Here is a 113,382-nt window from a genome sequence, read left to right on the forward strand (position 1 = left end):
TGTAGCAAAAGCAGTTGAGCACATGCTTGAAGCCCAGGCGCTGGGTGTAGTCAGCAAACCGCTTGCGGCTGTCGCGCTGGTCCAGATAAAAGCCCGTCTTGTGGCCCTCGGCGATGTTGAGGGTCAGGCGCCACTGGTGCTCGCGGATCGTCAGTTCGAGCGGCGGCCCCTCGCCATCGCCCGCAGCGCCCGTCGGCCCGCCGCGCAGCCAGCCGGTGGCGGGCTCCAGACCTTCCAGCGAACGCACGCTGGCGTCCGAGCGCTCGTACAGCTTGGTGAGCCCCGTCTCGCGCAGCAGCGCATCGGCAATCACGCCCTTCCAGCGCTCAGTGCCTGCGCTGGTGAACTGCGCCACCAGGGTATCGCCATAGCGGTCCACGATGAGCCCCGGCAGACCGTCGGACTCGCCGTGCACCAGGCGTACGCCATCGCTCTGCACATCAAAACGAGCTCTTGCGATGATGGAACGTGCACAAGCAGCTATGAAAAACGGAGCATCAATACGCTGCGCCTCGTCAAAGCTCCACACTCGTGCGCGGATGCGCGAGCTGGGGCTGTAAGCCGCCCAGGCGAGGAACTGGCCTTCGTGCGACTCGACGCGCACGGTCTCGCCGCTGTCGCCGCCGCCCTTGGCGATGGCCGATTCAAAGATCCAGGGATGGCGGCGCAGCAGCGAGCGCTCTTTGCCTGCGCGGAGTCGAAGGGTTTTCATGCCCCGAATTGTGCGGGCTGGCGGGCACGGGAGAGTGCCCCGCCGACGGAAAAACGCGCGCAGAAGCCATCACCGCGTCTGATCACGCCTTGGTCAGACACGCGCCGCCCGCCCCTCTTCGCCCGGCAGACACCCGGCCGAGTCGCTCTCTCGAAACCGCATATTTGACAAATATGATTCTCAATCGATAGAATTACGGAAATTATTATTTTTATCAAAACACTCCGATGACTACCTCCGCCACACGCCCCAGCACCACCCGCCTCGCCCCCGCGCCCGGCACGGCCCAGGCAGTGATGACCGACCTGCGCGAATTTCTGGCCTTCAAGATCGGCAACGAGGAATACGGGGTGGACATCCTGCGGGTGCAGGAGATCCGGACGTACGAGAAGCCCACCACCATTGCCAACGCCACGGGCGAATTGCTGGGCGTGATGAACCTGCGCGGCGTGATCGTGCCCATCATCGACTTGCGCCTGAAGCTGGGGCAGACCGCCGTGCAGTACGACCACCTGAAGGTGGTGATCGTGCTGCACATCGGCCAGCGCACGGTGGGCGTGGTGGTGGACGGGGTCTCCGACGTGCTCACGCTGGAGCGCGAACAGCTGCGCCCCGTGCCCGCCCTGCGCGGCAACGTCAAGCCCGAACACCTGCTGGCCATCGGCTCGGTGGGCCCGCGCATGCTGATCCTGCTCGATATCGAGAAATTCCTTGCCAAATCCGTAGCAGGTGACGCCCTTGCCGTCAGCCACTGAGCGGCCATCCCATACCCCAAGAATTGGACACACCATGAAATTCAATGACCTGAAGATTTCGACCCGGCTCACGCTGGGTTTTGGCTTGATGGCGCTGCTCATAGGCCTCATGGGCACACTGTCGGTGGTGCTGGCACGCAGCGCTGACAAGGCCTTCCACTCCATCATCGACGACCGCTTCCCCAAGGTGCTGCACCTGCATGTGGCCAAGGAAGACGTGACTGGGGTCGAGCTGGCCCTCACTCAGATGTTGCTGGATACCAGCACCGAAAACGTGCAACGGCACCAGGCCACAATCAACGCCAAGCGACAACAGATCACCCAGCTGTTCGAGACCCTCGCACAGCAGATCACCACGCCCCAAGGCAAAGCCGCACTGGCCGAAACCCTGCGCGCACGCGGTGAGTACGCGGCGCAGTTGTCACGCTACTCTGAACTGCTGACCGCCGGGCGCATGGAAGATGCACGGGCCGTACTGACAGGGTCCATGGCGGCGCCGCGCAAGGCGTACTTTGATGCTCTCGACGGCCTGATCGAATTCCAGGAGTCGCTGGCGAAGACGGCTCAAGCCGATGCCGTGGCGGCGGTGTCCACGCTGAACGTGTCGGTGCTGGCGCTCACAGGGCTGGCCCTGGTGGCCGGTGCGGCGATTGGATTTGGCATCGTGCGCTCCACCACGGCTCCCCTGCGCCGCGCAGTGGATGCCGCCCGCGCCGTGGCGGCCGGGGACTTGAGCCTGCCCATCACCTACCGTGGCACCAACGAAACCGCACAACTGCTGCAGGCGCTGCAGGAGATGCAACAGTCACTGGTGCATCTGGTCGGCCAGGTGCGGACCAACAGTGACAGCGTCTCCTACGCGTCAGCCGAAATCGCCCAGGGCAACAACGATCTGTCAGCGCGCACAGAGCAGCAGGCCAGCGCCTTACAGGAAACCGCTGCCTCCATGGAGCAGTTGAACGCCACCGTGCGCCAGAACGCCGAAAACTCCCGCCAGGCCAACCAGCTGGCCCAGGCCGCCACATCGATTGCCGTGCAAGGGGGCGAGGTGGTGGCCGACGTGGTGCGCACCATGAAGGACATCAACGACAGCAGCAACAAGATCTCCGAGATCATTGGCGTCATCGACTCCATCGCGTTCCAGACCAACATCCTGGCGCTGAACGCTGCCGTGGAGGCCGCCCGTGCAGGCGACCAGGGCCGGGGCTTTGCCGTGGTGGCCACCGAGGTGCGCGTGTTGGCAAGCCGCTCGGCCGAGGCGTCCCGCGAGATCAAGGGCCTGATCGGTACCAGCGTGGAGCGCGTGGAAGCCGGATCGGCCCTGGTGGACCGCGCCGGTCAAACGATGAGCGAGGTCGTTGCCTCCATCCGGCGTGTCACCGACATCATGGGCGAGATCAGTGCCGCCAGCACCGAGCAAAGCCAGGGCATGGACCAGATCAACGAAGCGGTGACGCAGATGGACCACGCCACACAACAAAACGCCGCCCTGGTGGAAGAAATGGCCGCTGCCGCTGCCAGTCTGAACCAGCAGGCGGGCGAACTGGTCCAGACGGTTGCCACCTTCAAGCTGCCCGATGGCCAGGAGCAAGCCCAGGCTTCCGTGCAGGAGCCACGCGCTGTCTTGCAACACCGGCCCGTACGCCGTCCCTTGCTGGGTCACGCCCATCTGCCGATGGCGGCCGCCTGAGCGGCTTAGGGCGGCCGATCACGCTGTGAATGAACCGGACTACAGCGCCTTGCCAAAACGCTCAAGGCGCGGCGCCCAGTGGCCCAGCACATCGGCCGACAGCAGCACGCGGTGCGCCTGCCCGATGAGCAGATGGCGCGGCACCAGGCCGATGTAGCGCGAGTCGGCACTGTTGTCCCGGTTGTCACCCAGCACCAGGTATTCGCCCTCGGGCACCTGCACCGGATCGAAGCTGCTGCGCGCTGTCACGCCTTGCAGCCACTGCACGCGGCGCTCATGCCCCAGCAGGCGCTCCGTCCAGCGCGTGGCGGTGAGCGTGCGGCCCGGCAGCACCGCCTCCTGCACGGAATCAGGCATTTCGTATTCGGCCGCCTGGCCGTTGATGTAGAGCACCTCGTTGCGCATCTCCACCGTGTCGCCGGGCAAGGCGGCAATGCGCTTGATCAGACGGGTGCCGTCCAGCGGGGACGAGAAGGTGACCACATCGCCGCGTTGCGGGTCGTCGATGTGCGCCAGGATGACGTCGGTGAGCGGCAGCTTCAGGTCGTAGGCCAGGCGGTTGACCAGCACCACATCCCCCTCCAGCAGCGTGGGCCGCATCGAGCCAGAAGGAATAGGGTTCCAGTCAGCCACGGCAGTGCGAAAGACGCCAAAGCACAACAGCAGCACGATGAACCACCGGTTCGATTTAAGGTTCGATTGGATCCAGTTCAGCAGCATGACGACAACTCCAGGGCGCCCACGGCGGGCGGCAGATGGATCGGAGGCGCCGGGGGGCCACTTGGTTCCGCGCGGCGGGCGGGCGGTTGCTTCGCTTTCGCGGAGACCCGCGCGGCGGCTCAGGGGGACTTCTTCCGCGCACGCGGGTGGGCGGCGTCATACACCTTGGCCAGGTGCTGAAAATCGAGCCGCGTATAGACCTGCGTGGTAGTGATGTTGGCGTGGCCCAGCAGCTCCTGCACCGCGCGCAGGTCGCCACTGCTTTGCAGCAGGTGGCTGGCAAACGAGTGGCGCAGCATGTGCGGGTGCACCGGCGTGGTCAGCCCCGCCTGCTGGCTGCGCTGGCGCAGACGCAGCCAGATGGACTGGGCGGTGAGACGCTTGCCGCGCTGGCCCACGAACAGGGCGGTGTCGAGCCGTGCAGAGCCCTCGCCACCAAACGGTGTGGCCCGCAGCTGCAACCATGCCTGCAGCGCGGCCGTGGCCGCCGCGCCCACCGGCACGCTGCGGCGCTTGCTGCCCTTGCCGAACACATGGGCCTCGCCCGCTTGCAGGTCCACCCAGCCACGGCCCTGGCGCTGGGTGTCGGCGTTGGGGATGGCATCGAGCCCCGCCAGTTCGCCCACGCGCAGGCCGCAGCCGTACAGCAGCTCCACCATGGCCGCATCGCGCGCCTCCAGCCAGGGGTCGGCGCCGGTGTTGTCAAATTCTGCAAGCCGAACGGAGTCGTCCACGCCGAGCGCCTTGGGCAAGGGCTTGGGCGCCTTGGGCGCGCGCACGCCCTGCACCGGGTTGTGCGGAATCAGCCCCTGCCGCCCGGCCCAGATGAAGAAGCCGCGCCAGCCCGAGAGGATGAGCGCAATGCCCCGCCCGCTGCGCCCGCCGCTGTGCATCTGCGCCACAAAGCGGCGAATGTGAGCGGTCTGCAACTGCAGCAGCGGCACGTTCACGCCAGCCGCAAACTGCGCCAGCTTTTCGAGGTCCAGGGTGTAGAGCGTGAGCGTGCGCGCGGCCAGCCGCTTTTCAACGCGCACATGCTCCAAATAGCGCACGACCTGAGGGTCGAGCGTGGTGGGGGCTGCGGGCGTTTCAGACATGGTGCCGTCGCCGAGACGCCGTTGGGTTGGCAATGGCGGCGGGGCTTGCGACTGCTTACTGAAGCCGCAGAAGTGCTGCGCTCGCCAGCTCTGCCATGCGCGACAAAAAGTCGGTGCCCATCGTGGCATCAAAACGCTGTGGATCGTGCGACCCCAGCACCAGCAGGCCAAACGCAGGCGTGGCGCTGTCGATGGCGCCAGCGCGCAGCGGCAGCAGGGCCAGCGACTGTGCAGGCTCACCGGCCTCTTGCGCCAGCCAGCCCGCAGGCTCAAAGCCCAGGTTGGGCCCGCAGAACGGCATGGTCAGCGACGACGCAAATGCCCGCGCGTCCTCGCTCGCGCCCTGGGTGAAGTCGGCGTCGATGTAAGGCGCTGCCACCTCCCACACACGCACCGCCGCCTGGGGCACGTCGAAGAGGGTGCGCACACCATCGACCACGGCCTGGGGCAGGTCGAACGGGTCGCGCACCTGCAGCAGGCTGCCGGTCCACTGGTGCACTTTGTGGGCAATGGCGGCGTTTTCGGTGCTGTTGCGCACCATTTCCATGATCCGATGCTCCAGGCCCTTGATCTTCTCGCGCAGCATCTCGGCCTGGCGTTCTTGCAAGCTCACGGCGCGCGCTCCGTGCGGGCTGGTGATCTGCACGCTGGCCAGCACCTCGGCATGGCGCTCGAAGAAGCCGGGAGTGTTGGTGAGGAACTGGGCGATGTCGTCTTCGGTGATCGGTGGGATGTGGTTAGTCATACGAGCGTGTCGGGAATGTCGATCTGGCCCTCGAACACCGTGGTGGCGGGGCCTGTCATGAAAACGGAATCGGTGTCGGCACCGCTCCACGCAATGGTGAGGCGGCCGCCGCGCGTGTCCACCTGCACCTCGGGGTCGAGCAGCCCCAGGCGGATGCCGCTGGCCACTGCCGCGCAGGCGCCGGTGCCACAGGCCAGGGTCTCGCCTGCGCCGCGCTCGAACACGCGCAGGCGCACATGGGAGCGGTCGACGATCTGCAGGTAGCCGGCGTTCACCCGCTGGGGGAAGCGCGCGTGGCGCTCGATCAGCGGCCCGGTCTGCGCGACCGGAGCGGTGTCCACGTTGTCCACCAGCTGCACCGCATGCGGGTTGCCCATGGAGGCAACAGCTATCAAAACAGAAGCACCGAAAGCATGTTCCTCTAGCGCCAGCGGCCATTTTTGCCCCAAACCCTGCTGCACGGGCGTGAGACCGGTGGTGTCAAACGGCACCTGGGCGGGGTCGAACTCGGGACGCCCCATGTCCACCGTGACGCGGCCGTCGCCCGTGAGGCGGGGCGCGATCACGCCGCTTTTGGTCTGCACGCGGATGGTGTCCTTGCCCGACAGGCCCCGGTCATGCACAAAGCGCGCAAAGCAGCGCGCGCCGTTGCCACACTGCTCCACCTCGCCGCCGTCGGCGTTGTGGATCACGTATTCGAAGTCAATGCCGTCACCAGGAGAAGGCCGCACGGTGAGGATCTGGTCGGCCCCGACACCGAAGTGTCGATCTGCCAGGAAGCGGTATTGGGCCGTGTTCAGCCCCAGGCGGCCCTGGGTTTCGTCGAGCACCACAAAATCGTTGCCCGCGCCCTGCATTTTGGTGAAGCGAATCTGCATGGGATGGGATTATGGCCCCGCCCCTGCGCCAAACCGCGCGCGGGCGTACGCTTGGCAGCTTCTCTCGATTCCACCGGCTTTTCAGGAACCTCGCATGACCGATCTTTCCGCTTTTGCCATCACCCGCAAATGGCCCGCTCGGCACCCGGACCGCATCCAGCTGTATTCCCTGCCCACGCCCAACGGCGTGAAGGTGTCCATAGCGCTGGAAGAACTGGGCCTGCCGTACGAGCCCCACCTGGTGAGCTTTGAGACCAACGACCAGACCACGCCCGAATTTCTCTCGCTCAACCCCAACAACAAGATCCCGGCCATCCTGGACCCGAACGGCCCGGACGGCCAGCCGCTGGCGCTGTTCGAGTCCGGTGCCATCCTGGTGTACCTGGCCAGCAAGACCGGCCAGCTGCTGCCGCAGGACACCGCCGGGCGCTACGAAACCCTGCAGTGGGTGATGTGGCAGATGGGCGGTGTGGGCCCCATGTTTGGCCAGCTCGGCTTCTTCCACAAGTTTGCGGGCAAGGACTACGAAGACAAGCGCCCGCGCGACCGGTATGTCGCTGAATCGAAACGCCTGCTCAAGGTGCTGGACGAGCGCCTTGCGGGCCGCCACTGGGTGATGGGCGACCAGTACACCGTCGCCGACATCGCCATCCTGCCGTGGGTGCGTAACCTGGTGGGCTTTTACGGCGCGGGCGACCTGGTGGAGTTTGACCAGTTCAAGGAGGTGCAGCGCGTGCTCGCCGCCTTCGTGGCGCGTCCGGCGGTGGCCCGGGGGCTGGCGATTCCGGCACGCGGCTGACGGCTAGGGCGCCGGGTTTCTCATCCGCCCTTGATCTTGATCATGCCGCGCAGCCCGGCACCCGGGCGCCACGCACCTACCATGGGCCTCCTCAAAAAAAAACAGGGAGCACCCCATGGGATTGACCGTTGATGTTCTTCAGGATCTGGACCTGCACGACCTGCAGGCTGCCGCCCGGGCGGCGCTGCAGGAAACAAATGCCATCGCGCTGATCGAGTTGCTGGAAATGCTGTGGAGCTGCGATGTGGAGGGCGCCAACGCCGTCATCGACGCCGTGCTGCAGCGCCTGCAGCAACTGCGCGCCTTGCGCTAGCGGCGGGCCGGCAAGGCGGGCCTGCTCAGCCCAGACGCTCCTGCAAGAAATCCAGAAAACACGCGATGCGCGCCGCCAGCTGCGTGTTGCGGTAATACACCGCACTGATGGGCTGGCGCACCTCCACTGTGTCTTTGGCCAGCACCTGTACCAGGTCGCCGCGCGCACGGTCAGCGGCCGTCATGAAGTCCGACAGGCACACGATGCCCACCCCTTGCAGCGCCAGATGGCGCAGTGTCTCGCCGCTCGATGCGGTGAGGCCGGGCACGATGGGCCAGGCGTCTCCATGGGCGCCGCGCAGCGGCCACTGGTTGAGCGACTCGGGCTGGTTGAAGCCCAACAGCGTGTGCCGGGCCAGGTCGGCCACACTTTTGGGCTTGCCCATCCGCGCCAGGTAGTCGGGGCTGGCCAGCACCCGCAGGCGGCTGGTGCACAGCGGGCGCGCATGCAGGGTGGAATCCGGTAGCTGCCCGATGCGAATGGCCACGTCCGTGCGCCGCTCCAGCAGGTCGATGTATGTCTCGTCCGTGTCCAGCTGCAGCGTGATCTGTGGATAGGCCTTGCGAAACGCAGGCACCAGGGGCACCACGGCGTGCAGCATGAAGGGCGTGGCCGCATTCACCCGCAGGCGGCCGGCGGGCTGCTGGCGGCGCGCGGCCATGTGCTCCTCGGCGTCGTCGATCGAGACCAGGATGGCGCGCGTGCGCTGCAAAAAGGCCCGGCCCTCCTCCGTCAGCTCGGTGCGGCGTGTGGTGCGGCGCAGCAGCGTGGTGTCCAGCTTTTTCTCCAGCCGCGCCAGCGCCCGGCTGATGCCCGAGACGGTTTGGCCCAGGGTGTCGGCTGCGGCCGTGATCGAACCGCCATCCACCACGGCGACAAAGGCCTGCAGTTCTTCCAGCGTGGTTTTCATGGGTGCTCCTGGCGCTTTGATTGTTGATTTTCAGTCAATTATCAATGGCATCTCACCCTCTTTTTCTGCAAGACCCGAACACCCACACTCCAGAGCCCGAAAGCCTGAAAACTGGAGTGTTCCCATGCCCATTGCCTTGCTCGCGCTGACGCTCAGCGCTTTTGCCATCGGCACGACCGAGTTCGTGATCGTTGGCCTGCTGCCCACCGTGGCGGCAGACCTTTCCATCGGCATCCCCTCGGCGGGCCTGCTGGTCAGCCTGTACGCCCTGGGGGTCGCCGTCGGCGCCCCGGTGCTCACCGCACTCACGGGCAAGCTGCCGCGCAAGGCGCTGCTGCTGGCGCTGATGGCCTTGTTCACCGCCGGCAACCTGCTGGCCTGGCAGGCCCCCAGCTACGAGACACTGGTGGCCGCGCGCATCCTCACCGGGCTGGCGCATGGCGTGTTCTTCTCGATCGGCTCGACCATCGCCACCGGCCTGGTGCCGCGCGAGAAGGCCGCGAGCGCGATTGCCATCATGTTCACCGGTCTCACGGTGGCCTTGGTCACCGGTGTGCCGCTGGGCACGTTCATCGGCCAGCATTTCGGCTGGCGCGAGACCTTCCTGGCCGTGTCGGTCCTGGGGGTGGTGGCCTTCGTCGGCAGTGCAGTCTTTGTACCCCGCCACATCGCCCACACGCCCCCCGCTTCGCTGGCGCAACAAGCCCAGGTGCTGGTCGAGCCCCGCCTGCTGCTGGTGTACGCCAAGACAGCCATTGGCTACGGCGGCACCTTCATCCCGTTCACCTTTCTCGCGTCCATCCTCACCGACATCTCGGGCTTCAGCGCCAGTGCCGTGGGCTGGGTGATGCTGGTCTACGGCGTGTCCGTGGCCGTGGGCAACCTCTGGGGCGGCAAGCTGGCCGACCGCCTGGGCCCCATCCCGGCGCTGCGCATCATCTTTGCGCTGCTGGCGGCCGTGCTGCTGGTACTGCAGTTCACGGCCCCCCATCCCTGGCTGGCGGTGTGCACTGTGCTGCTGTGGGGCGCTGTGGCGTTCGGCAATGTGCCGGGGTTGCAGGTGTACGTGGTCAAACAGGCCGAGCGCTTCACCCCGCAGGCGGTGGACGTGGCCTCGGGTCTGAACATCGCCGCCTTCAACCTGGGCATTGCAGGCGCCGCCTGGGCGGGGGGCCTGATCGTGACGCACCTGGGCCTGCAGCACACGCCGTGGATCGGCGCGCTGGTGGTGTTGGTATCGCTCGCGCTCACGCACTGGAGCGGTGTGCTGGACCGGCGCAGCGGCATCCCCGTGCGCGCCAGCGGCCCTGTGCCCGTGGGGCACTGACCGAACCGTACCCCTCACACAAAGGGGCACGCGCCATGGGCTACCCGCTGCAGCCTGTGCGCTGGCAGGAGTGCACGGAGTCCAGCGCGCCTCGATAATGGCCTGATGCCCCGCTCCAGCCAACAACTCCACCCCCACCGCGAACCCGTCGCCACCCGCCCCGCCGCCACCGTGCTGCTGCTGCGCGATGTGCCTGACGGCGGCGGGCTAGAAGTCCTTATGACCCGGCGCTCGGCAACGGCCAGTTTTGCGCCCGGCGCCTATGTCTTCCCCGGCGGAGGCATTGATGCGCTGGATGCCGCCCCCGCCACCCACGCCGCTGCGGACCGCCGCCCCACCCAGAGCGACCTGCACCTCACCCAGGCGATTGCGGCCATCCGCGAGAGTTTTGAAGAACTGGGCGTGCTGCTGGCGCGCCATGCCGAGGGCCCCCGCCAGGGACAGATGGCCGATGCGCAGGACATTGCCGCCATCGACCGCCACCAGCCCTTCGCTGCGCAGTGCACCGCACGCGGACTGCGCCTGGCAGCCGACGGCGTGTACCTGCTGGCCCACTGGACGGCCGACCGCGACCTGGCACGCCGCTTTGAGGTGCCTTTTCTGGTGGCCCGCATGCCCGAGGGCCAGGAACCCGTGGCCGACGAGGCCGAGCAGTTCGAGCCCGTGTGGGTGCGCCCGGCCGACGCGCTGGCGCGGCACGAGGCGGGGCAGTTCTTCATGATCTTCCCTACCATCCGCACGCTGCAGCGCCTGGCCCAATTTGCCAACACCCAGGCGGTGCTGGACGCCGTGGCGCACGAGCAGCCCCTGTGGGTGAGCTGCCCACGCGCAGGCCTGCTGGCGGGCAAGGAAGCGCGCTACATGGAAGACGACATGCCGTTTGGCGAGCTGGCGCTGGTGTGCCCCGACGGGCAGATCGTGCACCCGCTGGACTGGCAGACCGAGCGCCCCGTGCCGCTGCTGGGCAACGTGATGCGGCTGACCGCGCCCAACCCCGGCGTGATGACCGGCCCCGGCACCAACAGCTATCTGGTGGGCGACCCTGCCACGGGCTTTATCGCCATCGACCCCGGCCCGGCCGACGCCGAGCACCTGGACAAGCTCTGGCGTGCAGCGGGGGGTGACATCCGCATGATTGTGTGCACCCACTCGCACGCCGACCATTCCCCCGGCGCTGCGCCGCTGCAGTCCCTGTGCGCGCAGGCGGGCAAGGCACGCCCGCCCGTTCTGGGCCTGCCGTCCGCCCCCACGGCCCGCGCGGCCAGCCAGTTCACCCCCGACCGGGCGCTACAAAATAATGAGCTGCTTGTGCTTGAAGGACTAGCGCCTGAGGGCAAAATCACTCATACCCTGCAGGTGGTCCACACCCCCGGCCATGCCGCCAACCACCTGTGCCTGCTGCTGGTGGAAGACGCGCTGCTGTTCAGCGGCGACCACATCCTGAACGGCAGCACCACCGTGATCGACCCGCCGGACGGCAACATGGCCGACTACCTGGATTCGCTGGACCGGCTGGATGCGGTCTGCGCCGAGCACGGCGTGGAGTTCATCCTGCCCGCGCATGGCTACGTGCTGGGGGGCCCGGTCCTGGGTGCCCGCCATGCCATCGCCAAGCTCAAGGTCCACCGCCTGGCGCGCGAGGCCAAGGTGCTGGCCGCCATGCAGGCGCTGCCGCAAGGCAGCATGGAAGACTGGGTGCGCCACGCCTACGACGACGTACCGCAGCGCATGTGGCCCGTGGCCCAGCGCTCGCTGCTGGCGCATGTGGAGCGCATCCGCTCGCTACAACCCGGCAACAACTGAGCCACAAGAACAACAAGACCGCCTTCATATTCAATGACCGACAAGAACCCCGACCCCACCCACATCCGCCTGGCCAAACGCGTGGCCGAACAACTGAACTGCTCGCGCAGCACGGCCGAGCAATTCATCGAGGGCGGCTTTGTGAGCGTGGACGGCCAGATCGAGGAAGCCCCCGGCGCGCGTGTGCGCCCCGATCAGGCCGTGACGGTCGCACCCGATGCCAGTCTGCTGGCGCTGACGCCGGTGACCTTGCTGCTGCACAAGCCCGCAGGGTTTGAAGCCGGCCTGGGCCTGCCGGGCGCAGCCACAGGGCAAGCGGCCCACGCCAGCCGCAGCCAGGGGGCGCCACAGGCGCTCACGCTGCTCAATGCCGCGTCGCATCTGCCAGAAGACGCCTCGGGCATCCGCGTGCTGCAGCGCCACTTCAAGCAGCTCGAATGCTTCACCCCCCTGCCTACCGAGGCCAGTGGCCTCGTGGTCTACACGCAGGACAAGCGCATTGCGCGCAAGCTGGCCGAAGACATCGAGTCGCTGGAGCAAGAGTGCATCGTCGAGGTCAAGGGCGACATCGCGTCCAATGGCCTGCAGCGCCTGTGCCATGGCCTCACGTTCAACGGCCGCCCCCTGCCCCCCATCAAGGTGAGCTGGCAGAACGAAACCAAGCTGCGCTTTGCGCTCAAGGGCATCCGCCCCGGCCAGATCCCTGCCATGTGCGAAGCGGTGGGCCTGACGGTGGTGGGCATCAAGCGCATCCGCATCGGCCGCGTGCCGCTGGCCAAGGTGCCCGAGGGGCAGTGGCGCTACCTGCAACCGTGGGAGAAGTTCTAAGGCAACGCTGAATAAGTCCCCGCAGTGGCGCGCGCCCTGATTTGGGATGGGATGCAAGGCGCAAACCACAGCGATAGCCGTAGCTATCGCGAGGATTTGCAACGCGGCAGACCGCCCAAAGCAGGGGTGCGCGGTGCGCGAGGGACTTGTTCAGCGTTGCCCTAAGGGCTTGCGGGCCCAGCGGCGCCCTGCCGATGCGCACCGGACAAGTCAAGCACATATGCTCCTGAAAACATAGCTACCAGCGCTTTTACAACAAGCGCTTCAAGCCTTTTTCATTTGAATTCCTTCGATCCGCACCGCTGCTACACTGCGCAGCACTCTGGAGGGAGTTCATGAACACAAACCAATCGTCAGGCGGCGCTGCGGGGCCGATGTCCACCTTCATGCCGATGAACATCGATGCCCACCCGCTCGAGTTCACGGGCAGCGGGGGCGAGTATTTCCGGGTCTGGATCGTCAACGTGCTGCTGTCCATCGTCACGCTGGGCATCTACACCCCCTGGGCACGCCGCCGCACCGCCCAGTATTTCTACAGCCACACGCTGGTGGCCGGCAGCCCCCTCGAATTCACCGCGCAGCAGCGCAAGATGGTGATGGGCTTTGTGTTGCTGATGCTGCTGACCATTGCCTATAACCTGGCCGCCAACACCGGCCAGGATACGGCCGTGGGCCTGTTCCTGCTGGCCGGCGCCGCGCTGGCGCCCTTCATCTGGGCCAGCGCCATGCGGTTTCGCCTGGGGGCCACACGCTGGCGCGGGCTGCGACTGCAGTTCACTGCAAGCTGGAAAGAGGTCTACCTCGCCAGCTGGCCCGTGTTTGCACTGGCGCTGGTGTGGTTTGGTGTGTTCTATGGCCTGCAGCTGCTGTCGCCCGACCTGGCCCAGGCGCTGGAGGCCATCGAAGAAGAGGGCAAGAAACAACCCATGCCCCGCTTCACGCCCGCCATGGGCGGCTTGATACTGCTGGGCCTGGTGCTGTCGGTGCTGTGCGTGATCCGCACCGAATACAACTTCAAGAGCCTCTTGGTGCTCAAGGCCCAGGTGGGCGCCGAGCGAGGCCGCTGGAAGCCCGTGTACATGGACTTCGTCAAGGTGTGGATGGCCACCGTGGCTGTATTCATCCTGTGCGTGGTGGGCTTCTCGGCGCTGATCGGCATCCTGGCAGGCAGCTCCATCGCCCTGGTGGCCAGCCAGAGCAACCGGCTGGGCCTGTGGATGTTTGTGGTGATCATCGTGTCCATCATCGCCGGCATCTTCATGCTGATCCTGGCGTCGGCCCCCGCCCGCGCCTACCGCGAGGCGCGCATGTTCCAGCTGATGTGGAACAACATCGGCGTGAGCCATGTGGCGCGCTTCAAGTGCCACCTGAAAAGCGGCCAGTACGTGTGGCTGCGCATCAAGAACATGCTGCTCACCCTGCTGACGCTGGGGCTGTACCGCCCGTTTGCGCGGGTGAGTGAATACCGCATGAAGTGCGAGTCCGTCACCCTGCACGTCAAGGGTGGCGTGGAACAGGTGAGCGGGGCCATGGTGCGCCAGCAGCAGGGTGGCCTGGGCGATGCGCTGGCGGATGCCGCTGGCCTCGACCTCATCGGTTGACCATGTCGGCGCCCGAGCACCCCGCCCTGGTCCCCGGGCGCTGGTTTGACGGCCAGAGCAGCAAGGCCCGTCCGGTGGTGGTGAGCCTGCGGCCCACACCGCAAGGCCCATCGCTGGCGCTGCATCCGCTCTCGCAGCCGGGTGCCGAGCCGGTGGTCTTTACCTGGAAGCAGGTGGGCTGGCCGGAGGCCTGGAACGAGCGCAAGCCGCAGCCCCGCGTGGTCGTCGATCTGCGCGACCATGGCAGCGTGGAGATCGACGCCGTGACCGAGTGGCGCGCGGCCCTGGCCGCTGCGGGCGAGCGCCCCGGCATCGCACAACGCATGCAGACCCGCTGGCCCGTGCTGCTGGGCGTGACGGCTGCCGCCGTCATCGGCCTCACGCTGTTTTACCGCTACGGCACACCATGGGCCGCCACGCAACTCACGCGGTTTGTGCCCCTGGGCTGGGAAACCAGCGTGGCTGAGAACGTGCTCAAACAGATGGATGAAGGCACCCTCAAGCCCAGCAAGCTCCCCAAGGAGCGGCAAGACCAGCTCAAGGCCCGCTTTGACGCCCTGGTGCTACAAACGCCCCCCGGCCTGCAGCGTTACGCCGGCTATCGGCCGCCTTTGTCCCTGGAGTTCCGATCCGGCATGGGCGCCAACGCCTTTGCCCTGCCCGGCGGCAAGATCGTGATGACCGACGGTATCGTGAAGGCAGCGGCCGACAAGGGCCTGGACGACAACGCCCTGGTGGGCGTGTTGGCCCACGAGGTGGGCCATGTGGTGCAACGCCACACCACGCGCATGGTGGTGCAGCAGGGGGTGCTGAACATGGGCCTGGGGCTGGCGCTGGGTGATGTGTCCGGCATCGTCTCTACCGGCGCATCCTTGCTCACCGGCCTGGCCTACAGCCGCAGCCATGAGCGCGAGGCCGACTGCTATGCCATCGCCGTCATGCGCCACGCCGCACTGCCCACTGCGCCCATGGGCAAGCTGCTGCTGGCCATTGCGCGGGACGAAGAAAAGGAAGATGACAAAGACTCGGCTAGCGCCGCCAGCGCACCTGCTGCGCCCCAGTCCACCGCCAGTGCGCCCGGCGCCCCGCACAAGCGCAAACCAGGCCAGGAGGCTGAATCCCATCCGGTCTGGTCGCTGCTCAGCAGCCACCCCGAAACGGTCAAACGTGCGACTGAGCTGGAACAGGGCCATGCCCCGCACTGCGCCAAAAGCTGAACTGGCGCATTGAGCAACGGCGTCAGGGATGTGCATGAAACCCGCATGCCAGCGGGTGCAGAAAATAAAGTGTGAAGCGCGCCGATAAGCCGGATTCTGTGCACCACGGTTGCCCGCAGTGTGACCGCCATTAATCTGGGCCGGGTGTCGCCACCACGGCTCGGTGCTACCTACCCGCCAGCTCTGCGGAACCACATCAACGCTGGCCTACTTGGTATTGCTGCGCGTAGAGATTGCCCGTTTCACCCCCGGTGGTTTGCCTTGCGGCACTCCCCCGGGACTCGTCTCTGTTGCTCTGATCCTCACCTCACGGTGGGCAGCCGTTAGCTGCTACGCTGTCCTGTGCAGTCCGGACGTTCCTCCAGTGCCTGGTTTCCCAGATTGCACCAGCGGCGGTCTGGCGTGCTTCACGGGCGAGATTATCTCCCAGCACCCGATGCCCGCTCCCAATCCAGCCCAAACCGCGACAGGTACTTGCGTAGCCGGTCCGCATCGTTGACCACGGTGCGCTGCGTGCGCGAGGCATGGAACAGCACGCGCCCTGCATCCGACAAGGTGCGCGACTGGCGGCAGACCTGCAGCACAGCGGCCAATTGCAACTGGTCAAAGAGGTCCATGGACTCCACCACCTCGACACCCAGCAAAGCCGCGAGTTCGTCGCGCCCCACCGTTCCTGCGGCGGGAGCCAGGCCATGGCGTGCGTCGCTCGCGGGCTGCCACAGCCAGCGCAGGCGCGCGATCTCAGCCTCCACCAGCGGCAGGCCGATGCGGCCGCTGTCAGCCAATGTGGCCAGGCGTGTCACGCTGGCGGAGAGGTCGCGGAAGTTGCCCGTCCACAGCGCTTCGGGAGACTGGGCGTAGCGCAGGTAAGCGGCGCGCGCCTCGTTGGAAAAGCGCACGCTGCGGCCCAGCTCTTCGCCCGCGCGCTGCAGCAGGTGGTCCACATTGGGCTCGATGTCTTCGGGTCGCTGCGCCAGGCCGGGCAGCACATAGCTCCAGAGGTTGATGCGCGCAAACAGGTCTTCACGAAAGCGCCCCGCCGCCACCTCGGTGCGCAGGTCACGGTTGGTGCCCGCCACGAGCTGGAAGTCACTCTCCACCTCGCGGTCGCTGCCCAGGGGGTAGAAGCGCTTTTCTTCCACGGCCTTGAGCAGCATGGCCTGCTCGTCTGCGCCCAACTCGCCGATCTCGTCCAGAAACAGCACGCCCTTGTGCGCCGTGCGCAGCAGGCCTGCGCGGTCGGCCGCCGCGCCGGTGAACGCGCCTTTCTTGTGGCCGAACAGGGTGGACGCGGCGCCATCACCATGCAACGTGGCGCAGTTCACTTCCACAAACTCGCCCCCCACCTGGTGGCGGGCCTTCTTCAGCTCGAACATGCGCCGCGCCAGGTGCGACTTGCCCGCGCCCGTGGGCCCGGTGAACAGGATGGGCGCGCGCGAGCGCACTGCGACGCGCTCCACCTCGTCGATCAGCGCATTGAAGCGGGCATTGCGCGTGGCAATGCCGCTTTTGAGGAACTGCACCGCGTTCTGCTGCTCGGCGCCAAAGCGCTGTGCGATCACGTCGTAGCGCGAGAGGTCCAAGTCGATCAGCGTGTAGCTGCCGGGGTCGCCGATACGCTGGCGCTTGGGCGGAGAGGTCTGCACCAGCACACCCGGAATGCGGCGCGACTCCACCAGCAGGAACAGGCAGATCTGTGCGACATGCGTGCCGGTGGTGATGTGCGTCCAGTATTCCTCGCGCTCGGTGTCAAAGCGGTAGGCCTGCGTCCAGTCGTACAGCTGGGCATAGACCTCGCCAAAGTCCCACGGGTCGGCGATGGGCAGCGGCACCAGGTTCACCGAGGTCTCGGGCGAGGCGGTGGCCATGTCCGCGCGCACCTGGTGGGCCAGCTCGCGGTGCGGCGGGGTGTAGAGCAGCTCCAGCCGCTCGATCACCACATCCTCATGCTGCACCAGGGACACCGTGGGGCGCCATTTCTCCCACCGACCTGCGCCCTTGCCAGAGTCCAGCTGGGTGCCCAGGAAGCCGATGACCACCTTGTTTTTGCGCATATTTTTTTATCTATTTAACTAGCTTTCATTCTAATTATTTTGGCATCTAAACACCCAATCAATTTCACCGAAAGGAAAATACCCCATACAAATCAACAACCTGAACGCATTAACGCCCTGCATTGCAAGCTGGCATGCATCTGGCAATAGAAGATGCATCCAGTGCAAGCGGTGACCGCTCACAGGTCGGGGTTAGGACCAACGTTCGCCCCACCGGTGCCGGGCATCCGGGGCCTTCGGGTTCTGTTGACGTTCTGCATGCCGCACATCGCAAACGCTGGGTAACGACGGCACGGTCGTGGTGACCACTCCGAAAGGAACTGCCTGGTTCGACTCCAGGCGTGCCACCACTGGTAGCTCAGTCTGGTAGAGCCCCGCCGAAAGGCGGTTGTCGCAGGTTCGATTCCTGCCCACGGTCGCAAGACCTTGATTGGAAGTACCGGTCGAAAGACCACCCGCCGAACGCGGGGAGAAGCCCCCAGGTTGCGCTGCAACCGCAAGGGATTCACCCCGTCAGCCGGTGGCGGTTTGTGCCAGCACCCGGCACAGCCCGCGCCCGCAGCCAGCCGCGCTGCCGCCCTTCCCGCTGGGGATGGGGGCAGCCACCACGGCGCACTGCACGGCCCAGGCTGCGCCCCCTGGCACCCCGCCATCGCTGTAACGGCAACCCGATATGTGACGAGTGACGACAACGAAGAAGAAAGAAAGAGGAAAAAGAGATGCTGATGAAGATGTTCCAACGCGCCACCGTGAAGAAAAACGAACGCGCCCTGCTGCTGCGCAATGGCAGCTTTGACCGCGTGCTGCGCAGCGGCACCTACTGGCTGTTTGCGGGCACCGACGCGCTGCGCGTGGAGACCTTCGCCCTCGAACAACCCGCCTTCACCCACGGCCTGGCCGAGTACCTGATGGCACAGGAGCCCGCCGTGGTGGCGGCCGAGTTTGTGCAGGTGAGCCTGTCGGAAACCGAAGTGGGCCTGCGCAGCGAAAACGGCGTGCTGGTCGAGATCCTGCCCCCTGGCACCCGCCGTCTTTATTGGAAAGGCTTGGTGGAGGTGAGCGTGCAAGTGGTGGACCTGCAAGCAGGCGCAGAACTGCCTGCCGCACTGGTGGCGCGATTGACGCAAACCCAGCTGCGCCAGCGCAGCGTGACCGGATTGAACGGCGTGCAGCAGGTGCAAGTGCCCGAGGGCCAGTGCGGCCTACTGACGGTGGACGGCAAGGTGGAACGCCTGCTGACCGCAGGCACCTACGCCTTCTGGAAGTACGGCCGCACCGTGGCCGTGGAGATGGTGGATTTGCGCCTGCAAGCCGTGGAAGTATCGGGCCAGGACATCATGACCCGCGACAAGGTCAGCCTGCGCCTGAACCTGTGCGCCACCTACCGCTTTGTGCATGTGCTGCAGGCCTATGGCCAGCTGCAAAAGCCTGCCGACTACCTGTACCGCGAGCTGCAGTTTGCGCTGCGCGCCGCCGTGGGCACCCGCACGCTTGATGAGCTGCTGGAGAACAAGACGGTGATCGACGAAGTGGTGACCGCCCACATGGCCGCCAAGCTGTTGCCCTATGGCATGCAACTGGAAAGCGTGGGCGTGAAGGACATCGTGCTGCCCGGCGAGATGAAAACCATCTTGACCCAGGTAGTGCAAGCCCAGAAGCAGGCCGAGGCCAACGTGATCCGCCGCCGCGAAGAAACTGCCGCCACGCGCTCGCTGCTCAACACTGCCAAGGTGATGGAGGACAACCCCGTCGCCCTGCGCATGAAAGAGCTGGAGACGCTGGAACGCGTGGCCGAGCGCATCGACAAGATCTCGGTGTTTGGCGGCCTGGACCAGGTGCTGAATGGATTGGTGAAGATGCGCTAAGACGAACCCAGCGCAAGGGAGAAATGCCATGAAGAACAAGAAATTGACAGCGCGCGAAAAGCGCCAGCAGCGGGACCACTCGCCGGTGACCTGCGAAGCCATAGGCCTGGACCCAGCGCTTTACGGCGCGGCCTTGCGCTACCTTTTCGACCGCCCTGTTCCCCACAAGAACGAACAGGAGTGGTACTGGGATATGGACGAGCCGGAGTTCGAGGCCACGCCGTTGCAATGGACGCACATCCAGACCGTGCTGTTCGCCAACGCGGGCACCGACCTGGCACCCTACAGCGACGAGCAGGTGGGGATGGGCCTGAACCATGTGATGAGCAACAACGCGGGCGACATTCCGCACATGGTGAACGACCCTTCGGTGCCCCTGGCCGACGCCATGCGCATGATGCAAGCTTTGCCCACCTTATGGCGCGACTGCCTCGGCCCGCGGCTGAGCACAGCACACAACGCCATCGGCAGCAGAAGGGACCGCCTCTACTTCGTGAGCTACATGTGGTTTGACGTGTGGCCCACATTCTGGAATGCCAAACACATTCCCGAGTGGCGCGACGCGATGTGGCAGGTGTTCTGCGAGATGCTGGAAATGCCTTGGCGCGAGGCGCAGATATCGGCACTGCATGGCATTGGTCATGAGGGAGCGGAGCTGAAGCGATACAAAGAGCTGCAGGCGCATATGGATGCCTTCATCCGCAACGTGAAGAACGACGAAGAACTGAAGAACTACGCCCAGGCCGCAGCACGCGGAATGGTGCAATGAACGACCAAGACGAAAGAACGAGATGAACAACCACTACGAACAATACGAAGTGCCCAACGGCGTGCCCGTAAAGATGTGGACCAACGGCGTGCCCGTAGAAGAAGACGCCAAGAACCAGCTGCGCAACATTGCGCGCCTGCCCATCGTGTTCAAGCACGTGGCGGTGATGCCCGATGTGCACCTGGGAATCGGCGCGACCATCGGCTCGGTGGTGCCCACCCTCAAGGCCATCATCCCCGCTGCGGTGGGGGTGGACCTGGGGTGCGGAATGATGGCGTGCAAGACCACGCTGACTGCGAGCGACCTGCCCGATAACCTGTCTGGCATTCGCGCCGCCATTGAGCGCGCCGTGCCCGTGGGGATGACCCCCAAGCGTTTCGGCCGCGACAAGGGAAGCTGGGATATGCCGCCCGCCGAGACCGACCGCGCCTGGGCCGCGCTGGTGGATGAGTTCGACGAGATTTGCGAAGCGCACCCGCGCATCAAGAACACGAACAACTACAAGCACCTGGGAACGCTCGGAACGGGGAACCACTTCATCGAGATCTGCCTGGACGAGCACCAGAGCGTGTGGGTGATGCTGCACTCCGGCTCGCGCGGGGTGGGAAACGCCATCGGCACCCATTTCATCGAGCTGGCCAAGAAAGACGCCGAGATGAACCAGCGCAACCTGCCCGATAAAGACCTTGCGTACTTTGAGGAAGGCGCGCAGTACTTCGGCGACTACGTGAAGGCCGTGGGGTGGGCGCAAAAGTTTGCCGCCGCCAACCGCGAAGTGATGATGGGACGTGTGATTGCCGCGCTACGCAAGGTGATCACCAAGCCGTTCGAAACGCACATTGAGGCGGTGAACTGCCACCACAACTACGTGCAGCGCGAGACGCACTTCGGGCAAGACGTGTTCGTGACCCGCAAGGGCGCGGTGAGTGCCGAGCAAGGCAAGCTGGGGATCATCCCGGGAAGCATGGGGGCCAAGAGCTTCATCGTGCGCGGAAAAGGCAACCCCGAGAGCTTCAACAGCTGCAGCCACGGCGCGGGGCGAACCATGAGCCGCACCAAGGCCAAGAAGCTGTTCACTGTGGCGGACCAGATCAAGGCCACCGAAGGCGTGGAATGCCGAAAGGATGCAGACGTGATTGACGAAATTCCGATGGCGTACAAGGACATCGATGCGGTGATGGCGGCGCAGGAAGACCTGGTGGAGGTGGTGTACACGCTCAAGCAGGTGGTGTGTGTGAAGGGGTGACACCCTTTGTAACTATTGATTTGATAGCTGCTTGCGCTTGTCCATTGGGCGCAGTAGCTGCTTTTTATGCACAAGAATAATCCGGAGAAAATCACCTCTGCACCCCTCGTTCTCGACGGCTCCACCGGCGAAGGTGGCGGGCAAATCCTGCGCACCGGCCTGGCCCTGTCCATGGTCACCGGCCGCCCGCTGCACATCTCGCGCATCCGCGCCGGGCGGCCCAAGCCGGGCCTCATGCGCCAGCACCTGGCCTGCACGCAGGCAGCGGTCGCCGTGTGCGGCGGGCAGGCCGAGGGCGCGGAGCTGAATTCGCAAACGCTGGTGTTCACACCCGGCAACGTGCGTGCAGGCGACTACCGTTTTCAGATCGCCACCGCAGGCAGTTGCCTGCTGGTGCTGCAGACGGTGCTGCCCGCGCTGATGCTGGCCGATGGCCCGAGCAAGGTCGAGCTGGCGGGCGGCACGCACAACCCGATGGCGCCGCCGTTTGATTTTCTGGAACGCGCCTTTGCGCCGCTGGTGCGGCGGCTAGGGGTGGGGCTGGAACTGCAACTGCAGCGACGGGGCTTTTACCCCGCCGGGGGCGGCGAGCTGGTGGCGCACATCACGCCTGCCCCATCCACCCGACCTCTGGCGCCGGTGGATGTGCTGGAGCGCGGCGAGCTGCAAGACGCCTGGGGCGAGGCGCTGGTGCCCGGCCTGGCGCGCCACATTGCCACGCGGGAGCTGGCGGCGCTGGGTCAGCGCATGGGCTGGACGTTTGAAGCTGGCCAGCTGCGCCAGCCGCCCACGCGCCAGAACGAAGGGCCGGGCAATGCGCTGATCGCCACGCTGGAGTACGCGCAGGTGACCGAGGTGTTCTGCCAGCTGGGCGAACGCGGCCTGTCGGCCGAGCAGGTGGCCAAGCGGCTGGTGGACGAAGTGCGCGCCTACCAGCGCAGCACCGGCGCGCTGGGCCCGCACCTGGCGGACCAGTGGATGCTGCCGCTGGCCCTGGCGGTGTGGCGCAGCGGGCAGGCCGCCAGCTATACCTGCAGTGAAGTGACGCAGCACACGGCCACCAACGCGCAGACCATTGGGATGGGCCTGCCGGTGCGGGTGCAGATCACGCCCGCAGCGGGCGCTATGCGCGTGGAGGTATCACCCCTGCCGTGATGGGCGTTGCGGCGGCCCGCCCCATACCCTGGCTATATCCATATGGCCAGAGCCGTAGAACAAGTGGTTCAGAATGCGCGTCACAGACCTTCCACTTTGTGTCCAACCCAACGCTTAACAGGAGACGCCATGAAAGTTGACAACATTCTGCAAACCATCGGCAAAACGCCCCACGTGCGCATCAACCGCCTGTTTGGCCCTGGCGCCAATGTGTGGGTGAAGTCGGAGCGCAGCAACCCCGGCGGTTCCATCAAGGACCGCATTGCGCTGGCGATGGTGGAGGACGCGGAAAAGTCTGGCGCGCTCCAACCCGGCGGCACCATCATCGAGCCCACCAGCGGCAACACCGGCATCGGCCTGGCGCTGGTAGCGGCCGTCAAGGGCTATAGGCTGATCCTCGTGATGCCCGACAGCATGAGCATCGAGCGCCGCCGCCTGATGCTGGCCTATGGCGCGCAGTTTGACCTGACCCCGCGCGAGAAGGGCATGAAGGGCGCGATTGCCCGCGCGCAGGAGCTGCAGGCGCAAACGCCCGGCTCGTGGATTCCGCAGCAGTTCGAGAACCCCGCCAACATCGACATCCATGTACGCACCACGGCGCAAGAAATCCTGGCCGACTTCCCCGACGGGCTGGACGCCATCATCACCGGCGTGGGCACCGGCGGCCACCTGACAGGCACGGCCCGCGTGCTCAAGGCGAAATTTCCGCAGCTCAAGGTGTTTGCGGTGGAGCCCACGGCCTCGCCCGTCATCTCGGGCGGCGCGCCCTCGCCCCACCCCATCCAGGGCATTGGCGCTGGCTTCATCCCCAAGAATCTGGACACCAGTGTGCTCGACGGCGTGATCCAGGTCGATGCCGAGCCCGCCCGCGAATACGCCCGCCGCTCTGCGCGCGAAGAGGGCCTGCTGGTCGGCATCTCGTCCGGCGCTACCTTGGCCGCCATCGCCCAGAAGCTGCCCGAGTTGCCCGCAGGCGCCAAGGTGCTGGGCTTCAACTACGACACGGGCGAGCGCTACCTGTCGGTGGAAGGCTTCCTGCCGGCCTGATGGCCCCCCCACGCGCAGCGCGCTGTCACCAGGGCCCTTCGGGGCCTTTTTTTTGGGCTACGCAGCACAAAGCCACGGCCAGCCGTCCTACAGCGGTAACGCGCTCGGGCCAGAACAATCAAGGTTCGCACCGGCTCACCGTGGGGATGTCCTGCATAACCCCCGCGAGTCAGTGGTAGCGTGGATCGGGATAGACCGCAAGGCGTCTTTTGGCAGTCAATAGCCAAGCTATTGGCAACAAAAGCAACGCAGCGGGCTGCCCGAGGCCGCGCTACCGCCGACCGCAGGGAGTTATGCAGGACATCCCTAGTGGCTTCGCCGGAGCCCCTTCCAACGATTGCAACTGCCCATGGCCCCGAACTCCGCGACAGACTCCCAGCCTATTGCGTTCAAGGTGCTCACCGTGAACGTGCACAAGGGCTTCACCACCTTCAACCGGCGCTTCATGCTGCATGAGCTGCGCGAGGCCGTGCGCGACGTGGCGGCGGACCTGGTGTTCTTGCAAGAAGTGCTGGGCACGCACCACCGGCACGCCAGCCGTCTGGCCAACTTTCCGCAGGTGCCGCACTACGAGTTTCTGGCCGACACCCTCTGGTCGCAATACGCCTACGGGCGCAATGCGGTGTATGACAACGGCCACCATGGCAACGCGCTGTTGTCCAAGTTTCCGATCACGCACTACGAGAACCACGACATTTCGGTGAGCGGGCCCGAGCGGCGCGGCATGCTGCACTGCGTGCTGCAGCCCCCTGGGCACCACCTGCCCGTGCATGCGGTTTGTGTGCACCTGGGCCTGCAAGAGTCGCACCGGCAGCACCAGCTGCGCCGCGTATGCGATCTGGTCAACAGCTTTCCCGCCAATGAGGCCGTAGTGCTGGCCGGCGATTTCAATGACTGGCGCCACCGCGCACACGACATCCTGCACCGCGAAGCCGGCTTGCAGGAGGTGTTCGTGCAGGCCTTTGGCCGGGCGGTGCGCACGTTCCCGGCGGCGATGCCGCTGCTGGCGCTTGACCGCATCTATGTGCGCAACGCCACCGTGCACTCGCCGCTGGCGCTGCCCAAGAAGCCCTGGGACAAGCTCTCGGACCATGCGCCTCTGGCTGCGGAGATCCTGCTATGAAACGCCCTGCCTTCAGCACGCCCCGCGCCCTGCGCGCACCCCGGTCCTCGCGCTGGGTGCCCGGCAACCATTTCGAGTTGCTCGAAAACGGCGAGGAGTTCTTTCCCCGCGTGTTCCAGGCCATTGCCGACGCCCGGCGCGAGGTGATGCTGGAGACCTTCATCCTGTTCGAGGACAAGATCGGCCAGCAATTGCACGCCGCGCTGCTGGCGGCCGCCCGGCGTGGCGTGGAGGTGCATGTGCTGGTGGACGGCTTTGGATCGCCCGACCTGTCGGACCGGTTTGTCGGCAGCCTGGTGGAGGCGGGCGTGCACTTTCGCATCTTTGACCCGGGCCGCCGCTTCCTGGGCCAGCGGCTGAACATGCTTCGCCGCATGCACCGCAAGATCGTGGTGGTGGACGGGCACCTGGGGTTCATTGGCGGCATCAACTACTCGGCCGACCATGTGGCCGACTTTGGCCCCGAGGCCAAGCAGGACTACGCCGTGCAGGTGCGCGGCCCCATCGTGGCGCAGATGCACCACTTCACCCGCGAGGCGGTGCTCAGCCGCCAGGAACGCAAGCGCCACCAGGCTGCCGGTATCACCGGGCGCCCACACGCGGGTACAGCGCACGCGATGTTTGTGACACGGGACAACCAGCAGCACACCAACGACATCGAGCGCCACTACCGCGTGGCCCTGCGCGCAGCGCGCAGCCGGGTCGTGATTGCGAATGCCTACTTCTTCCCCGGCTACCGCTTCATCCGCGAGATGCGGCGCGCCGCGAAACGGGGGGTGGATGTGCGCATCATCCTGCAAGGCCAGCCCGACATGCCCATCGTGAAGACGGCGGCCAGCCTGCTGTACGACCACCTGCAGCGCGCAGGGGTGCGGGTGTACGAATACTGCGACCGCCCGCTGCACGGCAAGGTGGCGCTGGTGGACGAGGACTGGTCCACCGTGGGCTCCAGCAACCTCGACCCGCTGAGCCTGTCGCTGAACCTGGAGGCCAATGTGATCATCCAGGACCGTGCCTTCAACGCCCACCTGCACCGCCGCCTGTCGCACCTCATGGAGCACAGCTGCAAGCAGGTCGAAGCCACCGCGCCCAGCCGCTGGAACGGCCTGCGCCTGCTGCGCAGCTATGCGGTGTTCCACCTGCTGCGCTGGTTCCCCGCCTGGGCGGGCTGGCTGCCCCGGCACGAGCCCCACATCACGCTCGCCAACCCGGGTGCCGCAGAGCCCGCAGGCAGCCCCGCCACCTGAACTAGCGGGCACACACCATGGCCACCCCCACGCTGCACGCGGACACCCAGGTGGGCAGCAACCGGCAGACCACCAGCGGCTGGCGCCACTGGCCGCAGCAGGCTTGGTGGCCCTGGCTCACGCGGGGGGTTGCCATCGCCTTTTTTGCGGTGGTGGCCGCGCTGATCGTTCGGCAGGCGCGCACAGTGGACTGGCCCGCCGTGCTGCAGGCGCTGCGCGACCTGCCCACCGCCGCACTGGCGCTGGGCGGCGCAGTGGCGCTGTTGAGCCACTTCACCTACGGCAGCTTTGACTGGGTGGGCCGCCATTGCAGCGGCCACCGCCTGCCGCGCGGCACCACCCTGGCCATTGCCATGACGAGCTACCCGTTCACGCTCAACCTGGGCTCGCTGATCGGAGGCGTGGGCGTACGCTATCGGCTGTACGACCGGCGCGGTGTGGACCCCGGCACCATCGGCCAGGTGGTGGGCACCAGCATCGTGACCAACTGGGTGGGCTACCTGCTGCTGGCCGGGGTACTGGCCTGGTTGTGGCAGCCGCCTGCAGTGGCCGGGTGGACGGTAGCGCCCTGGCAGTGGAGCCTGGGCGGCACGGTGCTGGGCTGCTTGCCGCTGGTTTACCTGGCACTGTGCGCGATGCGCAGGGGCCGAGCACTGACGCTGCGGGGCCACGCTTTTCCGCTGCCGCGCTGGCCGGTGGCGCTGTGGCAGATCGCGGCATCGGCCACCAACTGGATGCTGATGGGCGCCGCCCTATGGACGGTGTTGCAACACCAGGTGCCCTATCCCGCCGCCCTGGCCACCGTGCTACTGGGGGCCGTTGCCGGGCTGGTGCTGCGCGTGCCCGCGGGCCTGGGTGTGCTGGAGGCCGTGGGCGTGGCGCTGCTGGCCACCGCCGCATTGGGGCAGGAACAGGTGCTGGCGGCACTGCTGGCCTACCGGGCGCTGTACTACTTTGGGCCACTGGTGCTGGCGGCCGTGGCACTGGGTGTGGCCGAGCTGCGCTGGCGCCAGCGGCCTGCCCAGGACGCCTAATCGCGTCCCGAAGACAAAAATTCAGCCAAAACAGCCGAATGCGCTAGTGCAACATGCCTTGATTGCTATCATTTTTATATAGCCAGCGCTTCCCACACCCCGGTCGCGTAGGCCGACGGGGTTCCGCCCGCTGCGCAGACCCCGTATCATCCCGGCCCCACGCCATTGCTTTTCGCCCGATCGACACGGGCCCGCAAGACCATGATCCGACTCTCTGAAATCCGGCTGCCGTTCACCGCTGCCGAAGCCCCCGAGGCGCCCCTGCGCGCCGCTGTCACCCATATCCTGGGCATCTCCGACGCCGACATCGCCCACCTGCACGTTTTCAAGCGCAGCTTTGACGCGCGCAAGGTGGACCTCCTGGCGGTGTACATCGTGGACATCACGCTGGCCCAGCCTGAGCGCGAGGCCGCGCTGCTGGCAAAGTTTGCGGGCAACCCGCACATCCAGCCCACGCCCGACATGGCCTGGCACCCCGTGGGCCAGGCGCCTGCCGAGCTGCCTCTGCGCCCGGTGGTGGTGGGCTTTGGGCCCTGCGGCATTTTTGCGGCGCTGGTGCTGGCGCAAATGGGCTTCAAGCCCATCGTGCTGGAGCGCGGCAAAACCGTGCGCGAGCGCACCAAGGACACCTGGGGCCTGTGGCGCAAGCGCGAGCTGCATGCCGAAAGCAATGTGCAGTTTGGCGAAGGCGGCGCTGGCACCTTCAGCGACGGCAAGCTCTACAGCCAGATCAAGGACCCGCGCCACCTGGGCCGCAAGGTGATGAACGAGTTCGTCAAAGCCGGTGCGCCCGAAGAAATCCTGTATGTGGCCCACCCGCACATCGGCACCTTCAAGCTGGTGAAGGTGGTGGAAAACCTGCGCGAGCAGATCATTGCGCTGGGCGGCGAGATCCGCTTCGAGCAGCGCGTGACGGACGTGATCATCGAAGGCCAGGGCGAGCAGCGCCACCTGCGCGGCCTGAAGGTGCTGAACCAGGTCACGGGCGAGACCACTGAGCTGCGCGCCGACCACGTCGTGATGGCGCTGGGCCACAGCTCGCGCGACACCTTTGCCATGCTGTACCAGCGCGGCGTAGCCATGGAGGCCAAGCCGTTCTCCATCGGCTTTCGCATCGAGCACCCGCAGGGCGTGATCGACCGCGCCCGCTGGGGCCGCCACGCGGGCCACCCGCTGCTGGGCGCGGCCGACTACAAGCTGGTGCACCACGCCGCGAATGGACGTGCGGTGTACAGCTTTTGCATGTGCCCCGGCGGCACCGTGGTGGCCGCCACCAGCGAGCCCAACCGCGTGGTGACCAACGGCATGAGCCAGTATTCGCGCAACGAGCGCAATGCCAACGCAGGCATGGTGGTGGGCATCGACCCGCGCGACTACCCGCAGGACGCGCAGGCGTTTGAAACCAACCTGGGCCAGACCTACGGCGTGGAGACCCTGCCCGCCGGGCAGTTCCACCCGCTATCGGGCAGCGTGCTGCAGCGCCAGCTGGAATCGAATGCGTTTGTGCTGGGCGGCCGTGACTACAGCGCACCGGGCCAACTGGTGGGCGAGTTCATCGCAGGCAAACCGTCCACACAGCTGGGCAGCGTGGAGCCTTCGTACAAACCCGGCGTGGCCCTGGGCGACCTGCACGCCGCCCTGCCCGGCTACGCCATCGAGGCGCTGCGCGAGGCACTGCCCGTGTTCGGTCGCAAGATCAAGGGCTTTGACATGCACGACGCGGTGCTGACGGGCGTGGAGACGCGCACCTCGTCACCGCTCAAGATCGGGCGCGGCGACAACATGCAAAGCCTGAACACACCGGGGCTGTACCCGGCGGGCGAAGGCGCCAGCTACGCGGGCGGCATTCTGTCGGCCGGCGTGGATGGCATCAAGGTGGGCGAGGCCGTGGCGCGCAGCCTGCTCGGCGCGGCCGCATGATGCGGGCGCCCAGTTTGGCGCAGTTTGCAGCGGCGGCCCTGGCCATGGCCGCCGTGGTGCTGGCGTCCAACATCCTCGTCCAGTTCCCGCTCAATGACTGGCTCACCTGGGGCGCCATCACCTACCCGGTGGCTTTTCTGGTCAGCGAGCTGGTGAACCGCGCCCATGGCCCGCAGCAGGCGCGACGGGTGGCGTGGGTGGGGTTTGCGGTGGCCGTGGCGGCCTCGCTGGTGCTGGCGCCGGTGCGCATTGCCATCGCGTCGGGCACGGCGTTTTTGCTCTCGCAGGGGCTGGACATCAGCGTGTTCGACCGGCTGCGCCACGGCACCTGGTGGCGCGCGCCGCTGGTGGCCACGCTGCTCGCTGCGGTGCTGGACACGGCCGTGTTCTGGAGCATTGCCTTTGCGGGCACCAGCGACCCCTGGGTCACCTGGGCGCTGGGCGACCTGGGCGTGAAGCTGGGGCTGGGGGTGGCGCTGCTGCTGCCGTTTCGCCTGTTCATCAGCCGCCAGCTGGCAACGCACCACCGCGCGACCTGAGCCGCGCGGCGCCTTTCGCGTCTTCTCGTCGCGGCTTACTTGCGCTGCAAAAAGTCCACCGCCAGCGCGGCCAGCGTGCGTGCGCCCACCGGCATCTGGTCTTCGTCGATGTCGAACAGCGGCGAGTGGTTGGACGGCGCCTTGGTGAAGTCCGCGCCCTTGGGCGGCGCGCCCAGGAAGTAGAAGAAGCCGGGCGCCACCTTTTGGAACTCCGAGAAGTCTTCCGAGCCGCTCACCTTGGGGATGACCATGGCCTTGCTGCCCGAGGCCAGCTTGAGCGCGGGCAGCGACGCGGCCGTCAGCTCCGCCGGGTTGCTGGTCACCGGGTAGGCCACGGGGCCAAAACGCACCTGGGCCTTGGCGCCGCTCGATGCCGCGATCTGCTCGGCCGTGGTGGTGATGCGCTTGAGCGCTTCCTGCCGCATGCCTTCGTCAAAGGTGCGCAGCGTGCCCAGCATCTCCACGCCGTCGGGGATGATGTTGTAGCGCGTGCCGCCCTGGATCTGGCCGATGGTGATGACGGCCGGCTCCTGGCTGATGTTGAGCTGTCGGCTCACCACCGTCTGCAGGCCCAGCACCACCTGGCTGGCGGCCACGATGGGGTCCACCGCGTTCCAGGGCGACGAGCCGTGGCCGCCGCGGCCCTCGACCTGGATCTTGATGTTGTCCGAGCCCGCCATGAGCGGCCCGCTGCGGTAGCCCACCACGCCGGAGGGCAGGTTGGCCGTGATGTGCAGGCCGTAGATGGCCTGCACATCCTTGAGCGCGCCCGCCTCCACCATGGCCTTGGCGCCAAAGCTGGGCACCTTGCCGTTGGCATCGGGCTCCACGGGCGCGCCTTCCTCGGCGGGCTGAAAGATGAACTTGATGGTGCCGGGCAGCTGCGCCTTCATGCCGGCCAGCGCCTCGGCCGCGCCCATGAGCATGGCCACGTGGGCATCATGACCGCAGGCGTGCATCACCGGCACCTCCTTGCCCAGGTAGGTGGCCTTCACCTTGCTGGCAAAGGGCAGCCCGGTGTTCTCGGGCACGGGCAACGCGTCCATGTCGGCGCGCAGGGCCACCACCTTGCCGGGCAGGCCACCCTTGAGCGTGCCCACCACGCCGGTGCCGCCCACGCCGGTCTGCACCTCCATGCCGAGCTTCTTCAGATGCTCGGCCACCAGCTTGGCGGTGCGCACCTCCTGGCCCGAGAGTTCGGGGTGGGAATGGATGTCGCGGCGCCAGTTGACCATCTTGGGCGCCACGGCCGTCACGGCGGCGTCGATGGCCTGCAGGCCGGCGGCGTCCAGGGCCTGGGCCTGGGCGGACGATGCGAACGTGAGCCCGCTGAGAAGCAAGCAGGTGGCCAGCGAGATGGCAGAGAGGGGGGTGTGCATGAGGCAGATCCGTGCAGGAAGTGAAAACAAAAAGGAACGCAGCAAAAAAACGCAGGTTCATGCTACGGGCCCACCCCGCGCTGCAGACAAGCGAAAATAGCCATCCACAGAGCCAATATCGCCATGCCCCGTTCTTCTGTCCTGTCTGCGACGGCACCGGTTTTTCGCATCGACATCCCGCTGCTGCCCGAATCGGCGGTGGGCAACGCACTGCAGTTCATCGACCTCTTGCGCGGCGCCAACCTGCTGGCCGGCCTGCGGGGCGGTGCAGGCTCGCCCCGCCTGGCCTGGCGGCTGCTGGATGCCCAGGGCCAGCCCCTGCCGCACCAGCCGGGCCTGCTGGCGGCCTACACGCAGCCCACGGCGGCGCCAGCCGACGACCCCGCACAGGCCTGGTTCATCCCCTCGTTCCACGCGGCCGACATCCCGGCCATCCGCGATGTGGCGGCGCGCCACCGCGCCCTCTCGCGCCAGATCGGCATTGCGCTGGACGCCGGGCACAAGGTGCTTACCGTGGGCAATGGTGCCTGGCTGGCGGCGCAGAGCGGGCGCCTGCAGGGCCGCCGCGGCTGCCTGCCGTGGTTCTACCTGGCCGGGTTTGAGCGGGACTTTCCCGAGGTGGGGCTGGACGCCGGTCACGACCTGAGCGATGACGGCCCCTGGCTCAGCTGCGCGCTGCCCCACAGCCTGGGGGAGATGGCGATTGCCCTGGTGCGCCATGCGCTGGGCGATGCGCTGGCCCAGACCTGCGCCAGCGTGCTGCGGCCCGACCACGACCGCGCCCGTGCCGCCCTGCAGGCCAACGCGCAGCAACACATCCCCGCCACACGCGACAGCACCCTGGCCCGCGCCATGGCCTGGATGGAGAACCATCTGGACGAGCCCTACTCGCTGGCCCGGCTGGCGGAGGCAGCGGCGGTGAGCCCACGCACCTTGCTGCGGCACTTTCAGCAGGAGCTGTCGCAGTCGCCGCTAGACCACTTGCACAGCCTGCGCTGCGCACGCGCCAAGGTGCTGCTGGAGGTGACGCTGGAGAGTGTGCCCAGCATCGCGGTGGCCTGCGGCTATGCCGACCCGGCTGCGTTCCGCCGCATCTTTGTGCGCTACACCGGCATGGCACCGGGGGAGTACCGCAAGCGCCACGCCTTGCGCGCGCCGCGCAGGCGCTGGCGGGTGGATGTGGGGGCATGAGACGCAGCAGCCTCTCTGCCCCGCTGCGAACGCGGCCGCACCACCGTCCCTCCTTGACCTGAATCAACACCCGCAGCGGACAGCGCGCAACACTGGAAGCCCTTGGGTCGGCCATGCATTCGCACGCGCGGCGCAAGGATTCGCGCCCAGCGCGCCTTCACCGGAGCCACCCCATGTCCACTGCCGCACCGACCACATCCCCGGCCCCTGCCCCCGCATCGGCGAGCCTCGCCAAACGGCTCGGCCTGCTCGGCGCCCTGGTGGCGCTGCTGGCCGTGCAGGCCTTGCCCACCCCGGCCGGGTTGCCGGTGGCGGGGCAAACCATGCTGGCCATCCTCGCGTTCGCGGTGATCGTCTGGATGACCGAGGCGCTCGAATACTCGGTGAGTGCGGTGGTGATCGCCGCGCTGATGGTGTTCTTGCTGGCCTACGCACCCAGCGTGGCCAAACCCGATGGCGCGGACATGGGCACGGGCGCGGCGCTGAACCTCGCACTCTCGGGCTTTGCCAACAGCGCCGTGGCGCTGGTCGCTGCCGCGTGTTTCATTGCGTCGGCCATGACCGCCACGGGGCTCGACCGGCGCATCGCGCTCACAGTGCTGTCCAAGGTCGGCGCCCAAACCCATCACATCGTGATCGGGGCCATGGTGGTGGGCTTTCTGCTGTCGTTCATCGTGCCCAGTACCACGGCGCGCGTGGCCTGCCTGATGCCGATCATGATGGGCTTTGTGCTGGCCTTCAAGGTAGACCGCAAGAGCCGCTTTGCCGCGCTGCTGGTCATCACCACGGCGCAGACGGCCAGCATCTGGAACGTGGGCGTCAAGACCGCCGCCGCGCAGAACATGGTGGCCATCGGCTTCATCGAAAAGCAGCTTGGTGCGCAGATCACCTGGGGCGAATGGTTTGTGGCGGCCGCCCCGTTTGCAGCCCTGATGACGGTGGCGCTGTTCTTCATCATGACGCGCATGATGAAGCCCGAGATGAAGGAAATTGCGGGCGGGCAGGAGACCATTCGGCAGCAGCTGGCCGAACTGGGCCCGATGACGCTGAACCAGTGGAAGCTGCTGGCCATGGTGCTGGTGCTGCTGGGGTTCTGGTCCACCGAGAAGGTGCTGCACGACTTTGACACCACCTCCACTACCCTTGCGGCCGTGGCGCTGATGCTGTTTCCGCGCATCGGCGTGATGGACTGGAAGCAGTCGCAAAAGGGGTTCCCGTGGGGCACGGTAGTGCTGTTCGCGGTGGGCATCAGCGTGGGCTCTGCGCTGCTGCAGACCAAGGCGGCGGGTTGGCTGGCCCAGCTCATCGTGGGCCACCTGGGCCTGCAGATGGCGTCGGCCTTTGCCATCCTGATGCTGCTGTCCGCGTTCCTGATCGTCATTCACCTGGGCTTTGCCAGCGCCACGGCGCTGGCGTCCACCATGATTCCCATCGTCATCAGCGTGCTGTCCACCGTGCAGACGCCTGGCATCAACATCGTGGGCATGACGATGATCCTGCAGTTCGTGGTGAGCTTTGGCTTCATCCTGCCGGTGAACGCGCCGCAGAACATGATCGCCTACGGCACCGACACCTTCGACGCGCACGACTTCGTGCGCACCGGCATCGTGATCACGCTGACCGGGATGATCCTGCTGGTGGTTTTTGCGCTGACCTACTGGCCGTGGCTGGGGCTGATGGTGACCCGCACCTGACCTGCAGGCTTACCGCAGCGCCTTCTGGCCCCCAGCGGCTGCAGGCAGGCGGAAGGCCTCCACCAGCTCGGCCAGTTGCTGCGCCTGCACGCGCAGGCCCTGGGCGGCGGCGGACGACTCCTCGACCAGCGCGGCGTTCTGCTGAGTCATCTGGTCGAGCTGCGAGACCGCCTCGCCCACCTGACTCAGGCCCGTGGTCTGCTCGCGGGCGGCAGTGCTGATCTCGCCAATGATGGTGGCCACCTGCTGCACGGACTGGACGATCTCGCCCATGGTGCCGCCAGCGGCGTGGACCAGCTGCGTGCCCTCGTCCACCTGCCGCACGCTGTCGCTGATCAGCCCACCGATCTCCTTGGCTGCCGTGGCCGAGCGCTGGGCCAGGCTGCGCACTTCGCTGGCCACCACCGCAAAGCCCCGGCCCTGCTCGCCCGCACGGGCGGCTTCTACGGCCGCATTCAGTGCCAGGATGTTGGTCTGGAACGCAATGCCATCGATCACGCTGGTGATGTCGGCAATGCGGCGTGACGACAGGGCAATGCCGTCCATGGTGCCCACCACGCGGTCCACTGCCTCGCGCCCGCGCTGGGCCACGCTGCTGGCACCGGCGGCCAGGGTGCTGGCCTGCGCAGCGGCATCGGCGCTGTGGCGCACGGTGGCCAGCAGCTCCTCCATGCTGGCGGCGATCTCTTCCAGGTTGGAGGCCGTCTGCTCGGTGCGGGCCGACAGGTCGCTGTTGCCCGCCGCAATCTCGCTGCTGGCCCCGGCCACCGACGTGCTGGCCTGGCGCATGCCCACCACCAGCTCGGCCAGCCGCGCCTGCATGCCGCCCAGGCGCGCCAGCAGCGCTTGCAGTTCGTCGCGGTTACCCGCCTGCGGCGCGGGCACGGGGGAGGTGAGGTCGCCTTCGGCAATGCGGTCAGTCACTTCGGACGCATGGGCCAGGGGCTGCAGGATGGAGCGCGACAGCAGCCAGGCGCAGGCCAGGCTCAGCAGCAGGCCCACCAGCGAGCCCGCTGCCAGCAGCGTGATGCCCTGGCTCTCGCTGCGGGCCGCAGCGGCGCGCGCCTCGGCCACGCGCTGGCGCTGGTAGTCGGCCAGCTTGTCCACGGCTGCGGCATAGGCGTCAGCGGCAGGGCGCAGCTGGGTGGCAATGGCATCGGGCGGCAAGGCCTCGCCCGCCTTGCGGCGCTTGACCAGATCGTCCCGAACCGTGCGAAAACCGTTGCCGGCCTTGTCAATGGCGTCGAACAAGGCCTGCGATTCCGGGTCTGCCGCCAGCTCGTCCAGGCGCTTGCGGACTTCGGACGAGCGGGCCGAGGTGGTCTTGCGGTCGGCGTCGATGCGTGCCGCATAGGTGGGGTTGTTATCGATCTCCAGCAGCGTTTCGGCGCGGGCGGAGCTGAGCACCACGATGGCGTGCAGCTCGCGGGCCAGCAACGCGCGCTCGGACGATGCGCCCCCCAGGTCGTCCGCAATGTCCTGCAGCCCGGCCAGCCGCCAGATGCCCACCGCCGCCGACAGTGACATGACGAGGCAGACCACACCAAAGGCCAGGGCCAGGCGGACGGCAACACGTGCGTGGGAGATGGACATGGGAGGCTCTCGTGAGGGTGAATGGGACAACGCGGGCCTACCGTTCAGGGTGGCACCCGTCGGGAATGTATCGACAAAAGGTTACAAGTCCTTGAGCCGGCCCACAACAGGCCCCACCCTGCCGGAGCGCCAAAGCAACAGCCGCCCGCACACCCACAAAAAAGCCGCCACAGTGCAAGACTGTGGCGGCCCTCGGGTCGGTCAGGCGCAGCGCCTGCAGCGGATTATTGCTGCTGCTGAGCGTTTTGCAGCGCAGCAATGCGCTCTTCGATGGGCGGGTGGGTGCTGAACAGCTTGCCAATGCCACCGGCAATGCCCATGGCGGCCACGCTCTTGGGCAGCTCGCCGGGGTGCATGCCGCCCAGGCGGGCCAGCGCGTTGATCATGGGCTGGCGACGGCCCATCAGCTGGGCAGCGCCTGCGTCGGCGCGGAACTCGCGCTGGCGGCTGAACCAGGCCACGATCATCGCGGCCACGAAGCCCAGCACGATGTCGAGCACGATGGTGGTCACGTAGTAGCCGATGCCGGGGCCCGAGCTGTTTTCGTCGTTCTTGCGCAGGAAGCTGTCCACCGCGTAGCCAATGACGCGCGACAGGAACACCACGAAGGTGTTCATCACGCCCTGGATCAGCGTCATGGTCACCATGTCGCCGTTGGCGATGTGGGCCACCTCGTGGCCGATCACGGCCTCGACCTCTTCGCGCGTCATGCCCTGCAGCAGACCGGTGGACACGGCCACCAGCGCCGAGTTCTTGAACGCGCCCGTGGCAAAGGCATTGGGGTCGCCTTCAAAGATGCCGACTTCAGGCATGCCGATCTGGGCCTGGTCGGCGAACTTGCGCACGGTCTCGACGATCCAGCGCTCGTCGGGCGAGCCGGAGCCGTCGATCACGCGCACGCCCGAGGTCCACTTGGCCATGGGCTTGCTGATGAGCAGCGAGATGATCGCGCCGCCAAAACCCATGACCAGCGCGAAGCCCAGCAGCGCGCCCAGGTTCAGGCCGTTGGCCGTGAGGTAGCGGTTGACGCCCAGCAGGCTGGCCACCACCCCCAGCACGACAACGACGGCCAGGTTGGTCATCACAAACAAAAGGATCCGCTTCATGGAATGGTTTCTCCGTGGGGTAAACAACAACGAGTGTTTGCTGGCTCAGATGGGGGCCGGGTGCCGCGCTTCAAGCGCCGCCACCCTGGGTGACAACGGCACCCGCCCCATGGCCGCGATTGCATCGCGCTATGGTAGGTGCAAACCCCGGCCAGGGCCTTATCACACAAGGCTTGGCGGGAATTACGGCACAGGCGCTGCGCGCAAGGGCCGGAACACCTGCGCATCGTCATAAAAGCCCGGCGCCTCGTTGGCAGGCCACCAGCCGGGCACGCCCAAGACCGGCAGCGGCGTGAAGGGCTTGGTGGACCATGCCGAGGCGTCCACCTGATCGGCCAACCAGCCATCCACATCCGCTATTGAATTCATAGCTATCGGCGCATGAAATACGTGCGCCACCATGGGTTTTCGTGGAGCAACCAGCTTTTCGAGCAGTGCGTGCCCGAACAGCACCAGCCGGGCCTCGGCCCACAGCGGGCGCAGGTCGATGAACAGACGCTGCCAGTCCCGCGCCCGGAGCGCATCCCACAGGGCATCGGGCGCCTGCAGCAATGCGCCGTTTTCATCGAACACCGTGACGGCATCGCGCAGCGGCCCGCGCACGGCCTGCACGCCATCGGCGGCGATGGCCTGGGCCTGCAGCTGGTTCAGGCGCCGCTTGGTGCGCGGAAACTGCAGCCAGACCAGGCCGTTGAAGAAGTCGTGCAGGTTGTCGCGCGTGGGCACCCGGCGGGTGTCCCAGATGTACTGCTCGTAGGCGGTGCCTTCGGGCAGGTCGGACTGGGGCACGAAGACCACCGGGGCAGCCTGTGGCGCTGCGGTCTGCAATGTCTGGTGCACCGATGGGTCATCCTGCAGCAGCTGCTGGGCCAGGGGTTGGCCCAGGGCGCGCCACGGCGCCAGCCAGGGAGCGCTCCAGTCGATGGCGTCGAAAGGCTGACTTACACCAGCCGCCACGGCAGGGCTTCACCGGCGCGCAGGGGCTTGAGTTCGGCCTCGCCAAACGCAAAGCTGTCGGGCGGTGTCCACGACTCGCGGCGCAGGGTGATGGTGCCGGTGTTGCGCGGCAGGCTGTAGAAGTCCGGTCCGTGGAAGCTGGCAAAACCTTCGAGCTGGTCGAGCGCACCGGCGTTGTCGAATGCCTCGGCATACATCTCGATGGCGGCGTGGGCGGTGTAGCAGCCCGCGCAGCCGGTGGCGTGCTCCTTGAGGTGCGCGGGGTGCGGTGCGCTGTCGGTGCCCAGAAAGAACTTGCTGCTGCCGCTGGTGGCGGCCTGCACCAGGGCCACGCGGTGCGTTTCGCGTTTGAGCACGGGCAGGCAGTAGTAGTGGGGCCGCACGCCGCCGATGAAGATGGCGTTGCGGTTGTACAGCAGGTGGTGCGCGGTGATGGTGGCGGCCGTGAAGCGGTCGGCCTGCATCACGTAGTCGGCCGCGTCCTTGGTGGTGATGTGCTCGAAGACGATCTTCAGCTCGGGGAAGTCGCGGCGCAGCGGGATGAGCTGCTGCTCGATGAACACGGCCTCGCGGTCGAACAGGTCGATGTCGCTGCTGGTCACCTCGCCATGCACCAGCAGGAGCATGCCGGCCTTCTGCATGGCTTCGAGCGTTTTATAGGTCTTGCGGATGTCGGTCACGCCCGCATCGCTGTTGGTGGTAGCGCCTGCGGGGTAGAGCTTGCAGGCCACCACGCCGGCGGCCTTGGCGCGCACGATTTCTTCGGGCGGCAGGTTGTCGGTGAGGTACAGCGTCATCAGCGGCTCGAAGCTCATGCCAGCGGGCACGGCGGCCAGGATGCGCTGCTTATACGCCAGGGCCTGCTCGGCCGTGGTGACCGGTGGGCGCAGGTTGGGCATGATGATCGCGCGGCCGAACTGGGCGGCGGTGTGCGGCACGACGGTGTGCAGAGGCTCGCCGTCGCGCACATGCAGGTGCCAGTCGTCGGGGCGGGTGATGGTGAGGGTTTGGGGGGCTGCGGTCATGGGCGTGATTGTCCCATTGTGAGCAAGAGGCTCCCAAACGCTCTCATTTTCATAGCTATCGAGACATATGAGCGTGGCGCTACCGAGCAAAATCGTTCAAAACCGGCGCGCTACGGGCAGGTGGACCGGTTTATTCGGCTGTGATGCCCGCGCGTTTGACGACTGCGCCGAACTTCACCATGCGGTCGGCCATCATCTTTTCGAACGCAGCGGGCGGCATCTCTTCCGGCACGATCACGCCACGGTCCTTGAGGTTGGCCACCATGGCGGGCGACGTGGCCACCTGGCGCACGGCCTTGTACAGGGTCTGCACCACAGCCTCGGGCGTGCCGGCCGGGGCGGCCAGACCGGTCCAGGAGGTAAGGTTCAGCTCGGGGTGGCCCACCTCGGCCATGGTGGGCACGTCGGGCAGCTGCGGCAGGCGCTGGTCGGCGGCCACGGCCAGGGCGCGCACCTTGCCCGCCTGGATGTGCGGCAGCATGATGACCAGGTTGTCGAGGATGAACTGCACCTCATTGCCCAGCACGCCCGTGATCAGCGGCGTGCCCCCACGGTAGGGAATGTGCGTGGTGAACACGCCCGTGGAGACCTTGAGCATCTCCACATTGAGCTGGCCCATGCTGCCCACGCCGCCGCTGCCGTAGTTGAGCTTGCCGGGGTTCTTCTTGGCGTAGTCAATGAACTCCTTGAAGGTCTTGAAGGGCAGGCTGCTATGCACCACCAGGGCATTGGGCTGGCGGCCCAGGATGGCGATGTTTTCAAAGTCCTTGATGGGGTCGTAGCCGATCTTGGGCTGGGTGAGCGGGTTGGCCAGGTGGCTGCTTTGCGACGAGACCACCAGGGTGTAGCCGTCGGCCTTGGAGCGCGCCACATACTGCGCGCCCACCGAGCCCCCGGCGCCCGCGCGGTTTTCCACCACGATGGGCACGCCCAGCACGCGCGACAGCGGCTCGGAATACTGGCGCGCCATGATGTCCACCGACCCGCCGGGCGGGAACGGCACCACCAGCGTGATAGGACGCGACGGGAATTTGTCCTGCGCCAGGGCGGGCAATGCAGCAAGGCCTGCGAGGCCCAGGCCAGTGGTCAGGAGATGGCGGCGGGAAGTGGTGGCGGTCATGGCAGTCAAGGAACTCAGAAAACGGGTCAAAACAGGTCCAACAGGAACGGAAAGAATCAGGGGTGTGCCAGCACGGCCAGTGCCACGGCTTGTGCGCGGGGCACGAAGGTGGACAGCTCGCAGTACTCGCGTTCGGTGTGCGGGTGGCCGCCCACGGGGCCGGTGGCGCACAGGGTGGGCACGCCCACCGAGGCGGTGAGGCCGCTGTCGGCCGCGCCGCCGGTGAACTCACCTTGCACCTCAAAGCCCAGTGAACGGGCGCCCTGCTGGTACAGCGCCAGCAGGTAGTCGGGCGTGGGCTTCATGGGCAGGGAGCGGCGCGTGGTGGTGATGCGGCCCTGGGTGCGGGGCACGGACTCCTCTTCGACGATGGCGCGCACGCGCTCCAGCAGGTCGTCGGGGTTGGTGTCGGCCGTGAAGCGCAAGTCCACCTCGGCGCGCGCGTGAGGGGCCACCATGTTGGGCACGATGCCGCCCTGCACCACGCCCACGTTGCAGGTGATGCCCGTGGCAGTGTCGGTCAGCGCGTGCAGCTCCAGGGTCTTGCGCGCCAGGGCGTCAATGGCGCTGGCGCCTGCGGCGTGGTTGATGCCCGCATGTGCGGCCACGCCCTGCACCTCGAATTCCACCACCATCGAGCCCTTGCGGCTGGTGACCACGTTGCCGCTCACGCGGCCGGGCTCGGCATTGAACACCGCACGCGCGCCCCGCACGCGGGCCATGATGAGATCGCGCGTGGCGGGCGATCCGACCTCTTCGTCGCACGAGAAGAACAGGTGCAGCGGGGCCTTCAGCCCACCGCAGCGTGCAAAGGCCTCGGCGACAAACACGTTGAGCACCAGGCCCGACTTCATGTCGGCCGCGCCGGGGCCATAGGCGCGCCCCGCTTCTTCGCGGTAGGGGCGCTTGGCCACCGTGCCATCGGGAAACACCGTGTCCATGTGCCCCATGAGGATGATGGGCGCGCCATCGGCTGCAGCGCCCTCTGCCGGGTTGACCTGCGCATGCAGCAGCACGCCATAGCCGGACACGGGCTCGAACTGCACGGGCACACCGGCCGCCTGCAGGCGCTCGGCCAAAGCATGCGCCACCGCCGTCACGCCCGCTTCATTGCGGCTGCCGCTTTCGATGTTGACCACTTTTTGCAACAGGTCTTGCATGGCCTGCTGCTGCCGGGCCAGCCAGTCCAGCACCTGAGCATGCACCGGCAGTCGGGTTTCGTTCGAGGTATTGAGCATCTTTGTCCTTGGGCAATGCCCGGGTGGGGGCAAAATTTGGGTCGCAGTGTTGCATGCGACTCCGGGTTTTGCAACGTATTTTGCACGATTGAGTATTTTATGAAATCATCATTGCAAGAAACCACCGCCTTGCTGACGGAGCGGCTGGCCCGCCAGGATGCCGACCTGACCGCGAGCGAACGTGCATTGGCCGAGGCGCTGGGGCGCGACTACCCCCATGCCCTGCTGGAGTCCGCCACCGCCCTTGCTGCGCGCACAGGCACCAGTGCATCGACCGTGGTGCGGCTGTTTGCCAAGCTGGGCTACGGCAGCTATGCCGAGGCGCAGCGCGAGGCACGGGCCGAGGTCACCGCCCTGCTGCAAACGGCCGGGCAGCGCGCCCCCGTCACCATCGGCACCCGGCGCAGCCTGCAGCAGTGCGTGGACGATGCACTGCTACACGACCAGCACAACCTCACCGCCACACGCGACGGACTGGACATGGTGGCCTTCGAGGCCATGGTGGCGCGCATCGCGCAGGGCAAGGGCCGCATTTTTGTGCTGGCGCAGATCAACAGCGCCCCGGTGGCCGCCTGGCTGGCGCTGCACCTGAACATGTGCCGCCCCGGCGTGCACGAGCTGGGGGCTGGCGCCGTGGACGCCACCGATCAGCTGCTGTGGATTCAGCCTGAGGACGCCCTGCTGGTCTTCAGCATTCGCCGCTACGCGAGCGGGCCGGTGAAAGTGGCGCAGCGCTTTCGCGACGCGGGCGCCCAGGTGCTGGCCATCACCGACAGCGCCGCAGCACCCCTGGCCGCCGTGGCCCACCACCGGCTGCAGGTGCGCACATCCAACGCATCGCCGTTTGACTCTTACACCGCTGCGTTCTTCCTGTGCAATGCGCTGGTGTCGGCCGTGGCGCAGCTGCGGCACAAGGCGGTGTCCGAGGCGCTGAAACGGCGCGACGACCTGTGGACGGATTTTGAGTCCCAGCTCATTGTGGAAGGCCCTTCGTCGGGCGGCCGCAAGAGCAAGCGTTAGCGTTTCGTAAGCCATAAAAAAGCCGACCTCGTAAGGTCGACTTTTTTTATGGGTACATCAGCGTCACTGCGGTTTCAGCTCGTATACCTCTCCGTTGCTGTTGCGCCGGTACAGTATGGATCCGTTATACATACGCACTTCGTTGCAGGCCTCCCCATTTTTGGGGTCGTTCACACAGATCCGCCCCGGCTCAGCGACCCAAGTGCCACGCTCAGTGAAGCTTCCCATCATCACATGGAATGTTCCGTCGGACTTGTATTCGTAACGCAGCCCTCGCCCATCCTGCCGGAGCGCAGAGAACTTCTTGTCCACCACATGAGCCCGAATCTCATCGGCGGAGGGGGTTGTGGACTCCACGGGAAAACCAGGAACTTGCGCGATGGCCGCGCCCGTAACCAGGTAAAGCGCAACAGCTGTGGCGGTAGTTGATTTCATAAGAATTTTCAATGCTGGAGTATCTTGTTGAGGAAATCCTTGGTACGCGGCTGGCGTGCGTCGGGATTGTTGAAGAACTCGTCCTTGGAGCAGTCTTCCAAGATCTTGCCGCCCACATCCATGAAGATCACGCGGTTGCTCACCTTGCGCGCAAAGCCCATTTCGTGGGTCACGCACATCATGGTCATGCCTTCGTTGGCCAGGCCCACCATCACGTCCAGCACTTCGCCGACCATTTCGGGGTCGAGCGCCGACGTGGGTTCGTCGAACAGCATCACGATGGGGTCCATGGAGAGAGCGCGCGCAATGGCCACACGCTGCTGCTGGCCGCCCGAGAGCTGGCCGGGGAACTTGTCCTTGTGCGCAATCAGGCCCACACGCTCCAGCATCTTGAGGCCGCGCTTCTTGGCGTCGTCCGCGCTGCGGCCGAGCACCTTGATCTGTGCAATGGTCAGGTTGTCCGTCACCGACAGGTGGGGGAACAGCTCGAAGTGCTGGAACACCATGCCCACGCGGCTGCGCAGCTTGGGCAGGTTGGTGCTGGGGTCGTGCAGCTTCACGCCATCGACCGTGATCTCACCCTTCTGGAAGGGTTCGAGCGCATTGATGGTCTTGATGAGCGTGGACTTGCCAGAGCCCGACGGGCCGCACACCACCACCACTTCACCCTTGTTGATGGCGGCCGAGCACTCGTTGAGCACCTGCACCGGGCCATACCACTTGGATACGTTCTTGAGTTCGATCATTTCTTTTTCCTCAATCCAATCTCTTTTGCACCAGCGTCGATCAGCGGATGATCGCGATCTTCTGGTGCAGGCGCTTGACCATCCAGGACAGCGCGTAGCACATCACGAAGTACAGAACCGCAGCCGCCAGGTACGCCTCGATCGGACGGCCAAAGTTCTTGCCTGCCACTTCAAAGCCCTTGAGCATGTCGTAGGCACCAATGGCGTAGACCAGCGACGTGTCCTGGAACAGGATGATGGTCTGCGTGAGCAGCACGGGCAGCATGTTGCGGAACGCCTGGGGCAGCACCACCAGCTTCATGTTCTGGCCGTAGGTCATGCCCAGCGCCTGGCCTGCATACACCTGGCCGCGTGGGATGGACTGGATGCCCGCACGCATGATTTCGCTGAAGTACGCCGCCTCAAAGGCGATGAAGGTGATGACGGCAGACACTTCCGCACCGATGGGGCGGCCGATGATGGCCGGCACCAGCAGGAAGAACCAAAGGATCACCATCACCAGCGGGATGGAGCGCATGCCGTTGACGTAGATGGTGGCGGGCACATCCAGCCACTTCTTGCCCGACAGGCGCATGAGCGCCAGCACGGTGCCGAACAGCACGCCGCCCACAGTCGCCACCAGCGTGAGGATCAGGCTGAAGTACAGCCCCTTGAGCACGAAGTTGGAGATCAGGTCCCAGTTGTAGAAGGAGAAATCGAGATTCATATCAGTGCCCCCCTCCGGCCGCGCCACTCACGACCATGCCCGGGATGCGCGCACGCTTTTCAATGAAGGCCATGATGCGGTTGATGGCAAATGCCGAGAGGATGTACAGCGTGGTCACCGCCAGGTACACCTCGATGCCGCGCGAGGTTTCTTCCTGCGCCTGCATGGCGAACATGGTGAGTTCGGCCACCGACACGGCAAACGCCACGGACGAGTTCTTGAAGATGTTCATCGTCTCGCTGGTCAGCGGCGGAATGATGATGCGAAACGCCATGGGCAGCAGCACATAGCGGTAAGTCTGGAACGTGGTGAACCCCATGGCCATGCCGGCGTAACGCTGGCCGCGTGGCAGGGCCTGAATGCCCGAGCGCACCTGCTCGGCGATCCGTGCCGAGGTAAAGAAACCCAACGCCAACACCACCAGCGCAAAACCGGGCACGCCGCGCAGCACCGGGAACAGGGTGGGCAGCACGTGGTACCAGAGGAAAATCTGCACCAGCAGCGGAATATTGCGAAACAGCTCGACCCAGGCATTACCCAGCCGAACGATCATCGGACGGTCCTGCAACGTGCGCAGCGTACCGATGATGGAACCCAACACAAGTGCCAGCAGCAGCGCCAGCAGCGAAACGGACACGGTCCAGCCCCAGGCCGACAGCATCCAGTCCAGGTACGTGATGTCGCCGCCCTTGCCAAAGCAGCTTTGCACGACTTCCCGGTCCATGGTGTCCTGGCAGAACACCTGCCAATCCCAACTCATAAGCATCCCTTCTTGTTCGGTCGGTCACAGACCCCGAACAGCATCAACAAAAATGCCCCTCCGAACGCACCGCTCGAAGGGGCCACACCGAGCTATCGGTTACTTGTTGGCCGCGTACTCTTCCTTAGGCTTGTTGTTGGGCTTGGCCCATGCGTCCTTGGTCGCCGCTGACAAAGGCAAACCCACCTTGGTGTTGGCTGGCGGGATTGGCTGCATAAACCACTTGTCGTAGGACTTCGCCAATGTTCCGTCTGCAATCTGGCGCTTGATACTGTCGTCCACCGCCTTCTGGAAGGCCGGATCATCCTTGCGCAACATGCAGGCGATAGGCTCAACAGCCAGCACTTCGCCAACGATTTTGAAATCGCTCGGCGTCTTTGCCTTAGAGATGTTGCCCGCCAGGATGGACCCGTCCATCACAAAAGCGTCGGCACGGCCTGTTTCCAGCAGCAAGAAGCTGTCAGCGTGGTCTTTACCGAAGACTTCCTTGAACTCCATTCCCTCTGCACGCTTATTTTTTCGCAGCGTTTGCACCGAGGTGGTCCCTGTCGTCGTGGCTATGGTTTTTCCCTTCAGGTCTTTGATACCAGTAATGCCCGACTTGGCCTTGACTGCGATGCGCACTTCTTCCACGTAGGTGGTGATTGCGAATGCCACATCCTTTTGTCGATTCGCGTCGTTTGTTGTCGAACCACATTCGAGATCCACCGTGCCATTCGTGACCAAGGGAATACGATTTTGCGAAGTCACAGGCTGATACTTGATGTCGAGCGCGGTCATGCCCAACTGCTTGCGGAGATCGGACGTAATGCGCTCGGCCATTTCCGTATGAAACCCCACGTACTTACCATCGCCCAGCGTGTATGCCAGAGCCCCCGACGATTCCCGCACACCGAGAGTAATGCTGCCGGAGGCCTTGATCTTGGCCAGAGTGTCATTGGCCTGGGCAAATACGCTGCCAGCAGCCAAGGCGGTCACGGCAACCGCGAGCAAATGTTTCTTCATAGGGATCTCCTTGTGTTGAAAACGAAAAAAGGGGCGGATTTTAGAGACAAGGGCCTGCCGGGGGTAACCAGTCAGAACCACACTCCAAAAAGGGGTAGTACGCAACCCAGAGTATTAGTCAGAACGGGACCTGGTCTGTAGGGTATTTCCAGAAGTCGCGCAACAAGTAACTGACCGGCAGGTTCAGCACCGTGTTGTTGGGCGGAATGGGTTTGTTGAACCACTTGTCGTAAATCGGATAAATCTCGCGGCTGGTGATCAGGCGGCGCATTTCCTCGTCCACCAGCTTTTTGAACTCGGGGTCGTTCTTGGGCAGCATGATGGCCAGCGGCTCGGTCGTCATGAAGCGGCCCACCACCTTGAGCGCCTTGGGGTCGGGCCGCCCTGCAGCCAGGCCGTACAGCAGCACGTCGTCCATCACAAACGCGTCGGCCTCGCCCTTTTCCACCATCTCCACGGCCTTGGCATGGTCGGGCGCCTCCACGATGGTGATGCCCATCAGCCGTTCGCGGTTGGCCTGGTCGGCCGCCTTCAGGGGCGTGGTGCCTTTGGTGGACACCAGTTTTTTACCATTGAGGTCCTCCACCTTGTCAATGCTGCTGGAGGCCTTGACCAGGAGCCGTGCTCCAGTGATGAAGTGGGGAACGGTGAAGGCCACCCTCTGGCGCCGCTCGGCATTGTTCGTCGTGGAGCCACACTCCATGTCGGCCTTGCCCTGTTCGATCAATGCCATGCGGTTGGCCGAGGTGGCAGGCACCAGATCGATCTCCATGTCCTTCTTGCCGGTCTTCTTGCGCACCAGCTCGGCCATGCGCAGGCACAGGTCCATCGCATAGCCCACAGGCTTGCCCGACTGGCTGTCGACATAAGAGAAAGGCACCGAGGATTCGCGGTAGGCGATGACCAGCTTGCCGCCGCCAGCCACACGCTCCAGCACGCTGGCCTGCGCAGACGCACCGACCGCACAGCACAGTGCTGCGAGGCCCCAGGCCAATCCCCAATGCTGAACTTTCATATGATGCCTCTGTGAAGGAATGAACCGGGTTTGCAATCTTCGTGCCACCGTGGGGCCCTTCCAAGGCACACGCTGCGCTCTACCGATCCGGCGATGGCGCAGACTGTACGTGTCCAACCGATGAAATTCCAATGCCGTTTGCGCGCACAACTATGCAAACTGTTTATGTCCGTATTTACCCTTAGCATGAGGCCGCTTGGGCCTGCAGGTAGCTCCACAGCGCCTGCGCCGTGCCTTTGGGGGTGTCCTTGCCATTGGGCTTTTCGCGGTAAGCGCGCACATCCATGGTCATTTGCAGGCCTTCAGCGTCCGGGGGGGCGGCACTGACGAGGCGGCGCGAGCGCAGTTCCTTCTTCACGGCGCTGTGCGGCAAGAAGGCCACGCCGTGCCCTTCCAGCGCCATGGCCTTGAGACCCTCGGCCATGTCGGTCTCGTACACGCGCTCCAGGTGGATGGGTGTCTGCGACTGCTTGAGGATGAGTTCGGTCACCCGCCCCAGATAGGCGCCAGGCGCATAGCCAAGGTAGGGCAGCGGCTGCCCCGCGCGGCCCGGCAGGCGGTGCACGGGCTGGCCGTCAGCGTCGGCCTTGCTGTAGGGCGACAGCACCTCCTGCCCCAGGCTGACCATTTCATAACGATCGGCGTCGAGCTGAAAGGGCTGCGAAGGGTGATGGTAGGCAATCAGCAGGTCGCAACCACCCTCCACCAGCCGCATCACGGCGTCGTGCACATTCAGCGCAATCAGGCGGCTTTTGAACGGGCCGAACTTGTCGTGCAGGCTGGACACCCAGGCCGGGAAGAACGTGAACGCCAGCGTATGGGGCACGGCAAATTCGATCATGTCCTTGCCCGCGCTGGTGTGCGCACGCAGCATGGCGCGCGTGTTCTGCAGCGACTGGAGCATCTCCAAGGCCTGGTCGTACAGGGTTTTGCCGGCCGGGGTCAGCCGGGTGGGGTAGGAGCTGCGGTCCACCAGATCGGTGCCGGCCCAAGCCTCCAGCGCCTGGATCCGCCGCGAGAACGCGGGCTGGGTCACATGCCGCAGCTGCGCTGACCGGCTGAAGCTGCGGGTTTCCGCAAGACTGACGAAATCTTCAAGCCACTTGGTTTCCATCGGCGCATTATCCGCGCGCGGGCTGGAGCCTGCTGGCCGCCGGCATGAGGGTTTCTACAGAGCGCGCGGCGCATCGACGCAGGCCGCGCCCGCGTTTGCGGCACCGCACCAATGCTGTGCATGCATAGCAAGCGACGCATAATACCCAGCGCGTCTACCCCGCCTCATCATCGGTCAACGCCCCAGGTGCACAACGCCGCCGGGCAGCAAGATCGGCATCGGCCCTCTGTTCTTCTGACTCCCCGCGTTCATGTCCACCTCCACTCCTGAAGGGCCATCTGCTGCGCCCCCAGTGCCTGCTGCGGCGCCCAGTGCCCCCCTCGACGAACCCCGTTCCCTGCGCCTGGAAGACTGGCTCATCGTCCTGACCATGGCCGCCCTGGCGCTCATCACCTTCGTGAACGTGGTGGTGCGCTATTTCACCGATGCATCGTTTGCGTGGACCGAAGAAATTTCGGTGTTCCTGATGATCGTGCTGGCCATGGTCGGCGGCTCCGCCGCCGTGGCGCGGCAGTTGCACATCCGTATCGAGTTCTTTGCCGATGGCGGCTCCGAGCGCCGGCGCCAGGTGCTGGCGCAGTTCGGCGCCTTGATGGTGGCCCTGCTGTTTGCACTCATCACGGTGCTCAGCATCCGCGTGGTGTGGGACGACTACCGGTTTGAAGAAACCTCCCCCGGCATCGGCGTGCCGCAGTGGTGGTACTCGGTCTGGCTGCCGGTGCTGTGCGCGCTGACCACGGCAAGGGCCTTGCAACTGTTCGCCCGGCTGCGGCGCGCATCGGCGGAACAGGGAGCCCGCCCATGATCGCGACCCTGCTGTTTGTCGCCTTTCTGGGCATGATGTTTCTGGGCGTGCCGATTGGCGCGGCGCTGGGCCTGGCGGGTGCTACCGCCATCGCCATCGCCAATGCGGAGGCGCCCTGGTTCGGTCTGCTGGCGGTGCCACAGAACTTTTACGCCGGCTTGGGCAAATACCCGCTGCTCGCCATCCCGATGTTTGTGCTGGTGGGCTCGATCTTCGACCGCTCGGGCGTGGCGTTGCGGCTGGTGAACTTTGCCGTGTCCATCGTGGGCCGGGGGCCTGGCATGCTGCCGCTGGTGGCGATTGCCGTGGCCATGTTCCTGGGCGGCATCTCGGGCTCGGGCCCCGCGACCGCCGCCGCCGTGGGTGGGGTGATGATCGCAGCCATGGCACGCGCCGGGTATCCCGCTGCCTACTCGGCCAGCGTGGTGGCCGGTGCCGCAGCCACCGACATTCTCATTCCGCCATCGGTCGCGTTCATCGTGTACTCGGTGCTGGTGCCGGGCGCCTCGGTGCCTGCACTCTTCGCCGCAGGCATGTTCCCCGGCATCCTGGCGGGCCTTGCGTTGATCGTGCCTGCCGTGTGGCTGGCCCGCCGCCACAAGATGGGCGCCGCAGAGGCCGACATGCCGCGCCCGCCTTTCTGGCGCAGCCTGCGCGAGGCGTCCTGGGGACTGGCCGCGCCCGTGGTGATCCTTGGGGGCATGCGTGCGGGATGGTTCACCCCCACCGAGGCTGCGGTAGTGGCCGTCTTTTACGGGCTGTTTGTGGGCATGTGCATCCACCGCACGATTCGTGTGCGCGACCTGTTCACCATCTTGCGGGAGGCGGGCGAGCTGTCCGCTGTGATCCTCGTAGTGGTGTCGCTGGCAGGCATCTTTGCGTTCTCGCTGTCCACCCTGGGAGTCATTGATCCCATTACACGCGCCATCGTGCAGTCCGGGCTGAGCGAACAGGGCGTGCTCGGTGCGCTGATCGTCTTGCTGCTGATCGCTGGCATGTTCCTGGATGGCATCTCCATCTTCCTGATCTTTGTGCCCCTGCTCATGCCCATCATGCAGCACTACCAGTGGGACGTGGTCTGGTTTGGCGTGGTGCTCACGCTCACCGTGGCCATCGGCCAGTTCACCCCGCCCATGGCGGTGAACCTGATGGTGTCCAGCAAGATCGCCAACGTGCGCATGGAGCAGACCACGCGCTGGGTCATCTGGCTGGTGCTGGCCATGACGCTGGCCATGCTGTTGGTCGTCATATTCCCGTCGATTGCGCTCTGGCTGCCGCAGCAGCTGGGCTACTGATTTCCACTCTCACTCATCCATCCAACAAGGAGACAACCCATGAAACTGCGCACCTTCCTCACCTCGGCCGTGGCCGCTGCCGCCGCCCTCGCCTTCACCGCACCGGCCGCCATCGCACAAACCACGTACAAGAGCGAATACCGCATGTCGCTGGTGCTGGGCACGGCCTTCCCCTGGGGCAAGGGCGGCGAGCTGTGGGCCAACAAGGTGCGCGAGCGCACCAACGGCCGCATCAACATCAAGCTCTACCCCGGCGTGTCCCTGATCCAGGGCGACCAGACGCGCGAGTTCAGCGCGCTGCGCCAGGGCGTGATCGACATGGCCGTGGGCTCCACCATCAACTGGTCGCCCCAGGTCAAGCAGCTCAACCTGTTCTCGCTGCCCTTCCTGTTCCCCGATTACGCCGCTGTGGACGCGGTGACACAGGGCGACGTGGGCAAGCAGATCTTCACCACGCTGGAGAAGGCAGGCGTGGTGCCCTTGGCCTGGGGTGAAAACGGCTACCGCGAAATCTCCAACTCCAAGCTGGCCATCAAGAGCCCTGCCGACCTCAAGGGCCTGAAGATCCGCGTGGTGGGCTCGCCCCTGTTCCTGGACACCTTCACCGCGCTGGGCGCCAACCCCACGCAGATGAGCTGGGCCGACGCACAGCCCGCGTTTGCCAGCGGCGCCGTGGACGGCCAGGAGAACCCCATTGCCGTGTACCAGGCCGCCAAGCTGCACACCGTGGCCCAGAAGCACATCACCATGTGGGGCTACGTGAACGACCCGCTGGTTTTCGTGGTGAACAAGGACATCTGGGCGTCGTGGACCCCTGCGGACCGCGAGATCGTGAAGCAGGCCGCCATCGACGCCGGCAAGGAAGAAATCGCCATCGCCCGCAAAGGCATGGTCGAGGCCGACAAGCCCCTGCTCAAGGAAATCGCCGCCAACGGCGTGACCGTGACGCAGCTGTCTGCCGCCGAGCGCGACGCGTTCGTGAAGGCCACGCGCCCCGTGTACGAAAAGTGGAAGGGCCAGATCGGCGCCGACCTGGTGGGCTCTGCAGAGAAGGCGATTGCCGCCCGCAAGAAATAATCCTTCAGTGGACCCGACACCGGTGCACGGCAGTCGCCCGGTGTCTGCCCAAGCCCCGCCATGGCGGGGCTTTTTGCTGGGCGGGCATAAAGGCAACTGCGGGTGACAGGCCTGCGATTTCACTATCTATTTGATAGCACTCAAGGATTATTGCACTATCGCTACCCGCCACTTTCACTTCAAATCATCGGGAACCGGGTGCTTGACCGCGTTTTTGCGCAGCTTGTGCTCCACCGCCTCGGCCAGGTCCACGCCCGCGTGGTCCGCCAGCTGCAGCAGGTACAGCAGCACGTCGGCCACCTCATCGGCAATGGGCTCCTTCAGCGCCGGATCGCCTGCTACCGCCAGCGATTGCTCCGGCGTCATCCACTGAAAGATCTCCGCCAGCTCGGCCGCCTCCACCATCAGCGCCATCGCCAGGTTCTTGGGCGTGTGGAACGGCTGCCACTGCCGCTCTGCCGCAAATGCGCGCAACCGGGCCTGCAGCGCCGTCAGATCGACAGACATTCCATTGCTCCTGATTCAATAGCTACCAGCGCATATTCAACCTGCGCTAGCGGCCTGAAATACCTGAAACCCATCACACCGGCGTGACCGGTGCCTCGCCCGCCAGGTGGCGCCGGGCGTTTTCCATGAACCGGTCCACCGAGGCCTGCACGGCTTCGGGCGACCAGCCCGCCACGTGCGGTGTGAGCACCACGTTGTCAAGGTCCAGCAGCTCGGCCGGGGGCAAGGGCTCGCTCTCGTACACATCCAGGCCCGCTGCGGCGATGCGGCCTTCGCGCAGAGCGGCGGTCAGGGCGGCGGTGTCGATCACACTGCCACGTGCGATGTTGACCACCACGCCGCGCGGGCCCAGCGCCTTCAGCACTGCTGCGTTGACCAGATGCTTGGTACCCGCGCCCCCGGGCGTGGCGATGACAAGAAAGTCTGCCCACGCGGCCAGCGCTGCCACATCGGCAAAGTAGCGGTAAGGCACATCGGTGCGGGCGCTGCGGTTGTGGTAGCCCACCTCGATCTCGAAGCCCAGGGCGCGCTGCGCAATCTTCTTGCCAATGGTGCCAAGGCCGATGATGCCCAGGCGCTTGTGCGACACATTGGGGGGCAGCGGCAAAGCGGTGCGCCAGATGCCTGCGCGGGTGGCCTTGTCCAGCGGCAGGATGCGGCGCTGCGCCGCGATCAGCAGGCCCCAGGTGTGGTCGGCCACGCAGTCGTCGTTGGTGCCTGCACCGGTGGCCACCACAATGCCGCGCGCCTTGGCATGGGCCACCGCCACGTTCTCGTAGCCTGCGCCCAGTGCGCAGATGAGGGTGAGCGCGGGCAGCGCATCGATCTGCGCCGGGCTCAGGCCCACCGCACCAATGGTGAGCACCACACGCACGCGGCTGCCGTGCTGCGCGATGGCGGTGGCGGCCTGCGGTGCATCGGGGGCGTAGATCACTTCAAAGGTCTGGGCCATCTGCGCGATGTGCTCTTCAGACAAAAACATGAGGGCAAGCAGGACGGGCTTCATGGATGACAAATCGCGAAACAAATGAAAGAGAGAAAGACGCGGCTCAAGCGGAGGCATCACTTTGCTGGAGCGACCACATGCTGGCGTAGCGGCCACCCAGGGCCAGCAGCTGCGCGTGCGTGCCACGCTCGATGATGCGGCCCGCGTCCATGACCAGGATCTCGTGCGCGTCCACCACCGTGGACAGGCGGTGCGCAATCACCAGCGTGGTCTTGTTCTGCGCCACGCCCTGCAGCTCGGCCTGGATGGCGCGCTCGTTGGCGGAGTCCAGCGCGCTGGTGGCTTCGTCAAAGATCAGGATGGGCGGGTTCTTGAGCAACGTGCGCGCAATCGCCACGCGCTGCTTTTCACCGCCCGAGAGCTTGAGCCCCCGCTCGCCCACCATGGTGGCGTAGCCCTTGGGGGTGCTGGCGATGAAGTCGTGGATGCGCGCGGCACGGGCGGCGGCTTCGATCTCTTCCTGCGTGGCACCGGGGCGGCCGTAGGCGATGTTGTAGGCCACGGTGTCGTTGAACAGCACGGTGTCCTGCGGCACGATGCCAATGGCCTGGCGCACGCTGGCCTGGGTCACGCTGCGGATCTCCTGCCCCGCAATGGTGATGCGGCCCTGCTGGATGTCGTAGAAGCGGAACAGCAGCCGCGCCAGCGTGCTTTTGCCCGAGCCCGAGGGCCCGACCACTGCCACCGTCTTGCCCGCCGGAATCTCGAAGCTGATGCCCTGCAGGATGGTGCGCCCGCCCTTGGGGTCATACGCAAACACCACGTCCTCAAAACGCACGGTGGGCTGGTCCAGCCCCGCCAGCGGCTGGGCGCCGGGGGCGTCGGCCACCTCGCGCTCCTTGTCCATGAGCGTGAACATCTTGTCCAGGTCCGTGAGGCTCTGCTTGATTTCGCGGTAGATCACGCCCAGAAAGTTGAGCGGGATGTAGAGTTGGATCATGAACGCGTTGACCATGACGAGGTCGCCCAGCGTCATGCGGCCATCGACCACGCCCTGCGTGGCGCGCCAGAGCATGGCCACCAGGCCCACGGCAATGATGAGCTGCTGGCCGGTGTTGAGCATGGACAGCGTGGTCTGGCTCTTCAGGCGCGCACGGCGTAGGCGCTCCAGGCTTTCGTCATAGCGGCGGGCCTCGAAGCCTTCGTTGTTGAAGTACTTGACCGTCTCGTAGTTGAGCAGCGAGTCCACGGCCTTGGAGTGCGCGGCCGAGTCGAACTCGTTGGCCTCGCGGCGAAATTTGGTCCGCCACTCGGTCACCAGCACCGTGAAGGTGATGTACAGCGCCAGCGCTGCCAATGTGATCCACGCAAACCAGGCGTCGAACTTGATGGCCAGCACCGACAGCACCAGCACCACCTCGACCAGTGTGGCCACCACATTGAACAGGGTGAAGGAGATCAGCGACTCGATGCCACGCACACCGCGCTCGATGTCGCGCGTCATGCCGCCCGTCTGCCGCTCCAGGTGAAAGCGCAGGCTCAGGGCATGCAGGTGCTCAAAGGTCTGCAGCGCAATCGAGCGCGCCGCGCCCTGCGTGGCCTTGGCAAACACCAGCTCGCGCAGCTCGGTGAACAGCGAGGTGGACAGCCGCAGCGCGCCGTAGGCCACCAGCAGCCCCACCGGCACCACCAGCAGCGCGGCGGGGTCGCCCGGCTTCAGGCTCATGGCATCGACCAGCGTCTTGAGCAGGATGGGCACGCCCACGTTGGCGAACTTGGCGCCCACCATGAAGACGATGGCGGCTATCACGCGCCATTTGTATTGCCACAGGTAGGGCAGCAATCGGTGCAGGGTGACCCAGTCCGACTGGACCGGTGCGGGACTGGCGGCCGTGCCACTGGCGGTGGCACCGGGCGCGCTGGCGGCGGCAGGGGGGGAGGTTTCGCCGTGGTGGCGCATGGGGGACAATTCCGGTTGTTGTTTTTACCGACCTGGCTGATGCCCAGGTGGCTTTTTCAGGGCGCGAGGCCTTGTCAAACCACCGGTTTCCCCAAGGATTGGCTCAGCCCCAACCGAGATTGTGCCCATGTCTGCTGTTTTCAGCCCACCACCCGCCGCATTGCCCACCGACAAGGAACTGGTGCTCAAGGTCATCCCCATGCCCGCCGACACCAACGGCAATGGCGACATCTTTGGCGGATGGGTGATGGCGCAGGTGGACTTGGCGGGCTCCGTGCTGCCCGCGCGCTACATCCAGGGTCGCATGGCCACGGTGGCGGTCAATGAATTCATCTTCAAGCAGCCCGTGCGCGTGGGCGACATCCTGTCGTTCTTCTCGGCCATCACGCGGGTGGGCAACACCTCGGTCACCGTAGAGGTGGAGGTGTATGCCGAGCGTTTTTCTGCCCAGGGGCAGTATGTGAAAGTGACGGAGGCGCGCCTGACGTATGTGGCCATCGACCACCAGGGCAGGCCGCGCCCGGTGCCCAAGCACAACGCGCCTGCGTAAGCGGATTCGTAGCAGCCCAGGTGGGTGGGCCGCGCCGGGCAGCGTCTGCCCGCACGCGGCCCCAGGGGCTGGATCAGGCCGCCAACGCGGCGGGCTCTGCCCTCAACGGCGCTGCAGCGCGCTGTGTGCCACTGGACGAGGAGGTAGAAAACCCTGCCTCGATCTCACCCGCCAGCTGGCCGCCCTCTTCCACCACGAGCTTGCCGTAGCGGATCTTGCCGTTGACTTTGCCCGAGCTGTAGATCACCAGCTTCTGGCGCACGGTGAGCGTGCCGTTGAACTCGCCGTGGATCTCGGCAATGTCGATCTCGGCCGAGCCCTTGAACGCTCCGTTCTCCGAAATCTGGATCACGCGCGAGTCCATCGTGGCCTCGACGGTGCCCTCGACCACGAGGGTGTCGCAATCGGTGATCTCCACGCCCTTGAGCTTGATGTTGGGGCCCACCGTGAGCTTGCTGCCCGAGCTGTCGCTGGCGCTGCTGGGCTTGGGGGCTGCCGCTGGGGGCACCGGCTGTGCCGATGCGGCACTGTTGTTCACCGCATTGCTCCCCAATACGGAGCCCGAGGTAGTGCTGCTGCGGGGCTGGAACGATTCGGGTTCACGCTTGCCAAAAAAGGGGTTTTGCACGGCCATCAGATCTCCTTGAAAAGAGGCCATGCTAGGTTTGCGGCGCGCAAAAAAATGCCCTCGTTACGCAAGAACCGTAACCAAACGGTTCGATGGTTGCATGCGCTTGCAGGGCTTGCGGGATTACACATCCCGCGGTTGTGTACCGCAGCCTACGCGTCAGGACACTATGTACGCCGCCGCCCCCGCCGACATGATCTGCCCGTCTGGCCCGAGAAACTCCATGCGCGTGGTGGCAACACGGGAGCCCAGGCGCAGCACCTGCGCGCGCAGCTCGAAGTGGCTGCCAATGCCGGGGCGCAGGTAGTCGATGCGCAGGTCGATGGTGCCCAGCTTGGCAAAGCGGTGCAGGCGCTGCTCGGGCGGCTCATCCAGGTGCTTGGCGCCAATTGCGGCCATCACGGCCAGCCCACCCATGGCATCCAATCCCGCGCTGATCACGCCTCCGTGGATGCGGTTGTAGGCGTAGTGGCCCACCAGGTCGGGCTTCATGTCGATACGCCCCACCACGCCATCGGGCGCCAGCGATGTGATCTTGAGGCCCAGCACCTGGTTGAACACGATCTTTTCTTCAAAGATGGACTTGAGCCCGGCAATGAACTCGGGCTCGAAAGCCTGGGGCTGGGAGGGAATGGTTTTGCTCATGGTGTGCTGTGGGCGGCCCGGCGGGGCGTTGCGCCTGCCGGAGACCGATGACTCCTGTTTTTATAGCTGCTGGCGCTTGATATACCAGCACCTGCGACCATTTTGGCTCAAAACTCGCCGTGGCGCCCTTGCCCGGCCGCAAAACGCGAGGCTCCGCGCAGTGCCTCGGCCAGGCATTCGCGGCCACCCGCCCACTCCTGCAGCAGCGCCTGCTGCAGGGGCAAGCCCTCGGCGGCCAGCGCGCTGGCACGGTCGGCGCGCAAGGTGGGCTGCGGAAAGGCGGCGAGCTGGTGGGCCAGCGCCAGGGCGGCTTCCAGGGCCTGCCCAGTGGGCACCACGCGATTGCACAGGCCCATGCGCAGGGCCTCGTCGGCCTCGACCTTGCGACCGGTCAGGATCAAGTCCAGCGCATGCGACAGGCCCACCAGGCGCGGCAGCCGCACGGTGCCGCCGTCAATCAGTGGCACGCCAAAGCGGCGGCAGAACACGCCCATGTACGCGTCCTCTGCCATCACGCGCAGGTCGCACCACAGCGCCAGCTCCATGCCGCCCGCCACCGCCGCGCCTTCGATGGCCGCGATCACCGGCTTGGACAACTGCAGACGGCTGGGCCCCATGGGCCCGGGCGGGTGGACGGTATCGGCCGTGAAGTCCAGCGTGTCTGCCAGCGCCTCAGGGGTGACGCCGTCGGCCAGCAAACGCGCGCCCGATTGCAGGTCCCAGCCCGCGCAGAAATGCCCGCCAGCCCCCTGGAACACCGCCACATGGGCACTGTCGTCTTGCTCAAAGGCCACAAAGGCAGCGTGCAGCGCGTGGGCGGTCCCGGCATCGACGGCGTTGCGCACGCCAGGCCGGCGCAATGTCACCAGCGTGACACCACCTTGCGTTTCAACCTCTACCGACATGTGCGTCTCCTGTGGCGGGGGGCCCAAAACCTGTTCTCCCACCCGACGTTATTCCTATTGCGCAGGGTGCAGCACTGCGTCAATATGCGCCGCAACCTGCTCACAGGCCCCCATCAGGGTTAGCCCCGAGTGCGGTCTGTGCCGGGCACGTGCACCATTATTTATGCAAAGCAATCGCTTTGTAAAAATATTCTGCAGGTCTTGTGCCCACAGGGTTTCACAAAGTGCGTGCTGCCAGCCGCCACACGCTTTGCGCCCACCGGCTCAGGTCTCAATCTGGAGAGCCAGTGTGCAATTTGTGCAACTGTTGATCAGCGGTGTCTCCCAGGGGTGCATCTATGGCCTGATCGCGCTGGGCTTTGTGCTCATCTACAAGGCCACGGAGACCGTGAGCTTTGCCCAGGGCGAACTCATGATGCTCGGCGCCTTCTGCGGGCTGGCACTGATGACGGTGCTGGGCTTTCCCTTCTGGGTGGCGGTGCTGGCCAGCATCCTGGCCATGGGCTGCTTTGGCGTGGTGCTGGAGCGCGCCGTGATTCGCCCCATCCTCGGCCAGCCCGCCTTCTCCATCGTCATGCTCACCATCGGCATCGGCTACGTGTTGCGCGGGCTGGTGACCATGATCCCCAACATCGGCACCGAGACGCATACGCTGCCCGTGCCCTACAAGGACCTGTCGTTTCGCCTCGGTGCGCTGGTGCTCAACGCCGAGCAGCTGGTGGTGATTGGCGCCACGGGCGTGCTGTGCGTGCTGCTGTTCGCCATGTTCCGCTACAGCAAGCTGGGCATTGCCATGCAGGCGTCGTCGCAGAACCAGCTGGCCGCGTACTACATGGGCATTCCGGTGCAGCGGCTCAACGGCCTGGCCTGGGGGCTTGCCGCTGCGGTGGCGGCGGTGGCGGGCCTGCTGCTGGCGCCCATCACCTTCGTGCACGCCAACATGGGGCTGATCGGTCTCAAGGCCTTCCCGGCCGCCGTGGTGGGGGGCTTTGGCAGCCTGCCCGGCGCCATCGTCGGCGGACTGGTGATCGGCATCGTCGAATCGCTCTCGGGCTTCTATCTGCCCGATGGGTTCAAGGACACGGCCGCGTACATCGTGGTGCTGATCATGCTGATGGTCAAACCCAACGGACTGTTCGGCGAGAAGCTGAGAAAGAAAGTCTGACCCATGCGCTTTCTCTTCAAGACCTCGTACGAGCAAGACATTCGCCTCGCCAAGCATGGTGGGCATGTGTTCTGGTACAGCCTGCTCTGCCTGGCGCTGGTCGCCGCGCCCTGGGTGGCGCCTGAGTACTGGCTGGCCCAGCTCACCTTTGTGCTCATCTACGCCATCGTGGGCCTGGGGCTGATGCTGCTGGCGGGCTTCACGGGGCTGTTCTCGCTGGGGCATGCGGCGTTTCTGGGGGTGGGGGCGTACACCCAAGCGGTACTCACGGGCATGGGCTGGCCGTTTGCGCTGTCGCTGGCCTGCGCGGCGGGGCTGTCGGCTGCGGTGGGGGTAGTGGTGGGGTTGCCCGCGCTGCGCGTGAAGGGCATCTACCTGGGCATGGCCACGCTGTCGTTCGGGTTCATCGTCGAAGAAGTGTTCGCGCGATGGGAGTCGGTAACGGGTGGCAACTCGGGCAAGCACCTGGTGCCGCCACAGATCGCGGGCTACTCGTTCGAGACCACGGAGTCGTTCTACTTCTTGTGTCTGGTGATTGCGGTGGTGAGCACGCTCGCCATCCTGAACCTGCTGCGCTCGCCCACAGGCCGCGCGTTTGTCGCCATCCGTGATTCAGAGATTTCGGCGCAGAGCATGGGCATCCACCTCGCGCGCTACAAGACGCTGTCGTTCTCCATATCGGCCGCGCTTGCAGGCATCGGCGGGGCGTTGTACGCGCACAAGCTGCAGTTCATCTCGCCCGACCAGTTCAACATCCTGCAGTCCATCGACCTGCTGCTGATGATCGTGATCGGTGGGCTGGGCTCGGTGCACGGCGCCTTTTTGGGCGCGATCTTCCTGATCTCCATGCCGCAGCTCATCTCCCTGGGCAAGGACTGGTTGCCGGACTCCATCGGCCAGTCGCCCGGCCTGCAGGCGGTGGTGTACGGCGCGGTGCTGATTGCGTTTGTGCTGTTCGAGCCCATGGGCTTGTATGGCCGCTGGCTCAAGGTGCGCACCTGGCTGCAGATGTTCCCGTTCTATCGCAAGGGCCTGTTCAAGCGGCAGAAGTCTTTCCAAAAATCCGACAGGTTGAAATGACAGAGATGACCAACGAAGTCCTGCTTTCGGCCCAGAACTTGAGCGTCCGCTTTGGCGGCGTGCTGGCGGTCAACAACGTGAGCTTTGACGTGCGGCGCGGCGAGGTGTTCACCCTCATCGGCCCCAACGGCGCGGGCAAGACCACGGTATTCAACCTTATCAGCCGCATCTACACGCCCACCACTGGCACCATTGCCTACGCGGGCCCCGGCGGCGCCATGCTGCCGCTCACCGATCAGCCACCCCACAAGGTGGCGGGCATGGGCATTGCGCGCACCTTCCAGAACATCGAACTCTTCGAGCACGCCAGCGTGCTGCACAACCTTCTGATCGGCCGCCACACCCGGCAGCACAGCAGCCTGTGGGCTGAGATGTTCTTCACCCGCAAGGTGCGCGAAGGCGAAGTTCAGGCCCGGGAGAAGGCAGAGCAGGTCATCGATTTTCTCGACCTGCAGCACTACCGCGACACCATGGTGGCCGGCTTGCCCTACGGCGTGCGCAAGGTGGTGGAGCTGGCCCGTGCGCTGTGCACCGAGCCGCAGTTGCTGCTGCTCGACGAGCCCTCGTCGGGCCTGAACGTGGAGGAAACTGACGACATGGCCTTCTGGATCCAGGACATCCAGCACGAGCTGGGCATCACCGTGCTGATGGTGGAACACGACATGTCGCTGGTCTCCAAGGTGTCCGACCGCGTGCTGGCCATGAACCAGGGCGAGGTAGTGGCCATGGGCACGCCGCGCGAGGTGCAAACGCACCCCGGGGTGATCGAGGCCTATCTGGGCACCATCGACGATGTGAGCAACCTGCGCCGCCCAGCGGGTTCCAGCATGGGAGTCCGCACATGAGCGCCGTGCTATCCGCCCCCGCCACCAGCCCGGCAGCCAGCGCCGCCGACCAGCCCCTGCTGCGCCTGCAGAACGTGGAGAGCGCCTACGGCCCCATCAAGGCCATCCGCGGCGTGAGCTTGCAGGTGCGGCGCGGCGAGATCGCCGCCGTGCTGGGCAGCAATGGCGCGGGCAAGACCACCATCCTGAAGACCATCAGCGGCATCATCGACCCCCGCAAGGGCTCCATCGAATTCCAGGGCGCCGACATCACCGCCAACGACCCGGCCGCCATCGTGCGCCGGGGCCTGATGCATGTGCCCGAGGGGCGCGAGGTGTTCCCGCTGCTGTCCGTGCGCGACAACCTGCTGATGGGCGCCTACACCCGCGCCGACAAGGACGCAGTGGCGCGCGACATCGAGACGGTGTTCGGCTACTTCCCCATCCTGAAGGAGCGCGCCGCGCAGGATGCGGGCCTGCTCTCGGGCGGGCAGCAGCAGATGCTGGCCATCTCGCGCGCGCTCATGGCCAACCCCGAACTCATCCTGCTGGACGAGCCCAGCCTGGGCCTCTCCCCCAAGCTCACCAAGGAGATCTTCGAGATCGTCGTGCGCATCAACCGCGAGCGCGGCACCACCATCCTGCTGGTGGAGCAGAACGCCAACATGGCGCTCAATGCATCGGACTACGGCTACGTGCTGGAGAACGGCCGCATCGTGATGGAAGACAGCTGCGAACGCCTGCGCGAAAAGGACGATATCAAGGAGTTCTACCTCGGCATGAAGGATGAAGGCGTGCGCGGCGAGCGGCGGTGGAAAAAGAAGAAGACATGGCGGTGAGGACAACATGAGCAATCTCTGGGACCTCGATCACATCCAGCCCGCAGGCACCGACGTGCTGGCGGGCGATACCATCGCCGCCATGTTCTGGAACGCCGTGGCCGAGCGCGGCCCGCGCGTGTGGATGCGCCAGAAGGAGCTGGGCATCTGGAAGAGCTGGACCTGGGACCAGACGGCCGAGGCCGTGCGGGAAATTGCCGGCGGCCTGATGTCGCTGGGGTTTGCGCCGGGTGAGTGCGCGTCCATCCTGTCCAACACCAACATCGAATGGGTGCTGGCCGACCTGGCCGTGCTGAGCTGCGGCGGCGTGGCCAATGGCATCTACCCCACCGACGCAGCTGCGCAGGTGCACTACCTGTGTGAAGACTCGCGCACCACCGTGCTGTTTGTGGAAGACGACGAGCAGCTCGACAAGGCACTGGAAGTGCGCGATAGGCTGCCCCTGCTGCGCAAGGTGGTTGTGTTCGACATGGAAGGCCTGCGCAGCCTGAACGATCCCGATGTGCTGAGCCTTGCGAACCTGCGCGAGTTGGGCCGCGCGTGGAATACACAACACCCCGACGCACTGATGCAGCGCGTCAAGGCCTGCCGCCCCGAAGACCTGGCCATTCTGGTCTACACCTCGGGCACCACCGGCAAACCCAAGGGCGCCATGCACACACACGGCGCCCTCACCTACACCGTGCGCGGCTACAACACACTCATCTCGCGCAGCGAGGCGGATGAGACCATGTGTTTTCTGCCGCTCTGCCACATCGCCGAGCGCATGGGCGGCGAGTACTTCTCGCTCTACACCGGCGCACGCCTGAACTTTGTGGAGAACCCGGACACCGTGCCCGAAAACGTGCGCGAGATCGCACCCACGGTGTTCACTGCAGTGCCGCGGGTGTGGGAGAAGTTCTATTCGGGCGTGATGATTGCCCTGAAGGAGTCCACGCGGCTGCAGCAGGCAGCCTATGCCTGGTCGATCGGTGTGGGCACGCGCATTGCAGACCGCGTGCTGGCGGGCCAGCCGGTGGGTGGTCTGCTGAAGGCGCAGTTCATGCTCGCGCGCTTTCTGGCGCTGAACAATGTGCGCAAGCTCATCGGCATCCACCGCGCCCGCTTCCTCGTCACGGGGGCAGCCCCCATCTCGCCCGAGCTGGTGAAGTGGTACCTGGCGCTGGGCGTGCCCATGCTGGAGGTTTGGGGCATGACCGAGACCTGTGGCGCTTCCACGGGCGTGCCGGCCAGCCGCATCAAGCCCGGCTCCATTGGTCCGGCAGCCAGCTACAACGAGGTGCGCATCGACCCCGCCACCGGCGAGATCCTGGTGCGCGGCCCCAATGTGTTCAAGGGCTACCTCAACCAGCCCGAGAAGACGGCTGAAACCATCGACCCTGACGGATGGCTGCACACGGGCGATGTGGGGCTGGTCGATGCGGACGGCTACCTGCGCATCACCGACCGCATGAAGGACATCATCATCACGGCGGGTGGCAAGAACATCACGCCCAGCGAGCTGGAGAACGAACTCAAGTTCAGCCCCTACATCACCGACGCGGTGGTGATTGGAGACAAGCTGCCCTACCTCACAGTCATCATCATGATCGACCAGGAGAATGTGGAGAAGTACGCGCAGGACAACGACGTGCCTTTCTCCAACTACGCCAGCCTGACTCGTACGCGCGAGGTGCAAGAGCTGATCCAGGGCGAGATCGACCGCGTCAACACCAAGTTCGCGCGTGTGGAGCAGATCAAGAAGTTCTTCCTGCTCGACACCCAGCTCACGGCCGAGGATGAAGAGCTGACACCCACCATGAAGCTCAAGCGCAAGCTGGTGCAGCAGAAGTACGCCCCCCAGATCGAGGCCATGTACCGGTAGGCGCGCGCGGCAAGCAACCACAGGCCACGCCCATCAGGATAGGGAAAGTGCTGGTGCCCCACCCCGGGCATCGTTCTATAACGAGCGATCGTTTTTGTTTCGATCCAACCGAAGGAGACGTGCCATGAAGTTTCATCACATCGCCGCGCTGGCCCTCGTGGCCATGGCCGGTGCCTCCGCCCAGGCGCAGCCCAGCCAGGGCGTGAGCAAGGACACCATCACGCTGGGCTCCATCCAGGATCTGTCGGGCCCGCTGGCGGGGTTTGGCAAGCAGGTTCGGCTGGGCATGATGCTGCGCGTGGACGAGGCCAACGAGCAAGGCGGCGTGAACGGCCGCAAGCTGGACCTGAAAGTGGAAGACTCGGGCTACGACCCCAAGAAAGCCGTGCTGGCCGCGCAGAAGCTTGTCAACCAGGACAAGATCTTCATGATGATCGCGCACATCGGCACGGCGCAGAACCTGGCCGCCATGCCCGTGCAGTTCAGCAAGAACGTGATCAACTTCTTCCCCGTGACGGCCGCGCGGGAAATGTACGAGCCCTTCCACAAGCTCAAGTATTCGTTTGCCGCCACCTACTACGACCAGATCCGTCTGGCCGCGCCCAAGCTCATCAAGGAAAAGGGCGCCAAGAAGATCTGCACCATCTACCAGGACGATGAGTTTGGCCTGGAGGTGATGCGCGGCGGCGAGGCAGCGCTGAAGTCCATCGGCATGGACTTCACCGAGAAGACTTCCTACAAACGCGGCGCCACCGACTTCTCGTCACAGGTCGCCAAGATGAAGTCGTCCGAATGCGACTTCGTGATCCTGGGCACCATCATCCGCGAGACGATTGGCACGATTGCCGAGGCGCGCAAGACCGGTTTCAGCCCCACCTTCCTGGGCTCCAGCGCGGCATACACCGACCTCATCCACAAGCTGGGCGGCAAGCCCATGGACGGCCTGTACGCCACGATGACGGTGCAACACCCCTACCTGGATGAAGCCAGCCAGCCCATCCGCTTCTGGGCCAACAAGTACAAGACCAAGTTCAATGAAGACCCCACCGTCTTCTCGGTCTACGGCTACAACGCCATCGATGCCTTCATCAAGGCCGCCCAAAAGGCAGGCCCCAACCTGAGCACCGACAGCTTCATCAAGGCCATGGACACCATGGTGATCCCGCCCGACATGTTCGGCAGCGCCGAGGGCACCTTTGGCCCGCAAAAGCGCCTGGGCAGCGACCTCTCGCGCCTGTCGCAGATCCAGGACGGCAAATGGAAGGTGGTCTCCGACTACGTCAAGCCATGAGCGCCTGATCCGCTTCCTTCAAGCCGCCTTCGGGCGGCTTTTGCGTTTCAGGGGGTGCATCCGGGCCCAGTCAGTGGCAGAATTTAACCAAGCAGTAACTTTGCATAAATAACCTGGTTGCCCCACCATGATCGAACGCACCCTCTTCCAGCCCGACCACCAGGCCTTTGCCGACAGCTTTCGCCGCTTTATCGAAAAAGAAGTGACGCCCCTCCATGCCGACTGGGAAGACCAGGGCTACGTGGCGCGCGAGGTGTGGAGCCAGGCGGGCGCCAACGGTTTTCTGTGCATGAGCCTGCCCGAGGAATACGGCGGCGCCGGGGCCGACAAGCTGTACTCGGTGGCGCAGATGGAAGAACTGGCGCGCGCGGGCACCACCGGCATCGGCTTTGGTCTGCACAGCGAGATCGTGGCGCCGTACATCCTGCACTACGGCACTGAGGCGCAAAAACAAAAGTACCTGCCGCAAATGGCCAGCGGTGCCGTGGTGGGCGCCATCGCCATGAGCGAGCCCGCTGCGGGCAGCGACCTGCAGGGCATCAAGACCACCGCCATCAAAAGCGCTGACGGCAGCCACTACGTTCTGAATGGCAGCAAGACCTTCATCACCAACGGCTGGCATGCCGACCTGGTGATCGTGGTCGCCAAGACGGATCCGGCGGCGGGAGCCAAGGGCACCAGCCTGCTCCTGGTCGAGCGCGGCATGCCCGGCTTTGAAAAAGGCCAGCGCCTCAAGAAGATGGGCATGAAGGCGCAAGACACGTCCGAGCTGTTCTTCAATGACGTGAAGGTGCCCGCCGAGAATCTGCTGGGTGGCCCCGCGATGGAAGGGCGCGGCTTCATCTGCCTGATGGAGCAGCTGCCCTGGGAGCGCCTGCAGATCGCAATCACCGCCGTGGCTGCCGCCCAGGCTGCCATCGACTGGACGCTGGACTACGTCAAGCAGCGCAAGGTGTTTGGGCAGAGCGTGGCGTCATTCCAGAACACCCGCCACACCCTGGCCGAGCTGCAAACGCAGGTGCAGGTGGCCCGCGTGTTTGTGGACAAATGCTGCGAACTCATCGTGAAGGACCAGCTCGACACCGAGACCGCCAGCATGGCCAAGTACTGGACGACCGACCTGCAGTGCAAGGTGATGGACGAATGTGTGCAGCTGTTTGGCGGCTACGGCTACATGTGGGAATACCCCATCACCCGCGCCTATGCCGACGCGCGCGTACAGCGCATTTACGGTGGCACCAACGAGATCATGAAAGAAGTGATTGCGCGTGCCATGGGCCTGGGTAAATAGGCGCATGCACCGCGCCATGAGCCACGCAGCGCACGACGCTCCGCACAGCGCCCGTCACAGGGCGCCAGTGGGCGCCGAATGCCGTTACAGATACCACGCGGCGCGCGCTTCCTCAGGGCTGAGGGGTGCACCGGGGCGACGATCTGTCACATTCAGCCAGGAGCGCACACCCTGGCTGCCGCTCAGCGCGCGCATCAGCAGCAAGCCTGCGCCAATGCCGCGTATGGCTGCCGAGCTGCGGCTGGGCGCCATGAAGGCCGCCACCGCCAGCGCGCTGGACGCTGCCAGCACGACATGGTGCTCCAGTGCAAACCCTTCGCGCGTGTCGTCGTATTCGATGGCGCTGCGCGCGATGCGCTGCAATGCAGGGGATGTATTTCGTTCCATAGCCAGAAATGTAGATAGCAACCGCCGAAAGATAGTGCAAAAACCACTGCACACGCGTCAGAAAGCACCTTGTAGCGGCGTGGGCCAGCCCAGCTGCTTCACCACGATACCTGCTTGAAGTTTAGAGAAACCACCGGAGACCATTCATGACCGAAGCCTATGTATTCGACGCGCTGCGCACCCCGCGCGGCAAGGGCAAGAAGGACGGCACCCTGCACGAGGTCAAGCCCATCGACCTGCTCACGGGCCTGCTGGCGGAGCTGCAAGCGCGCCACCGCTTTGATACGGCGGCGGTGGACGACGTGGTCATGGGCATCGTCTCGCCCGTGGGCGAACAGGGCTCGGTGCTGCCGAAGGTGGCCGCGCTCAAGGCCGGGTGGGACTTCCGCTGCGCGGGCGTGCAGGTCAACCGCTTCTGCGCATCGGGCCTGGAGGCCGTGAACCTGGCCGCACAGAAGGTGCGCAGCGGCTGGGAGGACCTGGTGGTGGCTGGCGGCGTGGAGAGCATGAGCCGCGTGCCCATTGGCTCCGACGGCGGCGCCTGGGCGCAAGACCCGGAGACCAACTCCGCCACGCTGTTCGTGCCGCAGGGCATCGGTGCCGACCTGATCGCCACGCTGGACGGCTACACCCGCGCCGACGTGGACGCCTTCGCGCTCGAATCGCAGCGCCGCGCCACTGCCGCGCGCGCAGCCGGCTACTTCAAGAACTCCGTCGTGCCCGTGCGCGACTTCATTGGCCAGACCATCCTGGCCGAAGACGAATTCATCAAGCCTAAGACCACCCTCGAAGGCCTGGGCGCGCTCAAGCCCTCGTTCGAGCAACTGGGCGGCATGGGCTTTGACGCCGTGGCGCTGCAGCGCTACCCACAGGTGGAGCGCATCCACCACGTGCACCACGCGGGCAACTCGTCGGGCATTGTGGATGGCGCCGCCGCTGTGCTCATCGGCAACGAGGCCGCCGCCAAGGCCCACGGCCTCACGCCCCGTGCACGCATCGTGGCCACGGCGCTCAGCGGCGCCGACCCCACCATCATGCTCACCGGCCCCGTACCCGCCGCCAGAAAGGCGCTGGCTCGCGCGGGCATGACCATCGACCAGATCGACCTGTTTGAAGTGAACGAGGCCTTCGCCGCCGTGCCCATGCGCTTCATGCGCGAGCTGGGCGTGCCGCACGACAAGGTCAACGTGAACGGCGGCGCCATTGCCATGGGCCACCCGCTGGGCGCCACGGGCGCCATGATCCTCGGCACCTTGATTGACGAGTTGCACCGCCGGGGCCAGCGCTACGGCTTGGCCACGCTGTGCGTGGGCGGCGGCATGGGCATCGCAACGATTGTTGAACGTATCTGAACGGGCAGGAGACAAGAACATCATGCAAACCATCCGCTACGAACTCATCCCCGCCCAGGGCACCGAAGGCCAGGTCGCCGTCATCACGTTTGACGAGACCAACTCGCCCGTCAACACCATGTGCCGCCAGTGGCAGCAGGAGCTGGGCGAGGTCACTGCACAGGTGCTGGGTGACCGCGAACGCCTGGGCACTGCCCTCAAAGGCATCGTGCTGGCATCGGCCAAGACCAGCTTCTTTGCGGGCGCCGACCTCAAGGCCACCATGCGCCTGACACCTGCGGATGCTCCTGCCGTTTTCGGCGAAATCGAGCGCATGAAGAAGCACTTCCGCACGCTCGAAACTTTGGGGCTACCGGTGGTGGCCTGCCTCAATGGCGCGGCGCTTGGCGGCGGATGGGAGGTGGCCCTGGTCGCCCACTACCGCATCGCCGTGGCCGACCCCAAGATCCAGTTCGGCCTGCCCGAGGTCACGCTGGGCCTGATGCCTGGCGCCACCGGCGTGACCAAGATGACGCGCCTGCTGGGCCTGATGGGTGCGCAGCCCTACATCCTGGAAGGCAAGCTCTTCAACCCCGCCGAAGCGCTGGAGCTGCAACTGGTGCACGAGCTGGTCGCCACGCGCGAGCAACTGCTGCCCGCTGCCCTGGCCCACATCGCCACGCACCCGCACGCCGTGCAGCCGTGGGACGACAAGAACTACAAAATGCCCGGCGGCACACCCGCCAACCCCAAGATCGCGGGTGCCCTGACGGTGGCGCCCGCCATGCTCAAGAAGACCACCCGCGGCCGCTACCCCGCGCCCGAGGCGGCGCTGGCCGCCATGGTCGAAGGCGCCATGGTGGACTTTGACACCGCCCTGCGCATCGAAAGCCGCTACCTCGCCCGCCTGATGACCGGCCCCGTCGCGCGCAACATGATCAACACGTTCTTCTTCGACATGAACGCGATCAAGAGCGGCAAGTCACGCCCAGGCTCGGCTCCACGCTACAAGCCGCAAAAGGTCGGCATCCTGGGCGCAGGCATGATGGGCGCAGGCATCGCCTGGGCCCAGGCCAGCCGGGGCATTGCCACCGTACTCAAGGACGTGAGCACCGAGAAGGCTGAAGCTGGCAAGGCCTACTCTGCCCGCCTAACCCAGGCCCGCATGGACAAAGGCCGCATGACGGCCGAGGCGCAGCAAGCGCTGCTGGCGCGCATCACGCCCACCGCCAGCGCGGCCGACCTGGCAGGCTGCGACCTCATCATTGAAGCCGTGTTTGAAAGCCGCGACCTCAAGGCCCAGGTCACGCGCGAGGCCGAGCCCCAGCTGGCACCCGGCGGCTTCTTCGCCAGCAACACCTCCACCCTGCCCATCAGCGGTCTGGCCACGGCCAGCAGCCAGCCCGAGAAGTTTGTCGGCATCCACTTCTTCAGCCCCGTGGACAAGATGAAGCTGGTGGAGATCATCCGCGGCAAACAGACGGATGACGAAACCGTGGCCCGCGCGTTCGACTACGTGCAGGCCCTGGGCAAGGTGCCCATCGTCGTCAACGACGCACGCGGCTTCTACACCAGCCGCACCTTCGGCACCTTTGTGATGGAAGGCGCCGCCATGCTGGGCGAAGGCATCCCCGCCGCTGCGATTGAAAACGCCGCCATGCAGGCCGGCCTGCCCGTGGGCCCACTGGCCGTGCTGGACGAGACCGCGCTGACCCTGAGCGTGCACGTGCTGGACCAGACCCGCGCCGACTACGCTGCCGAAGGCAAGACCTACATCGCCACGCCCGGCGAGCTGCTGGTGGAGCGCATGGTCAAGGAACTGAAGCGCCCCGGCCGCGCCGGTGGCGGCGGTTTTTATGACTACCCCGCAGGCGCCAAGAAGCACCTGTGGCCGGAGTTGAAACCCCTGTTCGAAAAGCCCGGCGTGGAATGGAGCGTGCAGGAGATCCAGGACCGGCTGCTCTACCGCCAGGCCATCGAGACCGCGCGCTGCCTGGCCGAGGGCGTGCTGACCAGCGTGCATGACGCGAACATCGGGTCGATTTTTGGGATTGGGTTTCCGGCGTGGACGGGGGGGGCGATGCAGTTTGTCTATGGGAATGGCATCGAAGCTTTCTTGATAAAAGCCGATGTGCTAGCAGCGAACTACGGAGCTGGGTTCTTGCTCGACGCAAGGGTTCGTGAAACCATTCAAAGATTTCAACCGCATCTCCAATGAAGATGGGTTAGCCAGTGTCTGCGGTGCATATTCAGGCGAAGCAGTGAGGCCTCACGCAGAGTTTGGCTTAACTCGAAAATAAGCAGATGGACAAAAAATTCCCCGGCGGATCGAAATCGCGCGTGAATGCGGCAGGAGCAGCCATTCGCGAAGCCCGAGCCACGCCGGAAGACCTCCACGTCATCGAGGAATGGCGCGCTGCCCACTCAAGCGTGATCAATACGTTCCAGGCGCTGCTACGAAATCGCGCCAAGGAGTACGGTGCGCGGGTAATACAGCGCCACAAACGCAAGGCGACCATATTTGACAAGCTACAGCGGCAGCAAGGCATGGATCTCGCCAGGATGGACGACGTCGCAGGCTGTCGAGTGATATGCCCTGACGTTCCATCCCTTTACGCCTTCCGACAGTCCATGCACAGCGCCCGATTCGATCACATACTTAAAACTTCGGTAGACAAATACGACTACATCAAGACGCCAAAACAGGATGGTTATCGTGGCATCCATGATGTTTACGAATACAACGTAGCCTCAGATGAGGGCAGACATTTGCGCGGCCTCCGCATTGAGCTTCAATACCGAACTGAGGTCCAAAACGCTTGGTCGACCACAAACGAAATCATTGCCCACATTACAAAAGGTGCAAGCGAACCAAAGTATCACCGAGGCGATACGCGATACCTCGCTTTGATGTCCCTCACTAGCGAAATACTGGCGAGGTCGTTTGAAGGATGCCCTGGACCACATCCGGACCTAGAGAACGGCGAGCTGATATCGCTTTACGAAAAGCATGAAGCAGAGTTGAATTTCAAACTGCAGCTGGCAGGACTAGGAGTTGCCTTGAGCGGAAATGAAGCCAACAAGGGGCCCGAGTTCATTCTTTTCAGAGAAGGTGGGCAACTTGAGCTGTTCGGTTTTGAAACGCAAACAGAAGCTCTAGCAAAGCTATTCGACCTTGAAGTCTCGCGGCCAACTGCTGACGTCGTCTATGTGCCAAGAACGACGGCGGACGACATCAGAGCGAGTTTCAAAAACTACTATGACGATGCCCACGATTTCTTATCTTGGGTGGCAGACGGGTCCAACTACTTACGCTCTACGACGTTAACAACGTAATTTGGCGCGGAGATTCTAGGTTCGACGCTAGAGATCACGGAGACTCGCAGCGCTTTCTAAAGGAAGGCAAGAAAATTCAGTTGGCACCTGCTGACGCCTCCGCCAACCCCAACATCCCCCGCGCCTCCTGCGGCGAAGCCACCTCCCGCCCCGCGTTGCGCGCGTATTCCGCCAGCTTCTCAATCAACGGCCCGTTCGACTCCGCCTTGGTCCCATCCGGCAGATAGAACGTGTCTTCCAGCCCCGTGCGCAAATGCCCGCCCAGTTCGGCCACGCGCTGGTGCACAGGCCAGATCTCGCTGCGGCCGATGACGGTGGCTTGCCAGGGGGCATCCTTGATTTTCAGCTTGAGCAATATGGGCAGCAGGTCCGGGTCGGCGGGCATGCCGGATTCGACGCCCATCACAAAGTTGTATTCAGGCAGGCGCTCGGTGTACATGCCGGTCTGCACATACATCTCCACGCAGCGGACGATGCCCACGTCGAAGCACTCAAACTCGGGCAACGTACCTGTCTCCAGCATCACGTCGATGAAGTCCTTGACCTTGGCGGGCTGGTTGTCGAACAGCATGGGCGGCCAGGCCCAGGTGCCGTTGCTGCGCACCTTCAGGTAGTTGAGCGAGCCGGCGTTGCACGCCGCCATCTCAGGGCGGGTGGCGCGCAGGCAATCGAGCGGGCCCTGGTAATTGGGGCCGACCACGCCGGTGGTCTGGTTGATGATCAAACCCGGGCAGGCCTCGCGCATGGCTTGCACGCAGTCGCGCGCCACCTGAGGGTCCCAGCTGGGCAGGTGGCCCTTGCCGGGCTCCTGGTTGCGAAAGTGCACATGCACCACGGCGGCGCCTGCGTCGTAGGCGCGGCGGGCCTCTTTTGCCAGTTGCTCGGGCGTAACGGGCACGTGATGCTGGCCGGGGTCCGTCAGCACGCCGGTGATGGCGCAGGTGATGATGGCTTTGTTGCTGTGGTCGGTGCTGTGCATGGTGCCTGTCTCCTTCAAATGCCTAGCTGGCGTGCAGCCAGGTCCTTCATGATTTCTTCCGCACCGCCGCCGATCATCATGACCTTGACCTCGCGGTAGATGCGCTCGCTGACGGTGCCGCGCATGAAGCCCATGCCACCCAGGATCTGCACGGCGTGGTCAGCGCAGAACTGCATGGTTTGGGTGGCGTGGTTCTTGAGCAGGCAGACCTGCGCGACCCACTCGGGACCGGTGCGCCCCGCGTCGGCCTGCGCGGCCACGGATTCGCACCACGCGGCGGTGGACTGGATGCGCATCTGCATGTCCACCAGCTTGTGGCGGATGACCTGATGCTCCACCAGCGCGGCGCCAAAGGTCTTGCGCTGGCGGGCCCAGGCCAGGGCTTCGTCGTAGCAGGCCTCGGCAAAGCCCAGGGCCGACGCGGCCAGGCCAAAACGCTCACCGTTGAAGTTGGCCATGATGATGCGAAAGCCCGCGCCCTCTTCGCCCAGCAGGTAGCGGGCTGACACGCGCACGTTGTCGAAGTGCAGGTGGGCGGTGTCGGAGCAGAGCCAGCCCATCTTGTCGAGGCGCGTGCGCGACAGGCCTGCGCTGTGGCCGGGGATGAGCAGCATGGAGATGCCTGCGCTACCTTTGCTTCCGGCTTCGCAAGTGCGCACGGCTACCGTGATCCAGTCTGCGCGCATGCCGGAGGTGATGAACACCTTTTCGCCGTTGACGATGTACTCATCACCCTCTCGCCGCGCGGTGGTCTTGAGCTGGGCCACGTCTGACCCGCCACCGGGCTCGGTGATGGCCAGCGCGGCGATCTGCTCACCCGCCAGCACGGGCGGAATGACCTCGGCACGCACAGCATCGCTGCCATGCGCCAGCACGGGCGGCAAGCCGATGTTGTGCGACAGCAGGCTGGCCAACACACCGCCGCTCGCGCCATGGCGGCTGAGCGCGCGCCACAGTGGCAGGCGCAGCTGATAGCTGGCAGGCGTACCGCCGTACTGCTCCGGGTAACCCAGGCCCAGCAGGCCCAGGTCGGCCGCGCGGCGGTACAGGCTGCGGGGGAACTCACCGGCCGCATCCCACGCGTCCACATGCGGCGCGATCTCGGTGCGGGCAAAGCGGGTGACGGTGTCGGTGAGGGCAGTGCGGTCTTCGTCGCTCACAGCACTTGCATCGGATGTGGCGGTCATGCGGGCGCTCCTTGCGTGGCGGGTGCAAAGCGGGCCAGCACCTGGCCGGGCGACACCTGCTGGCCGGGGGACACCAGCAGCTCAGCCACCGTGGCGGCGGCAGGGCTGGCCAGGCTGTGTTCGAGCTTCATGGATTCGATGACCACCACCGTATCGCCCGCCGCCAGCGCCTGACCTGCGGCCACAGGCAGCGCAACCACCTTGCCGTTGAAGGGGGCACGCAACTCCGTCGCACCGCCCGCCACACCCGCGCGCGCGGCGGGTTCCCACGATGCGTCTTCCACCCAGCCGTCCACGCCGCCGGTTTGCCAGTGCCAGCGCCGGGGGCCCACCGCCACGCAGTGCACACCGCGCTGGGGCAGTTGCAAAGTCACAGGTTCTGCACCGGCCTGCTCCACCTGCAGCCCTCCACCGCCCAGCTCGCGCACGGCAATGGAGTGCACCTCGCCCTGGTGGCGCAGCCGCAGGGGCCGGGCCATGGCACAAGGCAGGTTCGACGTCGGATTTGAAGCAAAAATGGCCGATAGCGCCGAAGGAATATGCACTGATAGCTCATTATTTGATAGCAACCGCTGCAGCTCCTGGGCATGCTCCGCCAGGAACGGCACCAGCGCCTGGCCGCTGGCAAACACGGGGTGCTGCAGGCAGGCCGCCAGAAACGCGCGGTTGGTGGGCAAGCCCAGCACTCGGGTGCCCTGCAGCGCACGCACCAGCGCGGCAATGGCCTCGGGCCGCGTGGGCGCGTGCACGATGAGCTTGCCCAGCATGGCGTCGTAGTGAGGCGTGACCTCTGCCCCCTCTTCCAGCGCATGGTCAAAGCGCAGCGCGCCCGGCGCAGCCCGCTCAAACGCGGTGGCCGGTGGTGCGCTGAACTGCAGCACGCGGCCGGTGTGGGGGCGGAAGTGCGCGTCTTCGGCACACAGGCGCACTTCGATGGCGTGGCCTTGCAGATGCACCTCATCTTGCGTGAGCAGCAGCGGCTCGCCCCGAGCCACGCGGATTTGCCATTCCACCAGGTCCAGCCCCGTGAGCGCTTCGGTCACCGGGTGCTCCACCTGCAGGCGGGTGTTCATCTCCATCAGGTAGAAATCACTGCCGTCGAGCAAGAACTCCACCGTGCCCGCACCCACATAGCCAGCTGCCTGTGCCAGCGCCACGGCGCAGGCGCCCATGCGCTCGCGCAGCGCTGCGTCCACGGCGGGGCTGGGGGACTCTTCAATGATCTTCTGGTGGCGGCGCTGTACCGAGCAATCGCGCTCGCCCAGGTGGATGCACGCGCCGTGGGCGTCGGCAAAGATCTGCACCTCCACATGGCGCGGCTGCAACAGCGCACGTTCGATCAGCAGGTCGCCACAGCCAAAGCCCGCTAGCGCCTCCGACCGGGCACTGGCCAGTGCGGCGGGCAACTGCGCCAGGTCGGTGACGAGGCGCATGCCGCGCCCTCCCCCACCCGCCACGGCCTTGACCATGAGGGGCGTGCCAATGCGCGCGGCCTCGGCGGCAAAACGTTCATCGCTCTGGTCGTCGCCGGAGTACCCGGGCAAGCAGGGCACGCCGTGCGCATGGGCCAGGGCCTTGGCCCCCGATTTGCTGCCCAATGCGCGGATGGCGGCTGGCGAGGGGCCGATCCAGGTCAGGCCCGCATCGACCACGGCCTGGGCGAAATCGGCGTTCTCGCTGAGGAAGCCATAGCCGGGGTGCACGGCATCGGCGCCGGTGGCACGGGCGGCGGCCAGCAGCTTGTCGATGCGCAGGTAGGTGTCGGCACTGGACGCGCCGCCCAACGCCACCGCCTGGGTGGCCTCGCGCACATGCAGGGCGTTGGCATCGGGGTCGGAATAGACCGCCACCGTTTCGATGCCCATGCGGTGGGCGGTGTGGATGATGCGGCGTGCGATCTCTGATCGGTTTGCTATGAGGATTTTTTTCATGGCTTCGCACTCCAGGGCGGTGCCTTGCGCGAGGCGAACGCCGCCAGCCCTTGCGGAGCCTCGGGGCCACGAAGCGCTTGCGCAAAGGCCATGGCCGCTTCATCCAGCAGCGCGGGCAACGGCGTCTCGGGCTGGGCCAGCAACAAACGTTTCGTGGCGGCCACGGCCCGCGGCGCGGCGGCGGCGTGGCGTGCGATGGCAGCTTGCACAGCAGCCTCCATGTCGCCAGCCACCACCTCATCCACCAGCCCCGCACGTTGAGCAATCGCAGCATCCCAACGCTCGCCCGTCAGCAAACACCGCCGCGCCGTCGCAGGGCCGAGGCGCCGCACGACAAATGGTGCAATCTGCGCGGGCACGATGCCCAGCGTGACCTCGGGCGTGGCGAACTGCGCGCTGGTGTGGGCCAGCACATGGTCGGCACAGCACACCAGGCCAAAGCCTCCGCCCATCGCAGCACCTTCGACCGCCACGATGAGCCACTGCGGCAGTGCACACAGGGCCTGCAGCAACGCGCCAAAGCGGCGGTTCAATGGCACCAGCGGATCGGCTTCGCCCGCAGCCAGGGGCTGGCCAATGGTCTTGGCAAAACCGCCCAGGCTGCCGCCCGCACAGAAATGCCCGCCGGCACCGCGCAGCAAGACGCCACGCAGGTCGGCATCGGCGGCAGCGCGCACAGACGCAGTCAGCAGGGCGTCCACCATGGCTTCTGACAGCGCATTGCGGCTGGCCGGGTCGTTGAGCGTCCATGTTTCCACGCTGCCGCTGGCCAGCGGCGCGCGGTCGATCAACAGCGAATCGGCCATGTCAGTGCACGGGCCGCTTGGCGATGCCCATGAGCTTGGACAAGATGCCGAGCATTACCTCGTCGGCCCCGCCGCCGATGGACGCCAGTCGCCCGTCGCGGTACATGCGCGAGACCTTGTTCTCCAGCGTGAAGCCCATGCCGCCCCAGAACTGCAGGCATGTGTCGGGCACCTCGCGGTTCAGGCGGCCGGCCTTGAGCTTGGCCATGCTGGCCAGCTCCAGCACGTCCTGCCCGTTCACGTACAGGTCGCAGGCGCGGTAGGTGAGCGCGCGCAGGGCCTCGACCTCGGTCTTGAGCTCGGCCAGCTTGAACTGCACCCACTGCTGGTCGGCCAGCGTGCTGCCAAACAGCTTGCGCTCCTGCGCATAGTCGATGGTCCACTGGATGCAGTGGTTCAGCGATTCGAGCGTGCTGGCGGCGCACCACAGGCGCTCCTCCTGGAACTGCTGCATCTGGTAGATAAAGCCCTGCCCTTCGGCGCCGATGCGGTAGCGCTGCGGCACGCGCACCTCGTCAAAGTAGATCAAGCCCGTGTCGCTGCTGTGCATGCCGATCTTGCGGATCTTCTGCGCCACCTCGATGCCCTTGGTGAGCTTGCCGCCCGGGCCATCCCGCATGGGCACCATCACCAGGCTCTTGTTCTTGTGCACGGGGCCTTCGCCCGTGTTGACCAGCATGCACATCCAGTCGGCCTGCAGGCTGTTGGTGATCCACATCTTCTGGCCGGTGATCACGTAGTCATCGCCGTCCTTGCGCGCCACACTCTTGATGCCCGACACATCGCTGCCCGCCGCAGGCTCGCTCACGCCGATGCAGCCCACCATGTCGCCCGCAATGGCTGGCGCCAGAAACTGGCGCTTGAGCTCTTCGCTGCCGTAGCGCGCAAGCGCCGGGGTGCACATGTCGGTCTGCACACCAATCGCCATGGGCACGCCGCCGCAGTGGATGTGGCCCAGCGCCTCGGCCATGGCCAGGCTGTACGAGTAGTCCAGGCCCTGACCGCCGTACTCCTCGGGCTTGCACAGGCCCAGCAGGCCCAGGTTGCCCATCTTCTTGAAGACCTCGTGCGCGGGGAAGATCTCGGCCGCCTCCCACTCGTCCACATGGGGGTTGATCTCTTCGTCGATGAAGCGCTTGAGGGTCTTCTGGATCTCGCGGTGCTCGTGCGTGAACTGCATGGTGCTTGTCTCCTGCTGTTGCGTTTTGAGTGTTGGTGTGCCTGCAAACCTCGATCACGAAAGCTGAAACTGCCCCAGCGGCTGGGGCCGCCCGTTGAGCACCAGCTCCACCTGGTGCGCGCCGGGGTAATGGGTGCGTGTGGTCATCTGCTGCAGCGACAGCGTCTTGCCCACCGCCACGGTGGCGCCGGGGGCGATGTCCAGCGTCTGCAGCTTGAACACCTTGGGCGCCGCACCGCCGTGGGCCTTGACGTAGTGCACCTTCAGGTCGGCCAGCACGCGCTGGGCCTGGGGTGTGGGGTTGTGCAACTCGGCCTCGATGCGCACCTTGTCGCCAATGCGTGCGCGGGCAGGCACCACGCGGGCGGCCCGCACATCCAGCGCCACGGCATGGCCCACGCCCAGGGCGTCGAGTGCGCCAGCGTCGCCACGTTTGATGAGAAAGCGCAGGCCGTGGCGCACCAGGGCCTCGCGTGGTGCGGGCGCGCCCTGCAGCCAGGTGCGCGCGGTGCCCACGGCCAGGTCGGGGTGGTCCTTGGCGATATCGCCCAGGTGGTTGGCCACGGAGCGACGCACGTAAGACGATGGGTCGTCCTTGAGCGCATCGAGCAACGGCAGGGCCAGTTGCGGGTTGTTCTGGAATGCAGGCAATCGCGGCGCCCAGGGCAGGCGGGGCCGCGTGCCTTCGCTCACCAGGCGGCGCACATGGGCGTTGTCGTCCTGCGCCCAGTCACGCAGCCGCGCGAGCGTGGCCTGTTGGTGGTGCAGCAGATAGGGGCGTATGCAGAACTCGGCGGTAAACCGCTGGGTCAGCGCATGCTGCGCGGCCATCGCTGCCTCGAAATGCGGCAGGCCGTGTGTGCCGATGTAGATGCTGTGGGGCAGGTACAGGAAGGCGCTGTAGGGGCGGCCACCCGCGTCGGGCTCACCGGCGGCATCGAGGCCCATCGGCGGGTCCATCGAATCGACCAGCACACCCAGCGCGCGCGGCACGTCTTGCGGCAGGTGTGTCTGCAGGGCCTGCGCAATGCGCTGGCCGCGTGCCATCAGCTCCAGCGATTCGTAGCCGGGCTCTACCTGCTGCAGAAATGCAGTGGTATCGAACTTGCGCCACGCACGGCGCACCATGGCCGCGATGCGCGGCGGTACGGTGTCGTTCAGCAGGTATTTGAGAGGCTCGGCCATCGGGGAGATTGCGTGCGAAGCGCTTACATCCGTGCCACGCCAAAGCTCAGGGGCCGCAGCGTGCGCGCCTGGGCCTCGGCGCAGGTGTCCAGGCAAAACGCCAGCACGGCGCGCGTGTCACGCGGGTCGATCACGCCATCGTCCAGCAGCAGGCCGCTGGTGTAGAACGCATCGGCCTGAGCCTCGAACATGGCGACGATCTTGTCGAACTGGGCCTGCGATTCGGCCGGGTCGGGCGTGATGCCTTTGCGCGCGAGCGCCGCCTCGGTCACGATCTGCATGGTGCGCGCTGCTTGCTCGCCGCCCATCACCGCCGTCTTGGCGCCCGGCCAGCTGAACAAAAAGCGCGGCGCATAGCCCCGCCCGCACATGCCATAGTTGCCCGCGCCAAAGCTGGCGCCGCACTGGATGGTGATCTGTGGCACGGTGGCGTTGGTCACCGCCTGGATCATCTTGCTGCCGTGCTTGATCATGCCGCCCTGCTCGCTGTCTTTGCCCACCATGTAGCCCGTGGTGTTCTGCAGGTAGATGATGGGGTGGCCCAGCTGGCACATCCACTGAATGAAGTGCGTGGCCTTGTTGGCGCCCGCCACGTCGATGGGACCGTTGTTGCTGATGAAACCCACGGCATGGCCCTGGATGTGGCCCTGCGCGCACACGGTGGCCATGCCGTAGCGGGCCTTGAACTCCAGCAGCTCGGAGCCGTCCACCAGCCGCGCCATCACCTCGCGCATGTCCACAGGTTGGCGCAGGTCGGCGGACATCAGGGACAGCAGATCGTCGGCGGGCAAGGTGGGGCCGGGTGCTCTGGGTCGAGGCGCTACGCCCCACCCCAGTTGGGCCACCACATCGCGCGCCAGGCCAATCGCCTCGCGGTCGTCCTGCGCCAGGTATTCGCCCAGGCCCGAGACGGCGGTGTGCATCTCGGCGCCGCCCAGTTCTTCTTCCGTCGCGATCTCGCCCGTGGCAGCCTTGAGCAGCGGGGGCCCGGCCAGAAAGGCGCGCGAGCGGCCCTGCACCATGATGACCACGTCCGACAGGCCGGGCATGTAGGCGCCGCCTGCGGTGCCCGAGCCGTGCTGTACGGTGATCACCGGAATGCCCGCCGCCGACAGCCGCGCGAGGTTGCGAAACAGCGTGCCGCCGTGCACAAAACCTTCGACGCGGTAGCGCATGAGGTTGGCGCCCGCACTCTCCACCAGGTGGATGAACGGCAAGCGGTTTTGCAGCGCAATCTCCTGCACGCGCAAGATCTTTTCCAGTCCCATGGGCTGGATGGCACCGGCCTCGATGCCCGAGTCACTGGCCACGACCATGCAGCGCACACCGCTGACAAAACCAATGCCAGCAATCATTCCGCCACCGGGCACGGACTTCTCGGGGTCTTTCACGTCCTGTAGGTAGCCCGCCAGCGTGCACAGCGGCAGCCAGGGTGCACCCGCATCCAGCAGCAGCGCCACACGCTGGCGCGGCAGCAGCTGGCCGCGCTTTTCAAACTGGGGGAGCGACCGGGCCGAGGCGGCGGCGGCACGCTCTTCCAGCGCGCGCAGGGTATCCAGGCGGGCCTGCCGCGCGGCGCTGCGCGGCCTCGGCGCTGCCAGGGTTGAATCGGGAGGTGAAGACGGCGGTCATGCGGCCTCGGTCTTGGGGGTGTGGGAAGGTGCAAACACCTGCGGCACCTGCGCCCGGTGAAAGCCGTCAAACGGCCGCACGGCCGGGTGTGCAGCGGCGGTGGCACCCGGCGGGCGCTGCGGCCAGCCCATGCGCACCTGGGGCCGTGCGCCGTCCACCCGCAGCGTGGTGCCGCTGATGAAGCTGGCTGCCGGGCTGAGCAAAAAGGTGATGGCCGCCGACACCTCGGCCTCGTTGCCAAAGCGGCCCAGCGGCACGGTGCGCGGCATGGCGCGCAGCATGTCACCCGCCTCGGGCGGGTAGTTGTCCATGCCGCTGGAGGCGATGTAGCCCGGCGCCACGGCGTTCACGCGCACACCGCTGTGCGCCCATTCGAGTGCAGCGGTTTCGGTGAAGCTGACCATGCCCGCACGCGCCGCGCCGCTGTGCCCCATGCCCGGCATGGAGCCCCACATGTCGGCCACGATGTTGACGATGGAGCCGCCGTACGATGCCATCCACTGCCGATAGCACTCGCGCGCCATGAGAAAGCCGCCCGTGAGGTTGGTGTGCAACACGGCCTCCCAGCCCTTGGCGCTGATAGAGTCGAGCGGTGCCATGAACTGCCCGCCTGCGTTGTTGACCAGCGCATCGATGCGGCCCTGCGCAGCGATGATCTGCTGCACCAGCACGACCACGCCTTCTTCAGAGCGGATGTCGCACACCTGGCATGACACGCGGCCGCCGTCGGCGGTGATCTCTTCGGCCACGGTCAGCAGCTTGTCTGGCTTGCGCCCCACCAGCACCACATGCGCGCCCAGTTGCGCGAGTTCGTGCGCTGTGCACCGGCCTATGCCAGAGCCCCCGCCGGTGACGACCACCACCTGGCCATTGAACAGGCCTGGAGCAAACACAGACTGGTAGGCGTTGCGCGCTGTGGGGGCCATAGTGACTCTGCCTTGATGGGGTGGTTTTTTATGAACGGATGAACAAGGCCAGCGCCTCGTCGGTGAGTGCGTCGAGCGACTTGCCCTTCTTGGGCGAGAACCACTGCACCGCCCAGTTGAGCGCCCCGAAGATGAACAGCCGCGCCACACCGGGCTCGGCCTGCAGGGCGCCCTGCTGTGCCAGCGCTTCCAGCACAGGCATCCAGGTGGCCTCGTAGCTGTCCTTGATGCGGGCAATGCCCTTGCGCTGCGCGGGCGTGAGCGAGCGCCATTCGTACAACATCACGGGGATGAAGCTGCTGCGCGGCCCAAGCAGGATTTCAAAATGGTGACGAATGAGCGTGTGCAGCTGCTCGCGCGGGGTGGCCTGGGCTGGCAGTGCATCGAGTGCCTGCTGCTGGCTTTGCGCGGCCATGGTCATGCCCTCGCTCATCACGGCGTAGAGCAGCGCGCTTTTGCTTTCGAAATGGTAGAAGGGCGAGCCGCTGTGCATGCCTGCCGCCGCCGCAATGTCGCGCGTGCTGGTGGCGGCAAAGCCCTGGGTGCGGAAGAGCTTGGCGGCACCGTCCATGAGCTTGCGGCGGCGGTTGCCGTCGTCGAGTTCTTCGGCGGTTTTGCGGGGGCGGCCGCGGGGGCGACGGGTGGGGGTTGGCTCTGCAGGGGTTGCGTTGGGTGCGGAATTGGCGCTGGAGGAGGCTGCGGCCTTGCTGCGGGGGCGGGCCGGGGGGTTCTTGGGAGCGGGGGCGATGGCGCTGGTGCGCGGCATGGGTGAATCCATGCGGGCACGATAGCAAAACTGTTTATTTTTAGCAAGCAAGTGCTTTGCAAAAATAGATGCCTTGTCTCATTGCTATTTCTAGAGGGTTCTGTTTGCTGCGAGATGCTTGTATGTCTTGCCTGGCCCGCTACTCTTTTGGAAGCTGATGGCATGCCTATGCGAAGGGCAGAGGCCGGGAGTCGCCCGGCAGGCGAGTAACTTTCTTTCGCGTCGCCGAAAGAAAGTCACCAAAGAAAGGGCGACCCTGCTGTCTGCGACCCCTGCGCTTCGCTCCGGGGCAACCTGGGGTGCTCGGTCACGAGGTGCACCGCCGAACTCGCTGCGCGCCTGCGGCGCTCCGCTCAAACAGCTGCGGTGAGTCAGTTCACGAAGCGCGTGTGTCCTTCGGCACACGCGCCACCCCGCGCCCTGCGCGCCCCAGGCGCATCCAGAAGGGAACCCGAGGGACATCCACACGGGCCATTGCTTCGCTGCGCTGCGCTCGGCTCCGTCTCGCGGGCGCAAGCGCCACGCGCTGCGCAAACTGGGCCGGGCGCAGCGATGGCCCGTGTGGCTGTTCGGCTGTTGGATGTTTGGTTCCCCACCCCTACTGGCTGCGCCTGCGGCGGGGCGGTTGCGGGGTGAGCATGGGCGTCGAAGCGCCCATGCTTCGTGAACTGACTCGCCGTGGCTGTCCGAGCGGCGCGCGCCAGCGCAGAGCGAGTTCCACGGCGCACCCCGCAATCGCCCCGACGCAGGTTTGCCCCGGAGCGAAGCGCAGGGGTCGCAGACTGGGGGTCGCCTTTTCTTTGGTAACTTTCTTTTGGCGAAGCAAAAGAAAGTTACTCGCACGCCGGGCGACTCCCGGCTCCGGCACTCAAAACGGGCATGCGGTAGCCGCCGCACAAAAGCCTCGACAGGCCCAACCCGAACAGATAGGACGAGAACAAACTATAAAAACAATAGCTGCCAGCGCTTTATATACTAGCGCCAGCAGCCGAAAAGCACGTCAGAACTAGCGAATCAAACCGCGCTGAAATCCGGCTTACGCTTCTCCATGAAAGCCGAGAAAGCTTCCCGCGCCGCCGGCTCGCGCAACATGCGCCCAAAGCTCTCGCCCTCTTCCGCCATCACCTCCAGCACCTTCGCCGTCTGCCCACCCTTCATCAGCCGCTTGGTTTCGATGAGCGACGACAACGGCTTGGCCGCCAGCTTTTTGGCCTGCGCCTGGGCATAGGCATTGCACTCCGTCGGCGGCACCACGCGGTTCACCAGGCCGACTTCCAGCGCCGCCTCGGCCATGAAGGGCTCGCCCAACAGCAAAGCCTCCGCAGCACGGTGATACCCCAGCATCTGCGGCACCAGCAGGCTCGATGCCGCCTCGGGGCACAGGCCCAGATTCACAAAAGGCATCGAGAAAGCCGCGTTGTCGCCCGCATAAACCAGGTCGCAATGGAACAGCATCGTCGTGCCAATGCCCACGGCCGGGCCGCAGACCGACGCGATCACGGGCTTGGGGAAGGTGGCGATGCCGCGCAGAAAGCGAAACACCGGCGAGTCCTGCGTGGCAGGCGGCTGCTGCAGAAAGTCGCCAATGTCGTTGCCCGCGCTGAAGATGGCGATGTCGCCCTGGAACACCACCACGCGCACGCTGGCGTCGGCCTTGGCGGCGTCCAGCGCGTCGGCCATGGCGGCATACATGTCGCGCGTGATCGAGTTCTTCTTGTCCACGCGATTGAACGTGATAGTGGTCACGCCCGCTTCAGAATGGACGAGGATGTCTTGGGTGGCTTCGGTCATGGTGGTGAAGGTTCCGGGGTCTGATGGATGTGAACGAGAGGAATGGTGCACGGCGCAGAGCAACAGGCCGACTCCCTACTCCTTGTAGTAAACGATCTGGTGGCTGGTGGCGAGCATGGTGCCCGCTTCATTCCACAGCTGCACGGTCTGGTCAAAAAAGCCGTTGCGGAACTCCTGCCCGCGCGCCTGGCCGAGAAGATAACCCGTGCCCGTGGCCTGCAGTTGTGCGGCGCTGGCATGGAAGTAGACCGTGATCGACACCGTGCCTGCCGGCACATGGCGCGCACGGCGCAGCCAGACGCGGGGAAAGAACACATCGGCCAGGGCCGCGAGCGCCACAAAGTCCAGCGGACGGGGTGGCGCATCGCGCATCCACAACTGGGTCAGGCTGTGGTCGCCACTGCCGTCCCACTCGCGCGGAATGGCGCCGGTGACGGGGCGCATCTCGTAGCGGTTGAGCCACTCCACGCCAAAGCCGGGGGAAATGGCGGGCTGTGCCGACGGCGTAGGCACTTCGGGCATGGGCACATCGCCCACGCTCCAGGTCTCGCGCCGCACGGCCGTGACGGCCGTGGCCGTGGTGGTGACCACCTGGGCGCCATCATCACCCGCCTGCAGGATCGACAGCGTCCAGTGCTGGGTGGAACGATTGGTGCGAACAGGAGTTGCCTGCACCGTGAACGCACCAGCGGTCAAAGCGCCCGCGTAGTTGACCGTCAGCGACAGCGGGTCGCCCAGCCGGTCGGGGTGCTGCAAGATGGCCTGCAGCAGAGTGGCAGCGGTGATGCCACCAAACGGGCCGACCATGTTCCAGTAGCCAGGGTGGGTCTGCCCTTCGTACTGGCCCGGCGCGGAAGAGGACGAGGCCGTCAGCTGTACCGCATCGTCCAGCGGGTGGGCAGCGGACGCAGTGGAAGAATGGGAGGAAGAAGTCATGCTGCGAGTGTGCCGCGAAACAGCCGCTCAGGCCGTCGTGCCGGAGACTTCGGCGTGCAATACACCGCCGCCCAAGGCCGCCAGCGCCGCTGCGGCGCGCGGCCACAGGCTCTGGCGGAACTGGTCACGAAAGAAACCGAAGTGCCCGATGCGCCGCACCTTCACATCGGCGGGCGTGATGCTCTCCACGCGGCGTTCGGTGTTGGCGTACAGGTTGACGAGGTTGTGCGTGCCGCGCAAGGTCATCAGCTCGTCGTCGGTCATCGACAGCGCCAGCACCGGGAACCGCACCGCACCATAGCTCTGCGCCACCGCAGGCCCCTCGGCGCCCACGCTGTACGCAGGGTCCAGACACCAGCGCCGCCACTGCAGGATCACGCCCGCAGGCAGGTCGCCCACCTTCTTGAGCGTGCGCCCCGGAAAGTACCCGCACAGCCGCGTGGCCAGTGGCACCAGCACCCACCAGAAATACGGAACGATGCGCTTGAGCTGCGGCGCGTTGTCGCGCCAGTAGCCACTGCCTGCGGCCACACTCAGCAGACCCGCCACCTGCTCGGGCTTTTTCAGCAGCCCTGGCAACTGCGCGCCCAGGCTGTGGCCCAGCAAATACAGCGGCTGCGACGGCAGCGCTGCCTTGGCGGCTGTGATCACCGCCTCGTAGTCCTGCGCCCAGTCAAACAGATCCGCCTTCACATCGCGCATCGCACCCTGCAGCGAATCGCCATGGCCGCGGTAATCAAAGGTGGTGACCCGAAACCCCTGCTGCGCCATCCACAGCGCAAAGGCCTCGTAGTACGACTGCCGCACCCCCATCGCGCCGCCGATCACGACACTGGCGCGCGGAGCGCGCTCGGGTTCGTAGACACGCAGTGCCAAAGACACCGCCCCATTGACCTGCAAGGTTTGCTTGTTCATGTCTGTCTCCTTAGCTCAATGCCGATCTGCGCCGGCTTGAATGGAAAACAAAAACAGGCAGTGCACTTCCCCCTGCCTTCACACTCCGTCCTCAGGGGCGTAGCGAGCGGGATCAGCTGCTAGGCGGCCGGAGCGCAGGAACCGGAACGTACTTGCGGTACGTGAGGATTCCGAGCACCGCCCAACGACGCAGATGGCCCGCGCAGTAGCCAGCTAACTCAAAGAGCTTCGATGATGCCGGCGGCGCCTTGGCCTGTCCCTACACACATCGTGACCATGCCGTACTTCAGCTTGTGCCGACGCAGCGCGTGCACCACCGTCGCCGCGCGAATCGCACCGGTCGCCCCCAGCGGGTGACCCAGGGCAATAGCACCACCCATTGGATTCACGTTCGCAGGGTTCAGCCCCAGCGTATTGATCACCGCCAGCGACTGCGCCGCAAACGCTTCGTTCAGCTCATACCAGCCGATGTCATCGCTCTTCAAGCCCGCATAACGCAGCGCCGCAGGAATCGCCTCGATGGGACCAATGCCCATGATCTCGGGCGGCACGCCTCGCGCGGCGTAGCTCACAAAACGCGCCAGGGGCGTCAGGCCAAACTGCTTCACCGCCTTTTCGCTGGCCACGATGAGCGCACCCGCGCCATCGCTGGTCTGCGAGCTGTTGCCCGCCGTGACACTGCCACGCGCCGCAAACACGGGCTTGAGCTTGGCCAGACCTTCCAGGGACGTGTCAGGGCGTGGGCCTTCGTCCAGGCTCACGGTGCGGCGCTTTTCCACCACTTCGCCGGTGGCGAGGTTGGGCGAACGCTCCACGATTTCGATGGGCGTGATTTCATCGGTGAACTCACCGGCCTTTTGCGCCTTGATGGCCCGCAGGTGGGATTCAAGGGCGAACGCGTCCTGCGCCTCGCGGCTCACCTTCCACTGCTGGGCGACCTTTTCTGCGGTGAGGCCCATGCCGTAGGCGATGCCCACGTTCTCGTCCTTCGCAAAGATCTCGGCGTTGAACGAGGGCTTGTTGCCGCCCATGGGCACCAGGCTCATGGACTCGGCGCCACCGGCGATCAGCACGTCGGCTTCGCCCACGCGGATGCGGTCAGCGGCCATCTGCAGCGCGGTGATGCCCGATGCACAAAAACGGTTCACCGTCACGCCGCCCGCGGGGTGGTCAAACGCCAGGCCCATGGCAATACGGGCCATGTTCATGCCCTGCTCGCCTTCGGGGAACGAGCAGCCAATGATGGCGTCTTCAATCGCCTTGGGGTCCAGCGTGGGAACCTGCAGCATGGCGCTCTTGACGGCGGCGACCAGCAGATCGTCGGGGCGAGTGTTCTTGAAATAGCCGCGGCCCGAGCGCCCGATGGGCGTGCGCGTGGCGGCGACGATGTAGGCGTCCTGGACTTGTTTTTGAGCCATGGTGAAACTCCTTCAATTCTTGGGGGGGCGGCTGGAAGGAACCCAGGCCCACGTAAATACACATTCGACCGGCTCCACACCGGCTTCGTCGGTGACGGTGACTTTCACCTGCACCTCGCCCTTGTCGCTGGCCAACATGGCGGCGCGCTGCTCGGCGGTGAGCGTGGCCACGGCCTTGAGACCGCCCGTGGCGCGCTTCTTGAACGCCATGGAGAGCTCCTTGGCCAGCGGCAGGCAGTCGTCGCGCACGTTCATGCCCACCACCATGCCGGTGGCTGTTTCGGCCAGCAGGTTCATGGCCGAGGCGTGCACGCCGCCAATGTGGTTCTGCACCCGGCGCTCGTTGGCCAGGTGCACCTCGACACGCTCGGGCGTGAGCGACACGAACTTCACCCCGGCCGTGCCGGTGAAGGGCACGGCACGGCGCAGGATGATGTTCTGCACGAAGCCGCGCATGAAGGCGGGGGCCTCGTCCAGGCGCATCAGCGAGCGCTGGAGTTTGTTGGGGGCTTGGCTCGTCATGGTGATGCCGGTCAGTTGCGGACTGGCTTGCCCGTGGAGAGCATTCCGAGAATGCGCTCATGCGTCTTGGGCTGGGCGATCAGGTGGCAGAACACCTTGCGCTCCAGCGTGAGCAGGTATTCCTCGCTCACCATCGAACCCGCATCCACATCGCCGCCACAGACCACCTCGGCGATCATGGCGCCGATCTTGAAGTCATAGGCGCTGATGAAGCCGCCGTCGCGCATGTTCACCAGTTGCGCCTTGATGGTGGCCAGGCCGCTGCGGCCCGCCACGGGGAACAGGCGCTTGTGGGGTGCACGCCAGCCGCTGGCGGCCATGGACTTGGCTTCGTTGATGGCAACGAACAGCAACTCGTCCTTGTGCGGCACGATGACGTCGCTGTCCAGCAGGTAGCCCAACTTGCGCGATTCGAGCGCGCTGGTACCCACCTTGGCCATGGCCGCAGCGGTGAAGCCTTCGGTCAGGAAGGGCAGGATGTCCTTGCTCGTCGAAGCGGCCATGTTCTCGGCCGCGCGGCGGGCGATGTAGGTTAGGCCGCCCGCGCCGGGGACCAGGCCCACGCCGACTTCCACGAGGCCGATGTAGCTTTCCATGTGCGCCACGCGCTTGGCCGAATACACAGCCAGCTCGCAACCACCGCCCAGCGCCATGCCGTGGATGGCCGCGACAACGGGCACCTGGGCATAGCGGATGCGCATCATCAGGTTTTGCAGCTCCTGCTCGATGCTTTCCACCGCGTCGGGGCCGCCCACGGCAAAGGCGGGCATGGTGGCTTCCAGGTCGGCGCCCACGCTGAAGGGCGCATCGCCCGACCAGATGACCATGCCGTCGTATTCGCGCTCGGCCAGCTCCAGGGCTTCGGCCAAGCCTTCCATCACTTCGGGGCTGATGGCGTGCATCTTGTTCTTGATACTGGCGATGAGGACTTGGCCGTCCAGCGTCCACGTGCGCAGCGCCTTCGACTCAGCAATGGTGGTGCCAGCGGTGCGCCAGTCGGGCAGGCTGGTTTCGCCCAGCAGCGGCTCGGGGAATAGCTGGCGCTCGTACACGGGCAGCTGGCGGCGGGGCACAAACTTGTTCTGCGATGCGCTCCACGAGCCTTGCGCGGTGTGCACGCCACCGGCTTCGGCCACGGGGCCCTTGAAGACCCAATCGGGTAGCGGTGCCTTGCACAGCGCTTTGCCAGCGTCGATGTCTTCCTGGATCATCTTCGCCACTTCAAGCCAGCCTGCTTCTTGCCACAGCTCGAAGGGGCCTTGCTTCATCCCAAAGCCCCAGCGCATGGCCTGGTCCACGTCGCGGGCGTTGTCGGCTATTGTTGAAAGGTGCACAGCCGCGTAGTGGAAGCTGTTGCGCAGGATGGCCCACAGGAACTGGCCGGGCGCGCCTTCGGCGTTGCGCAGCAGGCGCAGGCGTTCGGCGGCGGGTTTCTTGAGCATGCGCGCGTACACCTCATCGGCCTTCTGGCCTGCGGGCACGTACTCTTCGCTTTCGAGCTCGAAACGCATCACATCGCGGCCGACCTTCTTGAAGAAACCGGCCTTGGTCTTCTGGCCCAGATTGCCCAGCTCCAGCAGCTTCTTCAGCACGGCGGGCGTGCCAAAGCTTTCGTAGAAGGGATCGGTCTCCAGGCTCAGGTTGTCCTGCAGCGTCTTGATGACGTGGGCCATGGTGTCCAGGCCCACCACGTCGGCGGTGCGGAAGGTGCCGCTCGATGCACGGCCGAGCTTCTTGCCCGTGAGGTCGTCCACCACGTCGTAGGTCAGGCCAAAGTTCTCGACCTCTTTCATCGTGGACAGCATGCCGGCGATGCCGACACGGTTGGCCACGAAGTTGGGCGTATCGTGTGCGCGCACCACACCCTTGCCCAGGCCGCTGGTCACAAAGGCTTCGAGCTGGTCCAGCACTTCGGGCTGGGTGGTGGGGGTGTTGATCAACTCCACCAGCGTCATGTAGCGCGGCGGGTTGAAGAAGTGGATGCCGCAGAAACGCGGCTTGATGCTCTCGGGCAGCACTTCGGACAGCTTGGTGATCGACAGGCCCGAGGTGTTGGACGCCAGGATGGCGTGCTTGGCCACGTGGGGCGCGATCTTGGTGTAGAGGTCGAGCTTCCAGTCCATGCGCTCGGCAATGGCCTCGATCACGAGGTCGCATTCCTTGAGCAGGTGCATGTGCTCTTCGTAGTTGGCCTGCTGGATCAGCGCCGCATCATCAGCCACGCCCAAGGGCGAGGGCTTGAGCTTCTTCAGGCCTTCGACGGCCTTGGTGACGATGCCGTTCTTGGGGCCTTCCTTCGCAGGCAGGTCGAACAGCACCACGGGCACCTTCACGTTGACGAGGTGGGCGGCAATCTGCGCGCCCATCACGCCTGCGCCGAGCACGGCGACTTTTTTCACTTGGAATCGGGACATGGGTTGGGTTCCTGGTTGGGGCGCTGCACGACACCGCTGGGGTGCGCGCGGCCACGGGAATGGGGTTTACTGGACGCGGATCCAGGTTTGCGTGCGGCCGAATGGGCCGATGGAGCCGCGCACTTCGAGCTTCTTGCCGCCCTCGACGGGGGTCATGCGCAGGGTGTAGTTGCGCCCGTTCTCGGGGTCGAGAATCTTGCCGCCCTCCCACACTTCTTTGCCGTCGGCCTTCTTGGCGCCACGGATGATCTCCAGCCCGAGAATGGGCTTGCCCTTGCGGTCATCCGAGCATTCGTCGCAGACCTCGTCGGGCTTGGCGTCCTTGGACAGGCGCTTTTCGAGCGCTCCGTGCAGCACGCCGCCGCCAATGTCGCGGATGCGGATCTCGGCCTTGGCCTCGCCGGTCTTGTCATCGATGTTGCGCCACAGGCCTTCGGGCGTCATCTGCGCCCAGGCCGGCAGCGCGCCCGCTACCAAAACAATAGCTGCTACCGCTTTGAACATCTGCGCTCCCTGGCAAAAAGGCTTGAAATCCGCATCCGGCGCCGATCAGGCCAGGGCCAGATCGGTGTCCATCAGCACCTTGCTGCCGGCACGGGCGGTGCGCATCAGCGTCGCCGTTTCGGGGAACAGCTTGGCAAAGTAGAAGCGCGCGGTCTGCAGCTTGGCGCCATAAAACGGGTCGGTGTTGCCGGCAGCGATCTCGCGCAGGGCGACCTGGGCCATGCGGGCGAACAGGTAGCCGAACACCAGGTGGCCGGCCACGCGCAGGTAGTCCACGGCGGCAGCGCCCACTTCATCGGGGTTTTGCATGCCCTTGAAACCGATCTCGGTGGTGAACTTGGTCATCTGGTCGCCCAGCATGGCCACGGGGTTGATGAACTCGGCCATGCGCTCGTTCACGCCCTCTTCTTCCACCAGCTGGCCAATCAGCTTGCCCAGCTTTTTCAGCGTGGCGCCGTTGTTGCCCAGCACCTTGCGGCCCAGCAGGTCCAGCGACTGGATGGTGTTGGTGCCTTCGTAGATCATGTTGATGCGGTTGTCCCGCACGTACTGCTCCATGCCCCATTCCTTGATGAAGCCGTGGCCGCCGAAGACCTGCATGCACGCGTTGGTGCTGATGTGGCCGTTGTCCGTGATGAAGGCCTTCACGATGGGAGTCAGCAGGGCCACGAGTTCTTCGGAGTCCTTGCGCACCTTCTCATCGGGGTGGCTGTGCACCTTGTCCAGCAGCAGCGTGCAGAAGATCTGCAGCGCGCGGCCACCTTCGGCATAGGCCTTGGCGGTGAGCAGCATCTTGCGCACATCGGGGTGCACGATGATGGGGTCGGCGTCCTTGTCCTTGGCCTTGGGGCCCGACAGGCTGCGCGACTGGATGCGGTCCTTGGCGTAGGCCAGGGCGTTCTGGTAAGCCACTTCGGTCAGGCCCAGCGACTGGTTGCCCACGCCCAGACGGGCGGCATTCATCATCACAAACATGGCAGCCAGGCCCTTGTTGGGCTGGCCCACCATGGTGCCGATGGCGCCGTCCAGCGCGATCTGCGCGGTGGCGTTGCCGTGGATGCCCATCTTGTGCTCCAGGCCCGTGCAGAAGATCGGGTTGCGCTCGCCCAGCGAGCCGTCGGCATTGACGTTGAACTTGGGCACCACAAACAGGCTGATGCCCTTGCTGCCCTTGGGCGCATCGGGCAGGCGAGCCAGCACCAGGTGGACGATGTTGGCGGCCATGTCATGCTCACCGGCGCTGATGAAGATCTTGTTGCCGGTGATCTTGTAGGTGCCATCGGCCTGGGGTTCGGCCTTGGTGCGCATCAGGCCCAGGTCGGTACCGCAGTGGGGTTCGGTCAGGCACATGGTGCCGGTCCATTCGCCGCTGGTCAGCTTGGGCAGGTACAGGGCCTTCTGGGCGTCGGTGCCGTGGGCGTGCAGGGCTTCGTACGCGCCGTGCGACAGGCCGGGGTACATCGTCCAGGCCTGGTTGGCCGAGTTCAGCATCTCGTACAGGCACTGGTTCAGCACAAAGGGCAGGCCCTGGCCGCCGTAGGCCGGGTCGCAGCTCAGCGCCGCCCAGCCGCCTTCCACGTACTTGGCATACGCGTCCTTGAAGCCGGTGGGGGTCTTCACTTCGTGCGTGGTCTTGTTCAGCACGCAGCCTTCGGTGTCGCCGCTGATGTTGAGCGGGAACGCGACTTCGGCAGCAAACTTGCCGGCCTCTTCGATCACGGCGTTGATGGTGTCCACATCCACTTCGGCGTGGGGGGGCATCGCCTTGAATTCATCACTCACCTTGAGCACTTCGTGCATGACAAATTGCATGTCGCGCAGGGGCGGCGTATAGGTAGGCATGGGTTTACTCCTTGGATGGGGTGGTTTGGTTGGAAACTTTGCGGCGCGCCACCGTGGGTGCCTTGGCGGCGGCCGCGGGCGCGCTGTAACGCGCCAGGATGTTGTGAAAGCCCACGACGGCTCTGTCGATAGAGCCCGGGGTCTGCAGGAACCGCGCTTCGTAGTGCAGCGCGAGGATCAGGCCGTGGATCTCGAAGAGCATCTGCTCTTCCTTGGTGTCGGCCCGCAGCTCGCCCAGCTCCTTGCACTGCTCGATGGCGCGGCGCATGGCGGCATGCCAGGTCAGCACCGAGCTGGCCAGTGCATCGCGCACAGGGCCGGTGCGGTCGTCAAACTCGACCGCGCCGCTGATGTAGATACAGCCCGAGTCGATTTCGATGGAGGTGCGCTTCATCCAGTTGTCGAACAGCGCCGACAAACGCGCCACGCCACGCGGGGCGGACATGGCGGGGTAGAACACTTCCTGCTCGAAGCGGGTGTGGTATTCGCGGATCACGGAGATCTGCAGCTCTTCGCGCGAGCCAAAGTGGGCGAACACGCCCGACTTGCTCATGCCCGTGACGTCGGCCAGCGCCCCGATGGAGAGGCCCTCCAGCCCGATGTGGGTGGCCAGGCCCAGCGCCGCCTCGACGATGGCCGCCTTGGTCTGCTGGCCCTTTTGCAGTGCACGGCCCGTACCGCTGCGAGCGCGCGGAATGCGGGTGACCTGGCGGGATTCGGGGGTGGAGGACATGGGCACGAATAAAAACGAACGTTCGTTCTATTCTGCAGCAAATTCCCCGCACACCCCAAGCCCCCGGAAAAAATAGGGAGACGCATCCAAACCACCCGTTGCAGCCGCGCCACCCTTGCTGGGTAACGCTGCCTGAGCCGTCTGCTGGCTACAGCATCAGCGCCAGACTGGCTTCCAGGTGCTCGGTGGGCAAGCGCCGGAATCCCGAGCGGGCATAGCCCTGCAGCCGCCCGACCACAAAGGCCGTCAGCACGCTGGCCGCCACCTGGGCGTCCACCGTGGGCGTGCTGGATGCAGCCGTAGTAGCCCGCAGGCACTGGCGCAGGGTGGATTCGATGCGGTCAAAAAACTGGTTCATGCGCTGCTGTAGGCGCTCGTGCTCGAACACCAGCGCGTCGCCCACCATCACCCGCACCATGCCCGGGTTGCGTTCGCCAAACTGCAATACCAGAGCCACGATGCGGGCAGCCTGGCGCGCGCCCGCGTCGGCAGGCTGTGCGGGGTCAGGCACGTCGCGCCCGGTGATCTGCTGCACCAGCGTGAACACCGATTGCTCGATGAAATCGATCAAGCCCTCGAACATCTGCGCCTTGCTGGCGAAGTGGCGGTACAGCGCGGCCTCGCTGACCGACAGGCGTGCGGCCAACGCGGCGGTGGTGATGCGTTCGGCCCCCGGCTGCTCCAGCATGGCGGCCAGGGCCTGCAGGATCTGGATGCGCCGCTCCCCGGGCTTGGGCCGCTTGCGGGCAGCCGCAACATCACCCGCTTCGGCGGTACTGGCGGACTCGGGGAGGGGCGAGATTTCAGACATGCAGGACAGGGACTCCGGTGGGCCCCGCGCCCGGAACACATGCCACCGGGCATGGTCGGATCACGGCAGGGCGTGGATCACGATGTCACGTCTTGCCACAGCCAGGAGGGGCCGGAGCGCCACCTGTTTGCACAAGTCAATCGTGTGTGGAAATGATTCTCGCACAGGCCCCTGAGCGATCCCCGCCGGCCCCGCCAGGCCGCAGGACACGCACCACTACAGCGGGAACACCACGGCCACCACGAGCCCCCGCCCCTGGGGGCCAGTGCCCAGCGTCAGTCCGGCGCGGTGCACACGGGCAATCTCGTCCGCAATCGCCAGCCCCAGGCCGGTGCCCTCGCCGCCCGCGCCGGGCACGCGGTAGAAGCGCTGCAGCACGCGGGTGCGCTCACTCTCCGGCACCCCCGGGCCGTCGTCCTCCACCTCCATGTAGGGACGTGGCGGGCCCAGACGCCCCTGGCGCAGTCCGCAGCGGATGGTGACCACGCCCCCCGGCGGGGTGTACTTGATGGCGTTGTCCACCAAGTTGGACAGCAGCTCGCGCAGCAGCCAGCCGTGGCCCGTGACATGCACCAGCTGCACATCGAGCCCCAAATCCAGGCCCTTGCCGGTGGCGGCGTCCAGAAAGTTTTCGAGCAGCGATTCGCACAGGTCCTTGAGATCCACCCGCTGCGGCGGTTGCGCATCCAGGCTGCGGGCATCGGCCCGGGACAGCGCCAGCAACTGGTGCGCCAACTGCGAGGTGCGGCGCGTGGCATTGCGCAGCTTCTCGATCTGATCAACTCCTAAAACGATAGCACCCTGCGCACGATCTTCATGCGCCAGCGGCATTTTTCGGTCGAAATCCGGGAAAGACGTGCGGGGCGGCGCTGCCGCCTTGGCCATCATGGCCCAGGCCTCAACCTGGGCCTGCAGGCCCGCCAGCGGCGTGCGCAGCTGGTGCGCCGCGTCGGCCACAAAGCGCCGCTGCCCCTCCGCCTGCGCGTTGACCAGCGCAAACAGGCGGTTGAGCGAGTGCACCAGGGGGCGCACCTCGTCGGGCGATGCGGCCTCGTCGATGGGGCTCAGGTCCCGCGGCGAGCGGCGCTCCACCGCCTCGGCCAAACCCACCAAGGGCTTGAAGGCTTGCCGCACCGCCCAGTGGATCGCAAAACCCGCCGCTACCAGCAGCACCAGGTTGGGCAACAACACGCGCAGCAGCAGTTGTTGCGCCCATTTCTGGCGCGGGTCCGACCCGTCGGCCAGAGCCACCACCAGCTCTCCCGCCCCGGTGCGCCCGCGCTGTGCCGCCACTCGGTACGTCACCCCGCCGAACTCTACGCTGTGGAACTCCGGGGCCTGGGTGGTGGGCACGCCGCTGTGCACCCAGTCCTCGCCCAGCAGCAGGCGGCCGGAGGTGTCACGCACGCTGTAGGCTGCAAAACCGGCGTTCTGACGCAGGAAGTCTTCAATGGGCGGCGCGAGCAGGAGCAACGGTGGGTCGTTGTCGTGAATGGGTGGCGCCAGCACCGAGTCGGCCAACGCCGGCAGCAGCCGCACCAGCCGCTGGTCGTGCTGGCCAGCCGCCTCGTCGGCCGAGCGGTAGTCCAGCCAGACCCCCACCAGCGCCAGCACACACAGCGGCAACACCAGCATCAGCAACAGCCGGGTGCGCAAATCCGACGTCATTGCGCGCAAACCGGGCCGCCGGGAGGAGTTCTTCTTCCAAAGCATGGCGGGGCGGCCGAGAGTTGCGGGTGGGGAAGTTGCTGCTCAGGGGGCCTGCAGTTCGAGGCGGTACCCAAAGCCCCGGATGGACCGCAGCGCCACGCCATGGGGTTCCAGCTTGCCCCGCAGGCGCGAGACATAGACCTCCACCGCGTTGGGGGTGATCTCCTTGTCCCACCCCGTCAGCGCCTGCAGCAGCTTGTCTTTGCTCGCGGGCTTGGGCGCGTTGATGAGCAGGTATTCAAGCACCGTCCACTCGCGGGGCCCCAGTTCGATGACCTGCTCGCCCGCCGGCGTGCGCATGCTGGCACGGCGCCCGGCCGTGTCCAATTCCAGCGGGCCAAAACTCAGCACGGCCGTGGTCGCCGCCTGGGAGCGGCGCAGCAGCGCCCGCAGGCGTGCCAGCAGCTCAGGCAGCTCAAACGGTTTGACCATGTAGTCGTCCGCCCCCAGGTCCAGCCCCTGCACGCGGTCATGCAGCGCGTCGCGCGCTGTCAGGATCAACACGGGCATCGCAGGGCTCGCCATGTCCGGGCGGCGCAGGCGGCGGGTCAGCTCCAGGCCGTCCATTGCGGGCAACCCGATGTCGATGATGGCGGCGTCAAACGACTCGGCGCGCAGCACCTCTTCGGCCCGTTCGCCGCTGCCTACCCAGTCCACCGCATACCCTGCATCGGTGAGCCCCAGCTTGATGCCGCTGGCCACCATCACATCGTCTTCGACCAACAGCAGGCGCATGGTGCCCTCACGCGGGAAGATCAGTGGGACCGAATCATGGTGCCGTAGGCCTGGTCGGTCAGGATCTCCAGCAGCATGGCATGGGGCACACGTCCGTCAATGATGTGCACGGCATTCACGCCGGCTTTGGCGGCATCGAGCGCGCCGGCGATCTTGGGCAGCATGCCGCCCGAGATCGTACCGTCGGCAAACAGCTCGTCGATGCGACGGGCAGTCAGGTCGGTCAACAGGTTGCCGGACTTGTCGAGCACACCGGGTGTGTTGGTCAGGAGCATCAGCTTTTCGGCCCGCAACACCGTGGCCAGCTTGCTGGCCACCACATCCGCGTTGATGTTGTAGCTCTCGTTGTTCTCGCCAAAGCCAATCGGGCTGATGACGGGAATGAACGCATCGTCCTGCAGCGCCTTCACCACGCTGGGGTCAATGGAGACGATATCGCCCACCTGCCCCACGTCGTGTTCGATGGTGGGGTCCTTGCTGTCCACCATCTTGAGCTTTTGCGCGCGGATCATGCCGCCGTCCCGGCCCGTCAAACCCACGGCCTTGCCACCAGCCTGGTTGATCAGGCCCACGATGTCCTGCTGCACCTCGCCCGCCAGCACCCATTCGACCACTTCCATGGTCTCGGCATCGGTCACGCGCATGCCCTGAATGAACTCGCCCTTCTTGCCCAGGCGGTTGAGCGCCGTCTCAATCTGCGGGCCGCCACCGTGCACCACTACAGGGTTCATGCCCACCAGTTTGAGCAGAACCACGTCCTCGGCAAAGTCCGCCTGCAGGGCGGGGTCGGTCATGGCGTTGCCGCCGTACTTGATGACCATGGTCTTGCCATGGAACTTGCGGATGTAGGGCAGCGCCTGGGCCAGGATTTCAGCCTTGTCGCGCGGGGCAATCGAAAGAAGGTCGGTCATGGGGGCGGGCCATCCGGAGAAAAGTGTGAGGCGCAAATTGTGCCGCATTCGCCGGGCGCGCGAACACAAGACGACGTCAATGCCGCAGCCAGTTCGGCACTTTGAACCGCACGATGGCCAGGTAGGCCATGACGTAGCTCACCACGAAAAGCCCACAAAACGCCATGAGCAAGGGGGTGTTGTTCCAGAACAGCACTGCAGGCACCACCGTCAGAAGCGTAAAACCCCACAGATAGGGTGACGTACGGTTGTTGCGCATCAGCATGCGGCGGGATTCGTCATCGTGGAAAACACCACGCACGATGCGACGATAGATGAGCTGGTGAAAATGCAGCGCGTCAGCCACCCCCGGGGAAACGCCACGCACCACTTTGCGGTAGATGGAAAAAACCGTCTCCCACACCGGGTAGATCAGCAGGAGCATCGGGAACCAAGGGGATACGTCTGGATTGCGTTGTACCAGCGAGATGCTGGCTAACGCAATCACCCCACCCCACACATACGCGCCGCCATCGCCTGCAAACAACATGCCCCGGGGATAGTTCCACACCAGGAATCCTCCTGTCGCAGCTGCCGTGGAGACCAGCAACGCGGCCAATGCACGGTCACCCACCTGCAGCGCTACATGCGCCAAAGCCAGGCACACGATGAGTGCGACCATGCCCGCCAAGCCGTTATAGCCATCAATGATGTTAAAGGCATGTGGCAACCCTGCCACGGCAAGCACCACGATCGCGATACCCAACCAGGGCGCAGCGGACAGCCAAGCATCCAGCCATGGCCATCCTGTGCGGGACAGCGTAAGGTTTAGAAGCGTGACAGCAAGCGCACCAGATGCACCGGTGAGACTCAGCCGGTAGCGAACGGACAAGCGTTGGGTCATATCCTCGGCTATGCCTCCCAAGGCTGCAGGCAGCAGCGCCACAATCCACCCTACCACCCACGCACCCAGGCGTAGCGAGCCTGGGTCTCCCCAGTGGGTAGACTGAAGCACTCCAAGCCCCCAGCTACAACCGACACCAAGCAACAGGGCCGCCCCCCCCAGGCGGGGGATATCGCCCAGATGGAACCGCTGCGGCATGGCACTACCGTATACGGCGGCATGGCTGCGCATCCATCGCACAATGAGCCCCGCCGCCAAAGCTGCCACGATGAATGCCACCACAGATAACCAGATCATGAGTAGCCGATCGTATACGTTGTCGCCTTCCAGGCCTGCAATAAAGCGCTGAGCATCCCACCGAAAGCAGCTCCCGCTCCCTCCCCTGCACAGTAACCCATCAACGAACTCGTGCCACGTATTCTGGCCAAACAAGGCAAGCCAGCGGCTGAACCCGGATTGGGGCGCGTCAGCAGATGAAGTGGTGCAGAGTGCACTAAGGGACTCCGAAGTTGGTCAGCGAATCATGCCGCGGTAAAGGCGCATCACCTTTTCCACGTATTGCTGCGTTTCAGGATAGGGCGGAATACGGCGCCCATACTTGAGTACGGCTCCCTCACCGGCGTTATAGGCAGCCAGCGCCAACTCTTTATCGCCGTCGAACAGGCGTAACAGGTCGGCCAGATAGCGGGTACCAATTTGCGCATTGACCTTGGGCTCCATGGCAGCATGCTCACCGTCTTTGGATGCCTGGGCGGCCACGCCGTAGCGCTCCGCTGTAGCAGGCATGACCTGCATCAGCCCGAGCGCTCCCTTGCGCGATACCGCCTTGACATTGAACGCAGACTCTGCCGCAGCCACCGCAATCACCAGCGCAGGATCAAGCGATTGAGCGGCGGCGGCCTCCTCAAGGTGGGGCTTGGCGTCCTCGTAACCGGGCAACTGCAGTGCGGAAGCACCGCGCTCCTTGCCTTTGGCACCCAAGACCGGCGGCACCCGGTTCAGCCAGATCACGCCGCGGGCGGACGATGAGGGAGGGACGTTTCCGATGTGGGTTACCCCATCCTTGTCCACAAACTCCCAGATCTGATTGGCCCGTGCCACCGACTGCCAGCCCAGGGAAAAAACCACTACCAGTAGATAAAACGAATAACGCCGAAACAAGGCATCCCACTTAAAACGAACGGGCCTGAACACAACTGCAGCGGCCATCATCACGATGTCCCCTTGCCTGCCGAAGACAACAAGGTTTTCACTACCGAGACCAGCTTTGCAGACCAGCTTGTAGGCTGTTGCTCCAATGGAGTTTCCAGAGCATGGCCTCGCCGAGCCCGGATCAGGTGTGCTGGCATACCCGCCGCCACCATGCCCGCCGGCACATCCTGGCGCACCAAGGCTCCGGCAGCGACCACGGCGCCACGACCGATCGTGACGCCCTCCAGCACGATCGCTCCAGCGCCGATCCAAGCACCGTCCTCCACCACGATACGCCCGCGGGTAATCCGGTTGCGTGCGATGACGATGTCACCTTCGTCAATAGCATGTCCAGCGGAAAGCAGCTTGACATGTGGTCCGATGAGGACATCCTCACCAATCTCCAGACCACCTTCCCCTGACAGATAGCCGCCCACGTTCACAATCGTGCGCGCACCGATGCGGATACCAACGCTGGGATCTGCCACCACATCGCCAAGCACCAAGCGCGTGTTCGCGTACAGACTTACCCCGTCCGCCAGCCACAGCACATCAGCTCGGTCACCAAAACGCATGACGGATACAGAGGGATCAATACGGCACCCCACACCCAGCTGGTCCACACCGGCATGGGACGTCGTGAAATCAGGAATACCCAGCATCATCTTGGTCGCACTCAGTGGCCCCCATGCGATCCCATCAACCGGCGCCAGCGGCTTATCAACGATCGCCCATTGAGTTCCTCCGTCCGCGCCTGCAGCGTGATGCGTGTGGCAGCCAGCTCGGCTTCCACCGCCGCCTTATCGGACTGCAGTGCATCGACATCCGCGCGCAGCGCCTTGACCTCCTGTTGGAGCTTGCCGATCACATCCTTCGCCTCGGCGAACGCCTTTTGGTGCTCCAGGAGCGAAGCACGTTCCCGCTGGTGCACCACCGTGAGCGCATGCAGCTCATCGCGCAACGCTGTGGCCGTACCACGGGCCTCAGCCAGTTCCCAGGTAGGCGCATCCACTGTGGGCGTCACCACGACCATCCATTGGTAGACATCAAAGTCCTGCCAGCCAGCCAACAACGCCTGCCGCTGGTCTCCGGACAGCGCCTGCCAGTAGCCAGCGAATTCGCTGTGCTCGATGGGGACTCGATTGGCCTCCCAGGAACGAGGAGCCCACCCGCAATCCAGCAGCATCTTCTCCATGCTGCGTTTGGTGAAGAAACGCACATGCGTGCGATCCAGCTGCCCCTTGTCGGCGTAATCGAAAATGCCGCCACGCATGGACGCCAACACGCCAGCATAAGCAATGTTCGGAACCGAAATCACCAGTTGCCCCATGGGAGCCATGAATTCGCCCAAGTGCTGCAGCACGTCTTCGGGCCGCCGCAGGTGCTCCAGTACATCGCAGGCCAGAACTACGTCAAAGCGCCTTCCAGCCAGTGCGTCCCGCCAGTCAGAGCCCTCCAGGTTGCCTGACACAATTTCCACGTCGAGTGTTGTGAGCACCTCGAGGGCCTGGGGATCATTCTCGACCACCGTGATGCGGTGACCACGCTCCCGGAGCACGCGGGTCATCGCGCCAGGGCCAGGCCCCAGCTCCAGTACGGTGGCTGCACTGGCTGGTACACGCCGCAGCAGCCGAGCCGCCCATTCCTCACCATCGGGGTCGAATGCGTAGTCGTAACGCTCAATCTTGCTCATATCACCTCTGTCGGGGAAGGTGTCCACATTTGCTCCCATTGCCCCCAGTGCCACCAGGCCCATGGACGGCTCCGGACATCCCGCTCCAAACGTTGGATCACCGAATCAATCGCCAGCTGCGGATTATCAGGCAGCGTCTCTACTTCGACCCGCATGCGCGCTGCCCCCTCCGAGTACGTCACAGCGTGCAAGAGAGGAACTCCCGCGGACCCTGCCATGCGTTCTATGCCGGTCGGCAGGTGCAATCGCCCCCCGAGAAAGGGGTGGCTGCGCAGCCGGGTGAACGCTGGATCCCATACGTCGGCCAAGATCCCCCACGCTTGGCCAGCCTTCAAACTCGTATAGACGCGCCGCATCCCTTCGTCCGTCGTACGCCATTCACCCCGCGCAATTGCAGAGAAGGTTTTTACCTTGCCCACCAGGAAATCTCGCTGCACAGCGCTGAGACCGGGGTTGGTGAGCACCGGCATGGTCAGCGTGTTCAGCGACAAGCCGCGCAGAGCCAGTGCCAGTGCGGACGTGAGCAGACGGTCATAGTGATTGAGCACCAAAATAAACCCCTGCTTGCGCCGAATGAGTGCATCGACATGCTCCCACCCGATTACTTCAATCGCGGGCCCCCCCCTGCATCCCAATCGACGCAAGGCCGCAGAGTCCATTATTTCGTGCGCAAGCATTGACATATGCGCACGGGCCCAGGTCTGATGCTCGGATACCGAGGCAGCAGGAAAGACCTGGGCGAAGCGCTGAGCGAGGAATTGCTCTGTGCGCTGACGCGCGGCAGCAGGCTCACGCCCCACCCACGCCGCCACGTGCCACGGCAGGGTGGTCGGTACGCGGCTCAACAGCGGAAACCCGTAGCGCAAACGCCATTCGTTCGTCATGCCGTGAGAAGTATTTCGTGATCAAGCCACACCAACCCGACCTCGCGATTCTTTTGATTCAGCACCGTGAATGGCTGAATCAACTCCGCCATATCCAAGACCTGCAAACCTGAATCATCTAGTACGTAGACATTCCAAAGGTATTCACCGGACAGCAACGGCAGCGATGGAAAACGCACACGCAATCGATGTACACCTTGGCCGCAGATGGGGCTGGGCGGATTTTGGAACTGGGTGCTGGTTCCAAAAACGTTGTCTTTGTCAGGCCTCACGAGCGCAAAGCCGATGTGGAATTTGTCGGGGCAGTAGGACTCGACCTCAATCTCGACAGTCAGATCCTGGAAAGAGTCGACCTGTGCCGGGTTGATCCCGTCACTGGTTTCGGTGATCAACTGCACGATTTTCACAAGCGGCGCCGTAGTGGGAGCCACTGCTTTCGGTACATCGGTAATGGTCACATCGACTGGCTCTTGCTCTGCGTCGGAGCGCAAGTGCGCATAGCGGCGGCGCTCATGCGCCTCATATGCAGTCACCACCCATTCGGTGGCCCCTATTGCCTGGATTTTTCCGCCGTGGATCCATGCTGCACGCTGGCATAGGCTGCGCACCTGATACAGGTTGTGCGAGCAGAACAACACGGTGGCACCGCGCTCGCGCAACTCCAAAATGCGGTTCAAGCTTTTTTTCTGAAAGTGCAAGTCACCCACCGATAGCGCTTCGTCCACGATAAGAACGTCTGGATCGATGGCTGTTGCGGCTGCAAATGCCAGCCGCATGAACATGCCGGAAGAGTAGGTCTTTACCGGGCGTTCCAGGGTATCCCGACTCAATTCGGAGAATGCGGTGGCACGTGCGACAAAGTCCTCCATGGCACCATCCTCCAGGCCATGCAGCGCAGCCATAAAGCGGATGTTGTCACAGCCGGATTCTTCGGGGTGAAAGCCGGCTCCCAACTCCAGCAGCGCTGCCACGCGCCCCTGCAGCGACACAGCTCCTTGTGTAGGCCGGATCGTACCTGCGGCGATTTTCAGTAGCGTACTCTTACCCGCGCCATTCTCGCCGATGAGTCCAAAGGTCTCCCCCGCCTGCACTTCAAAATCCACGCCTGTCAGGGCAACGTGAACACGGTGACGGGGCGTGCGGGTGATCCACTCCCACAAGCGATCCTGTGGACGGCTGTACACCAAATAGGTTTTCTCGATGCCTTCGAAACGGATGGTCATGGATTACAAGGCCTCGCCCAAGGCAGATTTCATAGACCGGAAAAACCACCATCCGCCACCGCCCAAGATGATCACCCACGCTACCAGCGCGAGCGCAGTGCCCGGCGGTACAGGCATGTGCAACACAACCGCTTGCACCATCAACACAAGGCACGCCACGGGATTGAGAAGGAACCATCCATGGAACTTCTCGGGTACCTGCGACAAGGGGTAAACCACCGGCGTGAGGTAGAACCACAGTTGCAAACCGAAGGCCACCATGGAGCCCACGTCCCGCCACAGGAAATGCGCCATGCTCAGCAAAAGGGTGAGTCCAAACGTCAAAATCACCTGTGCCAGAACCAGCGCCGGCAACCACACCAGAGACATGTAAGGACCAACGCCCTGCGCTACGCAGAGTACGAGCAGAAGGCCGTAGCCTATGCCCAGGACCAGCAGACTGCCTCCCACCGACACAGCGGGAAGTATCTCGGCTGGCATCGGTTGTTTCCGCAGGAAATCCTCATAGGCCGCCAAGCTGCCGACTCCGCGGCCAATGGCATCGGTGAACGGCAGCCATACCGCAAGCCCCGCCAAGAGGTGCAGCAGGTAACCATTGTCAACATCCAGCCCGGGCACTCGCACCGCCAAGACCAAACCGAACAGAACGTAGAAGATCGCCAGAGTCGCAAGGGGCTGCACAAAAGCCCATGCAAAACCCAATACAGACCCTGCGTAACGGGTCTTGAACTCGCGGACCATCCAGTAACGCCACAACACCCAAAGCTGTCGTGCGTTGCGGGGGGCTGCCGAGGAAACGGTGGTGGTTCGAACGGTTGGATGCGTCATGCGATCGTCCGTAACCACGCCACAGACCGGGCAACGCCCTCTTCAAAAGCCATCTGAGGCTCCCAGCAAAGTTCAGCCCGCGCACGGTGTATGTCCAAAACGTTCACCGGAGGATCAAAAGGCCGCGAGGGGTGTACTCGGCGTTCCACAGCGTGGCCCAGCAAGCGCTCCAGGGTGTGCACTATGTCGTTCACGCTGTGCCCTGAGCCACCGCCGACGTTAAAGACACGGGCTTCGCCCTCATGCTGCATGGCTGCAACAAACGCCCGGCCAATGTCTGCGGCATAAATGAAATCCCGAACCACTGATCCATCGCCCCACACGTCGACCGGCAGCCCTCGAAGGGCCCTGTGGGCAAACACAGCAATCACCCCCTGTACCCCAAAGGGTTGCTGCCATTCTCCGTAAGGATTGCTCAGGCGCAAGGTGCGCGTGGGCAGACCATACTGGGTCTCTTCAATTCGCAGGTGGTGCTCTACTGCCAGCTTGGTGGCGCCATAAGCGCCCATGGGCATGGTCGGGTGGGACTCGCTCAGGGGCACCGATTGGGGTCTGCCATAGACCGCGCCGCCAGACGAAGCGAATAGAAGCCGCGGACGGGCCTCTTTGCGGCGCAGGTCGCGTAGCAATTTGAGCGTACCTACCAAGTTAGTTTCGACGTCTTTGATCGGGTCTTCACTGGCTGTCGCTGGAACTGTCGAGGACGCTAGATGGACAATCACATCCGCGCCGCCCACGCTGTCCCACCAGGTTTCCAACTCAAAGCAGTCCGCCTTGACTTCACCGGTCAACCACGGTGCGACTCGCGGGTCTGGCAGCACCCGATCTACTGACCATACGGAGGCCCCCTCTTCCGCCATGGCACGCCCAATGTGCCGGCCCAGGAAACCAGCCCCACCCAATATGACACAGCGCATCAGGCACTGCCCTTCTGCGCGCGCGCTCGCACATCACGCAATGCTGATTCAAACTCCTTCGCCACCATATCCCAGGTCTGCGCCCGCGCGAAGGACTCAGCTCGCACACTGAGCTCGTTACGGCGGTTGTCATCTGCCAGAAGGGCACATACCGCGTCCGTCAAGGCCTCCGGAGATGCATACGCCAGCGTGGCAATGTCTTCGTTGAGCAACCACTCCACGTTGGCGCCCCGATTCGATACTACCGTACATCCGCACGCCATCAGTTCCAAGGGGAGCAATGAGGCATTGGTCAATGACAGCACAAGAGCGACATCGCATTGACTGTAGAGATCGGGGAGGTCGTCCAAAGCGACAGTGCCGCAAGCAAGATGGGGAAACGGTATGCGGTAACCCGCAGTGTCCCACCCTGCGAGTACGAACTGCGTGTCCGGCATGCGCTCCCAAACGGCATTGAGCACCAACAGCCCGAGCTCAAACGCCCGCCGTGGCGTCGGGGGTCGGGCATAGAAGAACACGCGCCGGATTTCTGGTTCACGGCGCGGCAAACGCCTGTAACGATCCAGCTCCACGCCGAATCCCACGGGATGCGTCGCCATACTGTATTCATCAGCGAGCTTGGCCGCGAGCCATCCGCCCGCTGTGATGCCAAAGAATCCGAAGTGGTAAGTGTTTTGCGCCAACACCGACTCCGTCCCCACTGGGTAGAAGTGAGGTTCATAGTCTTGGACAAAATACAGCTTGTGCTGCGCACCTTGGAAAGCCCGCACCGTGTACGCGGTGTCCCAGCCAGTGGCTATAGCGAACTCGCAAGGAGGCAGGTTTTCTTGTCCGAGCAACACCTGCGCCTGCAACGGGAAGAAGTGCTGCCGAATGGCATCCCGTGCCTCGCTAGCATTGTGGTGCATCACAGGGTTGCCAATCACGATGCTTGACGCATACCCCATCTGCTCCAGGTGCCAGATGGTCCGAAAGATGTTGAGGTGACCACCAGAGCCGATGTTGAAATCCGGGATGAACCACAACAAGCTTCCCACATGGGGGCTTCCGGCAGCTGCCGGCAGCTCGTAGGGCAACGCAAACTCGTAGTGCTTCAGTACGTCGGCATACTGTCCAGGTCCATTGCGCAACCGGAGCACCACCGCACGCAACGTGGCCCACAGACCCTCTTTGCGCATCATTTCCTTGATGCGCCAAACTCTTTTTGCGACGTGCAGCGCCATGTCAGGCAGCTCCCGCGCGTTGCAGTTGTTCGTCGCGGGAAACCGAGCGAAGAAGCCAACCCGGCAACTGGTCATGACGGGTTCCAAGATACTGCCCGATGACCCGCGCTAGTTCAATGGCAGCCATGTAGCCTGCGTTTTTGATTAGCCGCCAGCCATGCAGGCCCGCGCCACGCAGCCAAGACCAATCGCGACGCGCGAGGTGAACCGAAGATTTGAGCGCCCGAGGCAGGCTATCCTGAATTCGGTACCCAAAATACCGCTGGAATGAGCGCGCCTCGTCAAAGTTGCGCTGCAAAGTCTCCCAGGGCCCGAAATCGTGGGAGTGATAAACGACTGCCTGGGGGGCATATGCCTTACCGTATCCAGCCTGAATGGCCTGCAGCGCCCAGGTTTGGTCCTCAGCAAAGGCAACATCCGGTAGCGGCATGCGCTCCCACACAGAACGCCTGATGCATGCGTTATTGCTTGAGAAAAAATGCAGCCACTGCCGGTAACCAGGATCGTTGGCAAACCGCACCGGATCATCCATGCGAACCACAGACACCTTGTCACCAAATCCCGCGAAATGCTGTTCCAGTTCCTTGTGCGTGACATGCCGCGCTTGCGTGTGGGCTCGGTGGGGGCCAAACGCACCTGCTACTGAGTCATCGACGCTGCATGCATCCACCAAATGGCGCAACCAATCCGCGTGTGCAGGCTTGGCGTCTTGCGTCAAAAAAACCAGAAAATCCCCTTGAGAGAGGGATGCGAGGTAGTTGCGTGTACGTCCGTGTCCAAATTCGCGCGCAGGAATTACCTCGCAACGGAGCCCTCTGTCACGGATCAGTGCCACGGAGTTATCTGATGAACCAGAGTCCACCACGACGACTTCAAAAGGCCAGGGGGTATGCTGCTGCAAGATCGCATCCAGCACCTCGCCGAGGAATGGGCCGCCGTTTTTTACAGGTATTAAGACGGAAGCGCGAACTTGGGTCATTCAGTAGGGTCGCGAGGCAATCGCTCAAAAAGACAGTGATAGCACCTACCACCATCTCTTTGGTGGGAACACCGCCAGGGCGGCGTCACTTAGGCAACCCTACATTGTAGCGACGCCTCTTCGACCTACACGCTGTGTTGTAACAGACTGCTGCTGCAGGCTTTACTTTTGGGTTGCGCTTGATTTGTCGAAGAGGCCGCTGATCGCAGCCTGGTCTAAGACCACTTCGTACTTGGCCATCAAATCACTCTCCAGCTTCTTGGCCGCCGCTTGCCGGCAATAACTGACTGCACGCGAAGCCGCAGAGACTGCCACCTCATCCCATGCAAGCTGTCGGCTTTCTCGCTTGCCATCGACCGAGAAGAAGTAAACGAAATCGCCTTCACGCACGGGGCCTACCATATCCCCTTGTTGTGCGGCCCCCAATGTACGCAGGATCGTGTTTTCATCAACCAGAACGACCCAGCCAATGTCACCCTGAGCCTCCAACTTGTAGATACGCTCCACCCGCGTAACCACATCTGCAAAGGTCTGGGAGCCGGCGGCAATCAATTTGGCTTGATTCATCAGCCAGTCCGTGGCCGCCATACCTTCAACTTCGTCGTTGACTGGCAGCATCACTCGACCTAACCGGGCCATGGGAGGCACGCGAAATGCCTGTGGGTTTTCATCGAAGAATTTGCGCGAGGCAGCACCATCCGACGGGGGATCGCAGGCAGGCATCAATTTGCGAAAGACACCGAGTGCATATGCATCATCGAATCGCTCACTTTCTTTGGCAGGCAGGCGTTTCTCGCCCAGACGTTCGCCCTCACGCACTAGCGCTCGCCCCATGGCCATCTCGTTCAATATCTTTTCCACACCCCATTTGGTGCGTGCACTGGAACGCAAATCGACGCGACGCTCTAAATAAGCGGACAAATCGGACGAGGTAATTGTTTCCCCCCCCTTCAGCCTGACCAAGTCAGCAGCAGCAGCACTGCCGCACGCCGCGGCAAAGACCACCGCACTGCAGCCTACCCCAATGCGGGTTATCAGCCCGTAATCCATACGCATTTCTTCCATTTTCTTTTTACCGCACTCGCTCTCGCTTAGATATACGGCTTGGGCTTGCACCCGCCCATAGAGGACCGTACACCACATCGATGACCGCGCCACCAGAGTTGTACGCTACCACATCACGTTCTCCGTCACCATCCACATCGATGATCTGCAGACTTGTCGCAAATCCACTGACGGCATGCCAACGTGTTTCCAGTACCCCACCCTTATCATCCAACCGCTGCAAATAGAGCTCCATGTCCTCGCCCCAAATTACGAGGTTTTCCTCCAACGGAGCGACGGACACACTGCCCGTGAGAGGAGATTCAATCATCTGAAGTTCCCCCGTGTCAGAATTCACTCTGGCATTGCGCCCCCCAGTCTCCAACGACACGTAGATCCATGCCCCCTGCGGCGAAGGTCGGGCATTCCGCGACACCGCTGGGAAAGTCCCAAGCACAACGGGCGCCGAAAGAACATTCGCCTCTGGCACAGCCACCAACCTCTTGTCGTCCAAACAGGCCACCGCGATGGCAGGGCCATGAAGTCCCTTTACCCTTTGCACCTTGGTTGGATGCCATGCCACCTCACACCAAGGCACTTTTTTTACATTGGGCGGCTGTTGATCATTGACAGACCAATCAAGCACCCAGGCAACCTCCTTACCGTTGTAGGGAGTAGCCAGCAATGTGTAGCGACCAGCATCCGCTTTCACCACAATCACATCGCGAGGCGAGAAACCCAGATTGATCTGTTGCAAGCGCTGCAGCTTGGACTTGTTCACGCGGAACACATCTAAGCTAGCCGACGCCTCGACCGCAGCAACAAACAGATCGTCCGCCAGCCACGCAACGGAATCAGGGTGGTAAGCGACAGAAACCCGATCTAGCAAGGTAGATTTGCGACCATCAATGCGGTGCAATGCGACCATACTATTTTCGTGCTCAACAGCCGCCAGAAGGCAACCATTGGCACCGCAACGCACTTCCCCTCCCCACGCAAAAGGGGTGGGGATTGCCAGCTGCGACGGAACGGCCACAGGGGCGTTTCCGCCACCAACTTCCAACAACGATTGGGACTGGCATCCGGCAAGCGCCGCCATCGCAATCAGCGCGCCAGAAAAGAGTGCGGATCGTAGTGAAATCAAAGTCATCTTGCCAATCTTTTGAAGCAAAAAAATAGCGCCTTGCGGCGCTATTTTTTTGCCACCGGTTGAGGCAGCATTAAATTGTAATCATGCCAAATGACGAATGCCTGAACATTCGTCAAACCAGCAAATTACTTGTACGAACCCAGCACAGTCTGCACAGCGCCAAAGGCGGTAGAGCTGATAGCAGAGTACGTGAACACAGAGCCACCCAGGGTTGCCAGGGGAGCACCCAAAGCAGCAGTCGTGTCAGTCACAGTGGTGCCAGGAGTCCACTCAATGAAACCATCATTGAAGGTAGCAGGCAGACCAGCGATGGTTTCAGGATCGAACCAGTCCAACTCAGCCTTCACCAGCTTGAAGTTCACAGACTTACGGTTTTGCTTGTCATCGTAAATGTTGACAGTGTGCGTACCGCTGTGGTTACCAGTCGACCACACCACCACTGCAGTGTCAGTACCGCCAGCAGCTTGATCGATAGCATAACGCATGCTGAACGTAGGCTGAGGAGCAGCGCCTGCAGCACCAACTTGAGCAGCACCAGCAACAGCCGTCAGGCTCACGTTATTCAGCTTGGTCACATCGTGGCCAGCTGCGATCGTCAGAGGACCATCAATCACTGGAACGAATGCAACATCCTTAGCCACGCTGTCCACTTGGAAAGCGTTTGCAGAGATGGCAGCTGGACCTGCCAAGAAGGCAGCAGCGCCGCAAGCGGTCTGAGCTGCACCACCAGCTGTGGTAGCGCCGACAGCGAACACAAGGTAGCCACGGGTGCCGGACAGGCCACCGCCGGATTGCTGAGACCAGATGAAGGGCTCGTAGTCCTTGTTGGTCATGGCAAAGCAGCCGTCGGTGATGTGGGTGGAGTTCTGATCAAAGAACGTCCAGTACACAGCAACGCTCTGACCGGTTTGGTTGATCAGGCCAACAGCAGTGGTGTCGGTTGGGCCGTTGTGAATCACGTTAGGAACCACGAAACCGTTGCTGAACGTACCCACGGTGTACGCCTGCGCCACACCAGCACTCAGCGCAGCGGCTGCAACGGCTGCCATTGCAAATTTTTTCATCTTCTCAGTCCTTAGATAATTGAAGGAAGCTTTCCCACCCTGTGCGGGATCTGCAACCCATCCGTACTCCGTTTGGGTTGATGCAATCTTATACTGATACCTTTGAATTTTTCAACCTATTTCCGCCAGAAACCCGGCACGCGTTGGTTTGTTGCACCCAAACAACGAACTTATTTGGCATCCTTGGAGAACATCACGCTACGGCGCAACACATGGTGCCACACACCATCGATGCGGCGCCACTCATCCTCGGCAACCGCCTCTTGCCGTTTGATGCGCAGAATCGGGACCGAATAGCGCATCCAAACATTCACGATGGCACGATCGCCTTCAACACTGCGCACGTCGCGTACTTCCAATGCTTCGTACGCAACCCCCCCCCGCTTGAGGTATTCCTCCAGAGTGGCCTTCGGGTCTTTGGATGCCTCCTCATATTTCCAGGCACCCACATTGTCACCACTGCGCACCAACGCCCAGTACGCCTGGGCTCGCTGCAGCAAACTGGCTTTGTCATCATCTGATGTACCCGTCCCACCGCCGTTTGCAGCACATCCTGCAAGCAAGAGGGCGACGATGGGCACCGCAAATCCAGTGACCCACTGGCGGCGACCAATGATTTTTGTCATGCTCGAATTTCCTGTGGACTAAAAAAGTTGTTTAAAACGTGCACTGCCCTGCAGGCAAACGGTAGAACACTATTATGGTTTCGGAGCAGCAGGGACATCATCAGCGCGCAACTTGAACGGCTGTGACTCTAAGGACATGCTCCGCATCCGCTGCCGCATTTCTGCACTTGCAGAGCGCAACTGATCGTCATCCTCCAGGGCACGGGGCGTCATCAACACCAGCAACTCCGTCCGGTTGTTGTTATTGGTGTTGTTGCCAAACAGTGCGCCCACTACCGGAATGCTTGATAGCAAAGGAACGCCACTGCGACCGACGGTGTCGTTTTCGCGAATCAGTCCACCCAACACTATGGGTTCGCCGGAGCGCACCGCCACGCGTGTTTGAATTTGGCGAGTCAGGAAGGCACGCTGCCCTGTGGCGGAATCCAGGTCTCCGACATCAGTGACCTGCTGAGAGATGTCCATAGTGATCAACCCCCCCGCGTTGACCGATGGAGTCACTGACAGCATGACACCCGTGTCTTTATACAGAATCGATTCGGTAACCAGGTTGCCCGTGGTCACCGATGTAGAACTCTTGATAGGCTGCTGCTGGCCCACTTGAATGGTTGCATTGTGGTTGTTGAGAACCAGAACCGAAGGACTCGAAAGCAGGCGTACCTGGGATTTTTCAGCCAACGCATTCAGCGTTGCCCGCACCACCCCCGCCTTATTCAAAATGGTGTACGAAAACCCAGGCTGCTTCGGACCGATGTCAGCGGTCTTGTTCATATTTAGCAGCGCCTGTCCTTCACGACCGCCCGAAATACTATTCTGGACAAACCACTCCACACCGTATTGCAGATTGCCCGTGAGGCTGACCTCCACAATGCTTGCCTCGATCAGCACCTGGGAGGGGGCCTTATCCAACTCACGCAGGGCCTGCTCAATGCGGCGGTACTCTGTGCGAGGCGCTCGAATCAACAAGGCGTTGCGTTTTTCGTCCGCGACCACTCTCACATTGCCTTCGAGTTGGCTGGTGGAAGTGAGCGACGTGCTGTTCGACGAGGTTCGCTGCCCAGTGCCGAGCGCGCCTCCCATGCCGGCGGAAGCACCCAGACCACTCGACGCCCCCCCCGAAAGCGTGGACGTGTTGGTGGAGCCCGCGCCGAGCCCCGCCCCTCCCATACCCGTAGATGGGGCGAACTGGGTGGGCGCAGAGCCCGCAGCGACGCCAGCCGATCTACCCGCTCCAGCCTGTCCACTGAACAAACCGTTCAGCATTTCCGCCAGTTGCAACGCAGAGCCGTTCTGCACGGGATACACAAAAAGACCTGCTTCCAGCGCGTCAGTAGGACGGTCCAGTCGGCGGATCCAGGTTTCGACCTGCGTCAGTACGTGGCTGCGGGGCGTAACGACGACCAGCGCATTGAGGCGCTCCACCGGAAACACCCTGACCAACCCCCCGAGCGGACTGGCCATCTGTGCGCTGGATCCACTGGAGCCACCAGAACCCGATGCGCTGGCTGCACCCGAGGAGCCCCCCGCAGCGCTGGAAGGGGAACCTGCCGGGGAAGCACTGGCGCCACCACCGTAAGGATCCGACGACTTGTCACTACCCAACATCGCCTGGAGGGTGTCGCGCACCACATTCACATTGGCATGCTCAAGGACAAAGACGCCCAGCGACATGCCCGACAGAAAGTCGACATCGAACGCCTCAACCATCTCCAGCCAGCCACCCAATTGGGCCTTGCTGCCTTGCAAAACCAACAGGTTGCGCATGGAGTCCACATAGACGATGGCTTCACGCGGAGCGATTGGCGCGAGGATTTTGGCCATTTCTGCCGCGGCAATGTGATTCAGCGGAACGATCACGGTGCCAGCCCCCGCGAGATCCTTGAATTTGGATGAGCCGACGACAGGGCGCGCACCCAGCGTGACCGTGCGCTTGGTCACGTGGTACACCCCAGCGTTGTCCCGCACGATGGCAAGATCGTGAGGAAGCAACACAGCGTCCAACACGTCTAGCACCTGACTGCGTAGCAGCGGCTGCCGTGTGCTCAGGCTCACCACAGTGTCACCACCCGCATCAATGGTGTAGTTGAGCTTGAGAAGATCGCCTAGCAAAGCCGTGGCGAGATTCGCGACCGTGACGTTTTCAAAGTTAAGGGCCACCCGGTCCCCCGTCGCCAGTACCGGATCCACCCGGGGCGCCACATCGGCTTTGATGAGTTGGTCGGTGCCAGGAAATATGCGGGTGCTTGCGGTTGCCGCCTTGGCCCCGATCTCCCTGGAGGTTGATGCCACTGGTGCAGCCCCCTTTGTGGCGGGGCCCGATGCTGTGGTCGCGGTGGCAGGCATTGCGAGAGACGCTGGGGCAACCGGCTCTCTGGGCTGCAAGTGGACAGGCACCGAAGATGCATTCTGCGCACTGGCACAACCCGAAGCCAACAACGCCACGAGTAGAACGGAGGGCCGAATGTTCATAAAGATAGCTCCAAAAGGATGCAAGCCAGAAAATTGGCTTGCTGAGTCTTAGTTCTTGCGAAGGCGATCAACACCAGAGGGCCCACCGCGCACCGGCACGACGCTTCCCGGCTCGAGCGGGCGCTCTACGCGCTGATCATCGGACGACACAAACTGAGCCCTGCGCCCATCAAAGGATTCGATGCGCCACGGCTTGGTCTCTCCCGTGATCTTGAGGGTGCTGCCATCAGGCCGCAGCAACACCGCGATGCGCTCCGGACCAGATTCAAAGACGGCCGTAAGGCGCGCTTGCATCAACTCCGTGACCAAGTTAGTTTTCTTCTCATCCACCACCACCGGGCGCCGGGAAGTCCAGAACAAGGGCCGCTCGATGGCTTGACGCGCTTGGATTGGCACCACGGGCGGCATAGGTTCAACCTTGGGCAGCTCGGGTTTGCGGGGTGGCGGCGGCGTCCAACGCTCCTTCTCGGCATCCCACCAGTACGCGCTGGCAGCCAACGCTGCCACACCGAGAATCGGCCCCAAATACCAAACTTTGATCATGGATTGGCCTTCTCCGGAACCAGCGGCGCTTCCAGCTGCAGCGTCAGTCGGGCATTTTGCGGACCAGGTCCAGAGCTCATGCCCTCTCGCGTGATGTTGGCGGTACGCACCCAAAACGGCGGGCGATGAACCTGGAGGCTCGCCATGAAGCTCACCAGCTTTACCCATTCACCGCTGACCGTTGCAGTCAGGCGAATGCGGGGAATTTTGTCCTCCCCACCAGGCTCCAGCGCGACCTGCAAAGAGACCAAGGTACTACCAGACGCCATGATCATCTGGCGAAGTTTCTGCTGCACATCGTTCTGGGCGGTTTCACCGCCCGGGTGCAGCAAGGGAGCCACGGTGGAACTTGCCGTCCCCAGCAGTTCTTCAATTTGGTTACCCGCGTTGACAACACCTTCCAGGCGCTCACTCCGGGGCTCCAGTTGCAGCAAGGCATTGTCATAACGTAACCACAATGCTCTGTAAACCAGTGCAGCCGCGACCGATGCGCCGAGCAACAACACTCCGACAAGGAGGAGCGACCGAGCCCGCCAGACATTCACTTTCATGGCTTGACTCCTTCACCACGCCAACGCATTTCGAACGTAAAGCGCTCTTTGTTCAG

The 113,382-nt window shown here is 64.6% G+C and carries 104 protein-coding genes, 1 tRNA gene and 1 other RNA gene (2 of these 106 running past the window's edge); 37 read left to right on the forward strand and 69 right to left on the reverse strand.

The annotated features are described in order from the left end of the window. A protein-coding gene (locus tag ACODSU_RS11955) for a class I SAM-dependent rRNA methyltransferase (RefSeq protein ID WP_291445299.1) crosses the window boundary here: on the reverse strand, positions 1-712 show its 5' portion. The gene continues 524 nt to the left of window position 1, outside the view; the window shows 712 of its 1,236 coding nt (coding positions 1-712); it begins with the start codon at positions 710-712; its stop codon lies beyond the left edge, outside the window. 227 nt (positions 713-939) lie between these two features. On the opposite strand from ACODSU_RS11955, the gene ACODSU_RS11960 reads away from it, so the two are divergent. Both ACODSU_RS11960 and ACODSU_RS11965 read left to right on the forward strand, forming a co-directional pair. Then, positions 940-1,467, forward strand: coding sequence for a chemotaxis protein CheW (locus tag ACODSU_RS11960; RefSeq protein WP_488842466.1), 528 nt, complete (start codon positions 940-942; stop codon positions 1,465-1,467). A 34-nt stretch (positions 1,468-1,501) separates the two neighbouring features. Next, positions 1,502-3,157, forward strand: a complete 1,656-nt coding sequence (locus tag ACODSU_RS11965) for a methyl-accepting chemotaxis protein (protein WP_488842467.1) — start codon at positions 1,502-1,504, stop codon at positions 3,155-3,157. 39 nt (positions 3,158-3,196) lie between these two features. Here the strand turns inward: ACODSU_RS11965 and lepB are convergent, their stop codons facing one another. From lepB to dapF, 4 genes are all read right to left on the reverse strand, one after another. Beyond that, a complete protein-coding gene (gene lepB / locus ACODSU_RS11970; protein ID WP_015012537.1) occupies positions 3,197-3,877 on the reverse strand; it encodes a signal peptidase I in 681 nt (226 codons plus the stop codon). 119 nt (positions 3,878-3,996) lie between these two features. Beyond that, entirely contained in the window at positions 3,997-4,974 is a 978-nt protein-coding gene (locus ACODSU_RS11975; protein ID WP_488842468.1) for a tyrosine recombinase XerC, read from the reverse strand. Positions 4,975-5,029: 55 nt separating this feature from the next. Then, positions 5,030-5,719 (reverse strand): DUF484 family protein, encoded by a 690-nt coding sequence (locus ACODSU_RS11980; RefSeq protein ID WP_488842469.1) that lies wholly within the window; start codon positions 5,717-5,719, stop codon positions 5,030-5,032. Then, a complete protein-coding gene (dapF, locus tag ACODSU_RS11985) occupies positions 5,716-6,597 on the reverse strand; it encodes a diaminopimelate epimerase (protein WP_488842470.1) in 882 nt (293 codons plus the stop codon). The genes ACODSU_RS11980 and dapF overlap by 4 nt, the downstream gene beginning before the upstream one ends. Before the next feature lie 94 nt (positions 6,598-6,691). Here dapF and ACODSU_RS11990 point away from each other — a divergent pair, with 94 nt between their 5' ends. Together ACODSU_RS11990 and ACODSU_RS11995 are read left to right on the forward strand one after the other, a co-directional pair. After that, entirely contained in the window at positions 6,692-7,396 is a 705-nt protein-coding gene (locus tag ACODSU_RS11990) for a glutathione S-transferase N-terminal domain-containing protein (protein ID WP_488842471.1), read from the forward strand. A gap of 115 nt (positions 7,397-7,511) precedes the next feature. Next, positions 7,512-7,709, forward strand: coding sequence for a hypothetical protein (locus tag ACODSU_RS11995; protein WP_291437212.1), 198 nt, complete (start codon positions 7,512-7,514; stop codon positions 7,707-7,709). A 25-nt stretch (positions 7,710-7,734) separates the two neighbouring features. Here ACODSU_RS11995 and ACODSU_RS12000 read toward each other — a convergent pair whose 3' ends face one another. Continuing rightward, positions 7,735-8,619 (reverse strand): LysR substrate-binding domain-containing protein, encoded by an 885-nt coding sequence (locus ACODSU_RS12000; protein WP_488842472.1) that lies wholly within the window; start codon positions 8,617-8,619, stop codon positions 7,735-7,737. A 124-nt stretch (positions 8,620-8,743) separates the two neighbouring features. Between ACODSU_RS12000 and ACODSU_RS12005 the strand changes: the two genes are divergently transcribed. The 5 genes from ACODSU_RS12005 (at position 8,744) to ACODSU_RS12025 (ending at position 15,395) form a co-directional block, all read left to right on the forward strand. Next, on the forward strand, positions 8,744-9,946 hold the full coding sequence (locus tag ACODSU_RS12005) for an MFS transporter (RefSeq protein WP_488842473.1): 1,203 nt from the start codon (positions 8,744-8,746) through the stop codon (positions 9,944-9,946). A gap of 105 nt (positions 9,947-10,051) precedes the next feature. After that, on the forward strand, positions 10,052-11,749 hold the full coding sequence (locus ACODSU_RS12010) for an MBL fold metallo-hydrolase (protein WP_488842474.1): 1,698 nt from the start codon (positions 10,052-10,054) through the stop codon (positions 11,747-11,749). Positions 11,750-11,782: 33 nt separating this feature from the next. Further along, positions 11,783-12,577, forward strand: a complete 795-nt coding sequence (locus tag ACODSU_RS12015; RefSeq protein WP_476016094.1) for an rRNA pseudouridine synthase — start codon at positions 11,783-11,785, stop codon at positions 12,575-12,577. A 335-nt stretch (positions 12,578-12,912) separates the two neighbouring features. Further along, positions 12,913-14,178 carry a YjgN family protein gene (locus tag ACODSU_RS12020; RefSeq protein WP_476016095.1) on the forward strand — a complete coding sequence of 422 codons (1,266 nt, stop codon included), beginning with the start codon at positions 12,913-12,915 and terminating at the stop codon, positions 14,176-14,178. A 2-nt stretch (positions 14,179-14,180) separates the two neighbouring features. Beyond that, positions 14,181-15,395 carry a M48 family metallopeptidase gene (locus tag ACODSU_RS12025; RefSeq protein ID WP_488842475.1) on the forward strand — a complete coding sequence of 405 codons (1,215 nt, stop codon included), beginning with the start codon at positions 14,181-14,183 and terminating at the stop codon, positions 15,393-15,395. A gap of 69 nt (positions 15,396-15,464) precedes the next feature. Here the strand turns inward: ACODSU_RS12025 and rnpB are convergent. Together rnpB and rtcR are read right to left on the reverse strand one after the other, a co-directional pair. Next, positions 15,465-15,804: RNase P RNA component class A (gene rnpB / locus ACODSU_RS12030), an RNA gene on the reverse strand. Positions 15,805-15,814: 10 nt separating this feature from the next. After that, complete coding sequence (gene rtcR, locus ACODSU_RS12035) at positions 15,815-17,449, reverse strand: RNA repair transcriptional activator RtcR (protein WP_488842476.1); 1,635 nt, start codon at positions 17,447-17,449, stop codon at positions 15,815-15,817. A 346-nt stretch (positions 17,450-17,795) separates the two neighbouring features. Here rtcR and ACODSU_RS12040 point away from each other — a divergent pair. From ACODSU_RS12040 to ACODSU_RS12090, 11 genes are all read left to right on the forward strand, one after another. Continuing rightward, a tRNA-OTHER gene (locus tag ACODSU_RS12040) sits at positions 17,796-17,868 on the forward strand. A 306-nt stretch (positions 17,869-18,174) separates the two neighbouring features. Next, positions 18,175-19,314 carry a slipin family protein gene (locus ACODSU_RS12045; protein WP_476016098.1) on the forward strand — a complete coding sequence of 380 codons (1,140 nt, stop codon included), beginning with the start codon at positions 18,175-18,177 and terminating at the stop codon, positions 19,312-19,314. A 28-nt stretch (positions 19,315-19,342) separates the two neighbouring features. After that, positions 19,343-20,083 (forward strand): hypothetical protein, encoded by a 741-nt coding sequence (locus tag ACODSU_RS12050; protein WP_476016099.1) that lies wholly within the window; start codon positions 19,343-19,345, stop codon positions 20,081-20,083. A gap of 22 nt (positions 20,084-20,105) precedes the next feature. Next, positions 20,106-21,329: an RtcB family protein gene (locus ACODSU_RS12055; RefSeq protein ID WP_488842477.1), complete on the forward strand. Its 1,224-nt coding sequence runs from the start codon at positions 20,106-20,108 to the stop codon at positions 21,327-21,329. Positions 21,330-21,395: 66 nt separating this feature from the next. Next, on the forward strand, positions 21,396-22,484 hold the full coding sequence (gene rtcA, locus ACODSU_RS12060; RefSeq protein ID WP_488842478.1) for an RNA 3'-terminal phosphate cyclase: 1,089 nt from the start codon (positions 21,396-21,398) through the stop codon (positions 22,482-22,484). A 129-nt stretch (positions 22,485-22,613) separates the two neighbouring features. Next, positions 22,614-23,531 (forward strand): cysteine synthase A, encoded by a 918-nt coding sequence (gene cysK, locus ACODSU_RS12065; RefSeq protein WP_488842479.1) that lies wholly within the window; start codon positions 22,614-22,616, stop codon positions 23,529-23,531. A gap of 349 nt (positions 23,532-23,880) precedes the next feature. After that, positions 23,881-24,654, forward strand: coding sequence for an endonuclease/exonuclease/phosphatase family protein (locus ACODSU_RS12070; RefSeq protein ID WP_291439175.1), 774 nt, complete (start codon positions 23,881-23,883; stop codon positions 24,652-24,654). Continuing rightward, entirely contained in the window at positions 24,651-25,901 is a 1,251-nt protein-coding gene (clsB, locus tag ACODSU_RS12075; protein ID WP_488842480.1) for a cardiolipin synthase ClsB, read from the forward strand. The genes ACODSU_RS12070 and clsB overlap by 4 nt, the downstream gene beginning before the upstream one ends. A gap of 17 nt (positions 25,902-25,918) precedes the next feature. Then, positions 25,919-26,935: a lysylphosphatidylglycerol synthase transmembrane domain-containing protein gene (locus tag ACODSU_RS12080; RefSeq protein ID WP_488842481.1), complete on the forward strand. Its 1,017-nt coding sequence runs from the start codon at positions 25,919-25,921 to the stop codon at positions 26,933-26,935. A 201-nt stretch (positions 26,936-27,136) separates the two neighbouring features. Next, entirely contained in the window at positions 27,137-28,855 is a 1,719-nt protein-coding gene (locus tag ACODSU_RS12085; RefSeq protein ID WP_488842482.1) for an NAD(P)/FAD-dependent oxidoreductase, read from the forward strand. Continuing rightward, the gene (locus tag ACODSU_RS12090) at positions 28,852-29,394 is read left to right on the forward strand and encodes a VUT family protein (protein ID WP_488842483.1); all 543 of its coding nucleotides are present in this window, start codon (positions 28,852-28,854) and stop codon (positions 29,392-29,394) included. The genes ACODSU_RS12085 and ACODSU_RS12090 overlap by 4 nt, the downstream gene beginning before the upstream one ends. 35 nt (positions 29,395-29,429) lie before the next feature. On the opposite strand, the gene ACODSU_RS12095 is transcribed toward ACODSU_RS12090, so the two are convergent. Continuing rightward, the gene (locus ACODSU_RS12095) at positions 29,430-30,773 is read right to left on the reverse strand and encodes an amidohydrolase (protein WP_488842484.1); all 1,344 of its coding nucleotides are present in this window, start codon (positions 30,771-30,773) and stop codon (positions 29,430-29,432) included. Between the two features lie 123 nt (positions 30,774-30,896). On the opposite strand from ACODSU_RS12095, the gene ACODSU_RS12100 reads away from it, so the two are divergent. Continuing rightward, entirely contained in the window at positions 30,897-31,964 is a 1,068-nt protein-coding gene (locus tag ACODSU_RS12100; protein WP_488842485.1) for a GlxA family transcriptional regulator, read from the forward strand. A gap of 173 nt (positions 31,965-32,137) precedes the next feature. Then, the gene (locus ACODSU_RS12105; RefSeq protein WP_488842486.1) at positions 32,138-33,658 is read left to right on the forward strand and encodes a DASS family sodium-coupled anion symporter; all 1,521 of its coding nucleotides are present in this window, start codon (positions 32,138-32,140) and stop codon (positions 33,656-33,658) included. Between the two features lie 9 nt (positions 33,659-33,667). Here ACODSU_RS12105 and ACODSU_RS12110 read toward each other — a convergent pair whose 3' ends face one another. From ACODSU_RS12110 to ACODSU_RS12135, 6 genes are all read right to left on the reverse strand, one after another. Next, positions 33,668-35,251 (reverse strand): methyl-accepting chemotaxis protein, encoded by a 1,584-nt coding sequence (locus ACODSU_RS12110; RefSeq protein WP_488842487.1) that lies wholly within the window; start codon positions 35,249-35,251, stop codon positions 33,668-33,670. A 224-nt stretch (positions 35,252-35,475) separates the two neighbouring features. Then, positions 35,476-36,357 carry a protease HtpX gene (gene htpX / locus ACODSU_RS12115; RefSeq protein WP_488842488.1) on the reverse strand — a complete coding sequence of 294 codons (882 nt, stop codon included), beginning with the start codon at positions 36,355-36,357 and terminating at the stop codon, positions 35,476-35,478. Between the two features lie 183 nt (positions 36,358-36,540). Next, positions 36,541-37,314 carry a DUF3025 domain-containing protein gene (locus ACODSU_RS12120; RefSeq protein WP_488842489.1) on the reverse strand — a complete coding sequence of 258 codons (774 nt, stop codon included), beginning with the start codon at positions 37,312-37,314 and terminating at the stop codon, positions 36,541-36,543. After that, positions 37,299-38,339 carry a dihydroorotase gene (gene pyrC, locus ACODSU_RS12125; protein WP_209816211.1) on the reverse strand — a complete coding sequence of 347 codons (1,041 nt, stop codon included), beginning with the start codon at positions 38,337-38,339 and terminating at the stop codon, positions 37,299-37,301. The genes ACODSU_RS12120 and pyrC overlap by 16 nt, the downstream gene beginning before the upstream one ends. 130 nt (positions 38,340-38,469) lie before the next feature. After that, positions 38,470-39,459: a Bug family tripartite tricarboxylate transporter substrate binding protein gene (locus ACODSU_RS12130; protein ID WP_110961426.1), complete on the reverse strand. Its 990-nt coding sequence runs from the start codon at positions 39,457-39,459 to the stop codon at positions 38,470-38,472. A 56-nt stretch (positions 39,460-39,515) separates the two neighbouring features. Then, complete coding sequence (locus tag ACODSU_RS12135) at positions 39,516-40,697, reverse strand: M20 family metallopeptidase (RefSeq protein ID WP_488842490.1); 1,182 nt, start codon at positions 40,695-40,697, stop codon at positions 39,516-39,518. A gap of 99 nt (positions 40,698-40,796) precedes the next feature. Here ACODSU_RS12135 and ACODSU_RS12140 point away from each other — a divergent pair, with 99 nt between their 5' ends. Then, complete coding sequence (locus tag ACODSU_RS12140; RefSeq protein WP_488842491.1) at positions 40,797-41,717, forward strand: MurR/RpiR family transcriptional regulator; 921 nt, start codon at positions 40,797-40,799, stop codon at positions 41,715-41,717. A gap of 63 nt (positions 41,718-41,780) precedes the next feature. On the opposite strand, the gene ACODSU_RS12145 is transcribed toward ACODSU_RS12140, so the two are convergent. From ACODSU_RS12145 to ACODSU_RS12175, 7 genes are all read right to left on the reverse strand, one after another. Further along, on the reverse strand, positions 41,781-42,152 hold the full coding sequence (locus tag ACODSU_RS12145) for a hypothetical protein (protein ID WP_488842492.1): 372 nt from the start codon (positions 42,150-42,152) through the stop codon (positions 41,781-41,783). 8 nt (positions 42,153-42,160) lie between these two features. After that, on the reverse strand, positions 42,161-42,898 hold the full coding sequence (locus ACODSU_RS12150) for an amino acid ABC transporter ATP-binding protein (protein WP_488842493.1): 738 nt from the start codon (positions 42,896-42,898) through the stop codon (positions 42,161-42,163). A gap of 40 nt (positions 42,899-42,938) precedes the next feature. Continuing rightward, the gene (locus ACODSU_RS12155; protein WP_015012503.1) at positions 42,939-43,604 is read right to left on the reverse strand and encodes an amino acid ABC transporter permease; all 666 of its coding nucleotides are present in this window, start codon (positions 43,602-43,604) and stop codon (positions 42,939-42,941) included. Between the two features lies 1 nt (position 43,605). Then, a complete protein-coding gene (locus ACODSU_RS12160) occupies positions 43,606-44,364 on the reverse strand; it encodes an amino acid ABC transporter permease (RefSeq protein WP_015012502.1) in 759 nt (252 codons plus the stop codon). 99 nt (positions 44,365-44,463) lie between these two features. Then, positions 44,464-45,369: an amino acid ABC transporter substrate-binding protein gene (locus ACODSU_RS12165; RefSeq protein WP_488842494.1), complete on the reverse strand. Its 906-nt coding sequence runs from the start codon at positions 45,367-45,369 to the stop codon at positions 44,464-44,466. 118 nt (positions 45,370-45,487) lie between these two features. Then, positions 45,488-46,384: an amino acid ABC transporter substrate-binding protein gene (locus tag ACODSU_RS12170; RefSeq protein ID WP_488842495.1), complete on the reverse strand. Its 897-nt coding sequence runs from the start codon at positions 46,382-46,384 to the stop codon at positions 45,488-45,490. A 181-nt stretch (positions 46,385-46,565) separates the two neighbouring features. Beyond that, on the reverse strand, positions 46,566-47,498 hold the full coding sequence (locus ACODSU_RS12175) for a LysR family transcriptional regulator (RefSeq protein ID WP_110961430.1): 933 nt from the start codon (positions 47,496-47,498) through the stop codon (positions 46,566-46,568). Positions 47,499-47,748: 250 nt separating this feature from the next. On the opposite strand from ACODSU_RS12175, the gene ACODSU_RS12180 reads away from it, so the two are divergent. Genes ACODSU_RS12180 through ACODSU_RS12190 form a run of 3 tightly spaced genes read left to right on the forward strand, consistent with a single transcriptional unit; the run spans position 47,749 to position 50,675 of the window. Next, positions 47,749-48,303 carry a TRAP transporter small permease gene (locus ACODSU_RS12180; RefSeq protein WP_110961431.1) on the forward strand — a complete coding sequence of 185 codons (555 nt, stop codon included), beginning with the start codon at positions 47,749-47,751 and terminating at the stop codon, positions 48,301-48,303. Then, positions 48,300-49,598: a TRAP transporter large permease gene (locus ACODSU_RS12185; RefSeq protein ID WP_488842496.1), complete on the forward strand. Its 1,299-nt coding sequence runs from the start codon at positions 48,300-48,302 to the stop codon at positions 49,596-49,598. Before ACODSU_RS12180 ends, ACODSU_RS12185 begins: the two co-directional genes overlap by 4 nt. A gap of 39 nt (positions 49,599-49,637) precedes the next feature. Next, positions 49,638-50,675, forward strand: coding sequence for a DctP family TRAP transporter solute-binding subunit (locus ACODSU_RS12190; protein ID WP_209816215.1), 1,038 nt, complete (start codon positions 49,638-49,640; stop codon positions 50,673-50,675). Positions 50,676-50,849: 174 nt separating this feature from the next. Here the strand turns inward: ACODSU_RS12190 and ACODSU_RS12195 are convergent, their stop codons facing one another. The 3 genes from ACODSU_RS12195 to ACODSU_RS12205 form a co-directional block, all read right to left on the reverse strand. Then, entirely contained in the window at positions 50,850-51,182 is a 333-nt protein-coding gene (locus tag ACODSU_RS12195; protein WP_343733898.1) for a nucleotide pyrophosphohydrolase, read from the reverse strand. 73 nt (positions 51,183-51,255) lie between these two features. Continuing rightward, positions 51,256-52,188 carry a 2-hydroxyacid dehydrogenase gene (locus ACODSU_RS12200; RefSeq protein WP_488842497.1) on the reverse strand — a complete coding sequence of 311 codons (933 nt, stop codon included), beginning with the start codon at positions 52,186-52,188 and terminating at the stop codon, positions 51,256-51,258. 43 nt (positions 52,189-52,231) lie between these two features. Then, a complete protein-coding gene (locus tag ACODSU_RS12205) occupies positions 52,232-54,088 on the reverse strand; it encodes an ABCB family ABC transporter ATP-binding protein/permease (RefSeq protein WP_488842498.1) in 1,857 nt (618 codons plus the stop codon). Between the two features lie 127 nt (positions 54,089-54,215). Here ACODSU_RS12205 and ACODSU_RS12210 point away from each other — a divergent pair, with 127 nt between their 5' ends. Continuing rightward, a complete protein-coding gene (locus ACODSU_RS12210) occupies positions 54,216-54,638 on the forward strand; it encodes an acyl-CoA thioesterase (RefSeq protein WP_015012492.1) in 423 nt (140 codons plus the stop codon). Between the two features lie 73 nt (positions 54,639-54,711). Here the strand turns inward: ACODSU_RS12210 and ACODSU_RS12215 are convergent, their stop codons facing one another. The 3 genes from ACODSU_RS12215 to ACODSU_RS12225 all read right to left on the reverse strand — a co-directional run bounded on the left by ACODSU_RS12215 (position 54,712) and on the right by ACODSU_RS12225 (position 56,816). Beyond that, positions 54,712-55,272: a bactofilin family protein gene (locus tag ACODSU_RS12215; RefSeq protein WP_209816219.1), complete on the reverse strand. Its 561-nt coding sequence runs from the start codon at positions 55,270-55,272 to the stop codon at positions 54,712-54,714. 153 nt (positions 55,273-55,425) lie between these two features. Next, positions 55,426-55,911 carry a thioesterase family protein gene (locus ACODSU_RS12220; RefSeq protein WP_488842499.1) on the reverse strand — a complete coding sequence of 162 codons (486 nt, stop codon included), beginning with the start codon at positions 55,909-55,911 and terminating at the stop codon, positions 55,426-55,428. 107 nt (positions 55,912-56,018) lie between these two features. Further along, on the reverse strand, positions 56,019-56,816 hold the full coding sequence (locus tag ACODSU_RS12225; RefSeq protein WP_488842500.1) for a crotonase/enoyl-CoA hydratase family protein: 798 nt from the start codon (positions 56,814-56,816) through the stop codon (positions 56,019-56,021). A 289-nt stretch (positions 56,817-57,105) separates the two neighbouring features. Here ACODSU_RS12225 and ACODSU_RS12230 point away from each other — a divergent pair, with 289 nt between their 5' ends. The 7 genes from ACODSU_RS12230 to ACODSU_RS12260 all read left to right on the forward strand — a co-directional run bounded on the left by ACODSU_RS12230 (position 57,106) and on the right by ACODSU_RS12260 (position 65,170). Then, positions 57,106-57,981: a branched-chain amino acid ABC transporter permease gene (locus ACODSU_RS12230; protein WP_056059365.1), complete on the forward strand. Its 876-nt coding sequence runs from the start codon at positions 57,106-57,108 to the stop codon at positions 57,979-57,981. A 3-nt stretch (positions 57,982-57,984) separates the two neighbouring features. Continuing rightward, positions 57,985-59,061 carry a branched-chain amino acid ABC transporter permease gene (locus ACODSU_RS12235; protein WP_209816223.1) on the forward strand — a complete coding sequence of 359 codons (1,077 nt, stop codon included), beginning with the start codon at positions 57,985-57,987 and terminating at the stop codon, positions 59,059-59,061. 5 nt (positions 59,062-59,066) lie between these two features. After that, positions 59,067-59,906 (forward strand): ABC transporter ATP-binding protein, encoded by an 840-nt coding sequence (locus ACODSU_RS12240; RefSeq protein ID WP_488842501.1) that lies wholly within the window; start codon positions 59,067-59,069, stop codon positions 59,904-59,906. Then, a complete protein-coding gene (locus tag ACODSU_RS12245) occupies positions 59,903-60,724 on the forward strand; it encodes an ABC transporter ATP-binding protein (protein ID WP_488842502.1) in 822 nt (273 codons plus the stop codon). The genes ACODSU_RS12240 and ACODSU_RS12245 overlap by 4 nt, the downstream gene beginning before the upstream one ends. 7 nt (positions 60,725-60,731) lie before the next feature. Beyond that, the gene (locus ACODSU_RS12250; protein ID WP_488842503.1) at positions 60,732-62,588 is read left to right on the forward strand and encodes an AMP-dependent synthetase/ligase; all 1,857 of its coding nucleotides are present in this window, start codon (positions 60,732-60,734) and stop codon (positions 62,586-62,588) included. Positions 62,589-62,712: 124 nt separating this feature from the next. After that, positions 62,713-63,879: an ABC transporter substrate-binding protein gene (locus tag ACODSU_RS12255; protein ID WP_015012483.1), complete on the forward strand. Its 1,167-nt coding sequence runs from the start codon at positions 62,713-62,715 to the stop codon at positions 63,877-63,879. Positions 63,880-64,006: 127 nt separating this feature from the next. Continuing rightward, a complete protein-coding gene (locus tag ACODSU_RS12260; RefSeq protein WP_488842504.1) occupies positions 64,007-65,170 on the forward strand; it encodes an acyl-CoA dehydrogenase family protein in 1,164 nt (387 codons plus the stop codon). Positions 65,171-65,254: 84 nt separating this feature from the next. Here ACODSU_RS12260 and ACODSU_RS12265 read toward each other — a convergent pair whose 3' ends face one another. Continuing rightward, the gene (locus ACODSU_RS12265; protein ID WP_225581100.1) at positions 65,255-65,557 is read right to left on the reverse strand and encodes a hypothetical protein; all 303 of its coding nucleotides are present in this window, start codon (positions 65,555-65,557) and stop codon (positions 65,255-65,257) included. 146 nt (positions 65,558-65,703) lie between these two features. Between ACODSU_RS12265 and ACODSU_RS12270 the strand changes: the two genes are divergently transcribed. The 3 genes from ACODSU_RS12270 to ACODSU_RS12280 all read left to right on the forward strand — a co-directional run bounded on the left by ACODSU_RS12270 (position 65,704) and on the right by ACODSU_RS12280 (position 70,224). Beyond that, complete coding sequence (locus ACODSU_RS12270) at positions 65,704-66,909, forward strand: acetyl-CoA C-acetyltransferase (RefSeq protein WP_488842505.1); 1,206 nt, start codon at positions 65,704-65,706, stop codon at positions 66,907-66,909. Between the two features lie 22 nt (positions 66,910-66,931). Beyond that, positions 66,932-69,106 (forward strand): 3-hydroxyacyl-CoA dehydrogenase NAD-binding domain-containing protein, encoded by a 2,175-nt coding sequence (locus tag ACODSU_RS12275; RefSeq protein ID WP_488842506.1) that lies wholly within the window; start codon positions 66,932-66,934, stop codon positions 69,104-69,106. A gap of 86 nt (positions 69,107-69,192) precedes the next feature. Beyond that, the gene (locus ACODSU_RS12280; RefSeq protein WP_409860454.1) at positions 69,193-70,224 is read left to right on the forward strand and encodes a RelA/SpoT domain-containing protein; all 1,032 of its coding nucleotides are present in this window, start codon (positions 69,193-69,195) and stop codon (positions 70,222-70,224) included. A gap of 76 nt (positions 70,225-70,300) precedes the next feature. Here ACODSU_RS12280 and ACODSU_RS12285 read toward each other — a convergent pair whose 3' ends face one another. The 40 genes from ACODSU_RS12285 to ACODSU_RS12480 all read right to left on the reverse strand — a co-directional run. Continuing rightward, positions 70,301-71,203, reverse strand: a complete 903-nt coding sequence (locus tag ACODSU_RS12285; RefSeq protein ID WP_488842507.1) for a beta-keto acid cleavage family enzyme — start codon at positions 71,201-71,203, stop codon at positions 70,301-70,303. A gap of 14 nt (positions 71,204-71,217) precedes the next feature. Beyond that, positions 71,218-72,390, reverse strand: coding sequence for an acyl-CoA dehydrogenase family protein (locus tag ACODSU_RS12290; RefSeq protein ID WP_488842508.1), 1,173 nt, complete (start codon positions 72,388-72,390; stop codon positions 71,218-71,220). Further along, on the reverse strand, positions 72,387-74,321 hold the full coding sequence (locus tag ACODSU_RS12295; protein ID WP_488842509.1) for an acetyl/propionyl/methylcrotonyl-CoA carboxylase subunit alpha: 1,935 nt from the start codon (positions 74,319-74,321) through the stop codon (positions 72,387-72,389). Before ACODSU_RS12295 ends, ACODSU_RS12290 begins: the two co-directional genes overlap by 4 nt. Further along, positions 74,318-75,127, reverse strand: a complete 810-nt coding sequence (locus tag ACODSU_RS12300) for an enoyl-CoA hydratase/isomerase family protein (RefSeq protein ID WP_488842510.1) — start codon at positions 75,125-75,127, stop codon at positions 74,318-74,320. Before ACODSU_RS12300 ends, ACODSU_RS12295 begins: the two co-directional genes overlap by 4 nt. Position 75,128: 1 nt before the next feature. Beyond that, complete coding sequence (locus ACODSU_RS12305) at positions 75,129-76,307, reverse strand: acyl-CoA dehydrogenase family protein (protein ID WP_060985928.1); 1,179 nt, start codon at positions 76,305-76,307, stop codon at positions 75,129-75,131. A 54-nt stretch (positions 76,308-76,361) separates the two neighbouring features. Then, positions 76,362-77,492, reverse strand: coding sequence for a DNA alkylation repair protein (locus ACODSU_RS12310; protein WP_488842511.1), 1,131 nt, complete (start codon positions 77,490-77,492; stop codon positions 76,362-76,364). A gap of 23 nt (positions 77,493-77,515) precedes the next feature. Next, entirely contained in the window at positions 77,516-79,093 is a 1,578-nt protein-coding gene (locus tag ACODSU_RS12315) for an acyl-CoA carboxylase subunit beta (RefSeq protein ID WP_488842609.1), read from the reverse strand. Between the two features lie 27 nt (positions 79,094-79,120). Continuing rightward, a complete protein-coding gene (locus tag ACODSU_RS12320) occupies positions 79,121-80,050 on the reverse strand; it encodes an SDR family oxidoreductase (protein WP_488842512.1) in 930 nt (309 codons plus the stop codon). 28 nt (positions 80,051-80,078) lie between these two features. Beyond that, complete coding sequence (locus tag ACODSU_RS12325; protein WP_291445204.1) at positions 80,079-80,828, reverse strand: TetR/AcrR family transcriptional regulator; 750 nt, start codon at positions 80,826-80,828, stop codon at positions 80,079-80,081. A 1,002-nt stretch (positions 80,829-81,830) separates the two neighbouring features. Next, on the reverse strand, positions 81,831-82,607 hold the full coding sequence (locus ACODSU_RS12330; RefSeq protein WP_209816241.1) for an enoyl-CoA hydratase: 777 nt from the start codon (positions 82,605-82,607) through the stop codon (positions 81,831-81,833). Between the two features lie 75 nt (positions 82,608-82,682). Beyond that, complete coding sequence (locus tag ACODSU_RS12335) at positions 82,683-83,543, reverse strand: acyl-CoA thioesterase (protein ID WP_488842513.1); 861 nt, start codon at positions 83,541-83,543, stop codon at positions 82,683-82,685. 27 nt (positions 83,544-83,570) lie between these two features. Continuing rightward, positions 83,571-84,458 (reverse strand): alpha/beta hydrolase family protein, encoded by an 888-nt coding sequence (locus tag ACODSU_RS12340; RefSeq protein WP_488842514.1) that lies wholly within the window; start codon positions 84,456-84,458, stop codon positions 83,571-83,573. Between the two features lie 218 nt (positions 84,459-84,676). Then, on the reverse strand, positions 84,677-85,876 hold the full coding sequence (locus ACODSU_RS12345; RefSeq protein WP_488842515.1) for an acetyl-CoA C-acyltransferase: 1,200 nt from the start codon (positions 85,874-85,876) through the stop codon (positions 84,677-84,679). A 12-nt stretch (positions 85,877-85,888) separates the two neighbouring features. After that, a complete protein-coding gene (locus ACODSU_RS12350; protein WP_108618955.1) occupies positions 85,889-86,398 on the reverse strand; it encodes a DUF4442 domain-containing protein in 510 nt (169 codons plus the stop codon). 11 nt (positions 86,399-86,409) lie between these two features. Then, the gene (locus ACODSU_RS12355) at positions 86,410-88,812 is read right to left on the reverse strand and encodes a 3-hydroxyacyl-CoA dehydrogenase/enoyl-CoA hydratase family protein (protein ID WP_488842516.1); all 2,403 of its coding nucleotides are present in this window, start codon (positions 88,810-88,812) and stop codon (positions 86,410-86,412) included. Between the two features lie 66 nt (positions 88,813-88,878). Beyond that, entirely contained in the window at positions 88,879-89,316 is a 438-nt protein-coding gene (locus tag ACODSU_RS12360) for a DUF2147 domain-containing protein (RefSeq protein ID WP_056745869.1), read from the reverse strand. Between the two features lie 45 nt (positions 89,317-89,361). Beyond that, positions 89,362-91,158 carry an acyl-CoA dehydrogenase C-terminal domain-containing protein gene (locus ACODSU_RS12365; RefSeq protein ID WP_015012460.1) on the reverse strand — a complete coding sequence of 599 codons (1,797 nt, stop codon included), beginning with the start codon at positions 91,156-91,158 and terminating at the stop codon, positions 89,362-89,364. A gap of 4 nt (positions 91,159-91,162) precedes the next feature. Continuing rightward, positions 91,163-91,891 (reverse strand): TetR/AcrR family transcriptional regulator, encoded by a 729-nt coding sequence (locus ACODSU_RS12370; RefSeq protein ID WP_015012459.1) that lies wholly within the window; start codon positions 91,889-91,891, stop codon positions 91,163-91,165. A gap of 148 nt (positions 91,892-92,039) precedes the next feature. After that, positions 92,040-92,702 (reverse strand): nucleoid occlusion factor SlmA, encoded by a 663-nt coding sequence (gene slmA, locus ACODSU_RS12375; protein ID WP_060984114.1) that lies wholly within the window; start codon positions 92,700-92,702, stop codon positions 92,040-92,042. 216 nt (positions 92,703-92,918) lie between these two features. Continuing rightward, positions 92,919-94,370 (reverse strand): sensor histidine kinase, encoded by a 1,452-nt coding sequence (locus ACODSU_RS12380; RefSeq protein ID WP_488842517.1) that lies wholly within the window; start codon positions 94,368-94,370, stop codon positions 92,919-92,921. Positions 94,371-94,454: 84 nt separating this feature from the next. Next, the gene (locus ACODSU_RS12385; RefSeq protein WP_015012456.1) at positions 94,455-95,147 is read right to left on the reverse strand and encodes a response regulator transcription factor; all 693 of its coding nucleotides are present in this window, start codon (positions 95,145-95,147) and stop codon (positions 94,455-94,457) included. A 20-nt stretch (positions 95,148-95,167) separates the two neighbouring features. Next, positions 95,168-96,058, reverse strand: a complete 891-nt coding sequence (gene argB, locus ACODSU_RS12390; protein WP_295941550.1) for an acetylglutamate kinase — start codon at positions 96,056-96,058, stop codon at positions 95,168-95,170. 76 nt (positions 96,059-96,134) lie between these two features. Next, entirely contained in the window at positions 96,135-97,238 is a 1,104-nt protein-coding gene (locus ACODSU_RS12395; protein ID WP_488842518.1) for a glycosyltransferase family 4 protein, read from the reverse strand. 216 nt (positions 97,239-97,454) lie between these two features. Further along, complete coding sequence (locus tag ACODSU_RS12400; protein ID WP_488842519.1) at positions 97,455-98,153, reverse strand: lytic transglycosylase domain-containing protein; 699 nt, start codon at positions 98,151-98,153, stop codon at positions 97,455-97,457. Beyond that, entirely contained in the window at positions 98,153-98,797 is a 645-nt protein-coding gene (locus ACODSU_RS12405; RefSeq protein ID WP_488842520.1) for an acyltransferase, read from the reverse strand. The genes ACODSU_RS12400 and ACODSU_RS12405 overlap by 1 nt, the downstream gene beginning before the upstream one ends. Positions 98,798-98,808: 11 nt before the next feature. After that, complete coding sequence (locus ACODSU_RS12410) at positions 98,809-99,825, reverse strand: methyltransferase domain-containing protein (RefSeq protein ID WP_488842521.1); 1,017 nt, start codon at positions 99,823-99,825, stop codon at positions 98,809-98,811. Beyond that, the gene (locus ACODSU_RS12415; RefSeq protein ID WP_488842522.1) at positions 99,822-100,709 is read right to left on the reverse strand and encodes a hypothetical protein; all 888 of its coding nucleotides are present in this window, start codon (positions 100,707-100,709) and stop codon (positions 99,822-99,824) included. The genes ACODSU_RS12410 and ACODSU_RS12415 overlap by 4 nt, the downstream gene beginning before the upstream one ends. Then, on the reverse strand, positions 100,706-101,932 hold the full coding sequence (locus tag ACODSU_RS12420; RefSeq protein ID WP_488842523.1) for an ABC transporter ATP-binding protein: 1,227 nt from the start codon (positions 101,930-101,932) through the stop codon (positions 100,706-100,708). The genes ACODSU_RS12415 and ACODSU_RS12420 overlap by 4 nt, the downstream gene beginning before the upstream one ends. A gap of 3 nt (positions 101,933-101,935) precedes the next feature. After that, positions 101,936-102,760, reverse strand: coding sequence for an ABC transporter permease (locus tag ACODSU_RS12425; RefSeq protein ID WP_488842524.1), 825 nt, complete (start codon positions 102,758-102,760; stop codon positions 101,936-101,938). Further along, a complete protein-coding gene (locus tag ACODSU_RS12430) occupies positions 102,757-103,677 on the reverse strand; it encodes an NAD-dependent epimerase/dehydratase family protein (protein ID WP_488842525.1) in 921 nt (306 codons plus the stop codon). The genes ACODSU_RS12425 and ACODSU_RS12430 overlap by 4 nt, the downstream gene beginning before the upstream one ends. Continuing rightward, positions 103,677-104,900, reverse strand: coding sequence for a glycosyltransferase family 4 protein (locus ACODSU_RS12435; protein ID WP_488842526.1), 1,224 nt, complete (start codon positions 104,898-104,900; stop codon positions 103,677-103,679). Before ACODSU_RS12435 ends, ACODSU_RS12430 begins: the two co-directional genes overlap by 1 nt. 1 nt (position 104,901) lies before the next feature. Further along, positions 104,902-105,879, reverse strand: a complete 978-nt coding sequence (locus tag ACODSU_RS12440; protein WP_488842527.1) for a glycosyltransferase family 2 protein — start codon at positions 105,877-105,879, stop codon at positions 104,902-104,904. A gap of 162 nt (positions 105,880-106,041) precedes the next feature. After that, positions 106,042-106,944, reverse strand: a complete 903-nt coding sequence (locus ACODSU_RS12445) for a peptidyl-prolyl cis-trans isomerase (RefSeq protein ID WP_488842528.1) — start codon at positions 106,942-106,944, stop codon at positions 106,042-106,044. Between the two features lie 7 nt (positions 106,945-106,951). Next, a complete protein-coding gene (locus ACODSU_RS12450) occupies positions 106,952-108,073 on the reverse strand; it encodes a YncE family protein (RefSeq protein WP_488842529.1) in 1,122 nt (373 codons plus the stop codon). A 125-nt stretch (positions 108,074-108,198) separates the two neighbouring features. Further along, complete coding sequence (locus tag ACODSU_RS12455; RefSeq protein ID WP_488842530.1) at positions 108,199-109,137, reverse strand: hypothetical protein; 939 nt, start codon at positions 109,135-109,137, stop codon at positions 108,199-108,201. Between the two features lie 170 nt (positions 109,138-109,307). Then, positions 109,308-109,763, reverse strand: coding sequence for a hypothetical protein (locus ACODSU_RS12460; protein WP_488842531.1), 456 nt, complete (start codon positions 109,761-109,763; stop codon positions 109,308-109,310). A 72-nt stretch (positions 109,764-109,835) separates the two neighbouring features. After that, positions 109,836-112,052, reverse strand: coding sequence for a type II secretion system secretin GspD (gspD, locus tag ACODSU_RS12465; RefSeq protein WP_488842532.1), 2,217 nt, complete (start codon positions 112,050-112,052; stop codon positions 109,836-109,838). Between the two features lie 228 nt (positions 112,053-112,280). Beyond that, positions 112,281-112,775 (reverse strand): hypothetical protein, encoded by a 495-nt coding sequence (locus ACODSU_RS12470; protein WP_488842533.1) that lies wholly within the window; start codon positions 112,773-112,775, stop codon positions 112,281-112,283. Next, on the reverse strand, positions 112,772-113,326 hold the full coding sequence (locus ACODSU_RS12475) for a GspMb/PilO family protein (RefSeq protein ID WP_488842534.1): 555 nt from the start codon (positions 113,324-113,326) through the stop codon (positions 112,772-112,774). Before ACODSU_RS12475 ends, ACODSU_RS12470 begins: the two co-directional genes overlap by 4 nt. Further along, positions 113,323-113,382: the 3' end of a PilN domain-containing protein gene (locus ACODSU_RS12480; RefSeq protein WP_488842535.1), read on the reverse strand. 942 nt of this gene lie beyond the right edge of the window; the window shows 60 of its 1,002 coding nt (coding positions 943-1,002); its start codon lies beyond the right edge, outside the window; its stop codon occupies positions 113,323-113,325. The genes ACODSU_RS12475 and ACODSU_RS12480 overlap by 4 nt, the downstream gene beginning before the upstream one ends.

Source organism: Acidovorax sp. FG48, assembly GCF_057809085.1.

Excerpts from the sequence above, each read along its gene's own strand:
- ACODSU_RS11960 (WP_488842466.1), top strand. The coding sequence starts at position 940 with ATGACTACCTCCGCCACACGCCCCAGCACCACCCGCCTCGCCCCCGCG.
- ACODSU_RS11965 (WP_488842467.1), top strand. The coding sequence starts at position 1,502 with ATGAAATTCAATGACCTGAAGATTTCGACCCGGCTCACGCTGGGTTTT.
- lepB (WP_015012537.1), bottom strand. The coding sequence starts at position 3,877 with ATGCTGCTGAACTGGATCCAATCGAACCTTAAATCGAACCGGTGGTTC.
- ACODSU_RS11975 (WP_488842468.1), bottom strand. The coding sequence starts at position 4,974 with ATGTCTGAAACGCCCGCAGCCCCCACCACGCTCGACCCTCAGGTCGTG.
- ACODSU_RS11980 (WP_488842469.1), bottom strand. The coding sequence starts at position 5,719 with ATGACTAACCACATCCCACCGATCACCGAAGACGACATCGCCCAGTTC.
- dapF (WP_488842470.1), bottom strand. The coding sequence starts at position 6,597 with ATGCAGATTCGCTTCACCAAAATGCAGGGCGCGGGCAACGATTTTGTG.
- ACODSU_RS11990 (WP_488842471.1), top strand. The coding sequence starts at position 6,692 with ATGACCGATCTTTCCGCTTTTGCCATCACCCGCAAATGGCCCGCTCGG.
- ACODSU_RS11995 (WP_291437212.1), top strand. The coding sequence starts at position 7,512 with ATGGGATTGACCGTTGATGTTCTTCAGGATCTGGACCTGCACGACCTG.
- ACODSU_RS12000 (WP_488842472.1), bottom strand. The coding sequence starts at position 8,619 with ATGAAAACCACGCTGGAAGAACTGCAGGCCTTTGTCGCCGTGGTGGAT.
- ACODSU_RS12005 (WP_488842473.1), top strand. The coding sequence starts at position 8,744 with ATGCCCATTGCCTTGCTCGCGCTGACGCTCAGCGCTTTTGCCATCGGC.
- ACODSU_RS12010 (WP_488842474.1), top strand. The coding sequence starts at position 10,052 with ATGCCCCGCTCCAGCCAACAACTCCACCCCCACCGCGAACCCGTCGCC.
- ACODSU_RS12015 (WP_476016094.1), top strand. The coding sequence starts at position 11,783 with ATGACCGACAAGAACCCCGACCCCACCCACATCCGCCTGGCCAAACGC.
- ACODSU_RS12020 (WP_476016095.1), top strand. The coding sequence starts at position 12,913 with ATGAACACAAACCAATCGTCAGGCGGCGCTGCGGGGCCGATGTCCACC.
- ACODSU_RS12025 (WP_488842475.1), top strand. The coding sequence starts at position 14,181 with ATGTCGGCGCCCGAGCACCCCGCCCTGGTCCCCGGGCGCTGGTTTGAC.
- rtcR (WP_488842476.1), bottom strand. The coding sequence starts at position 17,449 with ATGCGCAAAAACAAGGTGGTCATCGGCTTCCTGGGCACCCAGCTGGAC.
- ACODSU_RS12045 (WP_476016098.1), top strand. The coding sequence starts at position 18,175 with ATGAAGATGTTCCAACGCGCCACCGTGAAGAAAAACGAACGCGCCCTG.
- ACODSU_RS12050 (WP_476016099.1), top strand. The coding sequence starts at position 19,343 with ATGAAGAACAAGAAATTGACAGCGCGCGAAAAGCGCCAGCAGCGGGAC.
- ACODSU_RS12055 (WP_488842477.1), top strand. The coding sequence starts at position 20,106 with ATGAACAACCACTACGAACAATACGAAGTGCCCAACGGCGTGCCCGTA.
- rtcA (WP_488842478.1), top strand. The coding sequence starts at position 21,396 with ATGCACAAGAATAATCCGGAGAAAATCACCTCTGCACCCCTCGTTCTC.
- cysK (WP_488842479.1), top strand. The coding sequence starts at position 22,614 with ATGAAAGTTGACAACATTCTGCAAACCATCGGCAAAACGCCCCACGTG.
- ACODSU_RS12070 (WP_291439175.1), top strand. The coding sequence starts at position 23,881 with ATGGCCCCGAACTCCGCGACAGACTCCCAGCCTATTGCGTTCAAGGTG.
- clsB (WP_488842480.1), top strand. The coding sequence starts at position 24,651 with ATGAAACGCCCTGCCTTCAGCACGCCCCGCGCCCTGCGCGCACCCCGG.
- ACODSU_RS12080 (WP_488842481.1), top strand. The coding sequence starts at position 25,919 with ATGGCCACCCCCACGCTGCACGCGGACACCCAGGTGGGCAGCAACCGG.
- ACODSU_RS12085 (WP_488842482.1), top strand. The coding sequence starts at position 27,137 with ATGATCCGACTCTCTGAAATCCGGCTGCCGTTCACCGCTGCCGAAGCC.
- ACODSU_RS12090 (WP_488842483.1), top strand. The coding sequence starts at position 28,852 with ATGATGCGGGCGCCCAGTTTGGCGCAGTTTGCAGCGGCGGCCCTGGCC.
- ACODSU_RS12095 (WP_488842484.1), bottom strand. The coding sequence starts at position 30,773 with ATGCACACCCCCCTCTCTGCCATCTCGCTGGCCACCTGCTTGCTTCTC.
- ACODSU_RS12100 (WP_488842485.1), top strand. The coding sequence starts at position 30,897 with ATGCCCCGTTCTTCTGTCCTGTCTGCGACGGCACCGGTTTTTCGCATC.
- ACODSU_RS12105 (WP_488842486.1), top strand. The coding sequence starts at position 32,138 with ATGTCCACTGCCGCACCGACCACATCCCCGGCCCCTGCCCCCGCATCG.
- ACODSU_RS12110 (WP_488842487.1), bottom strand. The coding sequence starts at position 35,251 with ATGTCCATCTCCCACGCACGTGTTGCCGTCCGCCTGGCCCTGGCCTTT.
- htpX (WP_488842488.1), bottom strand. The coding sequence starts at position 36,357 with ATGAAGCGGATCCTTTTGTTTGTGATGACCAACCTGGCCGTCGTTGTC.
- pyrC (WP_209816211.1), bottom strand. The coding sequence starts at position 38,339 with ATGACCGCAGCCCCCCAAACCCTCACCATCACCCGCCCCGACGACTGG.
- ACODSU_RS12130 (WP_110961426.1), bottom strand. The coding sequence starts at position 39,459 with ATGACCGCCACCACTTCCCGCCGCCATCTCCTGACCACTGGCCTGGGC.
- ACODSU_RS12135 (WP_488842490.1), bottom strand. The coding sequence starts at position 40,697 with ATGCTCAATACCTCGAACGAAACCCGACTGCCGGTGCATGCTCAGGTG.
- ACODSU_RS12140 (WP_488842491.1), top strand. The coding sequence starts at position 40,797 with ATGAAATCATCATTGCAAGAAACCACCGCCTTGCTGACGGAGCGGCTG.
- ACODSU_RS12145 (WP_488842492.1), bottom strand. The coding sequence starts at position 42,152 with ATGAAATCAACTACCGCCACAGCTGTTGCGCTTTACCTGGTTACGGGC.
- ACODSU_RS12150 (WP_488842493.1), bottom strand. The coding sequence starts at position 42,898 with ATGATCGAACTCAAGAACGTATCCAAGTGGTATGGCCCGGTGCAGGTG.
- ACODSU_RS12155 (WP_015012503.1), bottom strand. The coding sequence starts at position 43,604 with ATGAATCTCGATTTCTCCTTCTACAACTGGGACCTGATCTCCAACTTC.
- ACODSU_RS12160 (WP_015012502.1), bottom strand. The coding sequence starts at position 44,364 with ATGAGTTGGGATTGGCAGGTGTTCTGCCAGGACACCATGGACCGGGAA.
- ACODSU_RS12165 (WP_488842494.1), bottom strand. The coding sequence starts at position 45,369 with ATGAAGAAACATTTGCTCGCGGTTGCCGTGACCGCCTTGGCTGCTGGC.
- ACODSU_RS12170 (WP_488842495.1), bottom strand. The coding sequence starts at position 46,384 with ATGAAAGTTCAGCATTGGGGATTGGCCTGGGGCCTCGCAGCACTGTGC.
- ACODSU_RS12175 (WP_110961430.1), bottom strand. The coding sequence starts at position 47,498 with ATGGAAACCAAGTGGCTTGAAGATTTCGTCAGTCTTGCGGAAACCCGC.
- ACODSU_RS12180 (WP_110961431.1), top strand. The coding sequence starts at position 47,749 with ATGTCCACCTCCACTCCTGAAGGGCCATCTGCTGCGCCCCCAGTGCCT.
- ACODSU_RS12185 (WP_488842496.1), top strand. The coding sequence starts at position 48,300 with ATGATCGCGACCCTGCTGTTTGTCGCCTTTCTGGGCATGATGTTTCTG.
- ACODSU_RS12190 (WP_209816215.1), top strand. The coding sequence starts at position 49,638 with ATGAAACTGCGCACCTTCCTCACCTCGGCCGTGGCCGCTGCCGCCGCC.
- ACODSU_RS12195 (WP_343733898.1), bottom strand. The coding sequence starts at position 51,182 with ATGTCTGTCGATCTGACGGCGCTGCAGGCCCGGTTGCGCGCATTTGCG.
- ACODSU_RS12200 (WP_488842497.1), bottom strand. The coding sequence starts at position 52,188 with ATGAAGCCCGTCCTGCTTGCCCTCATGTTTTTGTCTGAAGAGCACATC.
- ACODSU_RS12205 (WP_488842498.1), bottom strand. The coding sequence starts at position 54,088 with ATGCGCCACCACGGCGAAACCTCCCCCCCTGCCGCCGCCAGCGCGCCC.
- ACODSU_RS12210 (WP_015012492.1), top strand. The coding sequence starts at position 54,216 with ATGTCTGCTGTTTTCAGCCCACCACCCGCCGCATTGCCCACCGACAAG.
- ACODSU_RS12215 (WP_209816219.1), bottom strand. The coding sequence starts at position 55,272 with ATGGCCGTGCAAAACCCCTTTTTTGGCAAGCGTGAACCCGAATCGTTC.
- ACODSU_RS12220 (WP_488842499.1), bottom strand. The coding sequence starts at position 55,911 with ATGAGCAAAACCATTCCCTCCCAGCCCCAGGCTTTCGAGCCCGAGTTC.
- ACODSU_RS12225 (WP_488842500.1), bottom strand. The coding sequence starts at position 56,816 with ATGTCGGTAGAGGTTGAAACGCAAGGTGGTGTCACGCTGGTGACATTG.
- ACODSU_RS12235 (WP_209816223.1), top strand. The coding sequence starts at position 57,985 with ATGCGCTTTCTCTTCAAGACCTCGTACGAGCAAGACATTCGCCTCGCC.
- ACODSU_RS12240 (WP_488842501.1), top strand. The coding sequence starts at position 59,067 with ATGACCAACGAAGTCCTGCTTTCGGCCCAGAACTTGAGCGTCCGCTTT.
- ACODSU_RS12245 (WP_488842502.1), top strand. The coding sequence starts at position 59,903 with ATGAGCGCCGTGCTATCCGCCCCCGCCACCAGCCCGGCAGCCAGCGCC.
- ACODSU_RS12250 (WP_488842503.1), top strand. The coding sequence starts at position 60,732 with ATGAGCAATCTCTGGGACCTCGATCACATCCAGCCCGCAGGCACCGAC.
- ACODSU_RS12255 (WP_015012483.1), top strand. The coding sequence starts at position 62,713 with ATGAAGTTTCATCACATCGCCGCGCTGGCCCTCGTGGCCATGGCCGGT.
- ACODSU_RS12260 (WP_488842504.1), top strand. The coding sequence starts at position 64,007 with ATGATCGAACGCACCCTCTTCCAGCCCGACCACCAGGCCTTTGCCGAC.
- ACODSU_RS12265 (WP_225581100.1), bottom strand. The coding sequence starts at position 65,557 with ATGGAACGAAATACATCCCCTGCATTGCAGCGCATCGCGCGCAGCGCC.
- ACODSU_RS12270 (WP_488842505.1), top strand. The coding sequence starts at position 65,704 with ATGACCGAAGCCTATGTATTCGACGCGCTGCGCACCCCGCGCGGCAAG.
- ACODSU_RS12275 (WP_488842506.1), top strand. The coding sequence starts at position 66,932 with ATGCAAACCATCCGCTACGAACTCATCCCCGCCCAGGGCACCGAAGGC.
- ACODSU_RS12280 (WP_409860454.1), top strand. The coding sequence starts at position 69,193 with ATGGACAAAAAATTCCCCGGCGGATCGAAATCGCGCGTGAATGCGGCA.
- ACODSU_RS12285 (WP_488842507.1), bottom strand. The coding sequence starts at position 71,203 with ATGCACAGCACCGACCACAGCAACAAAGCCATCATCACCTGCGCCATC.
- ACODSU_RS12290 (WP_488842508.1), bottom strand. The coding sequence starts at position 72,390 with ATGACCGCCACATCCGATGCAAGTGCTGTGAGCGACGAAGACCGCACT.
- ACODSU_RS12295 (WP_488842509.1), bottom strand. The coding sequence starts at position 74,321 with ATGAAAAAAATCCTCATAGCAAACCGATCAGAGATCGCACGCCGCATC.
- ACODSU_RS12300 (WP_488842510.1), bottom strand. The coding sequence starts at position 75,127 with ATGGCCGATTCGCTGTTGATCGACCGCGCGCCGCTGGCCAGCGGCAGC.
- ACODSU_RS12305 (WP_060985928.1), bottom strand. The coding sequence starts at position 76,307 with ATGCAGTTCACGCACGAGCACCGCGAGATCCAGAAGACCCTCAAGCGC.
- ACODSU_RS12310 (WP_488842511.1), bottom strand. The coding sequence starts at position 77,492 with ATGGCCGAGCCTCTCAAATACCTGCTGAACGACACCGTACCGCCGCGC.
- ACODSU_RS12320 (WP_488842512.1), bottom strand. The coding sequence starts at position 80,050 with ATGGCCCCCACAGCGCGCAACGCCTACCAGTCTGTGTTTGCTCCAGGC.
- ACODSU_RS12325 (WP_291445204.1), bottom strand. The coding sequence starts at position 80,828 with ATGGATTCACCCATGCCGCGCACCAGCGCCATCGCCCCCGCTCCCAAG.
- ACODSU_RS12330 (WP_209816241.1), bottom strand. The coding sequence starts at position 82,607 with ATGACCGAAGCCACCCAAGACATCCTCGTCCATTCTGAAGCGGGCGTG.
- ACODSU_RS12335 (WP_488842513.1), bottom strand. The coding sequence starts at position 83,543 with ATGACTTCTTCCTCCCATTCTTCCACTGCGTCCGCTGCCCACCCGCTG.
- ACODSU_RS12340 (WP_488842514.1), bottom strand. The coding sequence starts at position 84,458 with ATGAACAAGCAAACCTTGCAGGTCAATGGGGCGGTGTCTTTGGCACTG.
- ACODSU_RS12345 (WP_488842515.1), bottom strand. The coding sequence starts at position 85,876 with ATGGCTCAAAAACAAGTCCAGGACGCCTACATCGTCGCCGCCACGCGC.
- ACODSU_RS12350 (WP_108618955.1), bottom strand. The coding sequence starts at position 86,398 with ATGACGAGCCAAGCCCCCAACAAACTCCAGCGCTCGCTGATGCGCCTG.
- ACODSU_RS12355 (WP_488842516.1), bottom strand. The coding sequence starts at position 88,812 with ATGTCCCGATTCCAAGTGAAAAAAGTCGCCGTGCTCGGCGCAGGCGTG.
- ACODSU_RS12360 (WP_056745869.1), bottom strand. The coding sequence starts at position 89,316 with ATGTTCAAAGCGGTAGCAGCTATTGTTTTGGTAGCGGGCGCGCTGCCG.
- ACODSU_RS12365 (WP_015012460.1), bottom strand. The coding sequence starts at position 91,158 with ATGCCTACCTATACGCCGCCCCTGCGCGACATGCAATTTGTCATGCAC.
- ACODSU_RS12370 (WP_015012459.1), bottom strand. The coding sequence starts at position 91,891 with ATGTCCTCCACCCCCGAATCCCGCCAGGTCACCCGCATTCCGCGCGCT.
- slmA (WP_060984114.1), bottom strand. The coding sequence starts at position 92,702 with ATGTCTGAAATCTCGCCCCTCCCCGAGTCCGCCAGTACCGCCGAAGCG.
- ACODSU_RS12380 (WP_488842517.1), bottom strand. The coding sequence starts at position 94,370 with ATGACGTCGGATTTGCGCACCCGGCTGTTGCTGATGCTGGTGTTGCCG.
- ACODSU_RS12385 (WP_015012456.1), bottom strand. The coding sequence starts at position 95,147 with ATGCGCCTGCTGTTGGTCGAAGACGATGTGATGGTGGCCAGCGGCATC.
- argB (WP_295941550.1), bottom strand. The coding sequence starts at position 96,058 with ATGACCGACCTTCTTTCGATTGCCCCGCGCGACAAGGCTGAAATCCTG.
- ACODSU_RS12395 (WP_488842518.1), bottom strand. The coding sequence starts at position 97,238 with ATGATCTGGTTATCTGTGGTGGCATTCATCGTGGCAGCTTTGGCGGCG.
- ACODSU_RS12400 (WP_488842519.1), bottom strand. The coding sequence starts at position 98,153 with ATGATGGCCGCTGCAGTTGTGTTCAGGCCCGTTCGTTTTAAGTGGGAT.
- ACODSU_RS12405 (WP_488842520.1), bottom strand. The coding sequence starts at position 98,797 with ATGATGCTGGGTATTCCTGATTTCACGACGTCCCATGCCGGTGTGGAC.
- ACODSU_RS12410 (WP_488842521.1), bottom strand. The coding sequence starts at position 99,825 with ATGAGCAAGATTGAGCGTTACGACTACGCATTCGACCCCGATGGTGAG.
- ACODSU_RS12415 (WP_488842522.1), bottom strand. The coding sequence starts at position 100,709 with ATGACGAACGAATGGCGTTTGCGCTACGGGTTTCCGCTGTTGAGCCGC.
- ACODSU_RS12420 (WP_488842523.1), bottom strand. The coding sequence starts at position 101,932 with ATGACCATCCGTTTCGAAGGCATCGAGAAAACCTATTTGGTGTACAGC.
- ACODSU_RS12425 (WP_488842524.1), bottom strand. The coding sequence starts at position 102,760 with ATGACGCATCCAACCGTTCGAACCACCACCGTTTCCTCGGCAGCCCCC.
- ACODSU_RS12430 (WP_488842525.1), bottom strand. The coding sequence starts at position 103,677 with ATGCGCTGTGTCATATTGGGTGGGGCTGGTTTCCTGGGCCGGCACATT.
- ACODSU_RS12435 (WP_488842526.1), bottom strand. The coding sequence starts at position 104,900 with ATGGCGCTGCACGTCGCAAAAAGAGTTTGGCGCATCAAGGAAATGATG.
- ACODSU_RS12440 (WP_488842527.1), bottom strand. The coding sequence starts at position 105,879 with ATGACCCAAGTTCGCGCTTCCGTCTTAATACCTGTAAAAAACGGCGGC.
- ACODSU_RS12445 (WP_488842528.1), bottom strand. The coding sequence starts at position 106,944 with ATGGAAGAAATGCGTATGGATTACGGGCTGATAACCCGCATTGGGGTA.
- ACODSU_RS12450 (WP_488842529.1), bottom strand. The coding sequence starts at position 108,073 with ATGACTTTGATTTCACTACGATCCGCACTCTTTTCTGGCGCGCTGATT.
- ACODSU_RS12455 (WP_488842530.1), bottom strand. The coding sequence starts at position 109,137 with ATGAAAAAATTTGCAATGGCAGCCGTTGCAGCCGCTGCGCTGAGTGCT.
- ACODSU_RS12460 (WP_488842531.1), bottom strand. The coding sequence starts at position 109,763 with ATGACAAAAATCATTGGTCGCCGCCAGTGGGTCACTGGATTTGCGGTG.
- ACODSU_RS12470 (WP_488842533.1), bottom strand. The coding sequence starts at position 112,775 with ATGATCAAAGTTTGGTATTTGGGGCCGATTCTCGGTGTGGCAGCGTTG.
- ACODSU_RS12475 (WP_488842534.1), bottom strand. The coding sequence starts at position 113,326 with ATGAAAGTGAATGTCTGGCGGGCTCGGTCGCTCCTCCTTGTCGGAGTG.